This is a genomic window from Brenneria populi, from assembly GCF_036016195.1.
Lineage (GTDB): Bacteria > Pseudomonadota > Gammaproteobacteria > Enterobacterales > Enterobacteriaceae > Brenneria > Brenneria populi.
In genome coordinates, this window is the sequence record NZ_JAYWTM010000001.1 from 171,250 (window position 1) to 286,358 (window position 115,109).

102 protein-coding genes, 1 tRNA gene and 1 other RNA gene (2 of these 104 only partly in view) are annotated in these 115,109 nt (G+C 57.6%); 58 read left to right on the forward strand and 46 right to left on the reverse strand.

All coding sequences use genetic code 11. From position 1 onward, the window contains the following. The 3 genes from yegD to mfd all read right to left on the reverse strand — a co-directional run. A protein-coding gene (gene yegD, locus VSX58_RS00825; RefSeq protein WP_327616373.1) for a molecular chaperone crosses the window boundary here: on the reverse strand, nt 1-664 show its 5' portion. The gene continues 689 nt to the left of window position 1, outside the view; the window shows 664 of its 1,353 coding nt (coding positions 1-664); it begins with the start codon at nt 662-664; the stop codon falls past the left edge of the window. Between the two features lie 166 nt (nt 665-830). Beyond that, nucleotides 831-2,489, reverse strand: coding sequence for an alpha,alpha-trehalase TreA (gene treA, locus VSX58_RS00830; protein WP_327616374.1), 1,659 nt, complete (start codon nt 2,487-2,489; stop codon nt 831-833). A gap of 359 nt (nt 2,490-2,848) precedes the next feature. Then, nucleotides 2,849-6,298 carry a transcription-repair coupling factor gene (mfd, locus tag VSX58_RS00835; RefSeq protein WP_327616376.1) on the reverse strand — a complete coding sequence of 1,150 codons (3,450 nt, stop codon included), beginning with the start codon at nt 6,296-6,298 and terminating at the stop codon, nt 2,849-2,851. Between the two features lie 137 nt (nt 6,299-6,435). On the opposite strand from mfd, the gene lolC reads away from it, so the two are divergent. The 5 genes from lolC to cobB all read left to right on the forward strand — a co-directional run bounded on the left by lolC (nt 6,436) and on the right by cobB (nt 11,452). Then, nucleotides 6,436-7,638: a lipoprotein-releasing ABC transporter permease subunit LolC gene (gene lolC / locus VSX58_RS00840; protein ID WP_327616377.1), complete on the forward strand. Its 1,203-nt coding sequence runs from the start codon at nt 6,436-6,438 to the stop codon at nt 7,636-7,638. After that, nucleotides 7,631-8,338, forward strand: a complete 708-nt coding sequence (lolD, locus tag VSX58_RS00845; RefSeq protein WP_327616378.1) for a lipoprotein-releasing ABC transporter ATP-binding protein LolD — start codon at nt 7,631-7,633, stop codon at nt 8,336-8,338. The genes lolC and lolD overlap by 8 nt, the downstream gene beginning before the upstream one ends. Further along, the gene (gene lolE, locus VSX58_RS00850; protein WP_327616379.1) at nt 8,335-9,582 is read left to right on the forward strand and encodes a lipoprotein-releasing ABC transporter permease subunit LolE; all 1,248 of its coding nucleotides are present in this window, start codon (nt 8,335-8,337) and stop codon (nt 9,580-9,582) included. The genes lolD and lolE overlap by 4 nt, the downstream gene beginning before the upstream one ends. Before the next feature lie 113 nt (nt 9,583-9,695). Next, nucleotides 9,696-10,610 (forward strand): N-acetylglucosamine kinase, encoded by a 915-nt coding sequence (nagK, locus tag VSX58_RS00855; RefSeq protein ID WP_327614432.1) that lies wholly within the window; start codon nt 9,696-9,698, stop codon nt 10,608-10,610. Nucleotides 10,611-10,621: 11 nt separating this feature from the next. Continuing rightward, on the forward strand, nt 10,622-11,452 hold the full coding sequence (gene cobB / locus VSX58_RS00860) for a Sir2 family NAD+-dependent deacetylase (RefSeq protein ID WP_327616380.1): 831 nt from the start codon (nt 10,622-10,624) through the stop codon (nt 11,450-11,452). On the opposite strand, the gene VSX58_RS00865 is transcribed toward cobB, so the two are convergent. After that, nucleotides 11,439-11,630 carry a hypothetical protein gene (locus tag VSX58_RS00865; protein ID WP_327616381.1) on the reverse strand — a complete coding sequence of 64 codons (192 nt, stop codon included), beginning with the start codon at nt 11,628-11,630 and terminating at the stop codon, nt 11,439-11,441. The genes cobB and VSX58_RS00865 overlap by 14 nt on opposite strands. Before the next feature lie 385 nt (nt 11,631-12,015). On the opposite strand from VSX58_RS00865, the gene btuC reads away from it, so the two are divergent. From btuC to VSX58_RS00900, 7 genes are all read left to right on the forward strand, one after another. Further along, nucleotides 12,016-13,008, forward strand: a complete 993-nt coding sequence (gene btuC / locus VSX58_RS00870; RefSeq protein ID WP_327616382.1) for a vitamin B12 ABC transporter permease BtuC — start codon at nt 12,016-12,018, stop codon at nt 13,006-13,008. Nucleotides 13,009-13,052: 44 nt separating this feature from the next. Then, nucleotides 13,053-13,604 (forward strand): glutathione peroxidase, encoded by a 552-nt coding sequence (locus VSX58_RS00875; protein WP_327616383.1) that lies wholly within the window; start codon nt 13,053-13,055, stop codon nt 13,602-13,604. Nucleotides 13,605-13,625: 21 nt separating this feature from the next. Then, on the forward strand, nt 13,626-14,381 hold the full coding sequence (gene btuD / locus VSX58_RS00880; protein ID WP_327617035.1) for a vitamin B12 ABC transporter ATP-binding protein BtuD: 756 nt from the start codon (nt 13,626-13,628) through the stop codon (nt 14,379-14,381). A 120-nt stretch (nt 14,382-14,501) separates the two neighbouring features. Next, nucleotides 14,502-14,969, forward strand: a complete 468-nt coding sequence (locus VSX58_RS00885) for a C40 family peptidase (RefSeq protein WP_327614478.1) — start codon at nt 14,502-14,504, stop codon at nt 14,967-14,969. Between the two features lie 89 nt (nt 14,970-15,058). Continuing rightward, nucleotides 15,059-16,075, forward strand: a complete 1,017-nt coding sequence (locus VSX58_RS00890) for a lipoate--protein ligase A (protein ID WP_327616384.1) — start codon at nt 15,059-15,061, stop codon at nt 16,073-16,075. 322 nt (nt 16,076-16,397) lie between these two features. After that, nucleotides 16,398-17,132, forward strand: a complete 735-nt coding sequence (locus VSX58_RS00895) for an EAL domain-containing protein (RefSeq protein ID WP_327616385.1) — start codon at nt 16,398-16,400, stop codon at nt 17,130-17,132. 112 nt (nt 17,133-17,244) lie between these two features. Beyond that, a complete protein-coding gene (locus VSX58_RS00900) occupies nt 17,245-18,696 on the forward strand; it encodes a protein adenylyltransferase SelO (protein ID WP_327616386.1) in 1,452 nt (483 codons plus the stop codon). 7 nt (nt 18,697-18,703) lie between these two features. Here VSX58_RS00900 and VSX58_RS00905 read toward each other — a convergent pair whose 3' ends face one another. The 6 genes from VSX58_RS00905 to VSX58_RS00930 all read right to left on the reverse strand — a co-directional run bounded on the left by VSX58_RS00905 (nt 18,704) and on the right by VSX58_RS00930 (nt 25,725). Beyond that, the gene (locus VSX58_RS00905) at nt 18,704-19,501 is read right to left on the reverse strand and encodes a heme ABC transporter ATP-binding protein (protein WP_327616387.1); all 798 of its coding nucleotides are present in this window, start codon (nt 19,499-19,501) and stop codon (nt 18,704-18,706) included. Continuing rightward, nucleotides 19,494-20,498 (reverse strand): FecCD family ABC transporter permease, encoded by a 1,005-nt coding sequence (locus VSX58_RS00910; protein ID WP_327616388.1) that lies wholly within the window; start codon nt 20,496-20,498, stop codon nt 19,494-19,496. Before VSX58_RS00910 ends, VSX58_RS00905 begins: the two co-directional genes overlap by 8 nt. Further along, the gene (locus tag VSX58_RS00915) at nt 20,495-21,313 is read right to left on the reverse strand and encodes a heme/hemin ABC transporter substrate-binding protein (protein WP_327616389.1); all 819 of its coding nucleotides are present in this window, start codon (nt 21,311-21,313) and stop codon (nt 20,495-20,497) included. The genes VSX58_RS00910 and VSX58_RS00915 overlap by 4 nt, the downstream gene beginning before the upstream one ends. Further along, nucleotides 21,310-22,362, reverse strand: a complete 1,053-nt coding sequence (locus VSX58_RS00920; RefSeq protein ID WP_327616390.1) for a hemin-degrading factor — start codon at nt 22,360-22,362, stop codon at nt 21,310-21,312. Before VSX58_RS00920 ends, VSX58_RS00915 begins: the two co-directional genes overlap by 4 nt. Nucleotides 22,363-22,822: 460 nt before the next feature. Then, a complete protein-coding gene (locus VSX58_RS00925; RefSeq protein WP_327616391.1) occupies nt 22,823-24,145 on the reverse strand; it encodes a 6-phospho-alpha-glucosidase in 1,323 nt (440 codons plus the stop codon). Continuing rightward, nucleotides 24,142-25,725, reverse strand: coding sequence for an alpha-glucoside-specific PTS transporter subunit IIBC (locus VSX58_RS00930; protein ID WP_327616392.1), 1,584 nt, complete (start codon nt 25,723-25,725; stop codon nt 24,142-24,144). The genes VSX58_RS00925 and VSX58_RS00930 overlap by 4 nt, the downstream gene beginning before the upstream one ends. A 305-nt stretch (nt 25,726-26,030) precedes the next feature. Here VSX58_RS00930 and VSX58_RS00935 point away from each other — a divergent pair, with 305 nt between their 5' ends. Further along, the gene (locus VSX58_RS00935) at nt 26,031-26,741 is read left to right on the forward strand and encodes a GntR family transcriptional regulator (protein ID WP_327614446.1); all 711 of its coding nucleotides are present in this window, start codon (nt 26,031-26,033) and stop codon (nt 26,739-26,741) included. Between the two features lie 138 nt (nt 26,742-26,879). On the opposite strand, the gene VSX58_RS00940 is transcribed toward VSX58_RS00935, so the two are convergent. Continuing rightward, entirely contained in the window at nt 26,880-27,926 is a 1,047-nt protein-coding gene (locus VSX58_RS00940) for a 3-deoxy-7-phosphoheptulonate synthase (RefSeq protein WP_327616393.1), read from the reverse strand. Between the two features lie 267 nt (nt 27,927-28,193). After that, nucleotides 28,194-29,015 (reverse strand): posphoenolpyruvate synthetase regulatory kinase/phosphorylase PpsR, encoded by an 822-nt coding sequence (gene ppsR / locus VSX58_RS00945; RefSeq protein ID WP_327614448.1) that lies wholly within the window; start codon nt 29,013-29,015, stop codon nt 28,194-28,196. 299 nt (nt 29,016-29,314) lie between these two features. Between ppsR and ppsA the strand changes: the two genes are divergently transcribed. Further along, nucleotides 29,315-31,693 carry a phosphoenolpyruvate synthase gene (ppsA, locus tag VSX58_RS00950; protein WP_327614449.1) on the forward strand — a complete coding sequence of 793 codons (2,379 nt, stop codon included), beginning with the start codon at nt 29,315-29,317 and terminating at the stop codon, nt 31,691-31,693. A gap of 87 nt (nt 31,694-31,780) precedes the next feature. Here ppsA and apbE read toward each other — a convergent pair whose 3' ends face one another. The 3 genes from apbE to ydiK form a co-directional block, all read right to left on the reverse strand. Then, complete coding sequence (gene apbE / locus VSX58_RS00955) at nt 31,781-32,821, reverse strand: FAD:protein FMN transferase ApbE (protein ID WP_327616394.1); 1,041 nt, start codon at nt 32,819-32,821, stop codon at nt 31,781-31,783. Between the two features lie 161 nt (nt 32,822-32,982). Further along, nucleotides 32,983-33,094: antisense sRNA RprA (gene rprA, locus VSX58_RS00960), an RNA gene on the reverse strand. 235 nt (nt 33,095-33,329) lie between these two features. Then, nucleotides 33,330-34,439, reverse strand: coding sequence for an AI-2E family transporter YdiK (gene ydiK / locus VSX58_RS00965; RefSeq protein WP_327614451.1), 1,110 nt, complete (start codon nt 34,437-34,439; stop codon nt 33,330-33,332). A gap of 496 nt (nt 34,440-34,935) precedes the next feature. Between ydiK and ydiJ the strand changes: the two genes are divergently transcribed. Together ydiJ and VSX58_RS00975 are read left to right on the forward strand one after the other, a co-directional pair. Next, nucleotides 34,936-37,989, forward strand: a complete 3,054-nt coding sequence (ydiJ, locus tag VSX58_RS00970; protein ID WP_327616395.1) for a D-2-hydroxyglutarate dehydrogenase YdiJ — start codon at nt 34,936-34,938, stop codon at nt 37,987-37,989. After that, nucleotides 37,989-38,405 carry a hotdog fold thioesterase gene (locus VSX58_RS00975; RefSeq protein WP_327616396.1) on the forward strand — a complete coding sequence of 139 codons (417 nt, stop codon included), beginning with the start codon at nt 37,989-37,991 and terminating at the stop codon, nt 38,403-38,405. The genes ydiJ and VSX58_RS00975 overlap by 1 nt, the downstream gene beginning before the upstream one ends. Before the next feature lie 107 nt (nt 38,406-38,512). Here the strand turns inward: VSX58_RS00975 and VSX58_RS00980 are convergent, their stop codons facing one another. Further along, a complete protein-coding gene (locus VSX58_RS00980; RefSeq protein WP_327614454.1) occupies nt 38,513-38,914 on the reverse strand; it encodes a hypothetical protein in 402 nt (133 codons plus the stop codon). Between the two features lie 422 nt (nt 38,915-39,336). Here VSX58_RS00980 and sufA point away from each other — a divergent pair, with 422 nt between their 5' ends. The 7 genes from sufA (at nt 39,337) to VSX58_RS01015 (ending at nt 46,539) form a co-directional block, all read left to right on the forward strand. Next, the gene (gene sufA / locus VSX58_RS00985) at nt 39,337-39,708 is read left to right on the forward strand and encodes a Fe-S cluster assembly scaffold SufA (RefSeq protein WP_327614479.1); all 372 of its coding nucleotides are present in this window, start codon (nt 39,337-39,339) and stop codon (nt 39,706-39,708) included. 13 nt (nt 39,709-39,721) lie between these two features. Further along, entirely contained in the window at nt 39,722-41,218 is a 1,497-nt protein-coding gene (gene sufB, locus VSX58_RS00990; protein WP_327616397.1) for a Fe-S cluster assembly protein SufB, read from the forward strand. Between the two features lie 77 nt (nt 41,219-41,295). Then, entirely contained in the window at nt 41,296-42,042 is a 747-nt protein-coding gene (gene sufC / locus VSX58_RS00995) for a Fe-S cluster assembly ATPase SufC (protein WP_327616398.1), read from the forward strand. Further along, complete coding sequence (gene sufD / locus VSX58_RS01000) at nt 42,017-43,357, forward strand: Fe-S cluster assembly protein SufD (protein WP_327616399.1); 1,341 nt, start codon at nt 42,017-42,019, stop codon at nt 43,355-43,357. The genes sufC and sufD overlap by 26 nt, the downstream gene beginning before the upstream one ends. Then, entirely contained in the window at nt 43,354-44,577 is a 1,224-nt protein-coding gene (gene sufS / locus VSX58_RS01005; protein ID WP_327616400.1) for a cysteine desulfurase SufS, read from the forward strand. Before sufD ends, sufS begins: the two co-directional genes overlap by 4 nt. A gap of 30 nt (nt 44,578-44,607) precedes the next feature. After that, the gene (gene sufE, locus VSX58_RS01010) at nt 44,608-45,024 is read left to right on the forward strand and encodes a cysteine desulfuration protein SufE (RefSeq protein WP_327616401.1); all 417 of its coding nucleotides are present in this window, start codon (nt 44,608-44,610) and stop codon (nt 45,022-45,024) included. Between the two features lie 492 nt (nt 45,025-45,516). Then, nucleotides 45,517-46,539: a L,D-transpeptidase family protein gene (locus VSX58_RS01015; RefSeq protein ID WP_327616402.1), complete on the forward strand. Its 1,023-nt coding sequence runs from the start codon at nt 45,517-45,519 to the stop codon at nt 46,537-46,539. Between the two features lie 134 nt (nt 46,540-46,673). Here VSX58_RS01015 and VSX58_RS01020 read toward each other — a convergent pair whose 3' ends face one another. From VSX58_RS01020 to VSX58_RS01045, 6 genes are all read right to left on the reverse strand, one after another. After that, nucleotides 46,674-46,910, reverse strand: a complete 237-nt coding sequence (locus tag VSX58_RS01020) for a major outer membrane lipoprotein (RefSeq protein WP_005970385.1) — start codon at nt 46,908-46,910, stop codon at nt 46,674-46,676. 305 nt (nt 46,911-47,215) lie between these two features. Then, nucleotides 47,216-48,628 (reverse strand): pyruvate kinase PykF, encoded by a 1,413-nt coding sequence (gene pykF / locus VSX58_RS01025; RefSeq protein ID WP_327616403.1) that lies wholly within the window; start codon nt 48,626-48,628, stop codon nt 47,216-47,218. 982 nt (nt 48,629-49,610) lie between these two features. Further along, nucleotides 49,611-49,757: a hypothetical protein gene (locus VSX58_RS01030; RefSeq protein ID WP_327616404.1), complete on the reverse strand. Its 147-nt coding sequence runs from the start codon at nt 49,755-49,757 to the stop codon at nt 49,611-49,613. Nucleotides 49,758-49,946: 189 nt separating this feature from the next. Continuing rightward, on the reverse strand, nt 49,947-50,075 hold the full coding sequence (locus VSX58_RS01035) for a hypothetical protein (protein ID WP_327614462.1): 129 nt from the start codon (nt 50,073-50,075) through the stop codon (nt 49,947-49,949). Between the two features lie 255 nt (nt 50,076-50,330). Next, a complete protein-coding gene (locus VSX58_RS01040; RefSeq protein ID WP_327616405.1) occupies nt 50,331-52,442 on the reverse strand; it encodes a peptidase domain-containing ABC transporter in 2,112 nt (703 codons plus the stop codon). Next, on the reverse strand, nt 52,435-53,709 hold the full coding sequence (locus VSX58_RS01045) for an HlyD family secretion protein (RefSeq protein WP_327616406.1): 1,275 nt from the start codon (nt 53,707-53,709) through the stop codon (nt 52,435-52,437). Before VSX58_RS01045 ends, VSX58_RS01040 begins: the two co-directional genes overlap by 8 nt. 709 nt (nt 53,710-54,418) lie before the next feature. On the opposite strand from VSX58_RS01045, the gene licT reads away from it, so the two are divergent. From licT to VSX58_RS01075, 6 genes are all read left to right on the forward strand, one after another. Further along, nucleotides 54,419-55,279 carry a BglG family transcription antiterminator LicT gene (licT, locus tag VSX58_RS01050; RefSeq protein WP_327616407.1) on the forward strand — a complete coding sequence of 287 codons (861 nt, stop codon included), beginning with the start codon at nt 54,419-54,421 and terminating at the stop codon, nt 55,277-55,279. Nucleotides 55,280-55,554: 275 nt separating this feature from the next. Further along, complete coding sequence (bglF, locus tag VSX58_RS01055) at nt 55,555-57,441, forward strand: PTS beta-glucoside transporter subunit IIABC (RefSeq protein WP_327616408.1); 1,887 nt, start codon at nt 55,555-55,557, stop codon at nt 57,439-57,441. Between the two features lie 40 nt (nt 57,442-57,481). After that, complete coding sequence (gene ascB, locus VSX58_RS01060) at nt 57,482-58,876, forward strand: 6-phospho-beta-glucosidase (protein ID WP_327616409.1); 1,395 nt, start codon at nt 57,482-57,484, stop codon at nt 58,874-58,876. Between the two features lie 77 nt (nt 58,877-58,953). Continuing rightward, the gene (locus VSX58_RS01065; protein ID WP_327616410.1) at nt 58,954-60,648 is read left to right on the forward strand and encodes an alpha-L-rhamnosidase-related protein; all 1,695 of its coding nucleotides are present in this window, start codon (nt 58,954-58,956) and stop codon (nt 60,646-60,648) included. 127 nt (nt 60,649-60,775) lie between these two features. Next, nucleotides 60,776-62,386 carry a carbohydrate porin gene (locus VSX58_RS01070; RefSeq protein WP_327616411.1) on the forward strand — a complete coding sequence of 537 codons (1,611 nt, stop codon included), beginning with the start codon at nt 60,776-60,778 and terminating at the stop codon, nt 62,384-62,386. A gap of 278 nt (nt 62,387-62,664) precedes the next feature. Then, the gene (locus VSX58_RS01075; protein ID WP_407654845.1) at nt 62,665-63,549 is read left to right on the forward strand and encodes a nucleoside hydrolase; all 885 of its coding nucleotides are present in this window, start codon (nt 62,665-62,667) and stop codon (nt 63,547-63,549) included. A 427-nt stretch (nt 63,550-63,976) separates the two neighbouring features. Here the strand turns inward: VSX58_RS01075 and VSX58_RS01080 are convergent. Next, a tRNA-Val gene (locus VSX58_RS01080) sits at nt 63,977-64,053 on the reverse strand. A 20-nt stretch (nt 64,054-64,073) separates the two neighbouring features. On the opposite strand from VSX58_RS01080, the gene VSX58_RS01085 reads away from it, so the two are divergent. From VSX58_RS01085 to VSX58_RS01095, 3 genes are all read left to right on the forward strand, one after another. After that, nucleotides 64,074-64,280, forward strand: coding sequence for a hypothetical protein (locus tag VSX58_RS01085; protein ID WP_327616413.1), 207 nt, complete (start codon nt 64,074-64,076; stop codon nt 64,278-64,280). Nucleotides 64,281-64,296: 16 nt separating this feature from the next. Next, a complete protein-coding gene (locus VSX58_RS01090) occupies nt 64,297-65,475 on the forward strand; it encodes an alpha/beta hydrolase (protein WP_327616414.1) in 1,179 nt (392 codons plus the stop codon). 227 nt (nt 65,476-65,702) lie between these two features. Continuing rightward, on the forward strand, nt 65,703-66,170 hold the full coding sequence (locus VSX58_RS01095) for a DMT family transporter (protein ID WP_327616415.1): 468 nt from the start codon (nt 65,703-65,705) through the stop codon (nt 66,168-66,170). Nucleotides 66,171-66,223: 53 nt separating this feature from the next. On the opposite strand, the gene VSX58_RS01100 is transcribed toward VSX58_RS01095, so the two are convergent. The 3 genes from VSX58_RS01100 to VSX58_RS01110 all read right to left on the reverse strand — a co-directional run bounded on the left by VSX58_RS01100 (nt 66,224) and on the right by VSX58_RS01110 (nt 68,978). Continuing rightward, complete coding sequence (locus VSX58_RS01100) at nt 66,224-67,441, reverse strand: FAD-dependent oxidoreductase (RefSeq protein ID WP_327616416.1); 1,218 nt, start codon at nt 67,439-67,441, stop codon at nt 66,224-66,226. A gap of 83 nt (nt 67,442-67,524) precedes the next feature. Then, the gene (locus VSX58_RS01105; protein WP_327616417.1) at nt 67,525-68,433 is read right to left on the reverse strand and encodes a DMT family transporter; all 909 of its coding nucleotides are present in this window, start codon (nt 68,431-68,433) and stop codon (nt 67,525-67,527) included. 35 nt (nt 68,434-68,468) lie between these two features. Next, nucleotides 68,469-68,978, reverse strand: a complete 510-nt coding sequence (locus tag VSX58_RS01110) for a MarR family winged helix-turn-helix transcriptional regulator (protein ID WP_327616418.1) — start codon at nt 68,976-68,978, stop codon at nt 68,469-68,471. Nucleotides 68,979-69,245: 267 nt separating this feature from the next. On the opposite strand from VSX58_RS01110, the gene VSX58_RS01115 reads away from it, so the two are divergent. From VSX58_RS01115 to VSX58_RS01155, 9 genes are all read left to right on the forward strand, one after another. Further along, a complete protein-coding gene (locus VSX58_RS01115) occupies nt 69,246-70,142 on the forward strand; it encodes a LysR substrate-binding domain-containing protein (protein ID WP_327616419.1) in 897 nt (298 codons plus the stop codon). 256 nt (nt 70,143-70,398) lie between these two features. After that, nucleotides 70,399-71,277: a carbohydrate ABC transporter permease gene (locus VSX58_RS01120; protein WP_327616420.1), complete on the forward strand. Its 879-nt coding sequence runs from the start codon at nt 70,399-70,401 to the stop codon at nt 71,275-71,277. A gap of 11 nt (nt 71,278-71,288) precedes the next feature. Then, nucleotides 71,289-72,209, forward strand: coding sequence for a carbohydrate ABC transporter permease (locus VSX58_RS01125; protein WP_327616421.1), 921 nt, complete (start codon nt 71,289-71,291; stop codon nt 72,207-72,209). Nucleotides 72,210-72,214: 5 nt separating this feature from the next. Then, nucleotides 72,215-73,498: an extracellular solute-binding protein gene (locus VSX58_RS01130; RefSeq protein ID WP_327616422.1), complete on the forward strand. Its 1,284-nt coding sequence runs from the start codon at nt 72,215-72,217 to the stop codon at nt 73,496-73,498. A 58-nt stretch (nt 73,499-73,556) separates the two neighbouring features. Further along, on the forward strand, nt 73,557-74,993 hold the full coding sequence (locus tag VSX58_RS01135; protein ID WP_327616423.1) for a CehA/McbA family metallohydrolase: 1,437 nt from the start codon (nt 73,557-73,559) through the stop codon (nt 74,991-74,993). Further along, the gene (locus tag VSX58_RS01140; RefSeq protein ID WP_327616424.1) at nt 74,983-75,735 is read left to right on the forward strand and encodes an HAD family hydrolase; all 753 of its coding nucleotides are present in this window, start codon (nt 74,983-74,985) and stop codon (nt 75,733-75,735) included. Before VSX58_RS01135 ends, VSX58_RS01140 begins: the two co-directional genes overlap by 11 nt. Continuing rightward, nucleotides 75,723-76,844: an ABC transporter ATP-binding protein gene (locus tag VSX58_RS01145; protein WP_327616425.1), complete on the forward strand. Its 1,122-nt coding sequence runs from the start codon at nt 75,723-75,725 to the stop codon at nt 76,842-76,844. Before VSX58_RS01140 ends, VSX58_RS01145 begins: the two co-directional genes overlap by 13 nt. Nucleotides 76,845-77,136: 292 nt before the next feature. Continuing rightward, nucleotides 77,137-77,814: a TetR family transcriptional regulator gene (locus tag VSX58_RS01150; RefSeq protein ID WP_327616426.1), complete on the forward strand. Its 678-nt coding sequence runs from the start codon at nt 77,137-77,139 to the stop codon at nt 77,812-77,814. Nucleotides 77,815-77,856: 42 nt separating this feature from the next. Next, the gene (locus tag VSX58_RS01155) at nt 77,857-78,774 is read left to right on the forward strand and encodes a 4-hydroxy-tetrahydrodipicolinate synthase family protein (protein ID WP_327616427.1); all 918 of its coding nucleotides are present in this window, start codon (nt 77,857-77,859) and stop codon (nt 78,772-78,774) included. Between the two features lie 159 nt (nt 78,775-78,933). Here VSX58_RS01155 and VSX58_RS01160 read toward each other — a convergent pair whose 3' ends face one another. From VSX58_RS01160 to VSX58_RS01195, 8 genes are all read right to left on the reverse strand, one after another. Beyond that, nucleotides 78,934-80,193: a D-amino acid dehydrogenase gene (locus tag VSX58_RS01160; RefSeq protein WP_327616428.1), complete on the reverse strand. Its 1,260-nt coding sequence runs from the start codon at nt 80,191-80,193 to the stop codon at nt 78,934-78,936. Between the two features lie 2 nt (nt 80,194-80,195). After that, nucleotides 80,196-81,404 (reverse strand): amidohydrolase, encoded by a 1,209-nt coding sequence (locus VSX58_RS01165; protein WP_327616429.1) that lies wholly within the window; start codon nt 81,402-81,404, stop codon nt 80,196-80,198. 26 nt (nt 81,405-81,430) lie between these two features. Continuing rightward, on the reverse strand, nt 81,431-82,210 hold the full coding sequence (locus tag VSX58_RS01170; RefSeq protein ID WP_327616430.1) for an SDR family oxidoreductase: 780 nt from the start codon (nt 82,208-82,210) through the stop codon (nt 81,431-81,433). Nucleotides 82,211-82,231: 21 nt separating this feature from the next. Beyond that, nucleotides 82,232-83,923, reverse strand: coding sequence for an ABC transporter ATP-binding protein (locus VSX58_RS01175; protein WP_327616431.1), 1,692 nt, complete (start codon nt 83,921-83,923; stop codon nt 82,232-82,234). Next, nucleotides 83,920-84,834: an ABC transporter permease gene (locus VSX58_RS01180; protein WP_327616432.1), complete on the reverse strand. Its 915-nt coding sequence runs from the start codon at nt 84,832-84,834 to the stop codon at nt 83,920-83,922. Before VSX58_RS01180 ends, VSX58_RS01175 begins: the two co-directional genes overlap by 4 nt. A gap of 1 nt (nt 84,835) precedes the next feature. Continuing rightward, nucleotides 84,836-85,822 carry an ABC transporter permease gene (locus VSX58_RS01185; protein ID WP_327616433.1) on the reverse strand — a complete coding sequence of 329 codons (987 nt, stop codon included), beginning with the start codon at nt 85,820-85,822 and terminating at the stop codon, nt 84,836-84,838. A gap of 54 nt (nt 85,823-85,876) precedes the next feature. After that, complete coding sequence (locus VSX58_RS01190) at nt 85,877-87,463, reverse strand: ABC transporter substrate-binding protein (RefSeq protein WP_327616434.1); 1,587 nt, start codon at nt 87,461-87,463, stop codon at nt 85,877-85,879. Between the two features lie 145 nt (nt 87,464-87,608). Further along, complete coding sequence (locus tag VSX58_RS01195) at nt 87,609-88,313, reverse strand: enoyl-CoA hydratase/isomerase family protein (protein ID WP_327616435.1); 705 nt, start codon at nt 88,311-88,313, stop codon at nt 87,609-87,611. Nucleotides 88,314-88,461: 148 nt separating this feature from the next. On the opposite strand from VSX58_RS01195, the gene VSX58_RS01200 reads away from it, so the two are divergent. Together VSX58_RS01200 and VSX58_RS01205 are read left to right on the forward strand one after the other, a co-directional pair. Next, nucleotides 88,462-89,484, forward strand: a complete 1,023-nt coding sequence (locus tag VSX58_RS01200; RefSeq protein WP_327616436.1) for an alcohol dehydrogenase catalytic domain-containing protein — start codon at nt 88,462-88,464, stop codon at nt 89,482-89,484. A 2-nt stretch (nt 89,485-89,486) separates the two neighbouring features. Next, complete coding sequence (locus VSX58_RS01205; protein ID WP_327616437.1) at nt 89,487-90,980, forward strand: class I adenylate-forming enzyme family protein; 1,494 nt, start codon at nt 89,487-89,489, stop codon at nt 90,978-90,980. Here VSX58_RS01205 and VSX58_RS01210 read toward each other — a convergent pair. Next, nucleotides 90,977-91,762 (reverse strand): IclR family transcriptional regulator, encoded by a 786-nt coding sequence (locus tag VSX58_RS01210; RefSeq protein WP_327616438.1) that lies wholly within the window; start codon nt 91,760-91,762, stop codon nt 90,977-90,979. The two genes, VSX58_RS01205 and VSX58_RS01210, sit on opposite strands and share 4 nt — an antisense overlap. A 279-nt stretch (nt 91,763-92,041) precedes the next feature. Here VSX58_RS01210 and epsC point away from each other — a divergent pair, with 279 nt between their 5' ends. The 11 genes from epsC to VSX58_RS01265 all read left to right on the forward strand — a co-directional run bounded on the left by epsC (nt 92,042) and on the right by VSX58_RS01265 (nt 101,730). Next, the gene (epsC, locus tag VSX58_RS01215) at nt 92,042-93,025 is read left to right on the forward strand and encodes a serine O-acetyltransferase EpsC (RefSeq protein ID WP_327616439.1); all 984 of its coding nucleotides are present in this window, start codon (nt 92,042-92,044) and stop codon (nt 93,023-93,025) included. A 149-nt stretch (nt 93,026-93,174) separates the two neighbouring features. Continuing rightward, nucleotides 93,175-94,077, forward strand: coding sequence for a PLP-dependent cysteine synthase family protein (locus VSX58_RS01220; protein WP_327616440.1), 903 nt, complete (start codon nt 93,175-93,177; stop codon nt 94,075-94,077). After that, a complete protein-coding gene (locus VSX58_RS01225) occupies nt 94,074-94,499 on the forward strand; it encodes a M67 family metallopeptidase (protein WP_327616441.1) in 426 nt (141 codons plus the stop codon). The genes VSX58_RS01220 and VSX58_RS01225 overlap by 4 nt, the downstream gene beginning before the upstream one ends. 31 nt (nt 94,500-94,530) lie before the next feature. Next, entirely contained in the window at nt 94,531-94,815 is a 285-nt protein-coding gene (locus tag VSX58_RS01230; RefSeq protein ID WP_327614555.1) for a ubiquitin-like small modifier protein 1, read from the forward strand. 5 nt (nt 94,816-94,820) lie between these two features. After that, nucleotides 94,821-95,996, forward strand: coding sequence for a molybdopterin-synthase adenylyltransferase MoeB (gene moeB / locus VSX58_RS01235; RefSeq protein WP_327616442.1), 1,176 nt, complete (start codon nt 94,821-94,823; stop codon nt 95,994-95,996). Nucleotides 95,997-96,052: 56 nt separating this feature from the next. Then, nucleotides 96,053-97,000 carry a family 2A encapsulin nanocompartment shell protein gene (locus tag VSX58_RS01240; protein WP_327614553.1) on the forward strand — a complete coding sequence of 316 codons (948 nt, stop codon included), beginning with the start codon at nt 96,053-96,055 and terminating at the stop codon, nt 96,998-97,000. Then, nucleotides 96,987-98,498, forward strand: a complete 1,512-nt coding sequence (locus VSX58_RS01245; RefSeq protein ID WP_327616443.1) for a cysteine desulfurase — start codon at nt 96,987-96,989, stop codon at nt 98,496-98,498. The genes VSX58_RS01240 and VSX58_RS01245 overlap by 14 nt, the downstream gene beginning before the upstream one ends. A gap of 123 nt (nt 98,499-98,621) precedes the next feature. Next, nucleotides 98,622-98,807 carry a hypothetical protein gene (locus tag VSX58_RS01250; RefSeq protein ID WP_327616444.1) on the forward strand — a complete coding sequence of 62 codons (186 nt, stop codon included), beginning with the start codon at nt 98,622-98,624 and terminating at the stop codon, nt 98,805-98,807. Between the two features lie 277 nt (nt 98,808-99,084). Then, nucleotides 99,085-99,921 (forward strand): MetQ/NlpA family ABC transporter substrate-binding protein, encoded by an 837-nt coding sequence (locus VSX58_RS01255; RefSeq protein ID WP_327616445.1) that lies wholly within the window; start codon nt 99,085-99,087, stop codon nt 99,919-99,921. Continuing rightward, nucleotides 99,918-101,096, forward strand: coding sequence for a methionine ABC transporter ATP-binding protein (locus VSX58_RS01260; protein WP_327616446.1), 1,179 nt, complete (start codon nt 99,918-99,920; stop codon nt 101,094-101,096). Before VSX58_RS01255 ends, VSX58_RS01260 begins: the two co-directional genes overlap by 4 nt. Next, on the forward strand, nt 101,068-101,730 hold the full coding sequence (locus VSX58_RS01265) for a methionine ABC transporter permease (protein ID WP_327616447.1): 663 nt from the start codon (nt 101,068-101,070) through the stop codon (nt 101,728-101,730). Before VSX58_RS01260 ends, VSX58_RS01265 begins: the two co-directional genes overlap by 29 nt. A 67-nt stretch (nt 101,731-101,797) precedes the next feature. On the opposite strand, the gene VSX58_RS01270 is transcribed toward VSX58_RS01265, so the two are convergent. The 3 genes from VSX58_RS01270 to VSX58_RS01280 form a co-directional block, all read right to left on the reverse strand. After that, nucleotides 101,798-102,664, reverse strand: coding sequence for an ABC transporter permease (locus VSX58_RS01270; protein ID WP_327616448.1), 867 nt, complete (start codon nt 102,662-102,664; stop codon nt 101,798-101,800). A 35-nt stretch (nt 102,665-102,699) separates the two neighbouring features. Continuing rightward, entirely contained in the window at nt 102,700-103,575 is an 876-nt protein-coding gene (locus VSX58_RS01275; RefSeq protein WP_327617036.1) for an ABC transporter ATP-binding protein, read from the reverse strand. A gap of 93 nt (nt 103,576-103,668) precedes the next feature. After that, a complete protein-coding gene (locus tag VSX58_RS01280; RefSeq protein WP_327616450.1) occupies nt 103,669-104,724 on the reverse strand; it encodes an ABC transporter substrate-binding protein in 1,056 nt (351 codons plus the stop codon). Between the two features lie 669 nt (nt 104,725-105,393). Here VSX58_RS01280 and VSX58_RS01285 point away from each other — a divergent pair. From VSX58_RS01285 to VSX58_RS01300, 4 genes are all read left to right on the forward strand, one after another. Further along, entirely contained in the window at nt 105,394-106,005 is a 612-nt protein-coding gene (locus tag VSX58_RS01285) for a succinate dehydrogenase/fumarate reductase iron-sulfur subunit (protein WP_327616451.1), read from the forward strand. Then, nucleotides 105,926-106,732 (forward strand): fumarate hydratase, encoded by an 807-nt coding sequence (locus VSX58_RS01290; RefSeq protein WP_327616452.1) that lies wholly within the window; start codon nt 105,926-105,928, stop codon nt 106,730-106,732. Before VSX58_RS01285 ends, VSX58_RS01290 begins: the two co-directional genes overlap by 80 nt. Further along, entirely contained in the window at nt 106,708-107,388 is a 681-nt protein-coding gene (locus tag VSX58_RS01295; RefSeq protein WP_327616453.1) for a fumarate hydratase C-terminal domain-containing protein, read from the forward strand. The genes VSX58_RS01290 and VSX58_RS01295 overlap by 25 nt, the downstream gene beginning before the upstream one ends. Before the next feature lie 437 nt (nt 107,389-107,825). After that, nucleotides 107,826-108,740 (forward strand): LysR family transcriptional regulator, encoded by a 915-nt coding sequence (locus tag VSX58_RS01300; protein ID WP_327616454.1) that lies wholly within the window; start codon nt 107,826-107,828, stop codon nt 108,738-108,740. Nucleotides 108,741-108,779: 39 nt separating this feature from the next. On the opposite strand, the gene phnP is transcribed toward VSX58_RS01300, so the two are convergent. The 8 genes in view from phnP to phnH are tightly spaced (at most 50 nt apart) and all read right to left on the reverse strand, a layout consistent with a single transcriptional unit that may run on beyond the window. Beyond that, nucleotides 108,780-109,544: a phosphonate metabolism protein PhnP gene (phnP, locus tag VSX58_RS01305; protein WP_327616455.1), complete on the reverse strand. Its 765-nt coding sequence runs from the start codon at nt 109,542-109,544 to the stop codon at nt 108,780-108,782. Beyond that, on the reverse strand, nt 109,537-110,118 hold the full coding sequence (gene phnN, locus VSX58_RS01310; RefSeq protein ID WP_327616456.1) for a ribose 1,5-bisphosphokinase: 582 nt from the start codon (nt 110,116-110,118) through the stop codon (nt 109,537-109,539). The genes phnP and phnN overlap by 8 nt, the downstream gene beginning before the upstream one ends. Next, nucleotides 110,118-111,254 carry an alpha-D-ribose 1-methylphosphonate 5-triphosphate diphosphatase gene (gene phnM, locus VSX58_RS01315; protein ID WP_327616457.1) on the reverse strand — a complete coding sequence of 379 codons (1,137 nt, stop codon included), beginning with the start codon at nt 111,252-111,254 and terminating at the stop codon, nt 110,118-110,120. The genes phnN and phnM overlap by 1 nt, the downstream gene beginning before the upstream one ends. Further along, nucleotides 111,241-111,975, reverse strand: a complete 735-nt coding sequence (gene phnL / locus VSX58_RS01320; RefSeq protein ID WP_327616458.1) for a phosphonate C-P lyase system protein PhnL — start codon at nt 111,973-111,975, stop codon at nt 111,241-111,243. Before phnL ends, phnM begins: the two co-directional genes overlap by 14 nt. Nucleotides 111,976-112,025: 50 nt before the next feature. Continuing rightward, entirely contained in the window at nt 112,026-112,814 is a 789-nt protein-coding gene (gene phnK / locus VSX58_RS01325) for a phosphonate C-P lyase system protein PhnK (protein ID WP_327616459.1), read from the reverse strand. Next, nucleotides 112,811-113,662: an alpha-D-ribose 1-methylphosphonate 5-phosphate C-P-lyase PhnJ gene (locus VSX58_RS01330; protein ID WP_327616460.1), complete on the reverse strand. Its 852-nt coding sequence runs from the start codon at nt 113,660-113,662 to the stop codon at nt 112,811-112,813. The genes phnK and VSX58_RS01330 overlap by 4 nt, the downstream gene beginning before the upstream one ends. Next, nucleotides 113,655-114,740, reverse strand: coding sequence for a carbon-phosphorus lyase complex subunit PhnI (locus tag VSX58_RS01335; RefSeq protein WP_327616461.1), 1,086 nt, complete (start codon nt 114,738-114,740; stop codon nt 113,655-113,657). The genes VSX58_RS01330 and VSX58_RS01335 overlap by 8 nt, the downstream gene beginning before the upstream one ends. Next, a protein-coding gene (gene phnH, locus VSX58_RS01340) for a phosphonate C-P lyase system protein PhnH (protein ID WP_327616462.1) crosses the window boundary here: on the reverse strand, nt 114,740-115,109 show its 3' portion. It continues 215 nt past the right edge of the window; the window shows 370 of its 585 coding nt (coding positions 216-585); its start codon lies beyond the right edge, outside the window; the stop codon is at nt 114,740-114,742. The genes VSX58_RS01335 and phnH overlap by 1 nt, the downstream gene beginning before the upstream one ends.

Below are 115,109 nucleotides of genomic sequence, written 5' to 3' on the forward strand. Positions count from 1 at the left end.
AGTCGGTGGTGCCGCCGCCGATATCGACCACCAGCACGCGGGTTTCTTTACTGAGCGTCGCTTCGAAATCCAGGCCGGCGGCAACCGGTTCGAACTGAAAGGCGACGCGCCGGAAACCGGCGCGCTCCGCGGCTCGTTCCAGAATGCCCTGCGCCTGCCGGTTGGTCTCTTCGCCGCCGACGCTTTGGAAATTAATGGGGCGGCCGATAACCGCCCGCGTGACGGCGCGCCCCAGCTGCCGCTCGGCCTGCTCGCGGATATGCAGCATCATGGCGCAGACCAGATCCTCAAACAGCGCGATCTGCTGGGGCTGAAGGCCGCCCGCGCCGAGAAAGGATTTGGGCGACTTAACGAACCAGGTCTCTTCCGGGTCGGCGATATACTGCCGCAGGGCGTGGCGTCCGAACTTCACGCTGTCGGCGTGAACGCGGATATCTTCGTCGCGGTTATAGCTGATGGAGCGGCGCAGCAATAGCGCGCTTTCCCCCGCGGACGCGACCTGATGATGGCGCCACAGCCATTCGCTGACCGCTTCGCGTACCGGAGCGCAGAGCAGGGAAGATAAATACGGCGAGTCGTTTTCCAATGGCACCAGCCGCGGGACGCCGGCGTTCATTACTGCGATGGAGCAGTTGGCCGTGCCATAGTCAAAACCGATAAACATCCTGAATTCCCCACGCCATGAAAAAAGGTTGGGGACTTTACTGCGTTAATCCCCGGGTTGTAAAGCAGGATGTGTTTATTCGTTATACTTCAGGCTGCATGCGCGTCGCTTTTCCTCTCGAAAGGTATAACGGGCGCGGGATTTCGCCGCCCGAGCGGCGATGCGCTCACCGCGCGGGGACGTGTTCGGCGCGCCGACAGGCCGCCACGTCGGCGCAATAGCGCGCCATCAGCTTCAGCGTGACGCCGTTGGTCCAGCCGAAGCCGTCCTGTAGCGCATATTCGCCGCCGCCGCCGCCGCTGCCGAATCCAGGGCCTTCCACCACATATTTCTCCACCAGCTTATGCTCGGCGTCATACAGCGTTTGCACGTTGCTGAGAAAACGGCTTCCGATGGCCTGCGCCAGCGCCTCCTGGCCGTAGCGGCTAAAGCCCGCGACGGCGACCCATTGCAGCGGCGCCCAGCCGTTCGGCGCGTCCCACTGCTGATCCGTATTGATGGTGGTGGTGGCCAGTCCGCCTTCCTTAAGCAGCTGCTTGCGCACCGCCTCGCCGGTAGACGCCGCCCGATCGCGCGGCGCGATATCGACGTACAGCGGGAACGCCGCGGCGGCGGTGATCGACGGCGTTACCGCCTTCTGCCGCCAGTCATAGTCGCTATAGTAGCCGCCGCGTTCATGCCACAGATAGCGATTGACGGCCCGCTTGCGCGCATCGGCGGCGTGCCGGAACCGCTGCGCCGCCTGAGGATCTCCGGCCGCCTCGGCGCCGTGCGCCAGCGTTTGCTCCAGATGAAACAGCAGCGAATTCAGATCTACCGGAATAATATCGGTGGTATGGATGCTGGACAGATCCTGCGGATCGCGCAGCCAGCGGGAGCTGAAATCCCAGCCAGACGCGGCGCCAGCGCGCAAATCGCGATAAACCTCGCTTGCCGGGCGATCGGTCGCTTTGGACGCCGTCGTCATATCCTCCATATAGGATTCGGGACGCGGCGTATCGCGCTCATCCCAGTAGCGGTTCAGCACGCTGCCGTCATCAAGACGCGCCGCGCGATCGCGGGCTTGCCCGTTCGGCAACCCTACGCTGCCGCGCATCCAGTAGTAATACTCTTTTTTCAACTGCGGCAGATAGCGGGCGTAGACCTCTTCTCCTTCATGCTGCGCCAGCAGTTCCACCATAAACGAGAAGAAGGGCGGCTGCGAACGGCTGAGATAGTAGGTGCGGTTGCCGTTGGGAATATGGCCGTAGCTGTCGATTTCGTGGGCGAAGTTATCGGTCATATTTCGCACCAGCGTCCAGTCGCCGCTTTCCGCCAGTCCCAGCATGGTGAAATAGCTGTCCCAGTAGTAAATCTCGCGAAACCGTCCGCCGGGCACCACATAACCGTAGGGCAGCGGCAGCAGCGAGTCGTACGGTTTCGCCCGCGGGGCGGCGCGCGTCAGCACGCGCCACAGGCCGTCGATATGCTGGCGTAAGGTTTGCCCGGCCGGCGGCACATAGGCTTTGCCGTCTTGCGGCAGGGTAAAATGGCTGGCGACGAAGCCGGGAAAATCGAAATCGGGCGCGTTTTTCTGTCGCGCGTAACGCGCAAGGATAACGGCCGGATCCTGTTTGGGCACGGCGTCGGCAAAGGTTTTCTGATCGGGGAATAGCCGCGCTTGCTGCACGTCGCTAAACAGCGGTCCCAGTAGCACATCGGGCGGCAGGGGCGGCGCGCCGGCTGGGTCGGGATGGCCGGTCGCCGCAAAGGGCATGACCAGGCTTAACGCCAGAATAAGGGGCGGCAGCGGCGTTTTTATGCCACGCGGAAAAGCGGAAATCATGCGCGAATCTCCTCGCTGATGGACGGCGCCGAGGAGCGGTGCATTCGGCGCCCCGGCCTGACCGTGAAAGGCATGTGCCGAATACCTAAGCGTAGTCCGTCAGCGGCGGCGATCGTCCGTAACGGCGGAAAAGTGAGGCGCCGATCAAATTTTTTGCGCGCAGGCGGTTGATAAAACTATCGCCGCGCATCGGAGTTCGTTGGAAAAATCAAACAACACGCTGTTGTTTCAGACCGTTGACAACGTGGTCATTTACCGTCCACTGCCCAATTCGTCATTCCTGCGCAGGCAGGAATCTTTCTGATATCAACGCATTATCTGAATAACAGATCCTCGCCTGCGCGGGGATAGCGGCGGGTTTACGCCGCCAGCGTATGCTGCGCCATATTGCCTAACAGGGTATGGATAAACTCGATACGCTGCGGGCGGGAACTTAAGTCCTTGATGAATTTCAGGCGCGTCGGTCCGTCCAGGCGGTAAACGCCGGGGTTATGCTGAAGCAGCCCGATCAGGTGGGTCGGATCGACGCGGTTCTGCTCGCTGAACTCGATAAACCCGCCTTTTTCATGGCCCTCGATGCGTTTTATGCCCAACTGCTGGGCCTGCTGACGCAGTTCGGCCACCTGCAGCAGATAGCGGGCGGCGTCCGGCAGCAGCCCGAAGCGGTCGATGAGCTCCACCTTAAGCTCTTCCAGTTCGTGCGCTTGTCTGGCGCTGGCGATGCGTTTGTAGAAAGAGAGCCGGGTATTGACGTCGGGAATAAACTCTTCCGGCAGCAGCGCGGGCAGGCGCAGTTCCACTTCCGTCTGGCTGCTGATCAGATCTTCCAGCGAGGGTTCGCGCCCTGCCTTCAGCGCTTCGACGGCGCTTTCCAGCAATTCCATATACAGCGAGAAGCCCACGCTGGTCATCTGTCCGCTCTGGTCTTCGCCCAGCAGTTCGCCGGCGCCGCGAATTTCCAGATCGTGGGTGGCGAGCGCAAAGCCCGCGCCCAAATCCTCCAGCGAGGCGATGGCTTCCAGCCGTTTATGCGCGTCGCCGCTCATCGCTTTGGGATTCGGCGTCAGCAGATAGGCGTAGGCCTGATGGTGCGAACGTCCGACGCGGCCGCGCAACTGGTGCAGCTGCGCCAGCCCGAAATGGTCGGCGCGTTCGATGATGATGGTATTGGCGCTGGGAATATCGATGCCGGTTTCGATAATGGTGGTGCACACCAGTACGTTGAAACGCTGGTGATGGAAATCATTCATCACCCGTTCCAGATCGCGCTCGCGCATCTGGCCGTGGCCGATGGTCATCCGCGCCTCGGGCACCAGTTCGGCGAGCCGCTGAGTGGCTTTCTCAATATTCTCCACATCGTTGTAGAGATAGTAAACCTGACCGCCGCGCAGAATTTCGCGCAGGATGGCCTCGCGCACCACCAGATCGTCATATTCCCGCACAAAGGTTTTCACCGCCAGACGGCGGGCGGGCGGCGTGGCGATAATCGACAGATCGCGCATGCCGCTCATCGCCATATTCAGCGTACGCGGGATCGGCGTAGCGGTCAGCGTGAGGATATCCACATTGGCGCGCATGGCTTTGATCCGCTCTTTATGACGCACGCCGAAGCGGTGCTCTTCGTCCACAATCAGCAGACCCAAATCGCGCCAGCGCACATCGCTTTGCAGCAGCTTGTGCGTGCCGATAAGAATATCGATCTTGCCTTCTCGGGTTTCTTCCATGATTTGCGTCTGCTCGCGGGCGCTGCGAAAGCGGGAGAGCATGCCGATTTTGATCGGCCAGTTGGCGAAGCGGTCGCGGAAGTTGTCGTAATGCTGCTGGGCCAGCAGGGTGGTGGGAACCAGCACCGCCACCTGCTTATGGTTCTCTACCGCCAGGAAGGCGGCGCGCATGGCGACCTCGGTTTTACCGAAGCCGACGTCGCCGCACACCAGTCGATCCATCGCCAGCGGCTGACACATATCGCTGAGTACGGCGTTGATCGCCTGGGCCTGGTCGGGCGTGGTTTCAAACGGAAAGCTGGCGCAGAAATGCTGATACTGCTCTTTGTCGTGCTTGAAAGCAAAGCCGCTTTTCGCGGCGCGCTGCGCATAAACGTCCAGCAGCTCGGCCGCCACATCGCGCACCTTCTCGGCGGCTTTCTGCCGCGCGCGCGACCAGGCGTCGCCCCCCAGCTTGTGCAGCGGGGCGCTTTCGTCCGCGCCGCCGGCATAACGGCTGATCAGGTGCAGGGAAGAGACCGGCACGTAAAGCTTATCTTCTCCGGCGTAGGTTAGAATCAGATACTCGGCCTTGATGCCGCCCGCCTCCAGCGTGGTTAGGCCGGCGTAGCGGCCGACGCCGTGCTCAAGGTGCACCACCGGCTGGCCTGGACGCAGCTCCGCCAGGTTGCGGATCAGCGTATCGGTGTTGATCGCGCGCCGATTATCCTGCCGCCGCCGGCTGACGCGCTCGCCCAACAGGTCGCTTTCGCAAATCAGCGCCCGCTGGCGCAGGGTATCGATAAAACCGTGTTCGCTGGCGCCGATAGTCAGGTAGGCGCCGCGTTTTTGCGCCTGATCCAGGCGGCCGATCGGCGTGGGCTGCAGCTTGATGCTCGCCAGCAGCTCTTGCAGCGTTTCGCGTCGGCCTTCGCTTTCGACGGAGAAAATAATCTGACCGTCAAACTGTTCGATAAAACGGCGCAGGGGATCCAGCGGCGATTTCAACTGGTGTTGAACGGCCAGATCGGGCAAGGACCGGTAGCCCAGATTATGGTTGGCGGCCTTGTCCGGCAGGGTGTCGGCGCGCAGCTGGACGCGCGGCCACGCCTTCAGCTCGGAGAACAGGCCGTCGACGCGCAGCCATAACGCTTCCGGCGGCAGCAGCGGACGCATGGGGTCGACCCGCCGGCTTTCGAAACGCTGCTGAATATCCTGCCAGAAACGTTCGGCGCCCTGTTCTATATCGCCGGTATTCACCACCAGCGTGTGCTCGGGGAAGTAGCTGAACAGCGACGGCAGCGGCCGATCGAAAAACAGCGGCTGCCAGTATTCAATGCCCGCGGGCCAGGCGCTTTTGCTCACCTGCTGGTACAGGTGCTCCGCGTCCCGGCGCACCTCAAAGCGTTCGCGCCACTGGCTGCGGAACAGCTCAATGGCGTTTTTGTCGGTGGGAAACTCGTGGGCGGGCAGCAAATTGATCAGCGGCACTTCGTTCAACGTCCGCTGGGTGTCCACATCAAACAGCCGCAGGCTATCGATTTCATCGTCAAAAAAATCGATGCGGTAGGGCTCTTCGCTTCCCATCGGGAACAGATCCAGCAGCGCGCCGCGGGTGGCGAACTCTCCGTGCTCCATCACCTGATCGACGCTGCGATAGCCCGCCTGTTCCAGCTGCGTGCGCAGCTTGTCGCGCGACAGCCGCTGGCCTTTTTTCAGCATCAGGGCGTGGCCGTGTAAAAAATTGTGCGGACAGACCCGCTGCATCAGGGTGTTGATCGGCAGAATCAGCACCCCTCGCTCCATCAGCGGCAGCTGATACAGGGTGGCGAGCCGGTTGGAAATGATCTCCTGATGCGGAGAGAAACTGTCGTAAGGCAGGGTTTCCCAGTCGGACAGCGTGGTAACGGGTTGTTGCGTAAATTGCTGAATTTCATCGCGAAGACGTAAAGCGTTCTGCATATCCGGGGCGATAAGAATAACCAGCCCGGCATGGCGCTCAATAATTTCCGCGCACTCCACGGCGCAGGCCGCGCCGGTTAATTGCCCCAGCAGGCGTTGCTCGCCCGATTTCAGCGGCAACGAATAACGATATTTTTCAGGCATAATCTGATTGTCAGGTCTCGATCCCGCTATCCGCTAAGAAAAAGCCGGAGAGTTAGGGTGTTAGGGTTCCATAAAGCGGTACTACCCTTTATTATCCTTGAACACTTTGCTTTGGCAACCTCATCCAGACGGATTTCATGTATCAACCTGTCGCACTATTCATCGGCCTGCGCTATATGCGCGGCCGGGCATCAGACCGCTTCGGGCGGTTTGTCTCCTGGTTATCGGCTATCGGCATCACGCTCGGCGTGATGGCGCTGGTAACCGTCCTGTCGGTTATGAACGGTTTCGAGCGTGAATTGGAGAACAACATCCTGGGGCTGATGCCGCAGGCGCTGATCTCCGCCACGCAAGGCTCGCTCGATCCGCAAACCCATCCCGCATCGTCGCTCGATGCGCTGCGCGGCGTGAAACGCCTGGCGCCGCTCACCACCGGCGACGTGGTGCTGCAAAGCGCGCGCAGCGTCGCGGTCGGCGTCATGCTGGGCGTCACCCCCGATGAGCCGGAACCGCTGGCGCGCTACCTGGTGAATGTGTCGCAGCGGCAGCTCCAGCCGGGGCAATATCAGATCATCCTCGGCGAGCAACTGGCCTCGCAGCTGGGCGTTAAAGCGGGCGATGCGCTGCGGCTGATGGTGCCGAGCGCCAGCCAGCTAACGCCGATGGGACGTATTCCCAGCCAGCGTATCTTCACCGTCGCCGGGACGTTCGCCGCCAATAGCGAGGTGGACGGCTACCAACTGTTGGTCAACCAGCAGGACGCCTCGCGGCTGATGCGCTACCCGTCCGGCAATATCACCGGCTGGCGGCTATGGCTCGACCAGCCGCTGGCGGTCGATGAGCTGAGCGAACAAACGCTGCCGGAAGGGCTGGTCTGGAAAGATTGGCGCGAGCGCAAAGGCGAGCTTTTCCAGGCGGTGCGGATGGAAAAAAATATGATGGGGCTGCTGCTGAGCCTGATCGTCGCGGTCGCGGCCTTCAATATTATTACGTCGTTAGGGCTGCTGGTGATGGAGAAGCAGGGCGAGGTCGCCATTCTGCAAACCCAGGGGCTGAGTCAGCGCCAGATTATGGCGGTGTTTATGGCGCAGGGCGGGAGCGCCGGGATTATCGGCGCCCTGTTGGGCGCGACGCTGGGCGCGTTGCTGGCCAGCCAGTTGAATACGCTGATGCCGGCGCTCGGATTATTGCTGGACGGCGCCGCGCTGCCGGTGGCGATAGAGCCGCTGCAGGTGACCGTCATCGCCGTCGCGGCGATGGCGATCGCCCTCCTGTCCACCCTGTATCCGTCCTGGCGCGCCGCCGCCGTTCAACCTGCCGAGGCTTTACGTTATGAGTGATTTACCGTTATTGCAGTGCGATAACCTGTGCAAACGCTATCAGGAAGGCAAATTGTCGACGGATGTGCTGCGCAACGTCTCTTTTGAGATGCGCGGCGGAGAGATGATGGCGATCGTCGGCAGCTCGGGGTCGGGAAAAAGCACCTTACTGCATCTATTAGGCGGCCTGGACTCGCCGACCTCCGGCGAGGTGATCTTTAAAGGCCAAAAAATGAGCCGGCTCTCGGCGGCGGATAAATCGGCGTTGCGCAACCGTGAACTGGGCTTTATCTATCAGTTCCACCATCTGCTGCCGGATTTCACCGCGCTGGAAAACGTGGCCATGCCGCTGCTGATCGGCCGGGTTCCGGCGGCGCAGGCGCAGGAGAAAGCGCGGGAAATGCTGGCGGCGGTAGGGCTGGAAGCGCGCAGCCAGCACCGCTCGGCGGAGCTTTCCGGCGGGGAGCGTCAGCGCGTCGCCATCGCCCGCGCGCTGGTGAACAGCCCTTCGCTGGTGCTGGCGGACGAGCCGACCGGCAATCTGGATCAGCGTACGGCGGATACGATTTTCGAACTGCTGGGCGAACTGAATGTTCGTCAGGGCACGGCGTTTCTGGTGGTCACCCATGATTTACAGCTGGCCGGGCGCCTGAGCCGCCAGTTGGAAATGCGCGATGGTCGGCTGCAGCAGGAGCTGACGTTGATGGGAGCGCCGCGATGAAATTTCCCCCGCTTTCGCTGCTGATTGGGCTGCGCTTTAGCCGCGGCCGTCGGCGCGGCGGTATGGTTTCGCTGATTTCGGTTATCTCGACGGTGGGGATCGCGCTGGGCGTGGCGGTGCTGATCGTCGGTTTAAGCGCGATGAACGGTTTTGAACGCGAGTTGAATAATCGGATTCTGGCGGTGGTTCCCCACGGCGAGGTCGAACCGGTCAACCAGCCGTTCGTCGGCTGGCGGAATATGCTGCCGAAAATTGAACAGGTGCCGGGGGTGGCCGCCGCCGCGCCCTATATCAACTTCACCGGACTGCTGGAAAACGGCGCCAATCTGCGGGCCATTCAGATAAAAGGCGTGGATCCGCAACAGGAGAGCGAACTCAGCGCGCTGCCGCGTTTTGTGATCAATGACGCCTGGGCGCGTTTTCATGCCGGCGAGCAGCAGGTGGTTATCGGCCAGGGCGTGGCCAAGGCGCTGAACGTCAACGAAGGCGATTGGGTCACCGTGATGATCCCCAATAGCGACCCGCAGATGAAGCTGATGCAGCCGAAGCGCATCCGCCTTCACGTCAGCGGTATTTTACAGCTTAGCGGCCAGCTCGATCACAGCCTGGCGCTGGTGCCCCTGGCGGATGCCCAGCAATATCTGGATATGGGCGACAGCGTTACCGGCATCGCCATCAAGGCCGCCGATGTCTTTAGCGCCAATAGGCTGGTGCGCAGCGCGGGCGAGGCGACCAACGACTATGTGCGCATCCGCAGCTGGATCGGCACCTACGGCTATATGTACCGGGATATCCAGATGGTGCGCACCATTATGTATCTGGCGATGATCCTGGTGATCGGCGTGGCCTGTTTTAATATTGTTTCCACGCTGGTGATGGCGGTGAAGGACAAAAGCGGCGATATCGCCGTGCTGCGCACGCTGGGCGCGCCGGACGGGCTGATTCGCGCCATATTCGTCTGGTATGGCCTGCTGGCCGGGCTTTTGGGCAGCGTGATCGGCGTGGTCGCGGGGGTGCTGGCGACCCTGCAACTGACCAACATTGTGCGCGGCATCGAAACGATAACCGGTCATCGTTTTTTATCGGGCGATATCTATTTTATCGATTTTCTGCCGTCGGAATTGCATGCGATCGATGTCGCCAGCGTGCTGATGACGGCGCTGCTGCTGAGCCTGATAGCCAGTTGGTATCCGGCGCGGCGCGCCAGCCGGATCGATCCCGCGCGCGTATTAAGCGGTCAGTAACCTTTTAGATACGCTAAATAATTCGAGTTGCAGGAAAGCCAACGCACAGGCAACTTGAAGTATGATGAGTATACTCACCGTTATGCCAGCGGATTATTTATTAAGGGGCGGCCATGTATTACGGTTTTGACGTCGGCGGCACGAAAATCGAACTGGGCGTATTCGACGCCGGGCTGAACAAAGTCTGGCAAAAACGGGTTCCCACGCCGCGCCATAGCTATGAAACCCTGCTGAATACGCTGGTCGAGCTGACCGCAGAGGCCGATGCGCAGGTCGGGACGCAAGGCCATATCGGCATCGGCGTGCCGGGTATCCAGACGGGCGATAACGGCGCGCTGTTTACCGCGAATTTACCCGCGGCGATGGGGCGGCCGTTGGCTCAGGATTTGAACCGGCTGCTGCGACGCGAGATCCGCATCAACAATGACGCCAACTGCTTCGTGCTGTCGGAGGCCTGGGATGCGGAGTTCCGCGCTTACCCGGTGGTGCTGGGCATGATTCTGGGCACCGGCGTGGGCGGCGGGCTGGTGGTCAACGGGCGGCCGGTGGGCGGCCGCAACGGCATGGCGGGGGAGATCGGCCACCTGCGGTTGCCGTGCGACGCGCTGGCGATCCTGGGCGACGATATCCCGCGCGTTAAGTGCGGCTGCGGGCAGACGGGCTGCATTGAGAATTATATTTCAGGCCGCGGATTCGAGTGGCTTTACGCGCATTTTTATCAACAGACGCTGCCGGCGGTCACCATTATCAGGCACTATCGCGCGGGCGACGCCGACGCGCTGGCGTTCGTCGATCGCTTTATGGATCTGCTGGCCGCCTGCCTGGGCAACCTGTTAACCCTTATCGACCCCCATCTGCTGGTGCTGGGCGGGGGATTGTCGAATTTTGATGAAATCTATCAAATATTACCCACCCGTTTGCCTGCGCATCTATTGCCCATCGCCAAACCGCCGCGCATCGCCAAGGCGCGTTATGGCGACGCCGGCGGCATTCGCGGCGCGGCTTTGCTACACTTAATGGATAAATAGCAGGAGCAGTTATGCATTCGCATCAACGATTAGGACGTTTTCAGAAAGGGAAACGAATGCGTCAGCAGCGTCTGCGGGCACGTATTTTCCACCGAGATTATCTGGCGGTAACCGAAGTGAAAAAACCTCGAGTTGTTGTGTTAACCGGCGCGGGCGTTTCCGCGGAGTCGGGCATTCGGACCTTTCGCGCCGCCGACGGCCTGTGGGAAGAGCACCGGGTCGAAGATGTGGCGACCCCGGAGGGGTTCCAACGCGATCCGCAGTTGGTGCAGGCCTTTTACAATGCACGCCGCCGCCAGCTGCAGCAGCCTGAAATCAAGCCCAACGCGGCGCATCTGGCGCTGGCCGAACTGGAGGCGTCGCTGGGGGATAATTTTTTACTCATTACGCAGAATATTGATAACCTGCACGAGCGCGCCGGCAGCCGGCGGGTGGTTCATATGCACGGCGAATTGCTGAAGGTTCGTTGCTGTCGTAGCGGACAGGTCGTTGACTGGACCGGGGATTTGTCGGTGGAAGATCGCTGCCACTGCTGCCAGTTTCCCGCGCCGCTGCGTCCGCATATCGTATGGTTCGGCGAAATGCCGCTGGAGATGAGCAACATCTATCAGGCGTTGGCGCAGGCCGATTATTTTATCGCCATCGGCACCTCAGGGCATGTTTACCCGGCCGCCGGATTTGTACAGGAAGCGCATGCGCACGGCGCCTATACGGTCGAACTGAATCTTGAACCCAGTCAGGTGGAAAGCCTGTTTGATGAAAAGATTTACGGTCCGGCCGGCAGCGTGGTGCCGGAGTTTGTCGACGGTTATCTGAATAAAAACAAAATCATCCGCTTTTAGGGCGGCCGGCGGCGCGTTCGCACTCGCATTCATTGACCTGATCGAAGGCGAAGGTCGCCGCGTGATTAAAGAAGCAGAATTCGCTCTCGCGGCACCGGGAGTGGCGTTCCGCCTCCTGCGGCGGAACGTTGCGCGCACGGCGCGCCCGCAGGATGATACGTCGGAAAAGCGTTAGCATCGTTTCCCCCTCGCTGAAATCCGCTGCGAAGCGTTGGCCGTCCGAGATACCCAAAATAATTCGAGCTCCATGGATGGCGCGAGTAACAAAGCCAACGCATCTGCAGCTTGAACGATGAAGGGCATAATGAATAAGAATCATTCCCGTATCAATAAGCGTAGCCGAGATTGCGCCGATAGCGGAATGACAAATGTCAAAATAGGCCCGGCATCGGATGAAAGCGCCAGGGGCGGGCGATGGTTCGGCAGAGAAATACCTGGATCAATCCGCCCGAACTTTTTCCCCTGCCTGACATAAAATAGTGAAAAATTATATCATCTGATTGTTTGTCAACAGTCTGAGGCTATGCCTCTCTTTTTCTTGTGGTAAATGGAATGGGAATACTTTGACTGCGGGATATGGCGAATTAACACGGCGGCAGCGTATTTACGATCGCCGGCGGCTGACGCTGTTGGCCGCGCTAGCCCTCTTTACGCTGATGCTGGGGCTGTGCGCGGGCGAGCGCTGGATCTGGCCGTCAGACTGGCTGGATGAAGCGCAGCGGATCTTTATCTGGCAGTTGCGTTTACCCAGAACGCTGGCGGTCATGCTGGTGGGCGCCAGCCTGGCGATGTCCGGCGCCGTCATGCAGTCGATATTCGATAACCCGCTGGCGGAGCCGGGGCTGCTTGGCGTCGCCAACGGCGCGGGCGTGGCGCTGGTGCTCGCGGTGTTGATCGGACAGGGCGCGCTGCCGGTCTGGGCCTTGAGCCTGAGCGCTATCGCCGGCGCGCTGCTGATCACCTTTTTGCTGCTGGGTTTCGCCCGCAAACATGTTTCCAACGCGCGTCTGCTGCTGATTGGCGTTTCGTTGGGGATTATCTGTAGCGCGGTTATGACCTGGGCGGTCTACTTCAGCACCAGTCTGGATTTACGCCAGCTTATGTACTGGATGATGGGCGGGTTCAGCGGTATCGACTGGCGTCACGCCTGGCTGCTGCTGGCGCTGGCGCCGTTTATCCTGTGGCTGGGCGGGCAGGGAAATGCGCTCAACCGGCTGGCGCTGGGCGAGGTGCAGGCCCGTCAATTGGGCGTATCGGTTTATTATTGGCGCAGCGTGCTGGTCTTGGCGGTCGGCGTGTTAGTCGGCGTGAGCGTGGCGCTGGCGGGCGTGATCGGCTTTGTCGGCCTGATTATTCCGCATATGCTGCGGCTGTGCGGCCTAACCGATCAGCGTTACCTATTAACCGGTTGCGCGCTGGCCGGCGGTTCGCTTTTGATGCTGGCTGACACCGTGGCGCGGGTGGCGCTCGCTTCCTCCGAGCTGCCGATTGGCGTGGTTACCGCTACGCTGGGCGCGCCGTGGTTTATCTGGCTGCTGTTGCGTAACAGGATTTAGCGCGACCGGCGGCCATCATTCCATAGGGTAAAAGGATCGAGACGATGAGTAATGAAATCTATGGCATTGCGCTGAAAACCATCGACGGACAACCGGCCACGCTTGAGCCCTATCGGGGAAAAGTGGCGTTAATCGTCAATGTGGCGTCGAAATGCGGCCTGACCAAGCAATATGACGCGTTGGAGAAGCTCTACGAAACTTATCGCGATCGGGGTTTTGTGGTTTTGGGCTTCCCCTCCAATGAGTTCGCCGGGCAAGAGCCGGGCAGCGAAGCGGAGATTCAGGCGTTTTGCCGCGCGACGTTCGGCGTGCAGTTTCCGATGTTCAGTAAAATCGAAGTCAACGGCGCGAACCGCCATCCGCTGTACCAGCTTTTGATCCGCGAGCGGCCTAAAGCGACCGGTTCGCTGCTGAGCGGATTTTACGCCCGGCTGGTCAATAAAGGGCGCAAGCCGGCCCGTCCGGAAGATATCTTGTGGAATTTCGAAAAATTCCTGATTTCCCGCGACGGTCAGGTGATTGGGCGCTTCGCCCCGGATATCGTCCCCGATGATTCGAGCGTCGTCACTGCGCTAAAAGCGGCGTTGGAGCGGTAATTGACTCCGGCGTCTCTTCCCTTGCTGCGACTGCGCCAGGCCGGCGTCTCTCCCCGTCTCGCCCCGGTCGATGCCGAATGCCCGCGCGGCCGACTGCTGCATATTATCGGCCCGAACGGCGCGGGGAAAAGCACCCTGTTGGCCAGAATCGCGGGCATGCTGACCGGCGAGGGCGAGGTCTATCTGTCCGGCCGGCGGCTGGCGGATTGGGACGCGCGGGATCTGGCCCTGCACCGGGCCTACCTGTCTCAGCAGCAGCCGCCGGCGGCGATGATGCCGGTGTTTCAGTATCTGCGCCTGCATCAGCCGGCGACGGCCGGCGAGGCGGCGAGCGGCGAGGTCGTCGGCTTTCTGGCTGAAAGGCTGATGCTGGCCGACAAACTATCGCGCGCGCTTACCCGGCTGTCCGGCGGCGAGTGGCAGCGCGTCAGGCTTGCCGCCGCGCTGCTGCAAATCTGGCCGGCGGCCAATCCCCATGCCCGCCTGCTTCTGCTGGATGAACCGGCCAACAGCCTGGACATTGCGCAGCAGGCCGCCCTGGATCGGCTGCTGCACGCGTTATGCCAGTCCGGCGTAACGGTGATTGTCTGCGCGCACGATCTGAACCATACACTGCAACATGCCGACCTCGTTTGGCTGATGCGCGACGGAGCGCTGGCGGCGCAGGGCGATACCGCCCGCGTCATGCAGCCGGAAACGCTGTCGTCGGTCTTCGGCGTCGATTTTCAGCGCAGCCGCGTCGACGGGCGGGACTGGGTGACAATCCGCCGCCCCTGAATGCGCCGGCGCAAATTAGGAAAAATCGGCTTTACTTGCCAGCCGTCCCCTTTCAACGCTAGATTAAGCGCATATATCCCATCTGATAGATACTAACCGGCGATTTCGGGTAAAAACATGATGCGTTTAAGGCATGTATTGGTGTTGGCGATCCTGATATTGGCGGGGTGCAGCAGTCATAAAAACCCGCCGCCGAATCCGCGCCTGAGCGATTCGATTATGGTTGTGGCGCAGCTAAACGATCAGCTTAATCAATGGTATCGGACGCCCTATCGCTATGGCGGCTTGGATCGCAACGGGGTAGATTGCTCGGGCTTTGTCTATTTGACCTTCCGCGACCGGTTCGGCATGCGCCTGCCGCGTTCGACCGAAGAGCAGACTACGTTGGGCGAACGGGTGGATCGCGACGCGCTGTTGCCCGGCGACCTGGTCTTTTTCAAGACGGGCAGCGGCGAAAGCGGTCTGCATGTAGGGATCTATGATAAAGACGATCGTTTTATTCACGCCTCCACCAGCCGCGGCGTCATCCGCTCATCGCTGAAAAACGTTTACTGGAAACGGGCCTATTGGCAGGCGCGACGTATCTGAAAGTTTTTTACCTCAATCGGTTCCCTCTCCCCCATAGACGTCAAGCGGCCGGATGCTTGAACAATGAGGGGATAGGGCGTGGAGCATCTATGTCCTCACTACGTTTACTTATCTCGGATTCCGTCGATCCCTGGTTCAATTTGGCCGTCGAAGAGTGCATTTTCAGGCAAATGCCGACGACGCAGCGGGTACTGTTTTTATGGCGTAACGCCGAGACCGTGGTGATCGGCCGGGCGCAGAATCCGTGGAAAGAGTGCAATACGCGCCGGATGGAAGAGGACGGCATCAGGCTGGCCCGGCGCAGCAGCGGCGGCGGGGCGGTATTTCACGATCTCGGCAATACCTGTTTTACCTTTATGACGGGTAAGCCAGAATATGATAAAAGCGTTTCAACCCACATCATTCTCAACGCGCTGGCGCAGAGGGGGATCAACGCCAGCGCTTCCGGCCGCAACGATCTGGTGATTGACACGGCGGACGGCAGCCGCAAGATATCGGGTTCCGCATATCGGGAAACCAGGGATCGCGGTTTCCATCACGGCACTCTGCTATTGAACGCCGACCTGAGCCGTTTAGCGGATTATCTCAATCCCGATGTGAAAAAACTGCAGGCCAAGGGCATTACCTCCGTACGCTCCCGGGTCGCCAATCTGGTCGAGCTACTGCCTTCCATCGATCATCAGCAGATCTGCCGGTCGGTGAGCGAGGCTTTTTTCGCTTATTACGGCGAACGTTGCGAGCCGGAAGCGATCTCCCCCACGGCGTTGCCGGACCTGCCGGGATTCGGCGAGCAGTTTGCCCGCCAGAGCAGTTGGGCGTGGAATTTCGGGCAGGCGCCGGACTTTACCCATCAGTTGGATAACCGCTTCGCTTGGGGCGGCGTCGAGCTGCATTTTGACGTTGCGCGCGGCGCTATCGCCCGCGCTCAGGCGTTTACCGATAGCCTAAATCCCGCTCCGCTGGAGGCGCTGGCCGCGGCGCTGAAGAATACGCCATATCGCCCGGAAAGTATGGCCGACCTTTGCCTGCGGCTGATTGACGCGTTTCCGGAACAGCAAAATGAATTACGGCAAACGGCGGACTGGCTGGCGCAAAGCGTGCGCTAATTATTTTTAACTCCCCGCCGCTATCCGCATCGGCCCTCTCTCCACGGAATAGGCCGCGGCGCGGTTCGAGATGCCCGTCCGTTAACGCGGGCAGGAGGCAAAAGACGGTATTTCGGCCGATTTTCGCCTGCCGCGCCGATTAAAGAGATAATAAAACTATCTTTTGGGATAGGTTCTTATTGTGTTTATGCACAAAGTGTATTGTCCTAGTCTATAAATCAAGCAAATGGCGATTTAGAGCTTATCCCGGGGTTAAAATGGCAAGCAAAATAGCCCTAATGGGATAGACTCTAACTGTCGCCTGACTTATGAACGACACGACATGCTTATTCGGTTAGATGTGGACTATGTGAGCGATTATGTTTTCTGGCCTATTTATAGCTTGGAAGGAAAGTTATTGGCCGTTGAAATGATAACGCGATTTAATAGCTTATTTGGCAATGCCAGTATCTTGCCCGATATTATTTTCAGCATGTTAACTAAATTGCAACATCACGATTTAATTAAAGAACAAATAAGCTTCATCAAGAGGAACGCCGCCTGGTTTACCCGTAATGACGTGCTGCTGGTGCTCAAGATCGATGATGAAATAGCAGATTTTTTAATGGAATCGGACGCGTTGCGTAATGAAATCGACAATCTGTTATTCATTGCATTAGAGATTAATGAGCTTTTTCCGAACTTATCCCAGGGGAGAGCAAACGAACGTATTGTTAAGTTAAGCGGCGCGTTTACGCTTTGGCTGGATAATTTCGGTTCGGGAAAAATTAATCTGAAGCCATTGAACGATGGGATCGTCAGCGTGGTGAAGATGGAGCAGAATTTTGTTTGGCATCTTTTATCCCGACCGGCGAAAAGCTCGATTATGGATCCGCTGCTGCGGGTTATCAGGAATAATTATCCAGTAAAGATTGTCGCCAAAGGCATCGATACTCCCGGGCATTTGGAAAAAGCCAGGCGGCTAACCATCGACGGGGTGCAAGGGGCGCTTTGTCCGGCGGTTCACTTTAACGAATTGAAAACAGAAACCGATTTTTTACCCGACATCATAGGGTAACGGCGCGCTCTCGGTATGCGCCGCTCGGCGCGGCGAAATCGCAATATCCCCATATTTTATCCGTATTTGTTTCCCGACGGCCGTTCTACACTCTATTCCAAGAGGAGAGAACATGGCGCAGAAACTGTCGTTCAGCAATCACTACCATCAGCAACTGCCGGGTTTCTACACCGAACTGAAACCTACGCCGCTTCAGGGCGCGCGCCTGCTTTATCACAGCCGGGAATTGGCGGATGAGCTCGGTCTGTCTCCCGCGTGGTTTACGCGCCGCTATGACGCCGTCTGGCGCGGCGAGGCGCTGCTGCCCGGAATGGCGCCGCTGGCGCAGGTCTATAGCGGTCATCAATTCGGCGCCTGGGCCGGGCAATTGGGCGATGGCCGCGGCATTCTGCTGGGCGAACAGCGGTTGGCGGACGGCCGCAGCATGGATTGGCATCTTAAGGGGGCGGGCCTGACGCCCTATTCGCGCATGGGAGACGGGCGCGCGGTGCTGCGTTCCGTTATCCGCGAATTTCTGGCGTCCGAGGCCATGTATCACCTGGGCATCCCCACTACGCGGGCGTTGACGGTGGTCACCAGCGAGCAGCCGATCCGGCGCGAACGGGAAGAGCCCGGCGCCATGCTGCTGCGCGTGGCGGAAAGCCATGTGCGCTTCGGCCATTTTGAGCATTTTTACTACCGCCGCGAGCCGGAAAAGGTGCGCCGGCTGGCGGATTTCGTTATCGCCCGCCACTGGCCGCAGTGGCGCGATGACGCGCGGCGCTATGCGCTATGGTTCGGCGATGTGGTTGAGCGCACCGCGCGGCTGATCGCCCGCTGGCAGGCCGTCGGCTTTGCCCACGGCGTGATGAATACCGACAATATGTCCATCCTCGGGTTAACCATCGATTACGGGCCGTTCGGATTTATGGATGATTACCAGCCGGAGTACATCTGTAATCATTCCGATCGCCAGGGGCGCTACGCATTCGAAAATCAGCCGGTGGTCGGGCTGTGGAATTTGCATCGTCTGGCGCAGTCGCTGTCGGGGCTGATGACGACGGAGGAGTTGGAAAGCGCGTTGGCGCGCTATGAACCGGCGCTGATGCGGCAATTCGGCGAACTGATGCGCGCCCGACTGGGGCTGTTCAGCGCCGACGCCGCCGATAACGATATTCTGGTGGGGCTGTTGACGCTGATGCGCCGGGAGCGCCGCGATTACACCCGCACGTTTCGCCTGCTGGCCTCGGTCGAGAAGCGCGACCCGGCCTCGCCGCTGCGCGACGAGTTTATCGATCGGCCGGCGTTCGACCACTGGTTTAGCGCCTATCGCCAACGCCTAATGCAGGAGCCGCAGGACGATGCCGAACGCCGGCGGCATATAAACGCGGCCAGTCCGAAATATATCCTGCGCAACTATTTGGCGCAGCAGGCTATCGAGCAGGCGGAAAAAGATGACGTCGGCGCGTTGGACCGGCTCTATCAGACGCTCTGTCAGCCTTACGCCGACCAGCCGGATAGAGACGATCTGGCGGCGCCGCCGCCGGAGTGGGGCAAGCATCTGGAAATTTCCTGCTCCAGCTGAAGCCCCTTCAACGACGTAGATAGACCTGCGGGAGCGGGTATTCGGGATGCGGAGCGACGCTCAGGTCGGCCTGATACCAGCGGGTGAGAATCTCTTCCCGCAGGACCTGTTCCGGCACCCCCTGCGCCACCAGCCTTCCTTCGTGCAGCAGTAAAATCCGGTCGGCATACAGGGCGGCCAGATTGAGATCGTGCAGCACGCAGCATACGGCCAGCGGTTGCCGGCGGGTCAGCTGTTTCAGCAGCCGCAGCAGATGCTGCTGATGATAGAGATCCAGCGCCGAGGTCGGTTCATCGAGAAACAGCCATCCCGGCGTCGGCAGCGGATGCCAGAGCTGGGCCAGCACGCGGGCCAGCTGCACCCGCTGCTGTTCGCCGCCGGAGAGGCGGCGATAATCCCGCAGCGCCAGGTCCGAACAGCCGGTTTGCGCCATGACGAGCCGGATAATATCGTCGTTTTGCCGCTCCCGTCCATAGGGCGCGCGCCCCATGGCAACCACATCCTGAACGCTGAACGCGAAGGCCACGCCGCTGTGCTGGCGCATCACCGCTCGCGTTTTCGCCAGGGCGGTCGGCGTCCATTGAGCTAACGGCTTACCGGCCAGCAGGCACTCGCCCCGGCTGGGCGTCAGATAGCCGGTCAGCAGGCGCAACAGCGTGGATTTCCCCGCCCCGTTGGGGCCGATGATCGCTACGATCTCGCCGCCGCGCACCTCCAGCGAAATATCCTGCGTCAGATATCGTCCGCCGGACTGGAAACACAGGCCGCGGGCGACCAGCGCGTTATTCATCACGGCGTTACTCATTTCCGCGCCCTTTGTGCTGTATGATTAGCCATAAGAAGTAGGGGCCGCCAATCAGACTGGTCAACAGCCCGACGGGCATCTCCGCCGGGGATAGCACCGTACGGGCCAGGGTATCGGCGATCAGCAGCAGGCAGGCGCCGCCCAGCGCCGAACCCGGAATAAGCACGCGGTGGTCGGCGCCCAGATGCATGCGAATCAGATGGGGAATAACCAGTCCGATAAAACCGATCACGCCGCTGACGGCGACGGAAACGCCCACCAGCAGCGAGCTTAGCAGCAGCAGAACGCGCTTGGTGCGCTTGACGTTGACGCCCAGATAGTGCGCCTCTTCATCGCCCAGCTGCAGCAGATTCAGGCGCGTGGTTTGATACAGGGTCGCGACGATCGCAGGAATCACCAGCGTCGCGGCCACCGTCAGCATCGGCCACTGCGCCTGCCCCAAACTTCCCATTCCCCACAGCGAAAACTGACGCAGCTGCTGATCGTTGCTGATGTAGGTTAATACACCGATGGCGGCCATGCATAAAGCGTTAAGCGCAATGCCCGCCAGCAGCAGCCGGGTTAATCCCCCCTGTTCGGAACGGCTCAGCATAAAAATCACCGCGGTAATCGCCAGGCTGCCGACAAACGCCGCCAGCATCGGGCCGTAGAGCGATAGCAGAGGGGGAAGACCGAGAGGCAGCACGATGGTTAACGCCACGCAGAGCGCGGCGCCGCTGCTGATCCCCAGCAGCCCGGGGTCGGCCAGCGGATTGCGGAATAACCCCTGCATGATGGCGCCGGAGCAGGCCAGCGCGCCGCCGACCAGTACCGCCAGCAGCACGCGCGGAAGGCGGATATTCAGCCAGACATGCCACAGCGGATCGTCAAACGGCAATTGCCGCAGGGTGTCGAAAGAGAGGGAGAGCGCGCCGAGATTCGTCGCGCACGCCATCAGCGCCAACAGCAACAGCAGCAGGCCGGCCAGCAGATAGCGCGGATGAAACCGTGGCGTCATTTTATCTGTTCCGCCGCCTGGCGGAGGGTCGCCATCAGGGCCGGCGTCTCCAGCGTAAAGCCGAGCATCGCCATATCATCCACCACCAGCAGGCGGTGGTTTTTCCCCGCCGGGGTTAATGCCAGCCCCGGTAATTTCCAGATTTGCTCTTCGCCGCCCAGACTCTTCAGCCCCATGGCGGAGATCAGCACCAGATCCGGCGCGCTGGCGACCACGCCCTCCTGCGATAACGGCTGATAGCGCTCGACGCCCTGCATGGCATTGCTCAGCCCGACGTGACGGATAATGGTATCCGCCGGCGTATTCTTTCCGGCGGCCATCGCGGTCATGCCGCCGTGGCTCAGAATGAAAAGCGCTTTAACCGGCAGCGGCGTCGAGGGCACGCCGGCCAACTTCTGCTGATACGTTTCAGTCAGCTTCTTGCCTTCCGCCTCTTTATGCAGCGCCTGAGCAATCACGCCAATCTTTTGCGCGACGGTTTCCGGCGCCGGTTTGGCCGGGACATGGATAACCTTGGTGCCGCTGTCGGCCACCTGCTGCAGTACCAGGGAAGGCTGCGACAGATCGCTGGCGATCACCAGCGAGGGGCGCATCGCCAAAATACCTTCGGTGTTGAGCTGGCGCATATACCCCACGTCGGGCAGTTTGGTTGCGGCGTCCGGATGAAGGCTGGTGCTGTCTCTGGCCACCAGGTCTTTCTCCGCGCCCAGCGCATAGATGATTTCAGTGACGTCTCCGCCGATGGAAACAATGCGCTCTGCGGCCGAAACGCTTAGCGGAAGCGCCATTAATAACGGAAGAATCCAGTTTTTCATGCGGCAAGATCCTTAAGCGGTTTCAGCGCGCCAATCTGGTCGCGCCACTGCTGCTGTTCCGGCGTGCCTTCGGTGCGTTGCCCGAATAGCTGGGCTATCTGCGTACCGTCCGCGGCGTACAGCTCCAGGCTGGTGACGACGCCGTCGGCGGTCGGCTTGCGCGTGACCCAGCTTTCGGCGATGGCGTTTTCAATCAGATGCAGGGTAAAGTCGCGATTAAAAATATTGATCCATTCGGCATGTTGTTCCATACGCTCCACACGCTCGATTTTTCCGGTGAAAATCTGCACGCAGCCGCGATTGCCGACAAAGACCATAATTTCGTTCTGCGCCTCTTTGGCGGCGAATAAAATTTGCCCCAGCGCCGCATTGTCGACCTGATAGGCCAGGTCGTCGCCGACGGCGCGGAACGCCTGCTGCCGGGTCAGGTTGTAGCGCCTCAGCAGCATGAAAAATTGGTGGACATCGGTCATGGCGCGCCATTCGGCTTCGAGCGCCGGGTTGTGCTCCGTCGCCGCGCTTGCGACCGCCGCGGCGGCCTGAGGGCGGATGACCAGCGCCGGATTTTCGCTAGCGGCAAATTGATCCACCAGTTGCAGCCAGGCCGGCATATCGGTGGCGTCGGTGACGTAGACTTTCAGGATGGCGTCGCCCTGATGGTCGAAAAACTGAATGCTGCGGCGTTCGCCGCGCGGCGAGGTCTCCACCAGCGAGAAGGCGGACGCCCACTGCTGCAGGAACAGGCGTAAATCCAGCTCGCGCGGATTAAGAATCAAACCGGCATGGCCGTCCAGATGCTGGTTGCGGTAGTCGCCGAGGTGCTCATGAACGGCATAGTCGTTGCGCGTGATGGATTTGGTGTTGCCCACCTGTTCCAAGGCGCTCAGCCAGGCTTTGGCGTCCCCCTGCAGACGCTGCGCGTCCTGTCCGACGCGCGCGTGCGCCAGTTCGGCTTCGCTAATCCCCAGCAGCCCGGCCAGATCGCGGGCATACTTACGCGGGTGCGCGTGTTTTGCCTGTAGGTATTGTTGGTAAATTGAGGTCTGCATGGTCGTTCCCTTATTCTTTGTCATCGTCACGGCATAATCAGAATCTAATGAGAATCATTTTCATGTAACAAAAAAGTTACATCAAGTGAAATTTTCTTAATCAACCGGCGATGCGTCGGGGGCCGTGCGGCGAATCAAAGAGGGGAGCGCGGCGAAGGGTTCTTGGTTACATTTTTTACCGCTACCGCTATATGCAGGCTCAGCGTTATTGCATGCGCGAAAAGAGAGGTATGTTGATGCCGTCTCGCGGCATGCGTCCGACATAGGGTAATGCCGTTGTTCACTTAAGCCGGTTTTTAGGGAAAAATAGGGGGCTTAAACGTCAGCCCCTATAAACCCGGCCTGCGGCTAATCCTAAGCCTGCCACCTCCTCTGCATCATTTTTTACGTCGGGCAACGCCAGCGCCCATCATAAGTCCCCGTACATTAAGAGAGCGATGACGGGGAGAGCGCCAACGGACTATTTCAGCTCAGGCCAGTAGTCGCGGTTGGCGGCGATCAAATCATCAAGAATGGCTTTCGCCACGCTGGCGCTGGGAACGGTTTTAGATAGGCTGATAGCCTGCCAAAGTTTCTGGTAGGAGTGTTCTGCCCAGGCTTCGACCACCAGCTTTTCCACCGCCACCTGCTGGCTCATCAGACCCTTCTGGAAGGTGGGAATATCGCCGACCTGCAGCGGCTCCGGCCCGTGGCTGCCGACCAGACAGGGAATTTCCACCATGGCGTCGTCGTCAAAGTTATTGATCGCGCCGTTATTCTCCACGATCAGCAGCATTCTTTCCTGGGTATTGAAGGCGATGGCCCGCGCCAGGTCGACGATATAGGAGGCGTGTTCATCGATCTCAAGATCGCCCGCCGCTCCGGCGCGCGCGTTGATAATCGCGTTGCAGGCGCCGAAAACGTGTTTTTCGCGTCCGGCCATCACTTCGTTGGCGCGGGTGTATTCAGGGTTGGAATGCGCGACGACATAGTCCGGGAAGAAGTAGTATTTCAGATAGGTATTGGGCAGCGTTTCAGGATCAAGCGCGCACACGTCTTTCGCCTTGGCGAAGGTGTCATTCCAGCTTGGCTCGCTGTTCTCGTCGCCCTTTTGCGGAATGTAGCCGAACTTCGCCACATGTTCGCGTATGGCGGGCAGCAGTTCTTTGCCGTCTTTATCCTGAATGGAGGTCCACCAGCCAAAGTGATTCAGCCCGTAGTAGCGGACTTTCATCTCTTTACGCGATTTCAGGCCGATGATCTCCGCCATCCGCCCTTCGATGCCGATGGGCATATCGCAGATATTGAGGATCTTGGCGCGCGGACGCAGCTTCCGCGTGGCTTCCGCGACAATCGCCGCCGGATTGGAATAGTTCAGCATCCAGGCCTGCGGTGAATATTTTTCCATAAAATCGACCAGTTCCAGCACGCCGCCGATAGAGCGCATCCCATAGGCGATGCCGCCGGGGCCGCAGGTTTCCTGACCGACCACGCCGTGGCGCAGCGGGATTTTTTCATCCAGCTCGCGCATCGGATATTTCCCGACGCGGATATGCGCCATGACGAAGTCCACGCCGGTGAAGGCCTGTTGCGGATCTGTGGTGTAGCTGAAGGCGATTTCCGGCGCCTGTTCTTGCAGCAGGATCTTACAGGCTTCGGCGATGGTTTCCTGCCTTGCGCCGTCATTGTCATAAAATTTCAGCGTACCGATAGGAAAACGATCGCGGTTTTGCAGCAGCATCAGCACGATTCCCGGGGTGAAAGTGCTGCCGCCGCCGGCGATAACGATTGAGAATTTTTTCATGGGTGAACCTCCGTATAGCGTGAATGTTGCATTAAGTTTTCCAGACGATCGCGTACCTGCGGAACCGATAGGCCGACGATAATCTGAATGGCGTTGTCGTTGCGCACCACGCCGTGGGCGCCGAGCTGACGGAATATTTCGTCAGGCTGCATCAGCGCGGGATCGGCCAGGGTGATGCGTAAGCGCGTGGCGCAATTAGTCAGGTTGACGATATTCGCCGTGCCGCCGAGGGCGTCCAGATACGCCTGGGCCTGTTCGAACTGGCCGGCGGGCTGCGCGGCTTTCTTGTTGCGCAGATCGGTTTTGCTATAGAGCTTGATTTCGCTCTCTTCCCGCCCCGGCGTTTTGACGTCGAAACGTAAAATGACGGCGCGGAAGACAAAGAAGTAGATGCATGAAAACGCGGCGCCGACGCCGATCTGAATCACCATATTCATCGCGTGGTGGTGGAACATCGGCAGCCAGTTTTGCGTGGCGATTTCAATCAGTCCGCCCCCCATGTTGCCGACCACGCCGAGCATGTACATGATCGTCGCCATGGTGGCGGCCAGCAGGGCGTGAATGGCGAACAGGAACGGCGCGATAAACAGGAAGGTGAACTCCAGCGGTTCGGTTATTCCTACCAGCACCGCGGTCATCACGGCGGGGATGAGCAGGCCGGCCACCTTGCGCTTATTTTCCGCGCTGGCGGTGGCGTAAATGGCGGCGGCGATACCAATGGAGCCAAACATTTTCGTGTTGCCGAATAGGGCGAAGCCGCCCTGGGGAAAGAGCTCTTTTAACGGCAAGGTCGATTGGCTGAAGGCCTGAATATTCTCAATCCAGTTAACCTGGATGCCGCCTTCCACCGCCACCGGGCCGAAAATAAAAGGGCCGTAGATAAAATGGTGCAGCCCCGTCGGGATCAGAATGCGTTCTAAAAAGGTATAGATCCATACGCCCAGCGCGCCCGACGCCAGCATTAAATCCTGCAGCGAAGAGATGCCCGTTTGAATTTTCGGCCAAATAAGCAGCGTGAGCCAGGCGACGGGAAGCAGAATGAAAAAACTGACGATAACGACGTATGCCGTTCCCTGAAATATGCCGATATAAACCGGCAGCGTTTTATCGTAAAAGCGATTATGAATCGCCGTGACCAAACCGGAAATAGCAATGGCGCCGATAATACTGGTGTCCAGGGTTTTTATTCCGGCAATCATGGCTAATCCGCTTACGCCACCGACGTCGGCGGTAAAATCGACGTTAAAATAGCCGCCCCAATGGGCCGCCATGGCCTGAATAAGGTAATTAAAGGTGAGGTAAGAGACCAGCGCGGCCAGACAGGCGCGGGCGGGAGCCTGGTGGGCAAGGCCTATCGGCAGGCTGATGGCGAATACCAATGGCATATTGCGAAATATTGTCCAGCCGCCTTCTTCAATAATGCTAATAATCTGAAAAAATAAACTATCCGGATTCGCTAATTCGCCGACGAACATGGGATTAGTCAGCATAATTGCAATACCGACGACAATGCCGGAGAACGGAAATAGCAGCACGGGAGTAAACATCGCTCCACCAAATCGTTGGATTTGACTTAGCATAGTGTTTTCCTTCATTTTAAATTTTGTAGGGAGAAGCTATTTTTTTTGTACGTCTTAATATTTTCTTGTGAATTGAGAATATGGAGATTGAATAAGGCGGGTAGCCATTTAACCGGCGATATGTGAACTGAATCATGATTTAGTTATGGCGTCAAAGGTATGCCTTTCGACCCTTTCGCAGACATCTTGGCGCAACCGGCTGGGGGAACCGGGCGCGGTTCGTTGTAATTTACTGATAATTAAATAAATTTAATCGATATGGGAGCGAGAATGAGACAGGTTTACAGCGTGGAGGAGGTCTGAAAGTGATCTATAAATCTATCGCGGAACAGATTCGTTCGCGTATTAACTCGGCCGAATTTCGCATCGGCGAAGCCCTGCCGTCGGAAAAGCGTCTGGTGGTTGAGTTTTCCGTTTCGCGGGTGACCATCCGCCGGGCCATCGCGCAGCTGATTGAAGAGGGGCTGCTGCAGCGCCGCCACGGCAGCGGAACCTATATTTTGCGCAAAGACGTTCAGCATGAGGGTCATGCGCTGAACAGCTTCGCCGAGCACATGCGTTTAATCGGCCGCACCACCAATAACGAGGTGGTCGAGTTTCGGACCATTCCCGCGCCGCCCGCCATTGCCCGTCAGCTGCGGCTCCGCGTAGACGAACGCATCTACTTTGCGCGCCGCGTACGCTACGTGGACGGCAAAGCCTGCATGCTGGAAGACAGCTATCTGCCTATCGCGCCTTTTCCCGATCTCTCTATTAAGCATTTACAGGGTTCGAAGTTCGCCTACATTGAAGATGAAAAGCACGTCGCAATCGCCGGCTGTTATGAGATCTTCTCCCCGATATTGGCGGATAGCGCCGTTGCCGGATTATTGAAGGTGAATGAAGGCACGCCGCTGCTGCAGATGACGTCGCTGGCGAAAACGGTGGACGGCGAATATATTGATTTTTCCATCATGATTAACGCCCACGACTATCAGGTGAGTTTCTATATGCAACGCAATAAGCTCACGCTATAGACGCATAGCGGGATCGGCGGCATAGGCGAGGCGCTATGCCTGGACGCGGGGCGGCGTTTGCCGCCTCCCGTCCAGGCATCAAATACCGCGATCCGCGGGTATTTGATGCCCCGTCAGGGTTAGCCCGCGCTCAGCCGGTCAGAAACGGCTATCGACCGCGTCGGCCAGACGGGCGAGCAGGCTTTCCGTGTCCTGCCAGCTTAGGCAGGGGTCGGTAATCGACTGGCCATAGGTCAAGTTTTGCGGGCTCTGCGCCGGCTGGTTTCCCTCTAGCAGAAAGCTTTCCGCCATTATCCCGGCAATGGCCGACGAACCCGCGCGAATCTGCCGGCACACATCGTCGGCGACGTCCAGCTGACGGCGGTGCTGCTTTTGACAGTTCCCATGGCTGAAATCGATCACCAGATGTTCGGGTAAACGCTGTTCGCGCAGATGCGCGCAGGCCGCGTCGATATCGTCGGCGTAATAATTCGGCCGTTTTCCGCCGCGCATAATAATGTGGCCGAACGGGTTGCCGCGGGTTTGATAAACCGTCATTTGCCCCTGCTTATCGGGGGAAAGAAACATATGCGGTGCGCGGGCGGCGCGGATGGCGTCGATGGCGATGCGCGTGTTGCCGTCCGTGCCGTTCTTAAAGCCGACGGGGCAGGAGAGCGCCGACGCCATTTCACGATGGACCTGGCTTTCGGTGGTGCGCGCGCCGATGGCGCCCCAGCTGATCAGGTCGGCGATATATTGACCGACGACCATATCCAGAAACTCAGTGGCGGTGGGCAGCCCAATGCCGTTGATATCCAGAAGCAGACGGCGCGCCAGCGCCAGCCCTTCGTTCACCCGGTACGAGCCATCCAGCCCCGGATCGGAAATTAAACCTTTCCAGCCCACGACGGTTCGCGGCTTTTCAAAATAGGTTCGCATAACGATTTCCAAGCGATCCCGATACTGAATGCGCAGCGCCGCCAAACGATCGGCATATTCCATTGCGCCGGTCGCGTCGTGGATGGAACACGGCCCGACGATCGCCAATAGACGACGGTCTTGTCCGGTAAGAATCTGTTCCATACTCTTTCGTGACAATGTCACAACTTCGGCGACAGCGGGGGAAAGCGGTAATTCAGTGAGCAGCGAGTGGGGGGTAACCAGGCTGTCGATGCGCGTACTGCGCAGTTCATCTGTTTGATGCATAACGTGTCTCTGAGTGCTTGCGGCCGAGAAGCGTGCTCCCGCGCTGCCTGAACGCGGCTACGTCGGCAACGCGGATCGCGCCGCGATCCGCGTTCCTGTATGCATCGTCGTCAGGCGCCGTTTCGCCTGCCGTTCAGCGCGCGCCGGAGCGCGTTTCTCAGCTAAATGATTTTCTTCGCCATGGCGGAATGCCGGGAAGTAATGGCGATTACCATAAACTAAACCAGAGACATTTCAATTAAATTCCATAAAAAAATACACTATGTACTAGTACATGCGTCGGCTCATGCCGAGAATATCAATAATCCTGGCGGAGATCTCTTCAACGGAATAGTTGGTGGTGTTGATGTATTTGATCTGGTGCTTGCGGAACAGCGCTTCAACTTCGCTTAGCTCCATACGACACTGACGCAGCGAGGCGTAGCGGCTATTCCCGCGGCGCTCTTCGCGAATCGCGGCCAGCCGTTCGGCGTCGATGGTTAGGCCGAATAGCTTGTGCTGGAACGGTTTTAGCGTATCGGGCAGACGCAGGTTATCCATATCGTCCGCGATAAAAGGGTAGTTGGCGGCGCGAATGCCGAACTGCATCGCCAGATAGAGGCTGGTCGGGGTTTTACCGCAGCGCGAGACGCCCAATAGGATGACCTGGGCCTGATCGAGGTTGCGCAGGGAGATGCCGTCGTCGTGCGCCAGCGTGTAGTCGATGGCGGCGATGCGCGCGTCATATTTGCTCAGGTTGTTGGCGGTCAGCCCGTGAGTCCGGTTAGCGACCGGGGCGGGGGCGACGTTGAGCTCCTGCTGTAAAGGCGCCACCAGCGCCTGGACGATATCCTGACAAAACCCTTCGCTGCTGGTGATAATGTCGCGCACGGTTGACGTCACGATCGAATAAAAGACCAGCGGCCGCAGCCCGCTTTGCCGGTACGACGTATCGATCTGTTCGCGTACGGCCGTGGCGCGCGCTTCATTTTCGACGAAGGGCAGCGTATAGCTTACCGTGCTTACCGGGAATTGCGACAGTACCGCATGGCCGAGCACTTCAGCCGTAATCGCCGTCCCGTCCGAGACATAAAATACGCTTCTTTCCACATCCGCCCCTTATTGTTTTTTCTGGAAAAAACAGATTAACTTCGGCAAAAAATGAATTTAACCGATACTTTTATTAAAACATGGTTTTATTATAAGCATGATAACGATAATGATCTTCGGCAATATTTTATTTTTACCGCATTTACCGATATTGAACGGTGAAATTAGTTTTTTTTCATAGGTTGATCGATTCACCTTTCCATACTTTATAAAACGCTATGCTACGCTAATTGCGTTGAGGCGAATTCTCAACCGAATATTTTCATACCCTATATTTGTATGCAGAAAGGATTTTTTCGATGTCCAATAACGGCTCTGATTTGCGGAATGTCCTCTGGTATAACCAGCTTGGTATGCACGACGTGGAAAGGGTGGGAGGCAAAAACGCCTCTCTGGGCGAGATGATCGCCAACCTGTCGGAACTGGGCGTTGCCGTACCTAATGGATTTGCGACAACGGCACAGGCGTTTAATGATTTTCTTAATCAAAGCGGCATTAACCAGCGCATCTATGATTTATTGGATCGCACCGACATTGATGATGTAAACCAGCTGGCGCGAGCCGGGACGCAAATCCGTCAGTGGATTATTGATACGCCATTCCAGCCGGCGCTCGATCGGGCGATTCGGGATGCGTACCAACAATTGGCCGAAGGAGAGAAAGACGCGTCCTTTGCCGTGCGCTCTTCCGCCACCGCGGAAGATATGCCGGACGCGTCGTTCGCCGGACAGCAGGAGACGTTCCTGAACGTGCAGGGCATTGACGCGGTCATGGTGGCGGTGAAGCATGTGTTCGCTTCCCTGTTCAACGATCGCGCCATTTCCTATCGCGTCCATCAGGGGTATGACCATCGCGGCGTCGCTCTGTCGGCGGGGATACAGCGCATGGTGCGCTCGGATCTGGCCGCGGCCGGCGTGATGTTTACCATTGATACCGAATCCGGTTTTGATCAGGTAGTGTTCATTACCTCGGCGTATGGGCTGGGCGAGATGGTGGTGCAGGGCGCGGTGAACCCCGACGAGTTTTATGTGCATAAGCCCACCTTGCGCAACAATAAGCCGGCGATTGTGCGTCGCAATATGGGATCGAAAAAAATCCGCATGGTGTACGCGGACAGTCAGGAGCACGGCAAGCAGGTGCGAATCGAGGATGTGCCGGAGCCGCTGCGCGCGCGTTTCAGTCTGACCGACGATGAAGCGCAGGCGCTGGCTCGCCAGGCGCTGTTGATTGAGAAGCACTATGGCCGGCCGATGGATATTGAGTGGGCGAAAGACGGCCACAGCGGCAAGCTGTACATCGTTCAGGCGCGCCCGGAAACCGTTCGCTCCAACGGTCAGGTCATGGAACGTTATCATCTGCCGTCCGGCGGCAAGGTGCTGGTGGAAGGCCGGGCTATCGGGCACCGTATCGGCGCGGGCGAGGTGAAGGTGATTCAGGATATCGGCGAAATGCACCTGATTAATGCGGGCGACGTGCTGGTGACCGATATGACCGACCCCGACTGGGAGCCGATCATGAAGAAAGCCGCCGCCATCGTAACCAACCGCGGCGGCCGCACCTGCCATGCGGCGATTATCGCCCGCGAGCTGGGGATCCCCGCGGTGGTTGGCTGCGGCGACGCCACCGAACGGCTGCGCAACGGGCAGAAAGTGACGGTCTCTTGCGCGGAGGGCGACACCGGCTACGTTTACCATGACCTGCTGGATTTCACCGTAAAAAGCTCGCAGATTGACGACATGCCGGACTTGCCGCTGAAAATCATGATGAACGTCGGCAACCCCGATCGCGCCTTCGATTTCGCCTGCTTGCCGAACGACGGCGTGGGGCTGGCCCGCCTGGAGTTTATTATCAACCGCATGATCGGCGTTCATCCGCGCGCGCTGCTGGAGTTCGAACAGCAAACGCCGGAGCTGCAGCGTGAAATCAAGGCATTGATGCAAGGGTATGACGATCCGGTCGAGTTCTATGTCTCCCGGCTGACGGAAGGAATCGCTACGCTGGGCGCGGCGTTCTATCCGAAGCGGGTCATTGTGCGCCTATCCGACTTTAAATCCAACGAATACGCCAACCTGGTGGGCGGCGAGCGTTACGAGCCGGATGAAGAAAACCCGATGCTGGGCTTCCGCGGCGCGGGGCGTTACGTTTCTCCGGACTTCAAAGCGTGTTTTGCGCTGGAGTGCGAGGCGATTAAACGCGTGCGCAACGACATGGGATTGAAGAATGTCGAGATTATGATCCCGTTCGTGCGTACCGTTGCGCAGGCGCAGGCGGTCATTGAGGAGCTGGCTCGCCAGGGATTGCGGCGCGGCGAAGACGGCCTGAAAATCATCATGATGTGCGAGATTCCCTCCAACGCCCTGCTGGCGGAAGCGTTTTTAGCGCACTTCGACGGCTTCTCCATCGGTTCGAACGATATGACGCAGCTGGCGTTGGGGCTGGATCGGGATTCCGGCGTGGTGTCCGAGCTGTTCGACGAGCGCAATGACGCCGTTAAAGCGCTGCTGTCCATGGCGATCAAGGCGGCCAAAAAACAGGGGAAATACGTCGGCATTTGCGGCCAGGGGCCGTCGGACCATGAGGATTTCGCGCTCTGGCTGATGGAGCAGGGGATCGATAGCCTGTCGCTCAATCCGGATACCGTGGTGCAAACCTGGCTGAATCTGGCCGAACATCAGTAATCGCCGCATGAACCGTTCATAGCTAACCTTACCGTCCTCCCCCTGTCCGGGGGAGGACGGACATCTCGCACTGCTGGTTTTCCCCTTTTACTGCGCGATCAGGAACGACTGGAACTGCGGCGTCATCTCCGCCTGAAAGCCCTTTTCGGTTTTGCTGATCAGGTAAACGGCCAGTCCTTGCCGTTGCGCCAGAGCCAGGGCTTTTTCCCGCCCCAGGACCATGAGTCCGGTGTCCCAGCCGTCGGCCTCCAGCGCGGTCGGCGCGATAACGGTCACCGAAACCAACTGATGGGTGATGGGCCTTCCGGTCGCGGGGTCGATCACATGGGAATAGCGCTGGCCGTCCCGCTCAAAGTAATTGCGGTAGCTGCCGGAGGTGCTAATGCCGTATCCCTGTAAATTGACCGCCGCCTGCATGGCGTTTTCCCGATCGGTCGGCTTTTGAATCGCCACGCGCCACGGCATGCCTTCCGCGTTCACTCCTCGGCTGGATATGGCCCCGCCGACGGAAACCAGATAGTTGGTGATGCCTTTTTTCGCCATCAGCTGCGCAAGCAGATCGGCGCCGTAGCCCTCGCCAAGGGTCGACAGATCGACATAGAGGTCGGGCAGGTCTTTCTGTATCCACTCGCCCCGCTCGTCGCTAACTAACTTCAGATGGCTGAGCCCGATTTTTTGCCGGGTCGCATCAATTTGCTGCTGGCTGGGGATTTGCGTCGGCTGTTTCTGCGGACCGAATCCCCATAGGTTGACGAGCGGCCCCACGGTGATATCCATCGCGCCGCCGGTCGCCCGGCCGATACGCTGCGCCGCCAGTATGATATCCGCGGTGCCGTTGCTAATGGGCTGCGGCTCATTGCCGCGGTATTGATTAAATTTCGACAGCGTCGAATCCTGGCGATAGGTCGAAATCTCGTTATTTGCCTGTTCCAGCAGGGTATCGATCTCCCGCTGAAGCAGCTCTTTGCCCTCCTTCTGTTCTCCGCTGATCTTTACGCTGTAAAATGTGCCCATCGTTTTTCCCTCGATGGTCATAAGCGGACGAGAGGCGGTATGGGACGCGTCGTCGCACCCCGCAAGCTGGCTGAACAAGAAAGCGAATATTAATCCCCTGGCGAAAGTAGCCATGAAAAACTCCTGAGAATAAAGCCCGTTTAATCAATAGATTTCCAGGGGCAGGGTATAAATGTTCCTGCGGTCTGAAAGAAGAAAAGATATAAAGCAAAGCGTGAGAAATACAAACAGGAGATTAACAAAAACAGGACTGACCGCAATTTATGGCGAAAAAACTAAAAAAAAGCCCATCTCAGGGGATGGGCAAAGACTACACACAGCAATTCGTTACTAACTCTGACGAGGAGGAAACCTTGTTGACTAACAGAAGGTTAAAACCAGCTCCGTAACCATGCTAAATATACCGTCCCGAATAGTCATTAAGAATCATCCTAATAGTTAATTGTTTTTAAAGGATTTATTGAGAAAAACGCGCGAGATTTCAGCGGAACTGAACAAATAAACTTAAATAAGCGCTTTTTTCAGGAATAACCCCTTAAAAATGGAACAAAATATTAGGGTTATTTATTATTTCGTCGCCGCGGGATTTTTCTCCCGCGGCAGCCATGCCGCTTGATATCGATCACTCTTTGCCCGCGTGCGGATTCAAAGGTTCTTCCGCGATGGCCTGCGGTTCGGGAACTTCCCCCATCCAGGCGAAAAGCAGGCGATAGGATACCGCAAGCACCACCGGCCCGATAAAGAGGCCAATCATGCCGAAGGCCAGCAATCCGCCGATAACGCCGCACAGGATTAACAGCAGCGGCAGATCGGCGCCCAGGCGGATCAGAACCGGACGGATGAAGTTATCAATCGTTCCGACGACGCAGCTTAGCACCAACAGCACCGTGCCCCAGGTGGTATCCCCGCTCCAGTACAGCCAGATAATGGCGGGGACCAATACGGGCAGCGGTCCCAGCTGCACCAGACAGCATAAAAACATCAGCACGGTCAGTAAGGTGGTGTACGGAATGCCGGAAATAAACAGGCCGATGCCGCCCAGCAGAGATTGGACGATGGCGGTCACCACCACGCCCAGCGCTACGGCCCGAATGGATTGCGCGGCCAGAATAACGGCGGTATCGCCCTGTTCATGGGCGAGGCGGATAGCGAAGTGACGCACCGCTTTGGCGACGGATTCGCCTTTATAATAGAGCAGCGCGCTGAATACCAACATCAGAGCGCAGTGCATCAGGAAGCGGCCGACGTGCGCCGCCTGGGCCACCAGCCAGGTCGCGGTTTTCCCCACATAGGGTTGGGCCTTGGCGAACAGACCGCTGCCGCCGCTTTGCAGCAGGGTTTGCCAGCTATTGAATAATTTATCTCCGACCAGCGGAATTGAGGTGAGCCACTCCAGTTTGGGCGGGCCGAAACTCTCCTGGCTGGTTGCCCAGTTGACCAACGCCGAACTGTTGTCGATGGCGCTGCTGACCAGTACGGCGATCGGCATCACGAATAGCAGGATCAGCAGTAACGTCATGGCGAACACGGCCAGAGAGCGGCGCCCCCACAGCAGATGCTGAAGCTTGATTAACAAAGGCCAGGTGGCGATCACCACCATGCTGGCCCAGGCGAACCCCAGAATAAACGGCTGAACTACCCAAAAACAGGCGATGATCATAATGGTAATAAACAGCAGGCTGAATAGTATTCTGGCCAGGTCAAAATGCCGTCGTTGGATTTTTTCTATCAATGAAAAGTACCTCTATCAGTAGACACCATGTCGGAAAGCCGCGCCGTTTTGGCAAGGGCGATGATTTATCATGAGATATTTCTGTGGTTTTTGACAGTCTGTTAAACATTTTGTTGGCGTAAACCGCGTAACGCTAATACTCAATGTGTTTTTTGCCGATTCGGCGGCGCGACAGAGTAAAATATGATAAAACGTGCTAAGTCTGATGGTTGGATAAATGAAACATTGATGAATTATTCACCGTATATCCCCTAAATAATTCGAGTTGCAGGAAAGCCAACGCACCTGCAGCTTGAAGTATGACGGGTGTATCCTAAGGATAGGGGATCGATTGCTTCACCCGCAGACAGCTATATCCGCAATATGCGAGTCGCAGGATGAAAACGCCGCAAGCGTTTTTCGACAAAGCTAACGCGCATGCAACTTGCAGTATGGCGGGTATGACATCCTATTCATCTTGGCAAACACATCTTGTATAAACAGGGTCAAAAAAATAATGATCCCACAGATCTCTCAGTCACCCGGCCTCGTTCAGCCGGTGCTTAATTTTTTGGAAGCATTGAAACAACATGGTTTTACTGGCGATACGGCGACAAACTACGCCGACCGCCTAACGATGGCGACCGATAACAGTATCTATCAACTCTTGCCGGACGCCGTTGTTTTCCCCCGCTCCACCGCGGATGTGGCGATTTTGACGCGCCTGGCCGCGGAAGAGTGCTTTCATAGCCTGACGTTCACGCCCCGCGGCGGCGGCACCGGTACTAACGGCCAGGCTCTGAACCGGGGCATTGTGGTCGATATGTCCCGCTATATGAACCGCATTCTGGAAATCAATCTGGAGCAAGGCTGGGTCAGGGTCGAGGCCGGGGTGATCAAAGATCAACTGAACCAGTACCTTAAGCCTTTCGGCTACTTTTTTGCGCCCGAACTATCCACCAGCAACCGCGCCACGCTGGGGGGAATGGTCAACACCGACGCCTCCGGGCAGGGGTCGCTGGTGTATGGAAAAACCTCCGATCACGTGCTGGGCCTGCGCGCGCTGCTGATCGGCGGCGAGATGCTCGATACTCAGGCGATGCCCGTGGCGTTGGCGGAGCAGGCGGCGCAGGAGGACTCCAGGGTCGGGCGCATTTACCAGACGGTGTTGAATCGCTGTCGCGAGCAGCGACAGCTGATTCTGGCGCATTTCCCCAAGCTTAACCGTTTTTTGACCGGGTATGACTTGCGCCATGTATTCAGCGACGACCTGCAAACCTTCGATCTGACGCGCATTTTGACCGGCGCGGAAGGGACGCTGGCGTTTATTACCGAAGCCAAGCTGGATATCACGCCGCTGCCGAAAGTGCGGCGTTTGGTCAACGTTAAGTATGACTCGTTCAACTCCGCTTTGCGCAACGCGCCGTTTATGGTGGAAGCGCAGGCGCTGTCGGTGGAAACCGTCGACTCCAGGGTATTGAACCTGGCGCGTGAGGATATCGTCTGGCACTCCGTCAGCGAACTTATCACCGACGTGCCCGATCGGGACATGCTGGGGCTGAATATCGTTGAGTTCGCCGGCAACGATGAGGCGCTGATCGACGAACAGGTGAACACCTTGCGCCAACGGCTGGATGTGCTGATGGCCGAGGGACAAACGGGCGTTATCGGTTATCAGACCTGCAACGATCTGGAAGGGATTGAGCGCATTTACGCGATGCGCAAAAAGGCGGTCGGCCTGCTGGGCAACAGCAAAGGCCAGGCCAAGCCGATTCCGTTCGCCGAGGATACCTGCGTACCGCCGCAGCACCTGGCGGATTACATCGCCGAATTTCGCGCGTTGCTCGATAGCCACAATCTTACGTACGGCATGTTCGGCCATGTGGATGCGGGCGTCCTGCACGTGCGTCCGGCGCTGGATATGTGCGATCCCCAGCAGGAAATATTGATGAAGCGGCTCTCCGACAGCATCGTCGCGTTAACGGCAAAATACGGCGGCCTGCTTTGGGGGGAACACGGCAAAGGGTTCCGCGCCGAATACAGCCCCGAATTTTTCGGCCCCGAGCTGTATGCCGAACTGCGGCGCATCAAGGCCGCGTTCGATCCGGATAATCGTCTGAATCCGGGTAAGATCTGCGCGCCGCTGGGCGTGGACGCCCCGATGATGAAGGTGGATGCCGTGAAGCGCGGCACCTACGATCGCACCATTCCCCTGACGGTTCGCAGCTCTTTTCGCGGCGCGTTGGATTGCAACGGCAACGGTTTATGCTTCAATTTCGACGCGCGCAGCCCGATGTGTCCGTCGATGAAAATTACCGGCGACCGCATTCACTCGCCGAAAGGCCGGGCGGCGCTGGTGCGCGAATGGCTGCGTTTGCTGGCGGAGCAGGGCGTCGACCCGCTGGAGCTGGAGAAAAAATTACCGGAACAGAAGCTCAGCCTGCGGGCGTTCATCCAGAAAGTCAGCAACACCTGGCACGCCAGCCGGGGCGAATATGATTTTTCCCACGAGGTCAAAGCGTCCATGTCGGGCTGTCTGGCCTGTAAAGCCTGTTCGACGCAATGTCCGATCAAGATCGACGTGCCCAGTTTCCGTTCGCGTTTCTTGCAGCTGTATCACACCCGCTATCTCCGTCCGGTGAAGGATTATCTGGTGGCGGGAGTGGAAAGCTATGCGCCGCTGATGGCGCGTAGCCCCAAGACGTTTAACTTCTTTTTGCGAATGCCGTGGGTGAACGAACTCAGCCGCCGGCAGATCGGCATGGTCGATCTGCCGCTGCTCTCTTCTCCGTCGCTGCGTCAGCAGTTCGCCGGGCACAGCGCCGCTAAAACCACGCTGGAGCAGTTGGAGAAACTGTCTGAACAGCAGCGCCGCCAGTATGTTTTGATCGTCCAGGATCCCTTTACCAGCTATTACGATGCCCAGGTGGTGGCCGATTTTGTGCATCTGATCGAAAAATTGCAGCTAAAACCGGTGCTGTTGCCCTTTTCTCCCAACGGCAAGGCGCAGCATATCAAGGGGTTCCTGAACCGTTTCGCGAAGACGGCGGCGAAAACCGCGGATTTCCTTAATCGCGTAGCGACGCTGGGCATACCGATGGTGGGGGTCGATCCGGCGCTGGTCTTGTGTTACCGCGATGAGTATCGTGAAATACTCGGGGATAGACGGGGCGACTTTAAGGTACAGTTGGTGCATGAATGGCTGACGACGCTGCTGGCGCAGGAAGCGCCGCAGGCCGCTACCGGCGAATCCTGGTATCTGCTGGGGCATTGTACGGAAAGCACCGCACTGCCGGCCAGCAGCCGGCAGTGGGCCGAGATTTTTTCCCGTTTCGGCGCCAGGCTGGAAAACGTCAGCGTCGGCTGCTGCGGCATGGCGGGCACCTACGGTCATGAAAGCAATAACCTGGCTAATTCACAGGGGATCTATGCGCTCTCTTGGCAACAGGCGTTGCAGAAGCTGCCGCAAACCCGCTGTCTGACAACCGGCTACTCCTGCCGCAGCCAGGTGAAAAGGATGGAAGGCAGCGGGCTGCGCCATCCGCTACAGGCTTTGCTGGAGATTATCTGATGCAGTGGAAACGGCGGCTTATGCTTGAACAACTCAATCAGCAGGCCCAGGGGTGCATGATCGCGCATCTGGGCATTCGCTTTACCAAACTGACGGACGACAGCCTGGAAGCGGTAATGCCGGTGGATGCCCGCACGCGTCAGCCTTTCGGCTTTCTGCACGGCGGCGCTTCCGTGGTTCTCGCCGAGTCGCTGGGGTCGGTGGCGGGGTATTTGTGCACCGAAGGGGAGCAGCAGGTGGTCGGCATAGAGGTCAACGCCAATCACCTGCGCGCCGTTGTTGAGGGGGAGGTCCGCGGCGTGTGCCGCGCGCTGCATATCGGGCGGCGCCACCAGGTTTGGCAGATCGATATTTACGCCGCCGACGGCCGGCAGTGCTGCTCATCCAGACTGACCACCTCGGTCATTAGCGCCTGATCCACCGCGGAGAAACCGGCCGGTTTCTCCGCTATCGCCTGCTATACTTTATGACGCGGGTTCAGATACGCGCCGGCATTGGCCGTCTCTCTCGCCGGGATTGCATATCAAGGCAGAAAAGGGACGCGCTTGACGAAATCCGTTTGAAAGGCGGTGGCTTTGTCCCATGCGCCCTGCAGGCTTAGCTGGTGACAGATGTTCTTTAACGTATTCCGCGCGAAGTAGTAGCTCTGCACCCGAAACAGATGGCAGCGCTTTTCATTATTTATTTCTTTAATCAGCCGGTTATGCAGCTTTATCAGCGCGTGCAAATAACTGGCGTCGTCGCCGTTTCTCCGACATAAATCGACCATTTCCATACAGGCGTTATGGTAGCGTCTTAGATGTTCGATATGACTTTCCGGGCGGTTCAGCCGGGCCTCGGCCATATAAAAATCTACGGTGGCGTCCCTGATTTGGAATTTATATTCGTCAATCTGATGCTGCAGCCAGGCATTCACGGAGCGCATGGTATCGATCCTGGGTATTAATGAGAATCATTATCATATTTATAAAGGTAGCCGGGATCAATGGGGAAAAGCGGGGATTCGTCATAAAAAGCTTCCGCGAGTGACATTAAATCTTCATTTACTTTCCCTGTTTTTTAAATAGGTGTTCCCTATGCATGTTAAAATAATGATAATAGGTTGATAACTTTTATGCGGAGAGTGAGCGGGCGTGAATGCATTTTATGATTATTTATCAGCTGGTTATGTTTTTGTTTTCTCTCTTTTCGCCGCCGGATTCAACGCCGGTTCGGGAGGGCGGCCGTCGCCGACGGTGAAATGTTACGAATAGCCCTGCGAAGCAAGTGGTTGAAGCCAGACACATTATCACTAACATTAGGAGAAACCAGTCTGAAACTGGTACCACACGTAATGAGGTATGCCGTATGCAGTCGGAAAATGTAGGGACTTTTTCACTAGAAGAAAATGTCTGGCAAGGCTTAACGCTAACGGATCGCGCAGCAGAACAAATAAAAAATTTAATGCAGCAGGATGCCGCGGTAAAAGGTTTACAGCTCAGCGTCAAGCAGTCCGGCTGCGCCGGATTTGCCTATGTGCTGGATTTGGTGCGCGAGAGCGCGGCGGATGACCTGCTATTCGAACGCGATGGCGCAAAACTTTATGTTCCGTTAAAGGCAATGCCTTTTATCGATGGCACCGAGCTCGATTTTGTCCGCGAAGGGCTGAATCAGGTGTTCAAGTTTAATAATCCCAAAGCTCAGCATGCCTGCGGATGCGGCGAGAGTTTTGGCATTTAAGTGATGAAAAATTATGGCACGTAGCACAGTAGAAGTACCTGATGATGTTCAGATCTGGATGGGTGATGGCCGCTACAAAGAGGGCTTCTTCACTGAACTGGCGACGGACGAATTGGCGCGCGGGATCAACGAAGACGTTGTCAGGGCGATTTCAGCGAAGCGCAATGAACCCGAGTGGATGCTGGAGTTCCGGCTCAATGCCTATCGCGCATGGCTGGAAATGGAGGAGCCCCACTGGTTGAAAGCCAAATACCAGTCGCTCGACTACCAGGACTATAGCTATTACTCCGCGCCGTCCTGCGGCCATTGCGACGACAGCTGCGGCTCCCAGCCGGGCGCGACCCAGCAGTCGGGGGTTGCGGAGGTGAATAACTATCTGACCAGCGAAGTTGAAAACGCGTTTAATCAGCTTGGCGTGCCTGTGCGGGAAGGCGAGGCGGTCGCGGTGGACGCCATCTTCGACTCGGTTTCCGTGGCGACCACGTATCGGCGCGAACTGGCGGAGCAGGGCATCATTTTCTGTTCGTTCAGCGAAGCCATTCAGGATCACCCTGATTTGGTCCGGCAATACCTGGGCTCCGTCGTGCCGTCGAATGATAACTTTTTCGCGGCGCTGAATGCCGCGGTTGCCTCCGACGGCACCTTCGTCTACGTGCCGAAAGGCGTGCGCTGCCCGATGGAGCTGTCTACCTATTTCCGCATTAATGCGGCGAAAACCGGGCAGTTTGAACGCACGATCCTGATTGCGGATGATGACAGCTACGTCAGCTATATCGAAGGGTGCTCCGCTCCGGTTCGCGATAGCTACCAGCTGCACGCCGCCGTGGTCGAGGTGATCGTGAATAAGAACGCCGAAGTGAAATATTCCACCGTGCAAAACTGGTTCGCCGGCAATGACGCGGAAGGAGGCATCCTGAATTTCGTGACCAAGCGGGCGCTGTGCGCCGGCGAGAATGCGAAAATGTCATGGACGCAGTCGGAAACCGGTTCGGCCATCACCTGGAAATACCCCAGCGTGATCCTGCGCGGCGACAACTCGGTCGGCGAATTTTTCTCCGTCGCCCTGACCAATGGGTATCAACAGGCGGATACCGGGACCAAGATGATCCACATCGGGAAGAACACGCGTTCCACTATTATCTCCAAGGGGATTTCCGCCGGACACAGTGAAAACACCTATCGCGGGCTGGTGAAAATTATGCCGAGCGCGACCAACGCGCGTAACTTCACCCAGTGCGATTCAATGCTGATTGGCGGCGATTGCGGCGCCCATACCTTCCCGTATGTGGAAGTGCGCAACAATAGCGCTCAGTTGGAACATGAGGCGACCACGTCGAAGATTGGCGAAGATCAGCTGTTTTACTGTCTGCAGCGGGGCATCAGCGAAGATGACGCCATCTCGATGATCGTCAACGGATTCTGTAAAGATGTGTTCTCCGAGCTGCCGCTGGAGTTCGCGGTCGAGGCGCAGAAGTTACTGGCGATTAGCCTGGAACACAGCGTGGGTTAATGCGTCGGCGCCGATGTTCCTTATCGGTCACGAAAATGATGAGCGTCGCAAGGTGCAAGACGCCTGAAGGATAGAGCATGTTAAGTATTGAAAATTTGAAAGTCAGCGTAGAAGGCAAAGAGATCATCAAAGGACTCAACCTCCAGGTTAAGCCGGGCGAGGTCCACGCCATTATGGGGCCGAACGGCTCGGGGAAAAGTACGCTCTCCGCCACGCTGGCGGGACGTGAAGAGTATGAAGTGACGGACGGCTCGGTAAGTTTTAAGGGCAAGGATTTGCTGGAGCTGGATCCTGAAGATCGCGCGGGCGAAGGCATCTTTATGGCGTTCCAATATCCGGTGGAGATTCCCGGCGTCAGCAACCAGTTTTTCCTGCAAACCGCGGTCAATGCGGTGCGTAAATACCGTCAGTTGGAGCCGCTGGACCGTTTCGATTTCGCCGACTTTATCGAAGAGAAAATCAAGCTGCTGAATATGCCGGCGGACCTGCTGACGCGTTCCGTTAACGTCGGTTTCTCCGGCGGTGAGAAAAAGCGTAACGATATTCTGCAGATGGCGGCGCTTGAGCCGGATTTGTGCATCCTGGATGAAACCGACTCCGGTTTGGATATTGATGCGCTGAAGATCGTGGCCAACGGCGTTAACTCGCTGCGTGACCAGCAGCGCGCGTTTATTATTGTGACGCACTACCAGCGTATTCTGGATTACATCAGACCGGATTATGTCCACGTTCTGTACCAGGGGCGCATCGTTAAATCCGGCGATTTCTCGCTGGTGAAACAGTTGGAGGAGCAAGGCTATGGCTGGCTTACCGACCAACAATAAGGCTGTCGCCGCGAAAATCAGCGCCGAACAGAAACAGGAAAAGGCACTGCAGCAATGGCACAACCTGTTTGAAACCTACAGCGCCAAGCGCTCGGAGGATGCGCATCAGCACTGGCGGGAAGTGCTGCGCTTGGGGTTGCCTCACCGTAAGCACGAGCACTGGAAGTACACGCCGCTGGACGGGCTGTTGTCGCACGAATTCGTTTCCGCCAGCGCGCAGGTCGACCAGGCGGCGCTGGCGGCATTGGCGCTGCCGATCGATAGCTGGCGTCTGGTGTTTATCGACGGCAGGTTCAGCGCGGAGCTGAGCGATGCCGAGCGGGGGCCTTATCAGGTCGACGTCGATGCGGCGAACAAGCACGGCGAATTCCCCGCGCCGGTCCAGCCGGAAGTGTTTTTGCATCTGACCGAAAGCTTGGCCGTCGAGCGCACGCTGATTCGTTTGGCCGCCGGCGCGCAGGCGGAAAAGCCGCTGTATCTGCTGCACATTAGCAGCGGCCAGACTCAGGCGGCGTCTCTGAATACCGTGCATCACCGCCACCATCTTGATGTCGGGCGCGGCGCCAGCGCGCAGATTATCGAACACTATGTCAGTCTGGACGAGCGCGCGCACTTTACCGGCGCGCGCTTGACGATTAACGCCGGCGAAAATAGCCAGGTCGTTCATGCGAAGCTGGCGTTCGAAGCGGCGGCCGGCTACCACTTCGCGCATAACGATTTGGCGCTGGCGCGCGATGCGCGGGTGCGCAGCCAGAGCTTTCTGCTGGGCGCCGGGTTGACCCGGCATCACACCAGCGCGCAGCTTAATGGCGAAGGAACGAATCTGGTGATGAATAGCCTTATCATGCCGATCGGCAGCGAGGTTTGCGACACGCGCACGTATCTGGAGCACAACCAGGGCTATGGCGAAAGCCGGCAGTTGCATAAGACCATCGTCAACGATCGGGCGAAAGCGGTGTTTAACGGCATGATAAAAGTCGCGCCCCATGCCCTGAAAACCGACGGTCAGATGACGAATAATAACCTGCTGCTGGGGCGCTTGGCGGAGGTGGATACCAAGCCGCAGCTGGAAATCTATGCCGACGACGTCAAATGCAGCCACGGCGCTACCGTGGGGCGTATCGACGAAGAGCAGCTGTTCTATCTGCGTTCGCGCGGCATAACCCGGCAGGATGCGCAGCAGATGATTATCTTCGCTTTTGCCGCCGAATTGACGGAGGCCATTGGCGATGAGACGCTGCGAGACGCCATACTGCAGCGTATCGCGCAACGTTTGCCGAGCGCACGGGCGGATTTATTGAAGGCGGAGCTATGAGTTATCCAATCGAACGAGTGCGGGCCGATTTCCCTTTGCTGGCGACCGCCGTGAACGGCGAGCCGCTGGCGTATCTGGACAGCGCGGCCAGCGCGCAAAAACCGCGTCAGGTTATCGATCGCGAGCTGGCTTTTTACCAGCATGAGTACGCGGCCGTGCATCGCGGCATTCATACCTTGAGCGCGCAGGCCACCAGCGCGATGGAAGCGGTGCGCCAACAGGTCGCCTCTTTTATCAACGCGGCGTCGGCGGAAGAGATCGTTTTCGTGCGCGGCTCGACGGAAGCGATTAACCTGGTCGCGAACAGCTACGGACGCACGTTTCTTGCGCCCGGCGACAATCTCGTCATTACTGAGATGGAGCACCATGCCAATATCGTTCCCTGGCAGATGCTGGCGCAGGCGCGGGGCGTTGAAGTCCGCGTGCTGCCGCTGACGTCGGAAGGGACGCTGGATATGAGCAGACTTCCGGCCTTGCTGGATGCCCGCACCCGACTGTTGGCCGTGACCCATATCTCAAATGTGTTGGGCACCCTGAACCCGGTTAAAGAGATTATCGCCCAGGCAAAAGCCGCCGGCGCCGTCGTTCTGGTCGACGGCGCGCAGTCGATAATGCATCAGCCGGTCGATGTGCGAGATTTGGACTGCGACTTTTATGTCTTTTCCGGCCACAAGATCTACGGCCCTTCCGGGATCGGCGTGCTGTATGGCAAAAGCGAACTCTTACAGGCGATGCCGCCCTGGGAAGGCGGCGGGGCGATGATCCGCGAAGTGAGCCTGCGTAACGGCACCACTTATGCCGATGCGCCCTGGCGCTTCGAAGCCGGTTCGCCCAATACCGCCGGCATCATGGGGCTGGGCGCCGCGCTGAGCTACGTGGAGGCGTTAGGGCGCGAAACGATTCAGCGATATGAAAGCTCGCTGATGGGCTATGCGCTGGAAGCGCTGGCGCAGGTGCCTGATTTAATTCAATACGGGCCGGCGCAAAGGCACGGCGTCATTGCGTTTAACCTCGGCCGGCATCATGCCTATGACGTCGGCAGTTTCCTCGATCGGTATGGTATTGCCATTCGCACCGGCCACCACTGCGCGATGCCGCTGATGGAGCACTATCGTGTTTCCAGCATGTGCCGCGCCTCGCTGGCGGTTTATACTACACGCGAAGAGATTGACCGGCTGGTTGCCGGGTTGCAACGTATCCATCGATTGCTGGGCGATTAAACGACGGTTTTGTCGCCTGGGGAGGTAAAAATGGCAAGTCTGCCGGATCCGCAGAAATTAATACGTAACTTTTCACGTTGCCATAATTGGGAAGAGAAGTATCTTTATATCATTGAGCTGGGCGCGCGTTTGGCGCCGCTGCCCGAAGCGTGGCGCCAGACCGAAAATTTGATTTCGGGCTGCCAGAGCCAGGTGTGGATTGTGATGCAGCGCGACGAGCAAGGCGCTGTAACCCTGCATGGCGACAGCGACGCCGCCATCGTGAAGGGGTTGATTGCCGTGGTGTTCAGTCTCTATCAGGGATTGAGCGCGCAGGCGATCGTCGAACTGGATGTCCGCCCCTTTTTTCAGGATCTGGCGCTGAGCCAGCACCTGACGCCATCCCGCTCACAGGGGCTGGAGGCGATGCTGCGGGCCATTCGTGCCAAGGCGGCGCAGCTATCCTAGCCCTATCTTCAATGCCCGCGATGGTCAGCGGGCGTTTCAAATCGCCGAGCCGCAACGCCGGCGACCACATTCCCCCGCATGGCCTGCCGTCGCTTTTTATCTTTTCCGGCTTAAGCCATTGAAAGTCGCAGGTATAAATAAATTAACATTCCGATCTTTCAGAATTAGTCCCGTATATTTATTCCCCGCTAAATTTTATTCTGGGCTGGCATTTGTAAAGAAATGCATATCAATGGATTGATTTTTAAATAAAATATCATTTTGTTACAACAATGCTAATATAGCCGGAGCATGCGACTGGTTGTTCAAAAGAGAACCAGGCATCGTTTTTTAAACCGACGTATACCCGTTATCTTTCAGGCTGCAAGTGCGTTGGAGGACTTTGTCGATCCCGGTCGCCTGATGTCTCTACGCGTGCGGGATTATCCCGCCCTCCGCCTTTCAGCCGGCGGTGAAATCTATTGGGTATCATCAGTGAGTAGGGAATCTAGTATGAAACGTGCGTTAACGTTACTTGGAATGGCATTCGCGACCTATCTGGCGGCGAGCGGCGCGGCCAGCGCCACGGAATACCCGCTACCGCCGCCAAATAGCCGTCTTATCGGCGAAAACATCGCCTATACCGTCCCCGATGACGGCCGCCCGTTAGAAGCTATTGCCGCTGATTTTAAAATCGGCTTATTAGGGATGCTGGAAGCCAATCCGGGAACCGATCCCTATCTGCCGAAAGCCGGTTCAACGTTAACCATCCCGACTCAAATGCTGCTGCCGGACACCCCGCGCGAGGGCATTGTGGTTAACCTGGCGGAGCTGCGGCTTTATTACTATCCGAAGGGGAAAAACACCGTTATCGTCTATCCCATAGGCATTGGTCAACTGGGGCGCAAAACGCCGCTGATGGTGACTTCCGTCTCCGAGAAGCGAGCGAACCCGACCTGGACGCCAACCGCGAATATCCGTAAGCACTATCTGGAAGAGCAGGGCGTTGTGCTGCCGGCGGTGGTGCCTGCCGGGCCTGATAACCCGATGGGGCTCTTCGCTCTGCGTTTGGCGGCGCACGGCGGCGTATATCTGCTCCACGGCACCAATGCGAATTTCGGTATCGGCATGCGCGTCAGCTCCGGCTGCATCCGGTTACGGCCTGATGACATCGAAGCGCTGTTTAATACCGTCCCTGTCGGTACGCGGGTGCAAATCGTTAATGATGCGATTAAGACGTCGGTAGAGCCTGACGGCAAACGTTATGTCGAGGTGCATCAGCCGTTGTCGAAAACGGAACGGGATGACCCGCAAACCATGCCGATCGGCATCAATAAAAAGACCAAGGCATTTATTGGCAACGCGGATACGGACGCCAAAGCCGTCGCAGACGCCATTGTGCGCCGTTCCGGCATGCCGGTGTTGGTTAATGTGGGTCAGGATATCAATAGCTACCAGGAGGCGTTGCAGCCGGTCTCTGATGGCCGTGAGATGCCGCGGGCGGCGCCCATTACCGCGATCGGTACGTCTGAGTAACGGAAATCAATCCGGCCGCGCGGGGGCGTCGCCGGTTTTTTCCGCAGGGATGAACGAAACGAATGGAATACGGAAAAACGAGGATAAAAAAATGGCGCATATTCTGCGCCATTTTTATTACTTAACCAGTTCGATTACTTTTTGTAAGTGCGAACTTGGTTGTCCAGACGCTGGTTAGCACGAGCTGCGTCGTCTTTAGCAGCCTGTACGTCGGAGCGGATTGCGTTCACGTCGTTGCTCAGTTGATCAACTTTAGCGTTCAGAGTCTGAACGTCAGAAGACAGTTGATCGATTTTAGCATTGCTGGAACAACCGGCCAGCAGAGTAGAACCCAGGATTACCGCGCCCAGCACCAGTTTAGTACGATTCATTATTAATACCCTCTAGATTGAGTTAATCTCCATGTAGCGTGACAAGTATTACACAAACTTTTTTCTAATGAGAATAAATTTTTGATGAGAACATGCTTAATTTTGATCGTTAGCTCAAAGAAGCAGCGGGTTTTTCAATATGGTGAAAAAAGCAAAGAAAACAGCGCCGTTTTCATCAGAAAAGTCCTAGCTTTTGGGTATTAAAATCGGTATCGAATAGGCGTGTTCATTTCGCCATGATAACGGCAGAATATAAAAAAGCGCCTCGAAAGGCGCTTTTTTAATATATGAAGCAGCAACCGCGGTTAGAGACGGTGTACGGATGCGGTGTTGGTGGTGCCGCTTGGCACCAGCGCGCCGGAAACCATGACCACGACATCGCCGGCTTGCGCGTGGCCGCTGTTTAACGCCGCTTCTTTACCGATGCGATAGAAGTCATCGGTAGAGGCGATCTCTTTTACCAGCAGGGGATCGACGCCTTTCGTCAGCAGCAGCTGGCGGGCGGTCAATTCATTGGTGGTCAGCGCCAGAATACGCGCGTTGGGGAAGTATTTACGGATGGATTTCGCGGATTTGCCGCCGCTGGTGGCTACTACGATTAACGGCGCGTCCAGTTTTTCCGCGGTTTCAACCGCGCCGCGGCACACGGCTTCAGTGATGCGCAGTTTGCCCAGCGGTTTGATGGTATCCAGACGAGACTTCATGACGGTGTCGGTACGTTGGCAGATGGTCGCCATAATCGTTACCGCTTCCAGCGGATATTTCCCTTTGGCGCTTTCGCCGGACAGCATAACCGCGTCGGTGCCGTCGATGATGGCGTTAGCTACGTCGCCGGCTTCCGCGCGGGTAGGACGCGGGTTTTTGATCATGGAGTCGAGCATCTGCGTGGCGGTGATAACCACTTTACGCGCCAGATTGCATTTTTCGATCATCATTTTCTGCGCGAAGATCACTTCTTCAACCGGAATTTCAACGCCCAGGTCGCCGCGAGCAACCATGATGCCGTCGGAGGCTTCCAGAATTTCGTCGAAGTTGTTTAGACCTTCCTGGTTTTCGATTTTGGAAATGATCTGAATGTTTTCGCCGCCGTGCTGTTTCAGGTGCGCGCGGATTTCCTCAACGTCGGAACGTTTACGGATAAAGGATGCGGCAACAAAGTCCACGCCTTGTTCGCAGCCAAAAATCAGGTCGCGTTTGTCTTTTTCCGCCAGCGCCGGCAACTGAATGGATACGCCCGGCAGGTTAACGCCTTTGTTTTCGCCCAGATCGCCGTTATTCAATACCTTACAGACAACTTCGTTGCCGTTGATCGCCGTGACTTCCATGCCGATTAATCCATCATCGACCAGCACGGTATTGCCGACGCTCAGGTCTTCCGTGAAGCCCGCATAGGTAACCGCAACGCGATCTTTGTTGCCGACGACGCTCTGGTCGGTGGTGAAAGTGAAGGTTTGGCCGGCGCTCAGGGAAACGTCGGAACCGTTTTCCAGCTTCATGGTACGGATTTCCGGCCCTTTGGTATCGAGCAGGATGGCCGCTTTCTTACCGGTTTTCGCCAGCACCGCGCGCAGGTTTTTGATGCGTTGACCGTGTTCGGCGTAATCCCCATGCGAGAAGTTCAGGCGCATCACGTTCATGCCGGCGTCCAGCATGCTGCCCAGCATTTCTTCTGATTCTGTCTTAGGCCCGATGGTACAAACAATTTTTGTCTTTTTCATAGGATAGCTTCTACAAGTTGTGATGGATAAAAAACGATTGAACCGAAGGTTGCGAGAGGATGAACCTCCGGAGAGAATTTATTTGGGTACGGCCTGAAAGAGATAAGTATAGATGATGAACTACGTAACCGATTATCGCGTTGGCGTGACGAGATAAAGGTAAGCGATGCCTTGAGTAATGATTTTAATGATAGTGGCACGTTAATTAGCTGAAACCATTCAATTGAAACAACGTTCCGTATTATAGTGGTTAGCCGATGAGAAACAAGGTGGTTGAGGGCCCCAAAGCGCATATTTTAGCCGGTTTACGCAAAAAAAGTCACGATTTGTCGATTTTACCGAGGTTTGTTGCGCAACGGCGCGGAGAAATCGCACGTTAAACGCGCTAAAGTTCGCCGCGGGAGGTTGGATAGTGTGATCTTAATCACTTTTTTTTCGCGGGAAAGAAAAGGAGATGTAAACAAAATGTTTTCTCACGACCGGTATCACGTTTCGAAATCAGGGGATGCGAAGAAAGAAACGTAAGAGGCGTTTTGCGCGACTTTGGCGATGGCGATACCCGTGTGGTTAAAAACATTTTGCGGGTGAAAAAGCATGTTGAGTTTAGCGCATCGATGAGATACAGCCCGCCGTATTCGGTTGATGTTTACAAGCGCATACGCGGGTTAAAAAGATTAAGTTAAACGGGAAATCGATGCTGATAACCGGGGCAGGGAGCTTTCACGGGTATTTTGACCGATATAAAAATAAAACCGCCCTTAGACGGTTAGTGAAGATCGCAGTAAAGGGCGGTTTGTTTATGCACGCATTATCCTCTTCATACTTCAAGCCGCAGGCGCCCTGGCTTTGTTACTCATACCCCATCCATGGCGCTCGCCCCGCAGGGGCAGCCGTAAGCGGCGATCAAAAACGCTTCGCCGTTTTTGTCCTGCGACTCGAATTATTTTGGATATATGCCTTAGCATTATGAATAGGTTGATTATCAACCTTTACCAGGCCGTGAACCCATAAAGAATTGAACATAACCGCCGTGGGCCCCTTTGACTGTATTCCATCTAACGCCGATCCCGCCGGAAATCGCTTTCATTTCTTTCAGATTCAGTTCACGCAGATTATTTTTCTTTTTCATCCTCTAATTTCCTTCTGATTAATATTAGCTATATATGATGGAACTATTATTTATAGCTTCAGATATCATTTATCCATTTGCTTGTGATAAGCAAATAGGAGTTTATTGCTGAAACAGCTTATAAATTAATCACCCTGACAGCGTGTGCATTTATGGGTAGCGCCGATCGTGAATGATTATTTATCGACCTCAGCCAGGACCAGGTCTTTTACCAAGATAGAACTTAATATTAAACTTAACATTCCCCTTAACGCCAGCGCTGCCAGAAACAGCTTTCATTTCTTTAGCGCTTAGTTCACGCATGGTATTTTTTTTCATTTTCTATCATTCTCCGTTTATTAATAATCATTAATTTATGTATAGAACATATTTGCAAGCAAAGCAAGAAAATAACGGATATGTCGGGTTGTTTTATAATAAATATATTTTTATGGAATGATGCTGTTTTTAGATAATATCCGCTGTCCAGTATCACTGGCAAAAAAAATAAAAAAGTTAATACTTAACCTTCTAATTAATCGGTCGGTATTTCGATGGCTATCTTAAAAAGGATAAAAATCCATCCCTATTCATCTATATCTGCGCTGCCTGTAGAGCGATCGCTCTGTCTGCGGAGTTAATCGTCGACTCCCGGTGTGCAATAATAACGCGTGTAATATTTAGCTGTTTAATTGCCTGACTGACATAGTTCTCGCTTTCGTTATCCAGCGCGCTGGTCGCCTCATCCATAAACAGCAAGCCCGGTTTTCGATACAGCGCCCGGGCAATAAAAATACGCTGCTTTTGCCCTCCGGAGAGTCCTTCGCCCAGTTCGCCTATCAGCGTTTCATAGCCCATCGGCATTTCCATGATTGTGTCGTGAATGTAGCTGGCTTTGGCGCATTCCATCATCCACTCGGCGTCGATATCTTCCGTAAATCCGCAGATATTTTCCATTATAGAGCCGGAAAATAGCCGATCGTCCTGCATCACGCAGCCGATCATTTTATGATAGTTGTTGACCCCGAGTCGCCGTATATCCACGCCGTCGACCATAACGCAGCCGGACTCCGCTGCGAACAGGCCGCATAGTACCTTCATCAGCGTCGTTTTCCCCGCCCCGGACGGGCCGGTTATCGCCACGCTTTCGCCGGGGGCGATACGAATACTTAGCTCGCTGAATACCGCTTTGGATTGGCTGTCGTAGCGATAACTCAGATTACGGGTTTCCAGCGAGATCGGCCGCATTTCGGCTTTATAGCGGATATCCATCTTTTGCGCTTCACGCTTATGCAGGGCGATATCGGCGATGCGTTCGTTGTGCAGACTCATCATTCGTAACTCGAGCAGGAAATTGGTCAATGACGCCAATCTCTCGGAAAACTGCTCCCTGAATACGCCAAACGCCACGAACATGCCGATGGTCATCTGATTATCAATGACCAGGCTGGTTCCCAGCCACAGAATCATTACCTGGTCGCAGGAGGAAATAAAGGTATTGAGGCCGCCAAAAAGCAGGTTCATTTTAGTCACCTTAATTCCGGTGTTGATGGTGTCGATTTCCAGATTCAGCCAGTGGCTGCTTCGTCGGCTGCTCATTCCCTGCATTTTGACGGTGGCTATGCCATACAAGGTTTCCATAAAAAACGAACCGGCCCGCGCGCTTCTAATCAGCGACTCCTCCGACAGTTGGCGATAGCGATCGTAAGTAAACAGGCGAATGAGGACGTACACCGCGCTAAATCCCAGCACCACCAGGGTCAGGCGGCCGCCGTACAGCGCCATCATCACCAGCACGCACGCCACCATAATGCCATCCATGATCGCTCCCACCAGGCTGGTGGTAAAGGTCTTGCGCAGCTTGTCCAATGAATCGAAACGGGATTGAATATCGCCGAGTTTACGCCGTTCGAAATAGCTTAGCGGCAGATGCAGCAGATGGTTGAATAGCCCAGCCTGCCACTGCACATTGATCAGCGTCTCCATAATCATCGACGACCAGGAACGCATCGTGCTCACCGCGGTGCGTAGCAGAATAAAAAACAGCAGACCGGCGCATATCAGCGTCAGTAAGCCGTTATCGCCCGCCGGAATAGCGTGATCCATGACCAGCTGCGTGCCTATCGGCACCACCAGATTGATGGTTTCAATCACCACCGAAAGGCAAAAAATCTTTGCCAGCGCTCCCTTAATGCCATAGACGCTGCGGATCAGCGTTCCCAGACGAACCCTGTTTTTCACCGTTTCCGCGGTGAATTGACTGCTTGGCCAAACCTCGAGCGCCACGCCGGTAAAATACTGCGACATTTCAGCCAGTCCGATCGTGCGGCGGCCGCGCGCCGGGTCGTGGAGTACAAAGCGGCGACGCCCGGCGCTTACCAGCACCACAAAGTGATTAAAATCCCAGTGCAGAATGCAGGGTGTTTTCAACGCGCTGATATCATCAAGATCCAGCGATAGCGCCCGGGTGGACATGTCCAGTTGGACGGCGATATCGTTTATTCCCTCTAGGGTGGCGCCGCGCGCGGAGAGGTTGAAGCGCTGCCTCAGCGCTATCAGGTCGATGTTCTTGCCATAATATCCGCAGATCATCGCCAGACAGGCCAGTCCGCATTCCGATGCTTCGGTTTGATGCACCAGCGGAATTCGACGGCGCAGCTTTAAATCCAGTTTGCCGAGGATAGATTTAAATAATGCTCTATTCATTTATCGGCCCCGCGGCGCTCTGTTTCATATCGTAGAATGGCGAAAGCATCCACTGATAAATTTTTCTTTTTTCCAGAAAGAGGGTGATCTCCGCCTTCATTCCATTCTCAAGGGGCATGGATTTGCCGTCATAGCGGATAGTCTGTTTTTCCGGTTTAACAATGACTTTATAGTAGGGAATGGACGCCGTTTGAGTGCTTTTGGGCGCGCCCGGGTAGGTTTGCATCTCCTGTGGCGCCGCCGGCGTTTTCGATACCATCGCGACCGTTGCGGCAAACTGGCCGAATTTCTCGGCGGGGAACGCCTCATAACGCACATTAACGCGGTCCCCAGCGGCGACATAAGGCACCGCGTCATTGGGCACCCAAATAACTAAATAGTAGCTTTTTATATTGCTCGGTATTATTTGCAATAGACTGTCGCCAGGATTGACCATCTGCCCGACGGTTACGCTTAATGAATCTATTTTCCCTTCCGATGCGGCGCGAATAATGATTTCTCCGCCCATATTGGTATTTACCAGCTCTTTTTTCAGATCGTAGCGCTGAAGTTCCATTTGGTATATCCGGTTATCGAACTCCGCCGCTTCTGTCTGAATCTGGCTTTCCAGGCTGGTAATTTGTAACGCGTTCTGTTCATTTTGGCCGCTAAGCGTCAATAAATCATTTTGCTGCTGATAATACAGCGCTATCTGGCTGCTCAATTGGTCTTTATTAATTAATCCCTTCGCCTGGTATTGCTGATAGCTGTCCATATACTGTTTGAGTTTTTTTATCCCTTCCTCTGATTCACGGACGATCTCAGATGAGTGTTTAAATGCATTGATATATTGTGTTTTTTGTTTTTCCAGCGTCTCCAGGGTGGTTTGCTTGCTTTGCTCCAGCCGTGAGATGATATTGTCGATGCGCATTAGTTGGCTTTCGATATCTTGTCTTTGATTATCGCTCACTACACCGTCAACGGTGCTCTTACTGACATCAATCTGATAAATGGCGTCCCCTTTTTTTATTATCTGACCTTCGGACACAAACTGTTTTACTACAAACCCCTGTACGCCGGAGTCAATGCTGACCGTACGCGGCCAGGTCGATATTTCGCCGCCGACGTTAACTCGGCGCGTATAGGCGCCCTGGGTGATGAAAATGATAAATATTACGATAAAGAGGGCGCAAGTCATCATAACTAGCCAAGGTGGGATGCCTGAAAGTAAAATAGCTCTTCCTTGCCATTTTAATTTTTTATTTTCTAATGCTTCCTGCCTGAACAAAAATAATCTCCCGCTGGTTAGTGCTGAGAAATACGACCGATATTTAGCAATGTTAGATCATGATTTCATTATTCCGGTTTATACGCAAGTGTGAGGGTAATAAAATTTAGTTAGTCGCAGTGATTATTTTCTCTCCATTAGTCAATAACCTTTTTCATAATGATTTTATAATTTAATTATCGCATGATAAGGCAGATCACTATATCGGCGATGGAAAAATAACAGTGCATACGGCGTATCAGCGAACATATGTATGCCGCCGTTAATTACGGTATATCCTCATAAATAATGCGAGTCGCAGGGGAAAAACGCCGAAAGCGTTTTTGAACGGCGCTTATGCCGGCCCCAAAGGGATTAGGCGGAGTCAAGCGGCAAAAGAGGGACAGCGCCGCAAAAAATCATGATTCATCGTTTTTACCGCGGCTTGTTGTGCGACAACGTGGAAAGCGGCATGCTAGCAATGCTAAAGTGCGTAGCGGGGCAAATGATAGTGTGATTTTAATCACCTTTTTCCGCGGAAAAGAAAAGGAAATGTAAACAACATGTTTTCTCACGATCGGTATCACGTTTCTATCCAGTATAGGTTGAGAAGACGGTGATAAGTGGATAATTTATCCGTCATTAAGGATTGTTACTGCGCGAGCAGGCAAAACCAGATATCCGTTGTTGCGGCGGGTGTCTGGTTTTTTCGTTTTCAGGGTATGAACTGATGAAGATAGCCAAGATACTCAACAACAACGTCGTGACCATCATTGACGAAAACAATAACGAGTCGGTTGTCATGGGGCGGGGACTGGGCTTTAAAAAGCATATCGGCGACGCCTTGGATGAGTCGCTGATTGAACGCGTGTTTGTGCTGAAAAGCGGTGAATTGACATCGCGGTTACGCGAGCTGCTCTCCGAGATCCCGCTGGAGGTGATCACCACGGCCGATAAAATCATCCTGCTGGCGAAGTCGCGCCTGCCCGGCAAGCTGCAAAACAGTATCTATATTTCACTGACGGATCACTGCCATTTCGCCATCGAACGCCACAAACAGGGTGTGGACATTCGCAATGTATTATTGTGGGAGATCAAGCGGCTCTATCCAAAAGAATTTAGCGTGGGTTTGGAAGCGCTGGATATCCTGGAACAGCGGTTGAACGTTCGTCTGCCGGAAGATGAGGCCGGTTTTATCGCTTTGCATTTAGTTAATGCGCAGCTTGACAGCGAAATGCCCGAGGTTATTCATATAACTAAGATCATGCAGGAGATTCTGAATATTGTTAAGTATCAATTAAACCTGGATTATGATGAGCAGGCATTTAGCTATCACCGGTTTGTCACCCACCTTAAATTTTTTGCTCAGCGGCTGATCGGTAAAAATACGGTATACAGCGATGATGAATCATTACATGATGTGGTTAAGGAAAAGTACCGGCTTGCTTATCTCTGCGCGGAAAAGATACAGATGCATATAGAACAACAGTATCAGTATTGTTTAACGAAAGAGGAACTGATGTTTCTGACTATTCATATTGAGCGGGTAAGAACGGAGCTGTTGGAGAAAAATAAGGAAGGGAAAGAGTGAAAGTTTGCTGTTCATCACATAACGGCGATAAATAGAAATATGCCGCTTGATTAGATGTTCCAGCGGGGAATAGAATTTATCCATCGGCACTATTTTAGATAGTCAGGATTGTAACTGTACGGCTGTGTATCAGCCTTACAGGCAAAACCTAAACCGTTTTTTCATCACCGGGTGATGGAAAAAACAGTTTGGGTTTTTTTTTGTTCCAAAAACAGCGTTGGATGTGCGTAACGTCCTGATTTAACACTGTAGTTACTGGGCATTAAGGATAGGCGATGAAATACAAGACATTAGCCAGTGAGATACTTGAAAATGTTGGCGGCCGCGGTAATATAAATAGCGTAATACACTGCGCTACGCGGCTGCGTTTTAAATTAAAGGACAGCAAAAAAGCAAATATTTCAGCGCTTAAAGATAATCCTGAAATTATCATGGTGCTGGAAAGTGGCGGTCAGTTTCAGATTGTCGTAGGCAATCATGTCGGCGAGGTTTATCAGGATTTCCTCGAGGTGTCTGGTATTGGCGAGTCATCCAATTCCGGTTCGGGAAATCAGGAGAACGGCGCTAAAGAGAATATATTCTCGCGCTTTATCGATATTATCGCCGGTATTTTCACCCCGCTAATGGGCGTTATGGCGGCTTCCGGTATATTAAAGGGTTTTTTAGCGTTAAGCCTGGCCTGTGGCTGGCTAGTGGAAAGTAGCGGAGTCTACAAGCTGTTATTTTCCGCCAGCGATGCGCTATTTTATTTTTTTCCGATTATTCTTGGTTATACCGCAGGTAAAAAATTCGGCGGCAATACTTTCGTCACCATGGCGATTGGCGGCGCGTTGGTGCATCCGACCATGATTGCCGAATTTAACGCCATGTCGGCGGCGGATTATCAGCGTTTATATTTTTTCGGCATCCCAATTACGTTTATTAACTATGCGTCATCGGTTATTCCGATTATTTTCGCCTCATGGGTTTCCTGTAAACTGGAAAAACCGCTGAACGCCTTCCTGCACGCCAATATCCGTAACTTCCTTACGCCGGCACTGTGTTTATTAATTACCGTGCCGCTGACGTTTTTAGCTATCGGTCCGGTAACCACCTGGCTGAGTTATCAGCTGGCGCATGGCTATCAGATGATCTATGGCGCCAACCAGACCATTGCCGGCGGTTTTATGGGCGGCCTGTGGCAGATTTTCGTTATGTTCGGGCTGCATTGGGGATTCGTCCCGCTGATGATCAACAACTTCAGCGCATTGGGGCATGACACCCTGATCGCGGTATTGACGCCGGCGGTGTTGGCGCAGGCCGGTTCGGCGCTGGGCGTATCCTTGCGCACCCGCGATGCAAAGCTGAAAGGCATTGCCGGGTCGGCGTTTCCGGCGGGGATCTTCGGCATCACTGAACCGGCTATTTACGGCGTCAATCTGCCTTTGCGTCGTCCGTTTATTTTCGGCTGCGTCGGCGGCGCGGCGGGCGGCGCGATCGCCGGCTATTTCGGCGCCACCCAATACTCTTTCGGTCTACCCAGCATCTTCGCCTTTACGCAAATGATCCCCGCGACCGGAATGGATAACTCCGTCTGGGGCGCTATCATCGGTACGGCCGTCGCCTTTGCGTTCGCCGCGCTGGCCAGCTATCTGTTCGGGATAAAAACGGCGCCGGCGCAGGATATTCCGGCGGCTGCGGCCGAGCAGAAAAACACCGGGCCGGTACGTCAGCTGGCTATCGGCAGCCCGATCGCCGGAGAGAGCTATCCATTGGAGCAGGTCGGCGATCAGACCTTCGCCAGCGGTCTGTTGGGTAAAGGGATCGCCATCAAGCCGCAGAGCGGGCGAGTGGTTTCTCCGGTCGATGGCACGGTTGCCTCGCTGTTCAAAACCAATCATGCGATTGGCCTGGCATCGGACGACGGCGCTGAAATATTGATTCACGTCGGCATTGATACGGTAAAGCTGAACGGACAGCATTTTATCGCCCATGTTAAAGCCGGGGATAGGGTAAAACGCGGCGATCTGCTGGTGGAGTTCGATTTTCAGGCCATTGAGGCGGCGGGGTACGACACCACCACGCCGGTCATCATCACCAACGGCGAGGATTATATCGATGTGTTGCCTGTGGCGACGGGCTTCGTCGAGGAACAGGCGCCGTTGTTAACGTTAGTTCGCTGATTTAAAACATTTAACCCCCGAATTGGGAAGGAGATTAAAAATGAGTCATCGTTTTCCTGACGGTTTTTTATGGGGCGGCGCGATTGCGGCCAATCAGGCCGAGGGCGCTTACTTAACCGACGGTAAAGGGCTATCCACCTCCGATTTGCAGCCGCAGGGCGTGTTTGGCGAAATAGTGGAAAGGACGGAGGGCGATAGCGGCATCAAAGATGTGGCGATCGATTTTTATCACCGCTACCCGGAAGATATCGCGCTATTTGCGGAGATGGGCTTTAAGTGCCTGCGCACCTCGATCGCCTGGACGCGTATTTTTCCGCAGGGCGATGAGGACACGCCCAACGAAGCCGGGCTGGCATTTTACGATCGCCTGTTTGACGAAATGGCCAAACACCGCATTCAGCCGCTGGTGACGTTATCGCATTATGAAATGCCGTACGGGCTGGTGAAAAACTACGGCGGCTGGGGCAATCGTCAGGTAATCGCTTTTTTTGAACGCTATGCGCGCACGGTGTTCCAGCGTTTTCAGCATAAGGTTAAATACTGGCTGACGTTTAACGAAATCAATATGTCGCTGCATGCGCCCTTTACCGGCGTCGGTCTGCCGGAAAACAGCGACAAGGCGGCCATTTATCAGGCCATCCATCACCAACTGGTCGCCAGCGCGAAAGCGGTCAAGGCCTGCCATGAAATTATTCCCGATGCCAAGATCGGCAACATGCTGCTGGGCGGATTGCTCTATCCGCTGAGCTGCAAACCGGCCGATGTGCTGGAAACCTTGCAACAGAACCGGGAGTGGATGTTCTTTGGCGACGTCCAGGCGCGCGGCGCTTACCCGGCCTATATGAAACGTTTCTTTAAACAGCGCGCCATCGAATTGCAGATAACGGATGACGATCGGCAGTCGCTACGGGAAACCGTCGACTTCATCTCCTTCAGCTATTACATGACCGGCTGCGTGACGACCGACGAAGAGCTTAACCAGAAAGCGCGCGCCAATATCCTGAATATGGTGCCGAACCCCCATCTGGCGAGTTCGGAGTGGGGCTGGCAGATCGATCCCGAAGGGCTGCGCATCCTGCTGAACGTGCTGTATGACCGTTATCAGAAACCGCTGTTTATCGTGGAGAACGGGCTGGGCGCCAAAGACCGGATTGAAAGCGACGGCGGCATCAATGACGACTATCGCATTCAGTACCTGAATGACCACCTGATCCAGGTGGCGGAAGCGCTGGAGGACGGCGTCGAGGTGCTGGGCTATACCAGTTGGGGACCGATCGATCTGGTCAGCGCCTCGAAAGCGGAAATGTCGAAACGCTACGGCTTTATTTATGTCGATCGCGATGATCAAGGGTGCGGCACGCTGGAGCGGCGGCGTAAGAAAAGTTTTTACTGGTACCGCGATGTGATCAACAGCAACGGCGGTGCGCTGAAGTAGGTGCTGCGCGCCGTTTCGTCGGCCGGGGCCGTTAAGGCGTCGGCCATCGGTGTTATCCCTGTTGAACGGATCTTGACATGAATAGACGAGAGTTACTGATAAAGGCCGCCGTGGTCGCTTCCTGCATCAAAGTCTTGCCGATAGCGGGAGCGCAGGCGAAAACGGCAGCGCCTGCGCGGGCGAACAGCGCCGACGCCGCGTTGACGCCGGCGCAGCGTTATCTGCAACTGGCTGAATCCTTAAAGCCGACGCTGTCGGAAGTCTCTTATCCGCCGCTGGCGGTGGTGGAGCCGAAAGCGGACAAAAGCCACATGCTGGGTTACGTCATGCAGAAAACCGGCGGCATCGACGCGTTAGCCCAGCGTACTTTTAAGACGGGAGACAGCGTGATCGTCGATTTCGGCGATCACTATACGGGGTTCTTAACGTTTTTATTAGGTTGGAAGGGCGTTTCCTGTGATTCCCCGGCGCGTTTACGTTTGACCTTTGGCGAAGTGGTCACTGATGTTGCGGAACCTCTTTATCCTTATAACGGCTGGATTAGCGCGGCCTGGCTGCCGGAAGAGATCGTCAATGTCGATTTTCTGCCCGCGCCGGTAAGGATTGCCCGCCGGCAATCTTTTCGCTATGTGAAAATTGACGTCATTGCGACTTCATCCAACTTTAGCGTCACATTTGATGATATCCGGGTTCAGGCGGTGTCATCGGCCGGCGAGGATAAACACCTTCCGGCGCAGTATGACGGACCTTTATGGCGGGATATCGATAAGGCCAGTATCAGGACGCTGCATGAATGCATGCAGACGGTTTTCGAAGATGGCCCGAAACGGGATCGCCGCCTATGGTTGGGCGATCTGCGCCTACAGGCTTTGGCTAACTATGTCAGTTTCAACAATACGGATTTGGTGCGCCGCTGCCTGTATCTGTTTGCCGGCCTGCAACGCGATGATGGCTATGTGACGGCCTGTGTTTATGAAAAGCCCGTCCCGAGAATAGGCGAGGTGGTATTACTTGATTATGCCGCGCTGTTCGGCTGCGTTTTGCTGGATTATTTCCACGCCAGCCGGGATAAAACCACCGTTGTTGAACTGTGGCCGATAGCGAAAAAGCAAATTGAGCTGCTGTTGCGGCATGTGAATTCGGATGGCGTATTTATTATTCCGGAAAAAGATTATGTATTTATCGACTGGAACACTGGGGAGGATCAGGCCGCGGCGACGCAAGGAATGGACAAACAGACCGCGATGCAGGGATTGTTGATCTATAGCTGTCGGCGTTTGGTTGAACTGGCAAAGGTGATTTCCCCGACGGAGAATATGGACGGCGTCGTTGATAAAATAACCAAAATGACCGCAGCGGCTAAAAACGTATTTTACGATCCGACATTACAGCTATTTATTAGCGGCGGAAACCGGCAAATATCCTGGGCGTCGCAAATATGGATGGCATTGGCTAATGTATTACCGCAGAAAGAGACCGCGATTTCTTTACGGAAAGTCATGGCGACGCCTGAGGCAATTCGGCCGCTGACGCCTTATTTATATCATCATATGGTTGATGCGCTGGTGCAAAGCGGATTAACCACGCAGGCTAAAGAATTAGTCGAAAACTATTGGGGAGGAATGATAAAAGCAGGAGCGGATACCTTCTGGGAAGCCTTCGATCCGGACAATCCTCAGGCTTCGCCTTATGGCAGTAAACAAATTAATAGTTATTGTCACGCGTGGAGTTGTACGCCGAGTTATTTTATTCGTAACCAATTTAGGAAATAAAAAAACACAGATACTACATAGGTGCGGCTAGCGCACGGAAATTTTTATTATAAATCGTTCATAGATGCTGTCGACGGCATCGTAGGTTGTTTTTTATTTTAACTCCGTACTTTATCGGGAAAACATTATGCGTAAAAAACACTGCTCTCTGAAACTGATTGTATTATTAATCTCTTCGGTAATTTTATCTAATAGTGCGATAGCGGCAACATTAACCATAGAAGAAAGATTGGCCCTATTGGAAAAGGAGTTGGCGGAGAATAAACAAGAGTTACGCTCGACCAAAAAAGAGCTGCGGGAATATAAGGCGATAGCCGAAAGCCGGCGGACAGCGGTAGCCGCCGGCAGTATTGAAAAACCGACCGGGCAGGAGCGTATTGTCACCGAAGTGGTTCAGACTCAGCCGGCAGGAACGCCGCAGACGGCGGCCGCGACGGAACAAAAATCGCTGACGCTGCATGAACTCAGCAAATTTATCAAAGATGATATCGGCTTCAACTACCGAGGATATTTCCGTTCGGGATGGGCGACCGGTACGCGCGGCGCGCCGAAGTCTTACGCGATTGGTTCGGTGGGGCGCTTCGGCAACGAAAACGGCGCCTGGTTCGATCTGGAATTGTCGCAGAAAGTCTATGATCAAAATGGAAAAACGGCTAAGGCCGTGGTGATGCTGGATGGTAATGTCGGTTTGCAATACAGCAGCGGATGGTTTGACAAAGATTCGGAAAATGTACTGGCATTTTCAGATATCTATCTGACCACAAAAGGCTTTTTACCATTCGCGCCGGAAGCCGACTTCTGGGTGGGTAAACACAACATGCCGGTCTATGAAATTCAGATGCTGGACTGGAAGAGCCACCGCACCAACGCGGGGGCCGGCGTGGGTATTGAGAATTGGCAACTCGGGCCCGGCAAGCTGAATGTGTCGTTGACGCGCCAGGATCTTAACGCGCATGCGGTGGATTACGATACGTCGAACAATACGCAGCAGGTTAATACCAACTCCGTCGACCTGCGCTATAAAGAACTCCCGCTGTGGGATAAAGCCACGCTGGAAGTTTTCGGCAGATATGCGATGGCGAATCATAACGATACCACGCGCAGCAATGAAAATGACGGCAGTTATTACAGCGTGAAGGATGCCTGGCATACCGGCGTTATTTTAAGACAGAATTTCGCTGACGGCGGCTTTAATGAGTTTACCCTGCAAGGGGCGGATAACTCCATCGCCAGCGGCTATGCGCTTATTTCCGACGCCAACCCTTCCTATGGTTATAACGACGACTATTATGGCGAGCACAGCTATGGAAAAGCGTTCCGCCTAATCTCTCAGGGCGAGATGTATTTGCATCCGAAAGTGATTATGGCTAATGCGCTGGTCTATTCCCGCGGCAGTGATATCTACAGTTATGACACCGGCGCCCATACCGACTTTGAAAGCGTGCGCGCGGTTATTCGTCCTGCCTATATATGGGAAAATAATAATCAAACCGGCGTGGAATTGGGGTGGTTTGATCAGAAAAATAAAGTGGGCGGCGCGGAATATCATGAGTCCGGTTATAAAACCACGCTGTTTCATACCATCAAAGTGGATACCAGTATGCTGACGTCTCGTCCTGAAATTCGTTTCTATGGCACTTATCTGAAGGCGTTGGATAACGAGATAAGCCAATTCCAGTTTGCGGATAGTAAAAGCGATCAGTTTACCGTGGGGGTGCAGGCGGAAGTTTGGTGGTGACGAACGGTTATTTATATAACTGCCGTGGGTGAGGCTATTCTCGTCTCTGGCAGTGCAATGTTTGTCAGCATATTCGTACGAATATCCAGACATTGAATAATAGAGAAGCATGTCTGGATATCATTATAGGTAAGGGTTGAATAATGAATAAACACTGTTCAATAAAAGCGCGATTACACGCCGTAGTGGCTCTATTTTGGATCATGCTTCTGGGAGCGCCGGCGATTGTGAGCGCGCAGCCTCTGTTTGATGTCGCCGCGCATAAACAGATTCGCGTAATGATAAGCAGCGATGCCAAGAACGAAGCGGATGATGATTTTGCGGTGGCGCATGCGCTGCTGACGCCGACCTTTCAGGTTAAGGGGGTCATCGCCGCCCACTATGCCCGCAGCGCGCCGTTAATGAAACGCGATTCCGGCGCCAGCATGGAAAATAGCTATCAGGAGTTGAAGCATCTGCTGACTCTCATGGGGAAAACCAGCGTGCCGGTGTATCGCGGCGCGGCGGATGCGCTCAAAAAAGGGGAGACGCCTCCGGCGTTAAGCGAAGGGGCGAAGGCGCTGATTAATGAAGCGATGAAGCAGGATAATACTCCGCTGTTTGTGCTGGTGATGGGGCCGGTGACGGATATCGCCGCCGCTTTGCTGGCGGAGCCTCGCATCGCGCAAAAAATGACGGTGGTATGGATTGGCGGAATGCCCTATCCCAAAGGGGGGTGGGAATACAATATGTTTAATGACCCTGAAAGCGCCAATGTGTTGTTCAAATCACCGGTGCCGCTATGGCAAGTTCCGCACAATGTCTATATGTCCGTGCGGGTCTCGTTGAGCGAGCTGGCGCTGAAAGTGAAGCCTCAGGGGCCGGTGGGGGCATATCTCTGGAATCAGCTGATCGAGTTCAATCAGATGATTTCAAACGTGATAAAAGATGTTCCCTGGCCGAAGAGCGAAGTTTGGGTATTAGGAGACAATCCCTCGGTATCGCTGTTATTGGACGATCACGAATACCACTACACGCTACGCGATGCGCCGCAGTTAAATGGCGATCTTACCTACGCCCCGCAGCCCGGCGCGCGTCAGATTCGGGTTTATAATCAGGTGGATGTACGCTTCACGCTGGAGGATTTTTACGCCAAACTGGCGCTGGCCTATGGCGGTAAATAACTATAGCCGCGCCTCGGACAAGCCGCTGCGGCGGATGCCCGGACGCAGATACCGGCAAACGTCCGGCTATTAATGAGAAACTTCCCGGCGACTCGCTGAGAGCCATTCTGACATCGTCGGGATGGTTGGGCATAGTCGAGATCTTAATCACAGAAATATTTTGATCATGTTGAATAAATTGAAATTTCCTTCATCCTCTAAGGGAAACAGGGCGTAACTATTATATGAACGTAACCTGACGACGGTTGATTAACAATTAACCGTCGTCAGGTTTTTTTATGAAGGGGGACAGCCGGATAATAAAGAAGTCAGCAAGAAAGAGTATGTTGGCGCGATAACGCTAATGGCGGCGTCAGCCTCTAACCGGAGCGCCCGGCGTTTTATCTGATGTGATATTTAGAAATACTAGATGAGGACAAACATAGATTGGTACGACCGAGTGGACTCGAACCACCGACCCCCACCATGTCAAGGTGGTGCTCTAACCAACTGAGCTACGGTCGTACAGGACAGGTTACGCTTTAATGAACTACGGCCTTCAAGCTAACCTTATGATTAAAAAGCTATTTTTTATCCAAGTATCTGGAATGGACGCTATTATGGACTGGTCCGGGGTCGATGGCAAGTCCTTTGTCCATCATCCCTTTTCAGATGCTGAATGTTTGGTCAATCAGGTATGCGCCGTTACTGATTTTGGCCTGACGGTAAAGCGATTTTCCCTATTACTATGAAAGCGGACTGATAAAAATGAAAAACACATACCTATCGTTAATCGCCGCGGGAGTTCTTGCGGCGATATCCATCAACGCCGCCGCGTTGCCCGCCGATTTTCCTACCTCGCCGGCGATGAATGTGCCGGTTAAACAATACGTCACGGCGGTTAACGCCGATAACAGCATCACGTTCCGCCTGTTCGCGCCGACGGCGAAAAAAGTCAGCGTATTCACCGGCGCCACGCCTGAGAGCATTGCGTCCCATGCGATGACGAAAGATGAGTCAGGCGTGTGGTCGTTTAAAACGCCGGCGCTGGCGCCTAACCTGTATGAATATTTTTTCAGCGTGGACGGTTTTCGCACCATTGATACCGGCACGGCGTTTACCAAGCCGCAGCGGCAGGTGAATACCAGCCTGATCCTGGTGCCGGGGAGTATTTTGGACGTGCGCCAGGTTCCGCACGGCGAGTTAAGAACGCTGACGTATCGCTCCAACGCATTGCAATCGGAGCGACAGCTGTATGTCTGGACGCCGCCCGGCTATAGCGAAGCCTCTAAGCCGCTGCCGGTGCTCTACTTCTATCACGGCTTTGGCGATACCGGCGCGTCGGCGGTGGCGCAGGGCCGCATTCCGCAGATAATGGATAATCTGCTGGCGGAGAAAAAGATCGAGCCGATGCTGGTCGTCATCCCCGACACGGAAACGGACGTTCCCGGCATCGTCCCGGAAGAATATCCGCCGCAGGAGCGGCGCAAGGCGTTCTACCCGCGTAACGCGCTGGCGGCGGACAGGGAGCTGATTCATGACATCATTCCCGAAATCGGCAAGCGGTTTAACGTACGCTCGGATGCGGCGGGGCGGGCGCTGGCCGGGCTATCGCAGGGCGGCTATCAGGCGCTGGTGTCGGGCATGACGCATCTGGATCACTTTGGCTGGCTGGCGACATTCAGCGGCGTGACGACGGAAACGGTGCCGAACGCCGCCGTAACGGCGCAGCTTGCGCGCCCGGAGCAGATCAACCGGCAGTTGCGCGACTTTACCGTGGTTATCGGTGAAAACGACAATGTTACCGGCAAGGATATCGCCGGGCTTAAAACGCGTCTTGAGGAGAAAGGGGTACATTTCAGCTATACCCAATACGCGAATCTGGGCCATGAAATGGACGTGTGGCGTCCGGCTTATATGGCGTTCGTGCAAAAGCTGTTTAAGTAACGCCGAAAGGGCAGCCTCCGAGGCTGCCTACACTTCACTGCGGAAATCTTCCGCCGCCGTGTCTCAGTGCCCGCGTTCGCCGGTTCGGCGCGCGCAGGTGTCAATTTTAAGCGATAACGGTAAACTGTGCGCCGGACGTAAATCCGGCTTCATCGCCGGATGCGACGATGCAGGCGTCCGACATGAGCGCCGGGCGATCGTTGGTGTAATCGAAGTAAGGAATAAGTATGAATATGGCGTATTTGTTGATGGCGCTGGCGGGCGGCGCCGGTTTATCCATTCAGGCCGCCGTCAACAGCCGGTTGAGCGCAGGCGTGGGCGGTCAACCGCTTATCGCCGCGTTGATTTCATTCGGCATCGGCGGGTTGTGCCTATTGGCGGTGGCGTTGATTCAGGCTGACTGGCATAGCGCGGGGGCGAATATCGGACAGCAGTCGTGGTGGCGCTGGATCGGCGGCGTCATCGGCGCGGCTTTTGTGTTCACTTCCATCTTTCTGGCGCCCAAGCTCGGCGTCTCCAACACCATGTTTCTCTTTATTCTCGGTCAGTTGGCCTCTGGCATGATTATTGACAATTATGGCCTGATTCAGATGCCGGTGCGGCCGGTGCACTGGTGGAAATTCGCCGGGATGGGCGTAATGCTGCTGGGGCTGTCGCTGTTTATGTTCGGCGAGCGCTGGTTTCGGCACGCCTGATGCGAACAATTTCCCTGCATCGCTCCATTCCGATGCCATCGCCGCTTGCCGCGTTAACGCGGAAATCGAGGGAGCTCGCGGCGAAATCCCAATCCAATAATGCGCCCGGTCAGGTGCGGCAGCCAGGGTTGGCGGATCATCCATCTCACCAATGCCGGCGGGCGTCGGGCAGCGGCGCGGGGCTGCGAGTCTCCTTTGCCGGTCATCATTAGCTGCAAGCGCTGGATGATCCGGGTGGGAAATTCGCGCCGCCGCTGCACGCGATTCAGTACGTTCAGTCCGACCGGTCCGCGCGCCAGCGGCCCGGCCAGAAGGTTGGCGGCGGCCACGGCATCTTGAATGGCGAGGTTTACCCCCACGCCGCCGATAGGGGACATGGCGTGCGCCGCATCGCCGATGCACAAAACGCCCGCCGCCGCCCAGCGATCTAGCCGGTCGATGCGAATATCCAGCAATTTAACATGCTCCCAGTCCGGCACGGCCGAGGAGAGCCGCTCGACGCCGACGGGCGATGCGGCCGCGATCCGTTGCAGCAGCGCCGGCAGGCCCTGCCGCTTGATCTCGGGAAGGGTGCCTTTGGCGATGCTGTAGCCGCATTGCCAGTAGTCGCCCCGATCCAGCATGATGAAATTATTCTTAGGACCGCCGTGCCCGCTGGCCCAGTTTTCATCGCCGTCCGCTTTGGGCAATTTCATCCACAGCACATCCCGCGGCATGCCGAAGCTGCGGCCGGTCAGGCCCGCCGTTCGGCGCACCACCGACCGGCGGCCGTCGGTGCCGATCACCAGCCCGGCGCGGATCCGCAGCGCGCCGCCATCGGCGTCCAGCGCCTCCACGCCCGTGACCGCGCCATCTTCCTGAATAACTTTCACCACCCGCGTCGAGTGCAGCAGGCGGAATCCCGGCAGCGACTGGCTCTGCTGCGCCAGAAAATTGAGAAAATCCCATTGCGGCATCAGCGCCATAAAACGGCACAGACACGGCAGGCGCCTGAAGTCGGCCATGACGATCCGCCTGCCGTTGAATTCCCCGATTAGCGTTTCGACCCGCTGATGCGGCAAGCGCAACAGCGGTGCCAGCAGATCCAGGCGCGCCATGATTTCCAGCGTGGAGGGATGGATGGTATCGCCGCGGAAATCGCGCAAAAAGTCGGCATGCTTTTCCAGCACCAGAACGGAGACGCCGGCGCGCGCCAGCAGATAGCCGAGCATCAGCCCGGCCGGCCCTGCGCCGACGATGCAGCAGGGAGTTTCCAGAAACGTATCGGTCATAGAGATACCGTCAGACGGGGAAAATTTAATGATAGAGATCCGGCGCCAGGTTGCAAATAATTATCATTTCCTTTTTGCCGGCGCTATGTTTGCTTTCCTTCCGCTTTACCGGATAGAAAGCTCATCGCCAACAGCGTAGCGATGGTTATCGCGCTGCCTGCCATCTGAACGTTTTCCATTTTTTCGCCGAGAAACAGATAGGCGCCTACAATGCCGAAAACCGGGATGAGGTTTAGAAACATACCGGTAAGGCCGGCGCTGATGTGCTTTAACGCCGCCAGAAAGAATGTAAACGCGAGTGCGTACTGCAGAATGCCGGAAAAGAGCGCCAATACGCTTATCCCGCCGTCCGGGAGGGAAAATGAGTCATCGCTAAAAATCGACTCAACGATAAACGCGAATAGCGCGGCGACCAGCGCAATGGATTGCTGATAGGTCACGATGACGATTGCCTGGGCCTTGGCGACGGCGCGCGCCGTCAGCACCACATAGCATGCCGCCGTCACTATGCCGCCAATAATCAGCGCATTGCCGAGCAAACCATTGTCCACCAGCCCGGACAGGCTGTCGCCCAGCGAAAAATACAGACCGACAAGCATCAGAGCGGATAAATAGATCACGTGCTTATGCGTTCTTTCTTTAAACAGCACGAACCCAATGATGATGATGAATACCGGCTCCAGGGATTGTAGCAGCGCCGCGTCGCTGGCTCTGGAATAGGTCAGTCCTATCAGCACCAGAACATAGGTTAAAAAAGGCTCTAATAAACCGAGCAGACTGACGCCCAAAAGGGATTTGATGCCGGGGAGCGCCGTTTTTTTCAACAGCAGAACTACCCAGAGAAATAGCACGCTGGCGCCCAGCTGCGACAGCAGCAGCGGAATGGGCGGACAGGCCGCCAATACGCTTTTTGACATAACCAGGGCCATGCCCCAACACCCGGCGGCCAGAATGGCGAATGCCGCGCCCTTAATATGCCTGTTTGAGATCATATTTCATCCGGTATTAATGTGCAGCGGGGCCGCTTTTATCGGCAGGGCTCCGCGGGGCAGCGATCTTGCGGGCAGGCGTTGAGGTCGCAAAGCCGGCAGACGGAATCCGAGGTTTGGCGATCGATGACGGCGCCTTCCAGTATTTTGCTAATAAGGTTTAAAAACACCGTTTTTTCATCGCCGCTCAAGGGCGAAACGAACTGCTCCAGCGTGGTGTATCTCTCCTGTAGAATGCGCCGCATCTCGCGCTCGCCTTGCTCGGTAAGATGCAGCGTCGCCGAACGGCTATCGTCGGGAGAACGCGCTTTATAAACCAGATCCGTCTCTTCCAGCTTCTGAACAAGCCGGGTCGCGGCGGATTGCCCCATAGAGAGCGCCGATTGCAAATTGCTCAGCTTGTCGGAGAAAAGCCCTATCTGCACCAGCGCGGAAGGGTACGACGCGTTCATACCCAGCGCCTCATTGGTTGCGGCGGAGATACGATCGGAAACCGCGAAGCAGAATGCGCCCAGTATATTTAACAGACGCAGTTCAGATTGGTTCATTAGATCCTACTTTCAGTAAGGGATTAGATGATAGATATATGTATCACTCATGCATTTAAACGGCAAGGCGTATCTATCCGCGCGGCGGCGTAACCGGGGTTGCCCTGCGGGAGAGGTCGGAGAAGGGGCGGCGCTGTCGAACTCCGGCCGGGAGCGCTATGGGAAAGCATGCCGGGCGGATGACCTGAAATCCAGAATGTCATTTTTTAGTCATTTTACCGTCTTATTTTGCTTGCAGCGCTAATGACGAGAAACGGACGGTTAACGATGCTTCCCCCCCTACGCGCCCTGACGGCCTTCGAAGCGGTAGCCCGCCTGGGGTCGATCGGCGCCGCCGCCCGCGAACTGCACGTAACGCAATCCGCGGTCAGCCAGCAGTTGAAAAGCCTGGAGCTCTATCTCGGCTGCCCGCTCTTCGAACGCGGCAACAAGCGCGTCGCGCTAACCGACAAGGCGCAGCAATATCTGCCGGTGGTGGCCGGCTCTCTGCAGCACCTGCGGCAGCAAACTCAGCTGCTATTCGGCGATAGCCAGCAGGCGGATATCTTAACCATCAACGCCAACCACTCGTTCGGGCATAACTGGCTGATCCCGAAACTGCACGATTTTACCTGCCGCTATCCGTTTATTCGCCTCGATCTGAATCTGGTGGACTGGCCGTCGCGCGAGCCCTGCAAGGACGCGGATATCGAACTGACGAACGGTTTCGTCGAAACCGGCGACACGCGGGCGGAAAAGCTGTTCCAGGAGCACTGGCTGATGGTGTGCAGCCCCGATTTCAAGGCGCGGCACCAAGAGGCGCTGGCGAAGGGGGAACTGGGGCGGCTGCCCGCGGTGCAGGTTAAGGGCTATGAGGAGAGCTGGCTACAGTGGCTGGCGCACAACCATCTTTCCCCCGTCACTCCCGATATTCGGATCGCCATCAGCAACTCTCTGCACGCTCTGCAGGCGGTGAAACATGGCGCGGGCATGATGCTGGTGCGTTCCCTTGTGGCGCATAACGCGTTAAAAAATAAAGAAGTAGTGCTGGCGATTAACGGTTCGATGCTGTCCGAGTCCGGGCATTATCTCATCACAAAACATTCCCGCTCGGCGAAAGTGAGCTTGTTCTGCCAGTGGCTGCATAGCCAGTATGCGGTGGAGCTGCTCGACGCGGTCGAGTAGCGCGTTTTCAGCATGCGATTATTTCCGCGCCGTAGCGCCGTGCCGGAAAATTTTTATGACGGGCTTTCCGCCGTCACCGTTCGGGCCGTCGCAAGCGACGTTGAACATCTCTCCCGGCGATTTTTTAATGTATCCGCCGTTGGTGATTAAGTTTTTCTAATGCCCATTATTAAAAAACGTACGGCCTCTCCCCAAAAAACTGTCATACGCGCGCTCTAGTATTGCCGCACTGACGTTGAGAAGAGAGATGATGAAGATGCAATCTCACACACTGCGGAAAAGGTTACAGGTGCTGCTTTTCGTCGCGCCGCTGCTGGTTCCGCTGGTCACCTTCTGGCTGATTCCATTCTGCGTCAGCGTCTATATCAGCTTTACCGACTGGGATTATATCTCCGCCGATTACCATCTGGTCGGCCTGGAGAATTACCGCTATATGCTGGAGAGCGACGATTTTCTACAGGCGCTGGGCAACACCCTGCTATTCGCCTGCGGCGTGACGCTGCCTACCGTGGCGCTGGGACTGTCGCTGGCGCTGCTGCTGCATAAAAATTTTCGCGGCAGCCGCCTCTACCAGGCGGTGATTTTTTCCCCGTGGATCACCCCGACCGTCGCGGTGTCCATCGTCTGGTCCTGGGTGTTCGATACCAAGGCCGGATTGGCCAACCTGCTGCTGGGCAAGATGGGGTTCGCCCCGGTTCCCTGGTTGGAAAACGGCGGCAGCGCGCTGCTGGCGGTGACGATCGTGACGATATGGCAGGCGGTGGGGTGGACCCTGCTGTTCTATATCGGCGCGCTGAACAAAATTCCCCGCTCGCTGTATGAGGCTTCGTTGATCGACGGCTGCCGCCCGGCGGTGCGTTTTTTCAGGATTACGCTGCCGCTGATTTCGCCGACCACGTTCTTTCTCGCCGTGGTGAACATGATTACCGCGGTGCAGGCGTTCGATCAGTTCCGCATCCTGACGCAGGGCGGACCGAGCGGCGGCACGCGCACGCTGCTCTATCTGTTTTATCAGCAGGCGTTCGAGCAGTTCGACATGGGCATGGCGACCGCGACCTCGCTGGTGATTTTGCTGATCGCCGGCGCGCTCACGCTCCTCAACGTCGTCATCGGCAAACGCTGGGTTTACTACTAAAGGCTATCATTATGACCGTCGATATCTTCATTCCGGACGCGCGCTCCGCGCCGCGGGAGCAGCCGCGCCGCCGGCAACGGCGCCGCTCGCCGAAAAAATCTCGCGCGCCGCGGGCGGCGACCGTCTGCAAGCATCTGTTGCTGACGGCGACCGGGCTAATCATGGTATTTCCCTTTATCTGGATGCTGTCCGGCGCGCTGAAATCCAACGACGAAATATTCAGCAGCCCGCTGAATCTGATCCCGCGGCGCATCCGCTTCTCCACCTTCGCGGATACCTGGCAGAGCGCGCCGTTCGGGCAATATATTTACAACAGTTTCAGCGTCGCGCTGGTTACCACGCTGTTGGTCGTCGTCAATTCGGCGCTGTTCGCCTATGCGATCGTTCAGTTCAAATTCCGCGCCCGCGCGCTGCTGTTTTTCATCGTGATGGGGTGCTACATGATACCCGGCGCGGTGACCTATATTCCGGCCTACATTATTCTGTCGCACTTCAATCTGCTGGATACGCATATGGGGCTGGTGTTCTCTAGCGCGGCCAGCGTGTTCGGCGTTTTCTACTTGCGGCAGGTATTCCTGAAGATTCATCCGTCGCTGATTGAGGCGGCCCGCATCGACGGCGCGGGAGAGTTGAAAATCCTGGGCAGAATCGTGCTGCCGCAATGCAAAGCGGCGCTGGCGACGCTGTTTCTCATCACCTTCATCACCAATTACAACAGTTACCTGTGGCCCGGCCTGGTGATCACCTCACAGGATCTGAACCTGATTTCGGCGGGCGTCCGCCAGTTCTTTATCGCGGAAGGCAACTACGGGCTCAACTGGTCGCAGGTGATGGCGGCGAGCGCCATCGCGGTGTTGCCGCTGCTGCTGCTGTTTGTTTTCGCGCAAAAAATCATCTTATCCGGCATCGCCGACAACGGCGTAAAAGAGTGATCATCATGAAAAAAACGCAATTAGCAGTCGTCTGTTCGACAATCGTCCTTGGCGCGCTCTGTTTTTCCTCGCAGGCGCTGGCGAAAACCGAAGTCAACTTTTGGTATTCCGGCGGCGCCAAGCCGCAGCAGTTGATGAAAGATCTCATCGCTGAGTTCAACCAAAATCAGGATGAGTATGAAATTAAAGGCGCGCTACAGGGGGATTACCAGGAAACCTTTCAAAAACTGCAGGCGGGGTTAGCCTCTAAAACGGCGCCGTCGCTGGCGCTGGTGAACTCGGTCACCGGCAAAACGCTGGCGCGGCGCGGCGTGCTGCGGGATTTGCGGCCGTACATGGACGCGGAGTTCAATTTCGCCGATTTCGTCGCCGCGTTTCGCCGTCAGGTCACCGACGCCGACGGTTCGGTGCACGCCATCCCGGCCTACGGCACCACGCAGGTGCTGTACTACAACAGGCAGATGCTGGCCGATCTCGGCTTTAGGGCCGACAGCTTGAAAACCTGGCAGGGGCTGTCCGCAGTCGCCGCCAAGGCCGCTCGGCGCGACGCCCGCGGCGAGACCGTTTTTTACGGCTGGGAGCCGATGTGGGGCAACGGCAACCTGATCGATGCGGCGTTCTCCAACGGCGCCGAGGTGCTTAGCGACGACGGTAAAAAAGTGCTGATCGACTCTCCGGCCTGGGTGGAAGTGTTTGAAGGTTTCAGAAAGTGGATTCACGAAGACAAAATTATGCGTATTCACCACGGCGGCCAGGGTTGGGAATATTGGTATAAAACCATCGATGACGTGATGAAGGGCCGGGCGCTGGGCTATACCGGCTCCTCAGGCGATCAGGGCGATCTGGACTTCGCGAAAATCGCCGCGGCGCCGCAGCCGGGATGGGGGGCGAATCCGTCCGCGCCGCAGGCCGGCGCGCTGGAGTTCGTGCTGCCTAAAGGAACGGACGACAAAGCGGCGCAGGGCGCCTTCGCCTTTATCCGTTATTACACCAAGGCGGCCAATACCGCCCGCTGGTCGATGTTTACCGGCTATATTCCCGTGCGCAACAGCGTGACGGCGGACCCCGGCTACAAAGCCTATACCGATAAGAATCCTCAGGCGCTGGTGCCCTTAACGCAGGCCGGTTCCGCCACCCCGGATTTCCTCGATCCTACCGGCGGCAAGATCCTCGATGCGCTGGCGATCGCCGCGGACCAGATAGAGATTGAAAATGTTCCGGCGCAAAAGGCGCTGCAACAGGCGGCCAAAAGCGCGCAGCGCGCGCTGGATCGCGCCAACCGTCCCTGATGGAAAGGCGGCGGCACGCCGCCGCTATATAATCGTATTGTCTGCACGGGAATCATTGATGATGAATTTCAACGGCGAACTGGGCTTCGGACACCAGAGCTTCTCTTTCACCGTGCCCGCCGCCGCCGGCGGCATCGCCCTGCAGGGGAGCACCGGCAAAAAAGGGCTGATTTACGCCTACCTGTACGATCCGCAGGGGCGCATACGGGCCAACATTCTGCTGGAAAAACAGCCAAAGCGGCTGGTTATCGGCCGCGAGAGCGCTTCGTCAGGCGGTTTCAAAGGCGAGATCGTCGCGGGGGAGTGGCGGCTGCATATTTATCAATTGTTCGGGGAAATGCGCAACCCCGACCCGCTGCCGTATCGCATCCGGATTGAATTTGACGCCGAGCCGCAGAGTATCGGGCTGCCGACCGTACCGGCGCTCAATACCGCTAATCGGGTCGTTTTCGACTACGGCGCGGTCAAGCGCCGCGAAACCCGCTGGTATCGCGGCGATCTGCACGCCCACAGCGTGCTTTCGGACGGCCATAACGCGCTGGACGCCGTGGTGGATATCGTAGCGCGCCAGCGGCTGGACTTTTTTTTCCTGACCGAGCACAACCTGTGCCATGCCGAACTGCCGCTGATGGACAACGCGCTGATCCTGCCCGGTATCGAAGTCACCACCGATCTGGGGCACTTTAACGTGCACGGGCCGGAGCGCGGCCTGGATATGAATGGCCTGGCCTATTCGAGCGAGGCGCTGATCGCGCGCGGACTGGCGCTGGCCGCGTCCGGGCGCGGCAATATCAGCATCAACCATCCGATGATGAAGCCGTGGCACTGGCTGTACCGCGAGATGCCGCTCCATCGGGTTAACTCGCTGGAAGTGTGCTGCGATCCGACCTGGTCCACCTCGCCGCAATCCGCCGATGATGCTCTGCAGGTGCTTAGCGCCATGTGGAACGCCGGTTGGCGCATCACAGCCGTCGGCGGCAGCGATTCTCATTTGACGCCCGACGAGCGTAATCCAAACGCGACGGAGCCGTCGATCTACGGCGATCCCGCAACCTTCGTCTATGCGCCGGAGCTGAGCGGCGACGCCATTCTGCGCGGGCTGCGTCAGGGGCGCGTTTATCTCGAACGCCGCTGCCGGTTGGCTTTCGCCATCAACGACGGCGCCCTGCTGCCGGGCGATAGCGTCGGCGACGATAGGGTCGAGTACCGGCTGGCGGTGGCGGACACGACGCGCTCTTATGTCGCCGAATGCGTCATCGACGGCGAGTGCGTCGGCCGCTATGCGTTGGGGCAAGAACCGGTGCGTTTTTCGGCGGATCTGCGCCGGCGCGCCTGGGCGCGGGTCGATATCCGTCGCGCCGACGGCGACGGCCGCGGCCGGGAGTTCGAGGCGCTGATCAACCCGGTTTATAACCGTAACGCCGCCGTATTCGGCCAACCCGCGGCGCAGACCTGGGGCGAACTGCTGGAGATGATGAATCGCCATGAGATTTAAAGGATTACTCTTCGATAAGGACGGTACCTTGCTGGAGTTTCACGCCATGTGGCTCCAGGTCGCGCGCGCGGTGGCGGCGCGTCTGCTGCAACGGTATCCGGACGCCGCCGCTACCGGACCGGCCTTGCTGGCGGCGATCGGCGCGGCGGGCGATCGCATCGCCAGCCAGGGGCTGCTCGCCGCGCATCCGACGGAGGATATCGCGCGGGAATGGCACCGGATGATGGCGCCCGGCGGCGGCCTCGCGCCGTTTACCCGGGAGGTAAAGGGGCTGTTCAACGCTCAGGTCGCGGGCAATCCGGCGTCAATCCGCGCCCTGCCGGGCGTAAAAGAGAAGCTGGCGGTGCTGAAAGCGCGGGGCTTCAAGCTGGGCGTGGCGACGGCGGACAGCAAAGACGCCACCCTCTTTAGCCTGAAGCAAGCGGGGCTTTATCCCCTGTTCGACTATATCGGCTATTCCGACGGCGACGTCGCGCCTAAGCCCGCGCCCGCACTGCTCCAGCGCTTCTGCGCCCGCTGCGATCTTGCCGTCGGCGAGGTGGTGATTTTCGGCGACACCGTTTCCGATATGTTATTCGGGCGCAACGCCGGCGCCAAACGCGTCGGGGTGCTGACCGGCGCCGCCACCCGGGAGGAGCTGGCGCCTTATGCGGATATGATTCTGGCGTCGGTGGCGGATGTTAACGCCGGCCTGCTCCGGCGGCTGGCGCATAAAGAGGGGGAACAAGCATGGCTGGAGTAGCGCTGCGCGGCGTAGAGAAAGTCTACCCTAACGGATATAAGGCGGTGCATGGCATCGATCTGAGTATCGAAGAGGGGGAGTTTATGGTCTTTGTCGGTCCGTCCGGCTGCGCCAAATCGACCATTCTGCGGATGATCGCCGGGCTTGAGGAGATCAGCGAAGGCGAAATCGCCATCGGCGGGCGGCGGGTCAATCATCTGGCGCCCAAAGATCGCGGCATCGCCATGGTCTTCCAGAACTACGCCCTCTATCCGCATATGTCGGTTTACGAAAATATGGCGTTCGGCCTGAAGCAGCAAAAACTGCCGAAGGCGGAGATCGACCGGCGCATACAGGAAGCGGCGCATGCGCTGGAGATCGCCCATCTGCTGAACAATAAACCGGGGGAGATGTCGGGCGGACAGCGGCAGCGGGTGGCGCTGGGGCGCGCCATGGTGCGAAAACCGGAGGTCTTCCTGTTCGATGAGCCGCTCTCCAACCTGGACGCCCGACTGCGGGTCTCCACCCGCGTCAGCATCGCCCGGCTGCACAATTCGCTGAAGCGCGAAGGGCAGAACGCCACCATGATTTACGTGACCCACGATCAGGTGGAGGCGATGACGCTGGGCGATCGCATCTGCGTGCTGAACCAGGGGCGCGTCATGCAGGTGGATACGCCGATGAATCTGTATCAACGCCCCGCCAATCGCTTCGTCGCCGGTTTTATCGGCTCGCCGGCGATGAACATGCTCCGCGGGCTACTGGTCTCCGCCGGCGCGCAGGCGCGTATCCGGCTCGATGACGGCACGGAATTAACGCTGCCGCCGGACAAGGCGCAGCGTGTGGCGCATTATGCCGGACAGCGCGTTTGGTTGGGGCTACGCCCGGAACACCTGGCGGTGGTTTCCGCCGCGCAGGCGCGCGACGCCATCGCCGCCAGGGTTAATGTGGTCGAGTCGATGGGAAATGAGCAGTTTGCCTACTTTGAACTCAACGGCGTCACGCTAATCGCCCGCATTCCCTTCGTCCCGGGCAAGGCCGTCGCCCCGGACGATAGCCTGCTGCTGCGCTTCGATATGGCGCATTGCCACCTGTTTGCCATCGACACCGAACGATCGCTGCTGGCTTAGCCGTCTCCGCTTATCATCGGCGTTCCGCCGGCGATAAGCGCGGATGCGGCGGTTACGCTCCGCTCGCGGACGAATCCCGACGCCGCGCGCCACACCTTCGCCTAAGCGCGAGCGGATAATCTCAATGTTCTCAAATCGTTGCGCCTGCTTTCCCGTAGCGGCGGAATTCAACTATGGAAAGTTGAAAAAAGCATTTCAAATAACCGTTTTAATCTCTTTATGATGTGTCATCGGTTTCGGCGCGCGCGGCGCCGGACAACATTGATATTTACCTCCTGAGGAGAATCACAACGTGGCAGCGACCAAAACGGAAATCAGGGAGCCTGACGTCAGGCAAAGGATCCTGAACGAGGCGATCACTATTTTTGCCAGCAAAGGGGGCGAACTGACGACGATTCGTGAAATTACCGAGGCGACGCGCGTCAATATCGCCGCGGTGAACTATTACTTCGGTTCGAAGGAGGGGCTTCTCAAGGCGGTCTTGAACGCGGTGCTGGATCCGCTGAACGCCATGCGTCTCCGTTTGCTGGATGCGGTCGAGGAGCAATACCGACACGAGGCGCCGCCGGTCGAGGCGCTGCTGGAAGCGTTGCTCCGGCCGCTGGTCAAGACGGCGCGCGCCCCGGACGGCGGGCGCATCGCCGTCCGGCTGCTGCAGCATCTGCGCGCCGCGCCGCGGGAGTCCGTCACCGCGCTGGTTTCGGATAAGTTTGATCATGTCGCCGCCCGTTTTTTCGCGGCTTTCGAACGCGCGGCGCCGCAGCTATCGCGGGCCGAGATCGTCTGGCGCTATGAGTTCGCGCGCGGCGCGGCCATGCATGTGCTTGCGGACTCCGATCCGCAGTCCGGGCGGCTGGCCGTACTCTCCCGCGGGCTGTGCAACAGCGACGACGATGATGAAGTGTTGGCCAATTTACTGCGTTTTGCGGCGGCGGGCTTTAATGCGCCGCCGCTGGGGGAGCGTGCCTGAAATGATGGCGAAAACGTATTTATTCGTATGTAGGAGAGCGCGATGAGTAACGACTTAATTACCGGGTCATTCGTGGCCGTTATTACCCCTTTTAATGAAAACGGTTCGGTGGACTATGAAGCGTTTCGCACCCTGTTGCATTTTCAGGAAAGCAACGGCACGTCGGCGGTATTGATTATGGGATCGACGGGAGAGGTTTCCATGCTCTCTCCCGAGGAGAGAAAAGAAATTATCCGGCGTACGGCGCAATTTAAAACCGGCGGGATGAAAATATTTTACGGTTGCACGGGAAATAATACCGATACCAGTATCGATTATGTGCGCTATGCCAGGGACCAGGGGGCCGATGGCGCTATTCTGGCCGCTCCTGCCTATATTTGCGCCGGCGAAGAGGATATTGAACGCTACTTTCTTGAGATCGCGGACGCGACGGATTTACCTCTGGGAATCTATAATAATCCTCCGCGGGTAAAGACCGATCTGCACTGGAATTCGCTATTGCGTATTTTTAAGCATCCCAACTACGTCATTCATAAAGAATCCACGACGCGGGTAGGGCAGGTGGCGCAGGTTCTGGCGGGCAACCCCAATGTCTCCGTGATGTGCTGCGATTCGCCCAATCTGGGATTGGTGGTGCCGACGATGTCGCTGGGCGGGCACGGCACGGCGAATATGACAGGCAACATCGCGCCCGCCGAACTGGCCGAGATCTCCCGTCCCTGGCGCGAACCGGGCGATGCGGCGCGCTTCCGCGCGGCCTATCAACATCTTTTGCCGCTGCTGCACTACACCTATTCGGCCATCAACCCGGTTGCGGTGAAATCGCTGATGAAGGCGGTCGGCCTGCCGGCGGGCAGTCTGCGCCGTCCGCTGAGCGATCTTCAGGGCGAGGCGTTGCAGCGCGGCGTCGAGGTGGTTAAACAACTGGGGCTGGCCGAAAAATATGGCTGGTCTGTTTAAGCGCGTCTTTCCCGGCGCCGAGGCCGTCAGCTCCGGCGCCGTCCTTGGCGCATAGCGCCGGCAATTCCGTCATCCCTGTATCTTATCCCGTCGTCCCCGCCTACTGGCCGCGGGGACGACGGATTCGGCGCAATCCTTTTCTTCGCCGCCATCCCCGCGTCAGCGGCGGCGCGCCAGCGTGAGTCCCGCCAGATCGATATCCGACGGCCGGCCGGCGACGGCGTCCGCCACCAGCCTTCCGACGCCCGCCGCCTGGGTCCAGCCGTTGGAGCCCTGGCCGCAGGCCAGAAACAGCCCGGCGAACGGGGTTTTTCCCAGATAGCCGGGGCCGTCCGGCGTCATCGGGCGCAGGCCGCACCACGACGCCAAATGGCGATAATCGCCGGCGTTGGGAAATAGCGCCCTGGCGACGTCGGCGACGAAGGCGCACGCCTTGTTATTCGGCCGGGTGGAGAAGTCGGCCACTTCGGCGATGCCGGCCACGCGCAGCCGGTCGCCCAGCCGGGCGATCATCACCTTGCGCGATTCAAGCATTACCGCCGAGCGGGGCGCCGCATCGGGATTCGCGATATCCAGCGTGACGGAATAGCCTTTGACCGGGTAGATCGGCAGCCGGATGCCCAGCGGCCTGACCAGCCGGGCGGCGTCGCAGCCCAGCGCGACCACCGCCGCGTCCGCCGCGATCGGGCCGCGATCGGTCTCGACGCCGATGATAGAGTGCCGGCGTCCGTCGCGGATCAGGCCGGCGATCGCGGTGTTGAAATGGAAGCGTACCCCCCGTTGTTGCAAATGCCGCGCCAGTTCGCGGGTGAACAGGGCGCAGTCGCCGGTCTCGTCCCCCGGCAGGTGCAGCCCGCCGGTGAGCGAAACGGCGGAGTGCGCCAGCGCCGGTTCGATGGCCCTGACGCCCGCGGCGTCCACGATGCGGTGTTCGACGCCGAAACTTGTCAGTACGCGGGATGCCTGATCGGCCATCTCCAACTCCTGCGGAGTGCTGAACAGTTGCAGCACGCCCAGCGCCTGCTGGTGGTATTGGATGCCGCTCTCCTCCCGCAGCTCCTTCAGGCAGCGTTGGCTGTAGTGCGCGATGCGCTGCATGCGGGCCTTGTTTGTCCGGTAGCGTTCGAGCCGGCATTCGCGGGCGAAGCGCCACAGCCAGCGCCACTGCTCCGCATCCAGGCGGGGACGCCATTTCAGCGGCGCTTGCGGTTCGAACAGCCAGCGAAGGGCCTTTGTCATCATACCGGGCGCGGCCCAAGGACCGGCGAAGCCGGGACACACGCCGCCGGCGTTGGCGAAGCTGGCCTCCAGCCCCGCGTCGGGCCGGCGGTCGATAAGTTCGACGTCGAATCCCTGCCGATGCAGATACCAGGCGGTGGTCACGCCGATCACGCCGGCGCCGAGCACTATTACTTTCATGGTTATTTCCCTGTTTGATGCGAAATAGGCGTCAGTTCCTGACGGACCAGCGTCACCCAGTAGCGTACGCCGATGGGGATCAACGCGTCGTTGAAATCGTAGCGAGGCGTGTGCAGGGGATGTTCATTCGCCCCCGCGCCGTTGCCGACCATCATAAATGCGCCGGGACGCTGCTCCAGCATGTAGGCGAAATCCTCCGCGCCCAGCAGCGGCGTCATCGCGTCATTGACGCGGCCCGCCGTTCCGGCCGTGCGGACGGCCGCCTTGGTGGCCCGCAGCGTCATCTCCGGGTGATTGACCAGCGGCGGGTATTGGCGGTCGTAGCTCGCCTCCGCACGGGCGCCGAAGCATTCGGCGCAGTGCCGCGCCAGCGCCTTAAGGCGCTCCGCCATCACCTCCCTGACGGCCGGCGAAAAGCTGCGCCCGGTGCCTTGTACGGTCACCCGGTCGGGAATGACGTTCGGCGCGTCGCCGTTGCCGCCGCAAAGGTGCCCGACGCTGAGTACGGCGGCATCCATCGCCGGGACGTTGCGGCTGACGACGCTTTGCAGCGCGGTGATGAATTGCGCGGCGGGCAGCGTCGGGTCGATGGACAGGTGCGCGCCGGAGCCGCCGTGGCCGCCCGTGCCGTGAAAAACCACTTTCCAGACGTCGCTGGCGCACAGCATGGCGCCGGCGCGGATGGCGAAGTCGCCCAACGGAATGCCGGGTTTGTTATGCAGGCCAAACAGGCGGCGGCAGGGAAAACGCGTCAGCAGGCCGTCGTTCAACATGGCCGGCGCGCCGCCCAGCCCCTCTTCGGCGGGCTGAAAGATAAAGTGCGCCGTGCCGGCGAAATCGGGACGGCGGGCCAGCGTATAGGCCGCCCCCAGCAGCATGGCGGTGTGGCCGTCGTGCCCGCAGGCATGCATCTTGCCGGGGTGCGCGGAAGCGTAGGGCAGGCCGGTCCGCTCTTCGATATATAACGCATCCATATCGGCGCGCAGACCGATGGCGTCATCGCCGGGATAGCGGCCGTTCAGCGTGCCCACCACGCCGGTGCCGCCGATGCCGGCGGCGACCGTCAGCCCCCAGGCGCGCAGTTTTTCGGCCACCAGCCGCGCCGTGACGAACTCTTCGAAGCCGATCTCCGGGTGCCGGTGGATACGGCGGCGAATCGCCACCAGCTCCGGCAATATGTCCCGTAAGGCGGTTTCATCCCAGGGTTCCATGGTGTCTCCTCTTCAGGCTCCCGCGGCTAAAAGGTGCCGGGGTAGCCGCCGCCGTCGATAAGCAGATTCTGCCCGGTGATAAATCCGGCCTGGCGCGAACACAAAAAGGCGCAGGCGGCGCCGAACTCCTCCGGCTCGCCGTAGCGCAGCGCCGGGTTGCCTGCGGCGCGTTCCCGGCGGATCTGTTCGCTATCGCGGCCGCTCTGTTGCGCCAGAGCCTGAATGTGTTGCCACTGTCCTTCGGTTGCGAAGATGCCGGGCAGAATATTGTTGATGGTGACGTTATGCCGGACCACGGTGCGCGACAGTCCGGCGACGAAACCGGTCAGGCCGCAGCGGGCGCTGTTGGAGAGGCCCAGCTCCAGCTGGGGCGTTTTAACGCTGCGCGACGTGATATTGACGATGCGTCCGAAGCCGCGCGCCGCCATGCCGTCGACGGTCAGGCGCATCATTTCGATCGGGCCGAGCATCATGCTGTCGAGCGCCGACAGCCACTGCCGGCGATCCCACTGGCGGAAATCGCCGGGGGCGGGACCGCTGGCGTTATTAATCAAAATATCCGGCTGCGGGCAGAGCGCCAGCACGGCGTTGCGGCCCTGCTCCGTGGTGATATCGGCGGCCAATACCGCCGGCGTCAGCCCGCTGAGCCGCCGGATCTCCTGCTGCGCCTGCTGCAAACTGGAGGCGGTTCTGGCCAGCAGGGTCACCTGCACGCCTTCGCGCGCCAGCTGCAGCGCCGCGGCTTTGCCCAACCCCCGGTTGCCGCCCCACACCAGCGCTTTTTTACCTTCAATGCCTAAATTCATGACGAAAACTCCGGTGGATGTTTATGCGTCGGCCTGCCGCGGCGCCACCGCGTTGCGCAGCCCTTTGGGCACCGCGTCGATAAGCAGCCGGGTGTAGGGGTGCTGCGGCTGGCGCCAGATTTGACGGTGATCGCCGCTCTCCACGCAGCGTCCATGCTGCATGACCATCACTCTGTCGGCGATATAGCGCACCACGGCCAAATCGTGAGAAATGAACAGCAGCGACAGCCCCATGTCGTTTTTCAGTTCAACCAGCAGGTTCAGGATTTGCGCCTGGATCGAGACGTCGAGGGCGGAGACCGGCTCGTCGCAGATGACCAGTCGGGGCCGCACGATCAGCGCCCGGGCGATACCGATGCGCTGGCGCTGGCCGCCGGAAAACTCGTGCGGAAAGCGCGTCAGGCTGCTTTGCGGCAGGCCGACGCGATCGGCCATCTGACGAATCAGCCGCCGGCGTTCGCGCTTATCGCCGATGCCATGCACGATCAGCGGCGTTTCCAGAATATGGGCGATATCGTGGCGCGGATTGAGCGAAGCGTAGGGATCCTGAAAGATCATCTGCACCTGGCGCCGCAGCTGTCGCAACCGCGACTCCTTCAGCCGGGTGATATCCCGGCCTTCGAGGATTATCCGCCCCTGCGCCGCCGGCAGCAGGCGTAGAATGGTTTTCGACAGCGTGGATTTGCCGCAGCCGGATTCGCCCACCAGGCCCAGGGTTTCGCCGGGGAAAATATCCAGGGACACGTCATCCACGGCGGCGGTACGGCCCTGCGCCGTTTGGTACTCGGTGCGCACGCCCTTTAACGACAACAGCGGGCGCGCCGAGCGGTCGGGCGCGCGCGCCGGCAGCGGCGGCGGCGTGAACAGGGTGAAGGTCGGCTCGCCGCGCTCGTTTCCGTGGCGGATCTCCGCCAGCCGGGCGGCGTGGTAGTGCGCGTCTTGCTCCATATGCAATGAGGTGGCGAGCAGCCCTTGCGTATAGCGGTGCGCGGGGGCGGCGAATAGCTGCGCCGTCGGCGCCTCTTCCACCTTGCGGCCGGCGTACATCACGGCGACCCGGTCGGCCCAGCGCGCCACCAGGCCCAGATCGTGGGTGATCAGCAGCAGGCTCATCGACAGCTCATGACGCAGACGATCGAGCAGTTCGAGGATCTGCGCCTGAATGGTGACGTCCAGCGCGGTGGTCGGTTCGTCGGCGATCAGCAGGCGGGGCTGACAGGCCACGGCCATAGCGATCATCACCCGCTGACGCTGGCCGCCCGACAGGTTGTGCGGATAGTCGTCGACGCGGCGGGCGGGTTCGGGAATTTTAACCAGATCCAGTAGTTCGATGGCCCTGGCCCGCGCGGCGGCCGGCGACAGCGAACGGTGTAGGCGCAGGGTTTCGCCGATCTGCTGCCCGATGGTGAGCACCGGATTGAGCGAGGTCATCGGCTCCTGAAAAATCATCGAGATGGCGTTGCCGCGCAGCTGGCGCATGCGCGACGGCGGCAGCGCCAGCAGATCCTGCCCTTCGAACAGAATACGACCGTTAATGCGTCCGGGTTCGGCGACCAGACGCATCAGCGACAGGGCGGTGGCCGACTTGCCGCAGCCGGATTCGCCCACCAGCGCCAGCGTTTCCCCGGGATGAATGGTTAAGTTCAGTCCGCGCACGGCCTGGTGGCCGGGAAAGGCGACCTGCAGATCCTGAATATCCAGTAACGGCGTCATGCGTTTCTCTCCCGCAGGCGCGGATTCAGCGCGTCATTGAGCGCGTCGCCCACCAGATTGAGCGATAGCACCGTCAGCACTAGCAGGCAGCCCGGCAGCGCGGTCAGATACCAGGCGGTGCGCAGGGATTCGCGTCCGGCGCCGATCATCGAGCCCCAACTGACGCGATTGGGATCGCCGAAGCCGAGAAAAGAGAGCGCCGATTCAATCAGGATGGCCGAGGCCACCATCACGGAGGTCGTGACGATGATCGACGGCAGGGCGTTCGGCAGCATCTCTTGCAGGATAATGCGCAGGCTGGAAAAACCCTGGCTGCGCGCGGCAAGCACGAAGTCGCTTTCGCGCAGCGTACGGAATTCGGCGCGCACCAGACGGGCGATGGTCGGCCACGACGCGATGCCGATGGCGCAGGAGATCAGCGCTACCGAAGGCTGCCCGATGGCCACCAGCACCACCACCAACAGAAAGGTCGGGAAAGTTTGAAACAGTTCCGTGACATGCACCAGTATGTCATCGACGCGGCCGCCGAAATAGCCGGCCAGGCTGCCCACCAGCGTGCCGATAAGCAGGCTTACCAGCACCGAACTGAAGCCGATCAGCAGCGACACCTGCGCGCCGTGAACGATGCCGGCGGCGACGTCGCGCCCCAGGGAGTCCGTGCCCAGCGGATAGTCGGCGTTCTGGCCGGGCCACAGGAACGGCTGCGCCACCATATCGAGAGGGTCGCCGGGATAAATAAAGGGGGCGGACAGCGCCATGAACAGCACCAGCAGAAGCAGCGCCAGCCCGGCCATACCGGCCGGATTAGAGAGAAATGCGCGCAGTTCCGGCGACAGGCGGACGGTTTTTTCCCGCCGGGTCGCGATATCGCCGGCCGGCGCGGCCGCGCCTTCGGGGAGCGAATTTTTCATATCAATGCACCTTGATGCGGGGATCGAGCCAGGATTGCAGTAGGTCGACCAGAACGTTGGCGACGATCACCAGAAAAGCGGAGAGCAGCAGCACGCCGAGCAGAACGTTAAAGTCGCGCGCCAGTACGGCGTCCAGCGCCAGACGGCCAAGCCCCGGCCAGCTGAATACGGTTTCCACCACCGCCGCGCCGCCCAGCAGATTGCCGAAATGCATTCCGGCCACCGTGGTGATCGGCAGCAGCGCGCAGCGCAGAACGTGGCGCACGGTTACGGCCAGCGGCGCGAGGCCTTTGGCGTGCGCGGTGCGCACGAAATCCTGCCGGCTGATTTCCAGTATGGCGGCGCGGGTCAGGCGCGCGTAGATGGCGATGAAGAAGCTGCTCAACGCCAGCACCGGCAGCGCCGCGTGCCGCAGCATATCCTGAACGTAGTCCCAGCCGCGCAGGTCGGCGCCGATGGTGATATTGCCGCCGCTCGGCAACCAGTCGAGATGGACGGAGAACAGGATCAGCGCCATCAGGCCGATCCAGAAACCGGGCGTGGAGTAGAGCAGCAGGGCCAGCAGGGAGAGCAGGCGGTCGGGCCATTTGCCCGCCCAGACCGCCATAACGGTACCCAGCGCGACGCCGATCATCACGGCCGCCGCCTGCGCCAGCAGCATCAGAAACAGCGTGCCCGGCAGGCGCGACAGGATCAGCTCCGTCACCGGCGCGTTATAGCGCGGAGAGAATCCTAAGCTGAAATGCGCCAGATTATTCAGATAGCCGTACAGCTGATACAGGATCGGCCGGTCGAGGCCGAACTGGCTGCGCATCTGGGCCAGGGTTTCCACGGTGCCGCCGCCCGCTTCCCCGGCCAGCACGTCCGCCGCGTCGCCGGGCACCAGCTGCAGCAGGAAAAAAACCACGATGACGATACCGATAGCGGTCGGGAGCGCGTGGAGTAGCGTGCGTCGCAACGCGCGCCATATTCGTGCAAATTTACTCATCGTCTTCCTTTCGCGTTCTCCCCGCCGGCGGCGGGGAGCGATGAACGCCTTAAGTTACTGTTCCAGCCAGACGTCGGCCAGAGAGCCGTTGACCCCTTGAATATCGGTCAAATGGTTGTGGACGCGCTGGTTGTAAATGGTTAACCGCTTAAGCTGCAACAGGTTCAGATCGGGCAGTTCCTGCTCCACGATGCGCTGGAACGCTTTATACAGCTCGGCCCGCTTGTTTGGGTCGAGCTCCACCGCGGCCTGCTCCAATAGGCGATCGACCTCCGGGTTGTGGTAGTGGGAGCCGTTGCCGAACGGCACGCCGGGTTTAAACGCCTGCGACCAGTAGAGACGCTGTACGCCCACCGCCGGATCGAACAGATTGGAAATAGAGTGGTTGGTGAAATCGAAATCGCGATCGGTATACACGCGTTTGATATAGGTGGCGAAATCCTGCGAACGGATGGTAACGTCGATCCCTACCTTGGCCAGCGCCGATTTGACGTACTCCGCCACGCGTTTAAAGCCATCCCCATACGGCAGGTAGTCGTGCGTCAGCCGAAAACGGACGCCGTTGGCCTGGCGGGGAAAGCCGGCTTCATCCAGCAGTTTTTCGGCCCGCTTGGTATCGAAAGCATAGGGCGAGGGGGTACTGTCGTGGAATTGAGCCAGTTCGGGCGTGACGGGCGTGGGCGAGTTGACCGCATAGCCGTACCACACCACATTTTTCAGCACCTCCCGGTTGATACTGTGCGCGATGGCCTGCCGCACTTTCAGGTTTTTAAGGTACGGATTATCCAGATTGAATTCGATGCGGGTCTGGGTGGGACCGTAGCCGTAGCCGCCGGTTTCGATGCCCAGTTTGGGATTGTTCTTGATGCGTCCGATTTCGCTCAGCGGCACCGGCGATTCGCTGCCCAGATCGACGGCGCCGGTTTCGAAGGCGATGGTGCGGGTGGCCGCGTCGGGAATAAACTTCACCACCAGTTTATCGATGTAAGGCTTCGGTCGATCCCAGTAGTTGGGATTGCGTTCATAGATAATGTGGCTGCCGCGCACCCACTCTTTGAAGATGAACGGACCGGTGCCGATCGGGGCGCTGTTGTGCGGGTTGCTGCGGATATCCGTCCCTTCGTACAGGTGGCGCGGCACGATGGGCGCCTCGTTGGCGGAAAAGGCGCTGATGAGATAGGGCGCGGGCTGCGACAGCTCGACAACGGCGGTATAGGGATCGGGGGTTTTGACCTCGGCGACGCTGGCGAAGGTGCCCTGACCGCGTGAGTTGTACTGCTTCACCGCGAGAAGAGAGAAAGCGACGTCTGCGGAGGTGAAATCTTTGCCGTCGTGCCACTTAACGCCCTGACGCAGATGGAAAGTATAGCGTTTGCCGTCCGGGCTGATTTCCCAACGGGTGGCTAACTGCGGGATGGGTTTGAGATTGAAGTCGTAGCTCAATAGCCCTTCGATCACCTTGGCGTTCACTTTGAGTATCGGGCCCGCCGTATTGACCAGCGTGGTCAACACCGGGGGTTCCGGCTCCACCAGAAAATTCAACGTACCGCCGGGCCGGGGCGCCGGTTCGGCCGCCCGGACGCCGGCGATAGCGAGCGAACCGATTAAAGCCAATAAAGGGAGAACGCTTTTTCTATTCATCTTTCCATCCTGTAGTCACCTGGACACCCATATGCCGTGTCTTGCCATCACTGCCGTCATCGTATTGGAACGGTTATTTAAAACAAACGTTTAAATTTAGCTATGCTTGGATCAAAAACGCATAATCGCCAGGGCGTGCGCGGCATCAGTCATTGCGGGCTCCTACGGACTGACGCGCCCGATCGACCAGCGCCATATGGCGCTGCAAACGCCGTTTGCGTTCGGCCAGCAGCAGGCGCTTAGTCCACTCCACGGCTTTACTGGAGTGAGACGCCAGCCTGGCGGCCGTCTCCAGCGACGTTGCGTAGGCGTCCGGCGCCACCTGATTGACCAGCCCGATGGCCAACGCCTCCTCGGCGTCGAAAGCGCGCGCGCTAAGCATGATATCCAGCGCCCGCGCCTCGCCGACCAGACCCGGCAGGGTGATGGCGCTAAAACCGGAGAGCATGCCGTGCTGTACCTCGGGAAAGCTGAACCGGGTATCGCGCCGGGCGATGCGGAAATCGCAGTGAATAGCCAGACTGATGCCCAGACCGAGCGTGTAGCCGTGCAGCGCCGCGACCACCGGTTTACTCAGATCGTTGCCGACGCCGGGCAGCGCGCGCGCCAGCAGGCCGCTGTCAACCGTTTTGCCGGTCGCAGCGATCTCTTTAAGGTCGGAACCGGCGCAAAAAGCCCGTTCTCCGGCGCCGCGCAGCACGATGGCGCGCACCTTGCGATCCCGCTGCGCCCGTTCCCAAACCTCGGCCAATTCGCGTTTTGCCGCGCTGTCCAGCGCGTTCAGACGCTCGGTGCGATTGAGCGTGACGACCAGCAATCCCTCGCCAATATTTTGATATTCGACGGTCATAGTTGCGCCTTTGCTGAAGGTGAAAAAAAAGACGTTTTGCCGCTTGAACTCTGCGGCAAAGTAGGAAAAACTTAATCCATGTGTGTATTGTGTACAATATGTTTATTATATGAACATGTTATCGTCGGGTCGAAAAAGGTTATAAAACATGAAGGCAATCGTACTGACAGCATTCGGCGCGCCGGATCGGTTACAAGCGCAAGAGGTGCCCACTCCCGGCGCGGGCTACGGCGAGGTGGTGGTCAGGGTTCATGCGGCGGGCGTTTGCCACCATGACCTGCTGCATCGGGCGGGCAAGCTGCCGGGAGCCCGCAGCGGCGTGGTGCTCGGCCATGAAGCCGCCGGCGAGGTGGTCGAGGTCGGCGCCGGCGTGCGGCAAGTGGCGGCGGGCGCGCGGGTGGTGGTTTACCAGCGCCGTTTTTGCGGCCAGTGCCGCGATTGCCTGCGCGGACGCCAGGATCTGTGCCGGGCGCTGGGTCTGCCGTCGGTGGATACCGAGGGCGCCTATGCGGAATATTTGCGCGTTCCGGCGGTTTCCGTCGTGGAACTGCCGGCCGGTCTCGACTATACCCAGGCCGCGCTGGCATCCTGCCCGATAGCCACCAGCGTGCGGGCGCTGTATGGCGAAGCGGCGCTCAGGCCGGGCGAAAGCGTGTTGATCAACGGCGCCGGCGGCGGTCTGGGCGCGCACCAGATCCAACTGGCGCGCGCGCTTGGCGCGCGGGTGATTGCCGTTACCGGCAGCGCGGAAAAAAGCGCCTTTATCCGGGAGCAGGGGGCCGACGAAGTGATCGTCGGCAGCGGCGGGTATAGCGCGGAGGTCTGGAAACGCACGGCCAAACGCGGCGTTGATGTGGCGATCGACAATCTCGGCTATACGCTTGAGGAGACGCTGCGCGCTATGGCGCTGGGCGGGCGCGTCGTGGTGTTGGGCAATGTGCTTCCCGGCAGCGTAGCCGTCACGCCCGGCCTGTTGATTGGTCGGCGGCTCCGGGTGCAGGGCTCCGGCAGCGCGACGCTCGAAGAGCTGCGCACCGCCCTGGCGCTGATCGGCGCCGGCCGGGTAAAGCCGCTGGTCGATCGGGTGCTGCCGTTTCATCAGGCCGCTCTGGCCCACGCGCTGCTGGAGACGCGGCAGGTCAGCGGGCGTATTTTGTTGAGCGGGTGGTAGGCATGGATATCAGTACCTTGCTCGGGCAGGCCGCCCGCAAGTGGCCGCATGAAATCGCGCTGTGCGAACCGTCCAGCGCGCGAACGCTGACCTTCTTCGAACTCGATCTGGCCCTCAGCGCGGTGGGGCGGGCGTTGGATCGGCTGTCTATCGCGCCGGGGGAGCGGGTTGCCATACTGGCCGACGCCGGCATCGATTACCTGATCGCCGATTACGGCTGCATGGCCTGCGGACGGGTGCGGGTGCCGCTGGACCCGGCGCTGTCCGAGCATGAATTGCTCGCTCAGCTGCGCGATGCCGGCGCCGCATTGCTGCTGTTTTCCGCGCAGTACGCGGCGCTGGCCGATGCGATGCGGTCGGCGGGCATCGAATGCCAGCCTCTGAGTTCGGTCATCGAGTCGTCGCCGGCGGCGTCCGCGCCCAGACCGGCGCAGCCCGCCCAGGCGCTGGCTTCGTTGAACTATACCGGAGGAACCACCGGCGCGCCGAAGGCGGTTATGCACCGGCACGTCAGCCTGTGCGCCGTATTGCAGAATATTGTGATGGCCCGTGGCGCCGCGGTCGGCGATATTCTGCTCAATGTCCGTCCGCTGTGGCCGATCGCCGCGGTGGCGGTGTTGGCCCACCTGTTGAGCGGCGGGCGGGTGGTGCTGGGCGGGCGCTTCGATGCCGCAACCTTTATTGCCCAACTGGCGGCGTATCGGGCCGCTTTCAGCTCTCTGGTGCCGACCCAACTGCTGCGGCTGCTGCGCGAAACGGGCGCGTCGCCGGCGCCGCTGACATACCTGAAAAGCATCGATATCGGCGCCGCCGCGCTGGCGGAGGAGGTGCGGGAGGGCGCCTGCGCGCTGTTCGGCGAGCGGATCGGCGTACTCTACGGTATGACCGAAGCGCCCTGGAGCTGTTATCTCTCCGCCTCGCAGATGGCGGCGGCGCGGCGCGACGGCGCAAGCATCGAGGGGTTGGTGGGGCGTCCGCTGTTTTCCGCCGCGGTACGTATCGATCGGGCCGGCGCTGATGGCGTCGGCGAGATTTTGATCGCCGGCCCGCAGCTGATGGCGGGCTATTGGCGGCGTGCGGAACTGAGCGCCGGCGTGCTTGATAACGGTTGGTTGCGCAGCGGCGATCTGGGACGGATACGCCCCGACGGGCAGCTGCTGGTTCTGGGTCGCCGCAAGGAGATCATCCGCAGCGGCGGCAAGTCGGTACAGCCCGGCGAGGTGGCGCAAAGTTTATTGCGTTATCCCGGAGTGCTGGATGCGCACGTATTCGGTCTGCCGGACATCGAGTGGGGGGAACAGGTGTGCGCCGCCGTGGTAACGGACGGCCGGCCGGCGTTGACGGCGCGGCGCCTGATGGAACATTGTCGCGCGCGGCTCTCGCGTCATAAGGTGCCGCGCCAGATTTTCTTTGTCGAACAATTGCCGCGCTCCCACTACGGCAAGGTGCAGAAGAGCCTCCTGCTGGCGGCTCTCGGCCTGGCGCCGCAAAGCTAGCGGCCGCCGAGCTGCCCCGCGATGCCTTCGCAGGCCCGCCGCAGATGTCCGGCCAGGGGCGACGTCGGGCTGATCTCCTCTTCCATGTCCAGGCCGGCCACCACCACCGCCCCCACGGCGATGCCGGATTCGGCCCGGATGGGAAAAGCCGCCGCCGACAGTCCGGGCTTAAACTCGCTGCGGCCGAAGGAGAAATGCTGCTGGCGGCGGATCTGTTCCAGAAGCGGCTGCGCCTCGGCGTAACGTTCTGCGCCGAGAATATCCGCCGCCGCCGCCGCGTCGTAGGTAGCCAGCACCGCCCGTCCGCTGGGGCTGCCGTCGATGGGGAATTGGTCGGCCAGATCGACGATGGCGTTGAGCGGGGTGGTCGGGGTCCACATGCGCTCGATCAACACCACCTGGTCCGCTACGGGAACCGATAAGGAGACGATAGCCTGGCGATCGCCTATCGTGCGTTGCAGCTCAATGATGTAAGGCAGCGCGATCTTCCTTAGATTCAATCGATTAAGATAGGCCGACGAATAGATCAGACTCTCGGGGCCGATGCGGTAGCTGCCGCTCTGCGACTCGACCAGATTCCAGTGCCTCAGGGTTTTAAGCAAGCGGTGAATGGTGGTGCGATCGAGCCCGGTAAGCCGCGCCAATTCCAACGCGCTGGCGCCGTATCTGAGCCCGGAGAGGGTCCGAAGCAGCGCGATCGCGCGATCGATAACCTGCACGCGTCCGTCGCCGGCGCTTTCCTTACTGTTGTTGTTTGTGGAGCCTGCGGGTGAAGTATCCATTACGGTAGAGGTTTCCATCATTACTGTCGTCGGCTGCTAAGATTAGCCGTTATCACCGGCGGGGGAAAGCGCTACCGCGCCTCGACATCCGGCGCGCAGACGGCCGGCTCCCGCCGATATCGGCGGACGACCGCCAGACGGCAGCGCTAATTCGACTCTTTCATTATCCATATTTCAGCAATTGAAATTAAATAAAAACATTTGCTTTAAGAAGGTAATAAGCATATTTATGTAAATAACTTTTAGATATAAATCTCTGGCTTTAATAGGTAATCGGTTATGAATAATGTAGAAGTCAGCGAGTCTATTTTTATTCAACAGGATAATAGCCGTTGGGGTTTGGATAGTATCGTAGCGGAACTCAGTCAGGCCAGAAATGAATGGCGTGATAATCATTCGGTGGGGCACTATCAGGATAAGCGTCTGTTGCCTTCCAAAGAAAATATTTCCGTAGTGGTTAATAATCTTTTAAAAATATTATATCCCATGCGTTTGGGCGTCAGCTCGATAAGAAAAGAGAGCGAAGATTATTATGTCGGGTATTTATTGAGTGAGACGCTAGACCGTTTAACGGAAGAGGCGCAGCTCGAATTACGCCACGGCGTCAATCTGGCGCGCCGGTCGGGCGTATCGCCGCAGCATGAGGAGAGCGACGAAGCCAGGGCGATTCATCTTATCCGACAGTTCTCGTCGCAGCTGCCGTCCATTCGCCGCCAACTGGATATCGATATTCTGGCCGCCTGGCAGGGCGACCCCTCGGCGAAAAGCGTCGACGAAGTGCTGCTCTGCTATCCCGGGGTCTACGCGGTGATTCATTACCGCATCGCCCATCAGCTCTACCTTCTCGGCCTGCCGCTGCTGGCAAGAATTGTGAGTGAAAAAGCCCACGGCGAGAGCGGAATCGATATCCATCCCGGCGCGCAGATTGACGTCGGCATTTTTATCGACCACGGCACCGGCGTGGTGATCGGCGAAACCGCGATTATCGGTAAACGGGTGCGCATTTATCAGGCGGTGACGCTGGGAGCGAAGCGCTTCCTGGTTGATGAGAGCGGCGTGTTGCAAAAGAGCTATCCCCGCCATCCCATTATTGAGGATGATGTGGTTATCTACGCCGGCGCCACCCTGCTGGGACGTATTACCGTCGGCGCGGGATCGTCGATAGGCGGCAATGTCTGGCTGACCAGCGACGTGCCGCCCGGCAGTAATATTCGCCAGGCCACGTTATTGCAAACCCGCTATCAGGATGGCGATGGGATTTAATTCCCTATTTTTTATGATTCAAGGCGCGGGCGCGTTGGTTTTTCTGTAACTCGAATTATTTTTAATATATTTCAATACGTCTTTTTAACGAAGATGGAAATAACAGCGACGGCCCGGCTAATAATAATGAAATAACGGAAGTAATCGAGATGAATATTCTTGATCTGGTGGGAAATACCCCGTTGCTTGCGCTTAATTATTTATCCGCAGCCACCTCAGACGTGGCTATTTTGGGCAAGGCGGAATTTATGAACCCCAGCGGTTCGGTAAAAGATCGGGCGGCGAAAGCGATGGTGTTGGATGGCATCGCCCGCGGCAAACTGACCAGAGAAAAAACCCTGGTCGACGCCACCAGCGGGAATACCGGCATTGCCTACGCCATGCTGGGCGCGGCGCTGAATTATAAGGTCAAACTCTTTATGCCGCAGAATACCAGCGCCGAGCGAAAACGGATTATCCGCAGCTATGGCGCCGAAATCGTGGAGACCGACGCGCTGGAGGGATCCGACGGCGCCTACCTGGCCGCGAAGGCGCTGGCGGCGTCCGACGAGGACGCGTACTTCTATCCGGATCAATACAACAACGACCTGAATCCGCAGATCCATTACGCCACCACCGGCGAGGAGATCTGGCGCCAGAGCGACCGGCGCATAACCCACTTCGTTTCCAGCGTGGGCACCTCCGGCAGCTTTGTCGGCTGCGCCCGACGGCTCAAGCAGGAAAACGCCGCGATTAAAACCCTGATGGTGCAGCCCGCCTCGCCGTTTCACGGTATCGAGGGCACCAAACATATGGCGAGCAGCATCAAGCCGGGAATTTTGGATGAAAGCCTGCAGGACGGCGTGATTACCGTGACCACCGAAGAAGCCTACGCCGTGTCCCGACTGCTGGCCCGGCGCGAGGGCGTGTTCGTCGGCATCTCGTCCGGGGCGAATGTGGCGGCCGCGCAGCGGCTCGCCGCCACGCTGCCGGCGGGGTCGGTAATTGTCACATTGCTTTGCGATACTGGCTCGCGCTATGTATCCGACACCTTTTGGGACGAGAAATCATGATAAGGCTAACCAAGGATATCGAACAGGCAATACGCAAAGAGGGTGAAAGAACCTATCCCAACGAGTGCTGCGGCGTGCTGCTGGGCGCCGGCGACGCGCAGGGCGTGACCGCCGTGGCGCGGATTCTGCCGATAGATAACGCCCGCGAGGAGGAGGAGCAGTATCACCGTTTCGTCATCACCGCGGACGATTTTTTGCGGGCGGAGGGTATCGCCCGGCGGCATGCGCTGGATGTGGTCGGTTTTTACCATTCGCATCCGGATCATCCCGCGGTGCCGTCGGAGTACGACCGCACGCACGCCCTGCCGTTTTATTCCTACATCATCGTTGCGGTCTCCGAGCGTGTTGCGGGGGCGTTTACCAGTTGGCGGCTCTCCGCCGACAGCAAACAGTTCTCTCAGGAAGACGTCGACATTATTTGACCGTAATACCATCTATTTAAGGAGCGTACCTATGTCCGTTACTTTACTGATCCCCACCGCGCTGCGCGCTTTTACCGACGGCCAGTCGAAAATCCAGCTGGAAGGGAATACCGTCGGCCAGTTAATCGAGGCGCTGGCGCAGCGCTATCCCGATATCCGCCAGCATCTGTATGAGGAGGAGGGAGGATTGCGTTCGTTTATCAATCTGTACGTCAACGACAGCAATATCAAAAACACCGGCGGTCTGGATACGCCGGTGAGCGCGGGCAACGAGGTTATTTTGGTGCCGGCCATCGCCGGCGGAACACAGGACTGAACGGCATGCAACTCGCAAGCATTATCCCCGATGAGCGTCTGACGGCGTTATCCAATGCGGAAATCGCCCGTTACAGCCGCCATCTGTTATTGCCGGAAATCGGCGTTGAGGGGCAGCGGCGCATCAAAAGCGCCCGCGTGCTGTTGGTGGGAACGGGCGGCCTGGGCGCGCCGCTGGCGTTATACCTGGCCGCCGCCGGGGTCGGCACCATCGGTCTGGTGGACTTCGATTTTGTCGAAGTGTCGAATTTACAGCGCCAGATTATTCACGGTACTAAAGATATTGACCGCCCCAAAGTGGCGTCGGCCAAGGATCGGATCAAATCCATTAATCCGGATTGCCAGGTGGTGACCTACAACACGCAGCTAAACAGCAAAAACGCGCTGGATATCATCCGCGAATACGACGTGGTGGCGGACGGCACCGATAACTACCCCACGCGCTATTTGATCAACGATGCCTGCGTGCTATTGGGCAAGCCCAGCGTCTATGGCTCGATATTTCAGTTCGAAGGCCAGGCGAGCGTTTTTTACGCCGAACAGGGCCCGTGCTACCGCTGCCTGTATCCGGCGCCGCCGCCGCCCGGGCTGGTGCCTTCCTGCGCCGAGGGCGGCGTGATCGGCGTGCTGCCCGGCATTATCGGCACCATCCAGGCGGCGGAGGTCATCAAGCTGATCGTCGGCGGCGCGGATAGCCTGGTCGGACGTCTGTTGCTGTTCGACGCTTGGCAGATGTCCCAGCGCGAATTAAAGCTGGAAAAAGATCCCGGCTGCCCGATCTGCGGCCGCCATCCGCAGATTACGCAATTAATTGACTACGAAGAGTTCTGCGGGCTTAAACCCTCGTCGGACGCGATTCCGGTGGAGAGCATCAGCGCGCCGGAGTTGAAGGCGCGGCTGGACGCCGGCGAGCCGCTGCAGCTCATTGATATCCGCGAGCCCCATGAGCGCGCCATCGTCAAGTTCCCCGGCGCGAAGGTGGTGCCGTTAGGCCAGATCGCCCGCAGGATTGAGGAGTTCGATCCGGCTATCGATGCGGTGTTTCTCTGCAAAATAGGGCAGCGCAGTATTTTCGCCATTCGGGCGTTGCAGCAGGCGGGCTATACGGGACGGCTGCTTAACCTGAAAGATGGCGTCAACGCCTGGGCCCGGGAGGTGGATACCAGTCTGCCGCAATATTGAAAGCGCTTTATTCGTGTACCAATCAAAATGTGTTCTGGATAATTTAAGGAATGATCATGGCAGATAAAAAACCAGTAATTAATGCGCTCGGGCGTGACGCGGCCTATCAGTTGGCCAACGTAACCAAAACGGCGCCGCAGTTCGGCGCGATTACGCCGCGTTGGATCACCCGCTTTCTGGAATCCAAAGGGCTGGAAGCCGGGATATACCGGGTTAATAAAGTCGTCGAAGGGGATACCCCGCTGGATGTGCTGTGCAGTCAGGATCCCTCGCAGATTGATATCCCCCAGGGTTATATCGAGTATGAAACCCGGCCGCGCGAGTATCAGCTCGACTCCATCTCCACCATCGTAAACGTCGATACCCGGGTCGCCGATGTTTACAGCTCTCCCTTCGATCAGGCCAGCGAGCAGATCGCGCTGGCGATTGAGAGCCTGCGGGAGCGCCAGGAAAGCCAGCTGATCAATAATGACGATTACGGTCTGCTGAAGAACGTCGCGGATTCTCAACGCATTCAGACGCGCAAAGGGCGCCCGACGCCGGACGATCTCGATGAGCTGCTGAGCAAAGTGTGGAAGGAGCCGTCGTTCTTCCTGGCGCATCCGCGCGCCATCGCCGCCTTCCAACGCGAAGCGACGCGCCGCGGCGTACCGCCGGTAACGGCGACGATTAACGGCGGCGTGTTTATTCTGTGGCGCGGCATTCCGCTGATCCCGAGCGATAAACTGTTCGTCGACGGGTTAAAAAATCCCAAAGGCCAGAGCGGGAAAACCAATATTCTGCTGATTCGCTCCGGCGAAGCGAAGCGCGGGGTGCTGAGCCTGTATCAGTCCGGCCTGCCCAATGAGCAATCGCGGGGATTATCGGTGCGTTTTCGCGGCATTGATGACAATGGCGTCGCCTCTTATCTGCTTTCACTCTATTGCTCGGCCGCCATTCTGGCCGATGATGCCATCGCGGTATTAGAAGATGTTGAAGTGGGTGAGTATTATGACTACGAATAAAACGCAGCGCCCGTTCGAGCCGGCTTCTGCGCCGTTTGCGGGCCATCTGCCCGACGGTCCGTCGGCGCATGACTATGGTTTGCCGGACGAGCGCGATCTGCATGCGCTGCTATCCGGCCGTTTCCCCGACGCGGCGCCGAGCCAGGCGTCGCCCTACGCGCCCAGAGTCGTGCCGCTGGGCCAGCCGGACCAGGCCGCGCCGCCGGTCAACGGCTATCTCCCGCCCCGGCCGCAGGCGGCGGATTTCTCGCCGCTGTCGCGGGTCGGGTCGGTTCCCGTGGAGCGGATCCGCGCCGACTTTCCCATTCTCTCCGAGCGGGTGGACGGGCATCCGCTGGTCTGGCTGGACAATGCCGCCACCACCCACCGGCCGCAGCAGGTTATCGAACGTATCAGCTACTACTACGAGCATGAGAACTCGAATATCCATCGCGCGGCGCATACGCTGGCCGCGCGCTCGACCGACGCCTACGAGGCCGCGCGCGATAAGGTGGCGCGTTTTATCGGCGCGCCCGGCCCGGACAATATTGTGTTTGTGCGCGGAGCCACCGAGGGGCTGAATCTTATCGCGCACAGCTACGTAAAACCGCTACTGCAGCCTGGCGACGAGATAATCCTTACCCTGCTGGAGCACCACGCGAATATCGTGCCGTGGCAGCTGATTGCCCAGGAGACCGGAGCGGTTATCCGCGTAGCGCCGGTGGATGATCAGGGGCAGTTGATCCTCGCCGAATACGCCAGGCTGTTTAACCGCAAAACCCGTTTCGTTTCGGCGACGCACGTTTCCAACGCGCTGGGGACCATTACGCCGGTGCAGGAGCTGGTGAGCATCGCGCACGGTTTCGGCGTGCCGATCGCCATCGACGGCGCCCAGTCCATTTCGCATATTCCGCTCAACGTGAGCGCGCTGGATGCGGACTTCTTCGTCTTTTCCGGCCACAAAGTGTTCGCGCCGACCGGCATCGGCGTGGTGTACGGCAAACAGGAGGCGCTGGAGCGGGCGCGGCCCTATCAGGGCGGCGGCAATATGATTGCGGACGTCACCTTCGAGCTGACGCAATACCAGAAGGCGCCGCACAAGTTTGAAGCGGGCACCGGCAACATCGCCGACGCGGTCGGGCTGGGGGCGGCGCTGGATTATGTGACGGCGTTAGGGATTGAGAATATCGCCCAATATGAGCACGCGCTGCTGGAGTACGGGATTGAGAAACTGGCGCAAATTCCCGGTCTACGCCTGATCGGCACCGCGCCGCACAAGACCAGCGTGCTCTCTTTCGTGCTGGAGGGGCACGCCAATGAGGCTGTCGGCCGTTATCTCAGCCAGTCGGGGATCGCGGTGCGCGCCGGGCACCACTGCGCGCAGCCCATTTTGCGCCATCTCGGCTATGAAGGTACGGTGCGGCCCTCCATCGCGTTTTACAACACCCCGCAGGAGATCGATTTCCTGGCGGAGAAAATCGCGCGCCTGGCCGACGCGCCGGCTTCCGCCCTGCGCTGAGTAATAAACGTTATCCGTCTCGCGCATAATCAAAGCATAAAATTTTACTTCGTTTTTTTTGGCTATGCGCTTAACTGAGAGGAAATAAATCACATCGGCGAGCGAAATAGGGAGAAGAAAAAGATGGCGACTCACTGGCTTGCAAGAATATCGGGCTCATTACGCCGTCGGATAAATAAATTAGCGGCGATGCCGCTTAACGTATCGGTAACGGACGACTCCGGAATATCGGTGGTCATTCTCTCTATGGGATATATCTATGGTATCGAAACCGGCCATGTCTATCTGGTATCAACGCGGACGAAATAACCATTATCGTCGCTTGATTCGCCAGAGTTACTGGAATGAACTGTGCCCGTGTAATGCGTAAGCGGGCAATGTCACGCTAAGATAATTGATCTCATCTACTTGCGAAAATAACCAAACGGTCAGCCACGTTATGAATCGTTGTTGCAATCAATTACCGTCTTCACCATTTTTCACTGCTGATAAACATTAAATATTCTCGCGCAATACTCGCCTGCAAATCCTGTCGGTATTAATTAAGGATAATGAGCAAAGAGATATTGCGCCAATAAGGAAATATATGAAAAGCATCAATACAAAACTATTCGGCAAGGGATGCGCGGCGGCGCTGCTGGCATTCGCGTTGACGGCGCAGGCGGCCGATGTGGTGAAAATAGGCTCCACGGTCGGCGCGACATCCGATGCCGTGCTGGCGGTCGTCGATGAGGCGAAGGCGCAGGGCATCGATGTGCGGCTGGTGGAATTTACCGACTGGACGCTGCCGAACGAAGCGCTGAATAACGGCGATATCGATCTGAATTTTTTCCAGCATGAGCCGTTCCTGCAAAACGCCATCAAAGAGCGGGGTTACAAGCTGCGGAATATCGGCTTCGGGCTGCTGCAGAATATCGGTATCTATTCGAACAAGATAACCAGCCTGAACGATGTGCCGGAGCGGGCGAAAGTCGGCGTGCCCAGCGACCCGGTGAATCAGGGGCGGGGACTGCTGCTGTTGCAGAAAGCCGGGCTGATTAAGCTGCGCAACGGCAACGCTACCGACGCGACGCTGAACGATATCAGCGAGAATCCGAAAAAGCTGCAATTTTTCGAGATCGAAGGACCGCAGTTGATTCGCTCGTTGCAGGATCTGGATCTCTCCGTGGTTTGGCCCTCCTATTTCTTTAATGCCGGCACGCCGCAGAAAGCGAGCGAGGGGCTGCTGTACTCCGGGGTAAGCGATAGCTACTACGCGATGAGCTTCACGGCGCGCAGCGATCGCGCCGCCGATCCGCTGTTGAAAAAATTCGTGGCGATCTATCAAAACTCTCCCGCCGTGCGCGAGACGATAGCCAAACGTTTCAATCACGATCCCAATCTGTATGCGTTTCCCTGGCTGAAGGAAGGACAGCAGCGATGAGGCAGACGGCATCGGCGCTGAAAGCGCTGCCGGCCTTCCTGCGGGCCGCGGACGAACAGCCCGCCGACGCGGCGTTATTCGCGGCGCAGAGACGCGGCCGCGGCGCCGGTTCGGTGACGTTCGAGAATATCTCCAGGGTTTACCGCTCGGCGCATGCCTCGGTTCACGCGTTGCAGGAGATCAGCCTGACGATTCCGTCAGGCGCTATTTTCGGCATCATCGGGCGCAGCGGGGCGGGTAAATCCACCCTGTTGCGCACCATCAATCGGCTGGAGCGGCCCACCGGCGGCAGAGTGCTGGTGGACGGCGTGGATATCGGCGGTCTGGGCGAGTCCGAGCTGGTCGATTTGCGCCGGCGCATCGGCATGATCTTTCAGCACTTCAATCTACTGTCGGCCAAAACGGTGTGGGAGAATATCGCGCTGCCGCTGAAGGTGTCGGGCGCGCCGAAGGAGAAAGTCGAGCGGCGCGTCGCCGAGCTTTTGGCGCTGGTGGGGCTACAGGACAAGCGCGACAGCTACCCAAGCCGGCTCTCCGGCGGGCAGAAACAGCGCGTGGGCATCGCCAGGGCGCTGGCCACCTCGCCGCAGATTTTACTGTGCGACGAGGCCACCTCGGCGCTGGATCCGGAAACGACGCAATCCATCCTGCAGCTGCTGCGCGATATCAATCGGCGTCTGGGCATCACCATTATCCTGATCACCCACGAAATGCGCGTTATCCGCGCCATCGCCGATCGGGTGCTGGTTCTGGAACAGGGACGCATCGCGGAGACGGGGGAGGTTTGGCGAGTTTTCGGTTCGCCGCGGCATGAAGCGACGCGGGCGCTGCTGGCGCCGCTGCAGTACGGTTTGCCGGATGATTTGCAAAACCGCCTGCAACCCCGGCCATCGGCGAACGCCGCGGCCTGCGAACGGATTTTGCAGCTGTCATACACCGGCGAGGGCGGGCTGGAGCCGGACTGTTCGCGCATCGCCCAGGCGTTGCAGGCCCCGGTTCGCCTGATACACGGCGGCATGGACCGCATTCAGGGCCATGCGCACGGCCGGCTGCTGCTGGCGGTGCGCGCCGATGTGCGGCTGCCCGATTTAATTTCTCTTACGCACGGGCCGCAGGCCGTTGCGCATCAGATTGAGGTGATCGGCTATGTCCCTATCGCTGACTATTCCGTTTGACCGTTATACGCAGGCGTTGATCGATACGCTGACCATGGTCGGCGTATCCGGGCTTATCGCCTTTTTGGCCGGCGTTCCGCTGGCGGTGATGCTGATCGTCACCGCCCCGGGCGGTTTTCTGGCGTCTCCCCGCTTCAACCGCATTGTCGGCGGCGTTATCAATGGATTTCGCGCCACGCCGTTTATCGTGCTGCTGGTGGCGCTGATTCCGTTTACCCGCTGGGTGACGGGCACCACCATCGGCGTTTGGGCGGCCATCGTGCCGATGGCGATCGGCGCGACGCCATTTTTCGCGCGTATCGTCGAAGTCAATCTGCGCGAGGTCGATCCGGGACTGATCGAAGCCGCGCAGGCGATGGGCTGCAAGAAGTGGGATATTGTGTGGCATGTCTATTTGTCCGAAGCGCTGCCGGGCATCGTCGGCGGTTTTACCATCACGCTGGTGGCGCTGATTAGTTCGTCGGCGATGGCGGGCGCCGTGGGGGCGGGCGGTCTGGGAGATCTGGCGATCCGCTATGGCTATCAGCGGTTTGACACCCAGGTGATGGCCATCGTCATCGCCGTGCTGATCGCGATGGTTACCGTGGTGCAACTGACCGGCGACCGCTATGCGCGCCGGCTGAGAAACCGCTGATAGCGCGAACTGCGCCCGGCGAGCGTCAACGCCGGGCGTTCCCGCCGACCGCTCTGTCATCCCCGCTTCAGCGCTGCATTCCCCAGCGTCTGATGGTGACGCGCTCAATCGTGGCGAAAATCAGCGTCTCCACCAGCAGGCCGATAATGATGACCGACGCCAGACCGGCGAAAACCCGGTCGGTATACAGCTCGTTGCGGTTTTGGAAAATATACCAGCCCAAGCCCCCTTGACCGCTTGACGCGCCGAACACCAGCTCGGCGGCGATCAGGGTGCGCCAGGCAAAGGCCCAGCCGATCTTCAGCCCGGAAAGGATCGACGGCAGCGCGGCCGGTATCAGGATATGCCACACGTAGCGCAGCCCGCTCAACCCGTAGTTGCGCCCGGTCATGCGCAGCGTATCGGACACCCCCAGGAAGCCGGAATAGGTGTTGAGCGCCATCGGCCACAGCACGGAATGGATAAGCACGAAGATCAGGCTATTGGTTCCCAGCCCGAACCAGAGCAGCGCCAGCGGCAGCAGGGCGATGGCCGGCAGCGGATTCAGCATTGAGGTCAGGGTGGAGAGCAGATCGCGCCCCAGCCGGGTGGAGACGGCCAGCGCGCTGAGCGCCAGCGCCAGGGCGGTGCCGATAACATAGCCTTTAATCAGCGTGCCGATGGAGATGGCGATTTTGGCGGGCAGTTCGCCGTTGCGCATATCGTCGATAAAGGCGGCCGCCGCCTGGGTGAAGGAAGGCAGCAGCAAATCGTTGTTTTGCCAGCGCGCCGCCGCTTCCCATAGCAGCGCCAGCACCGCCAGCAGCACGGTTTTGCGTATCGCGCCGATGTTCCACAGGCGGTTGAGCAGCGGCAGCGGTTGGGCGACTCTGGCGTCGCTCAGCGGCGCCAGATCTCTTAGATACTCCGGTCGAACGGGGGGAAGTTGACTCATGATAAAACCTTTTTCCGTATGACAAAGCGAAGGGATCAACCGGTATGTTGACCCGCCAGGGAACGGTGCGGCACGGGAGCCGGGCCGGGTGCGGCCGGCTGCGTCTCCACCGGATGGCCCGTTGGAAACAGCAGGTCGTGAATACGCCGCGCCGCGGCCTGAAATTCGACGCCGCCTTCATCGTTATGGGCGAATTGATGGCTATTGAGCTCGGCGCGCACTCGCCCCGGGTGCGGCGAAAGCAGCAAAATCCGGTTGCCGACCACCAGCGCCTCCTCGATGGAGTGGGTAACGAACAGCAGGGTAAAGCGGACCTCTTCCCACAGTTCCAGCAGCTCTTGCTGCATTTTGCGCCGGGTCAGCGCATCCAGCGCGGCGAAGGGTTCATCCATCAGCAGGACCTTGGGCTTCATCGCCAGCGCGCGGGCGATGGCCACCCGCTGCTTCATTCCGCCGGACAGCGTGTGCGGCCAGGCGTGGGCGAAATCCGCCAAACCGACCTTTTCCAGATAGTACATCGCCTGATCCCGCGCTTCGCCGGCGGAGAGCCTGCCGGTGACCCGCAGCGGGAATTGGGTATTTTCCAGCACGGTTTTCCACGGCGGGAGCTGGTCGAACTCCTGAAACACCATCATCCGTTCCGGGCCGGGTTTGGCGATCGCTTTCCCTTCCAGCAGAATACGTCCGCCGACCGGCGGCAGAAAACCGCCCACGGCCTTCAGCAGGCTGGATTTGCCGCAGCCGGAGGGGCCGAGCAGAATAAAGCGTTCGGCGGGAAAAATATCAAAACTCACGTCGTCGGTGGCGCGCACCCGGCGTTCGCGAGTGGCGTATTCCAGGCTGACCCCCTGCACCTGCAGCAAGGGCAAGGGCGGCTGGACGTCGGCGGAGTGTAATGGCTGAAAAGACATGATTTTCCCCTCTCGTTGTAATCGAAAAGCCGCGTTCAGGCGACGGCGCAGCCGGCAGCGATTGCCGGCCTGGCGTTGCCGCGGCGTCATGCATCAGCTTCCCGATGCGACGTGCGGATCGTCAAAGAAGTAGTCCTTAACCGATTCGGGCTTGTGTTTAATCGCTCCCACGCGGTGCAGGAATTGCCCCAGCTGCAGGGTGTTTTGCGGGGTGATGCTGAATTTCGACTCGGGGCTTTTGAGAATCTCCAGCAGCAGCTTGCGGTCGATTTTGGACTTAGTGATGCGGATAAACGCATCGGCCGCCGCTTCGGGATCATTGGCGCTAATGTCCGCCGCTTCGGCCAGCGCATTGACGAACACGCGGTAGGTGCGGGGATTCTCCTTGCGGAACTTCTCCGTGGTGTAGAGCACCACCGGCGAAGTGGGGCCGCCCTGAACGTCATAAGAGTTCAACACGATATGGGCGTTAGGATTGCCCGCCAGCTCCTGTTCCTGGAAGGGCGCATTGCCGAAGTGGGCGGTGATTTCCGTGCCCGCGCTGATAATGGCCGCCGTGGCGTCGGGGTGAGGCACCGCCACCTGGAGCTTATCGAGCCGGTTGTACTCCTTGTCTCCCCACAGCTTGGCCGAAGCCTGCTGCAGATAGCGGGACTGGACGGACACCCCGACCGCCGGCACGGCGATGCGATCTTTATCGGTGAAGTCGGCGATGGTTTTTACATTGGGATTGGTGCTGATCAAATAGTAAGGGAAGCTGCCGGTGGCGAGCACGGCGCGCACGTTCTGCCGGTCTTTGGTGCGATCCCAGAGCGTGAACAGCGGGCCGATGCCCGCGCCGGCGATATCCACCGATCCGGAGAGCAGCGCATCGTTAGCCGCCGCGCCGCCGGCGAGCTGGATATACTCCACTTTGAGATCCAATCCCTCGGCTTTTGCGTGTTTTTCAATCAGCTGCTTATCCTGCGCCACGTTAAGCAGCAGATAGACGATACCGAACTGCTGCGCGATACGCAGTTTCTCTTGCGCATAGGCCTGCATCGGCAGCGCCAGCGCCGATGCCAGCAGGCCTGCCGCCGAGGTTAGCGCAATCAGCCTGCGGGAAAGAAAACGGGTCGGGTTTAGCGCATTCTTACTTGTTTTTTGCATACATAGAGTCCATTAAAATGTGTGAAATTCAATATGGCCAATCGGTAACGTTCGATTTAAAACCAGACGGAGTAACGCCGCGTAAAATATCCCGCATCGAATTGCTATCGTTTAATGAAAATAAAACGGATAAATATTTCGATAAATAACCTAAGTTTCCCCATTTAGATTTAGTGATTTGATTAATTAAATATTATTGATTACATTAATTTAATATATTCCGCATCGGCGGAATGTAAGCCGCAGCATAAGCGCATCGTTTTTTTTGATAAAGCGCATTTTGTAATAAGCTATGTATAATTGTTATTTCATTGCGCGCAGCGGATTGCCGCCGGGCGTCGCTGATGATGCGATTCGCCGGCAGATGGCGCGGCGCGGGCGATCTGCTTTTTATCTTTTGCGAATTTTGGTTTTGCTTATCCATAATTGATTGTTTGGCTCAGTAGCCATGATAATTATAGTGGTATTGCCAATGTCTTTTATCTCTCCATTCTTGTAAGTTTGGCGAATTTTATTTATCGCCGGAGAATTATTATTAATGTTGTTCGCGCCGATAATTGGGCGAGGATGATCGCCGCCGGCGGTGGCCGTTTGACATTTTATATTAAAAACCATCGCCTGATTTAACGCGGCGGCAATATTGAATTAAAAATAAATGGTTAACAAAAAATGGTTAGCGAAGAAAGAATATTGCGGGTAAAAATCGCGCGCGGCGAGCCGGGGATTAAGTATGCCGTTTATTCGGTCCCCCGGCGGGATAATCAAACGGTGCTCGATGTGGTTACGGAAATCCAGCAGCGGCAGGATCCCACGCTCTCTTACCGTTTTTCATGCCGGGTCGGCGTGTGCGGCTCTTGCGCGCTGATGGTCAACGGCAGACCGCGCTGGGCCTGCCGCACGCACGTCGGACGCGTGGCCGATGATAAAGGCGAGCTGGTGCTTGAGCCGTTGCGCAATCTGCCGCCCGTCAAGGATCTGGTGGTGGATATGCGCGAGTTTTTTATCAAATGGCGGCAGGCGGGCGGCGAATTCAGCGCCGGTCGCGGCAGGCAGCGGGAGCCGGCGCGCATCGATCCGCTGGACGCCCGCCGCCGCCTCGCCAGCGAGGCGATCGAGTGCATCAACTGCGGCATTTGCTATGCCGCCTGCGACGCGGTGGCCTGGGACGAGCGGCGCGCTGTCGCGTTTCGTGCTGGATACGATGATGGAAAACTGGCGCGCCGCCGGAGAAGACCGCCGGCCGATGTGCGCCGACACCGGGCTGCCGCGCTATTACATTAAGTGGGGTAATAATGCCGCCGTCGACGCCGGTTTCGTCGGCGTGGAGCGCGCGCTGCGCCGCGCCACCGCGCGCGCGACCCGGGATATTCCCCTGCGCCCCAATCGCGTGCATCCGCTGTGGCGTACCGAGTTCAACAACAACGTCGGCATCAATGCGCCGGAAATCGACTGGTCGTTTGAGCCGGGTGCCGATTGGCTGGATATTACCACCGTGCACAAGGGCGGGCTGTTCGGCACTGATTACCGCATGCTGTTTCCCGGTGACGGCCTTGACGGCATTAAACGCTTCGCGCTGGATACGCTGATTGCGTTCGGCAAGCGCGGACTGGCCTGTCAGCCGGCTATCGTCGGCATCGGCATCGGCGGTTCGAAGGATACCTGCATGCAGCTCGGCAAGCAGGCCGCCTGCCTGCGGGTGGTGGGCGATCGCCATCCCGACGCGCGCATCGCGGCGCTGGAGCTGGAAATTATGGCGCTGGGCAATGCGCTCGGCATCGGCGCCATGGGGCTGGAAGGGCGTTCGATGGTGGCGGATTGCCATATCGAAGTGGGCTACACCCATACCGGCGGCATGCCGGTCAGCCTGCACACCTTTTGCCTCGCTTCCCGCCGCGCCACGGCGCGCATCCATGCCGACGGTTCGGTCAGCTATCGTACCGACCCTGTTTGGTTCACCCCTTATCTGCGCCGGGAGAGTGTGGAATGGCCGGAAAATTTGACGAATTGAAAGTGGTTGAGCTGACGCTGCCGGTATCCGCCCGGAACCTGGCTAGGCTGGAAATCGGTACGGTGGTGTATCTTAGCGGCAATATTTACACCGCCCGCGAAGGCGTCTATCGCATGGTGTTGGACGAAGGGCGGCCGTTGCCGGTAGATTTACGCGCGCTCAGCCTGGTGAATTTCCACTGCTCGCCGGCCGCAGCGCCGGACGGCGTCGGCGGTTACCAGGTGGGCGCCGTTACCGCGACCGCCAGTTTCCGCTTTGCCCGCTGGATGGCAAGCTGGCTGTCGCTGACCGGCAGCAATATCGTGCTCGGCAAGGGCGGCATGCCGGCGGAGCAGTACCGGCAGGCGCTGGTTCCTGCGGGGGCGATCTACCTGACCACGGTGGGCTACGGCACCGGCGCGCTGCTGGGAAGGGGCATCCGGCGCGTTATCGATGTTCACTGGCTGGAGGATCTGGGCATCGCTCAGGCGATGTGGCTATTTGAAACGGCGCGCTTCGGCCCGTTTATCGTCGAAAGCGATCTGCATGGCAACTCCCTGTTTGAACAGCATAATCGAATCATCAATGCCGGCATTGACGCATTATATCAGGGGCTGAAGCCGCCGACGCTGCATCGTTACGGCGAAACCGACGATCGCCGGCGGGAGTTGATGTGAAAAGCGGCGAAGCGCCGTAACCCGCCGGTCATCTTCGGGATAGCGTTCAGCGTCCCCGGTCGGCGCCGTCTTTACGCAAGCAGGCCATACACATCGCCATCCTGACGACCATATCGCCGGGCGGACGGCCATGCGGGAAAAACCGAGCAGATTATTGGGGCGCGACAGAGAAAAAGGGTTTTCTATGCTGGAAGCCGTTATATTAGCTCAGCCTGAGAAACGTTCGATAGTTTCTTAATCGATAGGTATTTTCTTTATTTATTTTTTAAGATATGTTGATGCCTGTGGAATTCATTTACTAAAAGGTTAGTTTGTTAATAATTATATTTTCGGTATGCCGATTTTATTTTTTTAAGAGTGTTCTTATTTGAGTTTTTCATTAATTGTAGATATTAGTTTGGCATGGGATAATGAATTTATTAGGACGATGTTTTTTTATGGAACGATTGAGAATGCCACCGCTATATGCATTAAAAGCTTTTGAAGCCGCCTCCCGGCACTTATCATTTACGCAGGCGGCGAATGAGTTGTCGATTACGCAAAGCGCTATTAGTAAGCATATTCATACGCTTGAAAGCTTTTTTGGCCGCAGATTATTTAAACGTATGGGGCCTAAAGTTATATTAACCCATGAGGGGGAATGTTTTGCCAAAGAAATTCAACCGATTTTTACATCGCTATGCGTTGCATGCAAAAATTTTTCCAGCGAAAGCGATAAGTTGCATATCAAAGCGCCGATAACCTTTTCGTTGCGCTGGCTTATTGCGATACTAAATAAATTTCACAGCGAAAAAAAACATCCCCGTGTAAAAATAGATAATAACAGTATTAATTCTAATGTTGTTGATTTTAATATAGATAGTTATGACGGCGCCATTCAGTTCGGCAAAGGGGATTTTCCTGGGGTCTCGGGAGCCACCCGGTTGCTTGACGAGTGGCTTATCCCGGTTTGCTCACCTGATTTTTTATCGAAAAAGGATATAAAAAATACCGGCGTCGATCTGTTATATTCTATCTTCCAAGAAAATAACTGGTTTAATTGGTGTGAAAAGGCTCATAGAGAAGAAAGAGTAAAAATTGTTAATAGATATGAATTCTATACAATAGAATCTGCCATTAGCGCTGCTGTTCAGGGGTTTGGGATCGCTACCGTCGATATCAATATGGTGAGAAGGGAAATCGAAAATGGCACTCTGGTTTTTCCCTTCAATGTCGTCGTCAGAACAGGGTATGCTTATTATTTTGTTTGGCCTGAAAAAAGCGCAAATAATAGAAGCATCTCTTTACTGAATGATTACATAAAAAAATCACTTATTGAGTGGCAAGCTGAGGGGGTGAAATATATCGGATGAATAATCCCACTCTCCTTTAATGGTCCTGTTTTAGGAGGGTTAGATAAAATAAATCACCTGATTATCTTGCGCGACCTCTATGCTTTCCGGCAGCTTATTCAGCATTAACCATTCATCAAGCGTGTGATCGATATGGGTTAGCAACATTCTTTGCGGATGCAGGGAGCGGTATAATTCGATTACCTCGTTTATATGGTTATGATTTTTCCCTGCGCCGGGCGGATAGGTGCAATCGATAATCAGGCAGTTGATCTTTTGACCGCATAAATAATGACAGGTATTTTCCGGCAGCCCCTTGGTGTCGGTAAGGTAGGCCACCCTGATGTCCCGCCAGGCGATAAGATAACCGTAAGTGAGTCGGGAATGGTTAAGCTCAACGGGCGTCACCTCCATCCGCCCCATCCGGTACGCTTTGAACGGCTGTTCCAGAAAGCGGAAATCCAGTATGCCCGGATGTTTGTACAAATCGTCGCAGCCCATCGGGTCGGGCGGCGAAAATACCTGGATGGCTTCCCCTTTTCCCCAGCGTAAGGGGAAGAGTCCGTGGACATGGTCCATGTGGTAGTGCGTGAGCAGAATTCGCCGTAGCTCGTCAGGCTGAAAGCGTTGCGATAGATCGCTCAGCCCGGCATCGAGCAAGGTGAGTTCGCCTTCGCATGCGATCAAGGCGCTGCAGGGGCCGCGGCGATATTTTTTCGCTGTGCGCGCCCGCCGGCAGGCGGGGCATTGACAGCCAAAGAGGGGCGCGGCGTGAACGCCCCCGGTACCGGTAAATGTTAATGAGAACGTCGGCGAGTTACTCATAGGATGCTCCTCCTGCCGGGCTGGCGTTCGCGGCCCGATTATTTATCAATCGCCAGAAGGCGGCGGCGGTCTGCTCCAATGCGTCGGTATTGGGCAGGCGCGGGCAGTCTGCCGGCACCGCCGACTGGTAGTTTTCCGTGCGCCGCAGGCGCTCCTCAATCTGCTGGTCATTCTCTCGTCCGCGCTTTCTTAGTCGCTGTTTCAATATGTTTTGCGGAACGGTCAGGCAGATCGGAAACAGGCGCGCGCCATAGCGTTTGCTTGCTTCCGGCAAATAGGCGCGCGATCCGTTAACGACCACATCAATGTTTTTTGCCAGCCAGACGTCGACTTCAATACCGACGCCATAATGCAGTTGATGGGCTTGCCAGGCGAGGCAAAATAACCCGTGACGGCGACGAAACCAGAACTCCCGTTCGCTTAAGGCGATATGATTTTCATCGCCCGACGAGGCCGGGCGGGTGATATAGCGATGGGCGATTAACGCGTTTCCCGTATCCGATGTGCGCAGGGCGTCCAGCAGGCTGTCTTTGCCGCAACCGGAAGCGCCGATCAGATAAATCAGTCTGGCCATTAAAATACCCTCCGTCCCTGACGCCAGACGCTCTGAATATGCGGTTCGCCATTGAATTTTTTCACGAGAACCAGATCCGCGCGTTTCCCTTCGGCAATTGAACCGCGATCGTAAAGCCCCAGCGCTTCGGCCGGCGTTAATGAAGCCATGGCGGCCGCCTGCGGCAAGGTATAGGGCAGGGATTCATCACATGCCAGCGCGAAGACCGCATCCAGCAGGCTGCCTGGGTAATAGTCGGATGAGAGAATGGTAAGTACCCCCGCATGGGCCAATTGATGCGCGGATACGTTCCCGGAGTGCGATTTTCCGCGGATCACATTGGGGGCGCCCATCATTACCTGCATGCCTTTTTTATACGCCGCCTGCGCGGCTTCCAGGGTGGTGGGAAATTCAGCGATGGCAACGCCTTGCCGGGATGAGGCTTCGATATGTTCGGCCGTAGCGTCGTCGTGGCTGGATAATGTCAGCGCTTTCTGACGGCATTGCAAAGCAATGGCTTCGCGGTTGGGCTGCGACCAGCGCTTGGCGAACGCTATTTGTTGCCGGGTAAACTCATCCATCTGGCTGTCGCTGAGATGATATTTTCCCTGGTAGTAGGTGCGGTACTTTTCCGGCGAGACAAACTGTCGCTGCCCTGGCGAGTGATCCATTAATGAAACCAACAATAACTGCGGCGTATTTTTCAACTGATTGAAGAGCGGCAGCGTCGTTTCATGGGGTAACTCGCAGCGCAGATGAAGATAGTGTTCGGCCCTGTTCAGCGCGTGCTCTTGACTGTAACGGATCGCGCCGATCATCTTTTCTACATTCTCCATGCGATCGCCGCCCGCCCGCACATCGCCGATCGCCACCGCATCCAATACGGTGGTGATGCCGCTGCCGATGATGCCGGCATCGTGATTTTTCATCGCCGAAGCGGCGGGCCACCGTACGCCGGGACGCGGGGTAAAGTACCTCTCCAGATTATCGGTATGCAGTTCGACCAGTCCCGGCAGTAACCATCCTCCCTCGCCATCCAGCGCGTGCGGCAATCGACTAACGGAATCTGAGTAATGGCGAATGATCCCATGATCTATTTCGATCGAACCGAACAGCGTTTCACGTTGCGTAACGATATTTACATTATTGATAATCATGGTCTTTCCTCTTGTCTGACGCGGTGGCGGGCATAATAAAAAGATCGTCCGCCACCTGTTCGCGGATCGCTTTGTCATGGAAGATGCCAATAATGGCGCAGCCCCGCTGTTTCGCTTCCTCAATAAGCCCGACGACGGAACGGCGATTCTTGTCGTCGAGCGATGCGGTGGGTTCGTCCAGCAACAGGATGGGATAGTCGGCGATAAAGCCGCGCGCGATGTTGATGCGTTGCTGCTCGCCGCCGGAAAATGTCGATGGCGCAAGGGACCATAGGCGCGGTGAAATGCCCAATCGCGACAGCAACGCTTTGGCCTTTTCCGCGCACTCTTTTTTTTCTACGCCTTGTTCCAGCAACGGCTGCATCACGATATCCAGCGTACTTATGCGCGGAATGACGCGCAGGAACTGGCTTACCCACCCCAGCGTTTCGCGGCGGATGGCGAAAATAACGCGCGCGTCGGCCGTGACGATGTCTACCGGCCGCTGTCGGTGAGCGATCCAGATATGTCCCGCATCGGCTTGATAATTGGCGTAAAGCGAGCGCAGTAGCGTGGATTTCCCACAGCCTGAATGACCGTGCAGCGCCATGCAGCGGCCTTTTGCGACCTGCAGATTGATGTCGGATAGCACCGGCAGGCGGACGCCGTACTGGTTATGCAACACAAAGGTTTTGGACAGATGTTGTACGGTAATCTGTATTTCGGATGTTGAATGACACATCGTGTTTCTCCCTGATTGTCTGTCGCCGGCAATGCGCGCTCGGCGATCGGCTACATCAATACGGATGACGTTAGCAGTTGGGTATAAGGATGGAGCGGGTCGTCAAGCACCCGGTCGGTTAGCCCGCTTTCCACGATACGGCCCCGTTGCATGACCATTAACCGGTGCGTCAGCAGCCTTGCTACCCCCAGGTCATGGGTGACGATGATGACCGCGAGCCCCATATCCATAACCAAGTTGCGCAGTAGATCCAATAAGCGCGCCTGCACCGACACGTCGAGTCCGCTCGTGGGCTCATCCATAAAGATCAGGCGCGGAGAAGTCACCAGATTGCAGGCGATTTGCAGACGTTGCTGCATGCCGCCGGAAAAGGCGATCGGCAAATCGTCCAGCCGTTCCGTTGGAATTTCGACGCTTTCGAGCCAGTTTTCCGCCTGTTGGCGGATACGGCCGTAATGGCGCTGGCCGATGGCCATCAGGCGTTCGCCGATATTGCCGCCGGCGGAAACCCGCGGGCGCAACCCGTCAAGCGCGTGCTGATGAACGACGCCCCAGTCGCGGCGCAACAGCTGGCGGCGGCGGTTTTCGCTAATGGCGTAGACATCCAGTTCGCTATTGTCCCGATCGGCGTAGATAACCTGTCCTCGTTGCGGCGGCAGCCGGCCGGAAAGCGCATTGAGCAGGGTGCTTTTCCCCGAGCCGGACTCGCCGACGATACCCAGCACTTCACCGGGATAAAGCTGAAAATCGACGTCGCTGAATCCTTTACCCGGCGCATACAGGTGGGTCAATTCATGAACCTGCAATAGCGGACGTTGTTGTATTGGAAAGGGTTTCATAGTCCATGTTCCTCCCGCCGTTGTTGGCAATAATCCGTATCTGAACAGACGAACATCCGGTTTCCCTGGTCATCAAGCACGACTTCATCCAGAAAGCTCTCCCTGGAACCGCATAATGCGCAGGGTTCTTCCCACTGCTGTACTGAAAAGGGGTAATCTTCGAAATCCAGGCTTTTTACCGGCGTAAAGGGCGGGAGCGCATAGATGCGTTTTTCTCTTCCGGCGCCGAATAGTTGCAGCGCGGGCATCATATTCATTTTCGGGTTGTCGAATTTGGGGATCGGGGAGGGATCCATGACGTAGCGGCCATTGACTAATACCGGATAGGCGTACGTCGTGGCGATATGTCCGTGGTGAGCGATGTCCTCGTATAGTTTTACGTACATGACGCCATACTCCTCCAGTGCGTGCATTTTGCGGGTTTCCGTCTCGCGCGGTTCGATAAAACGCAGCGGTTCGGGGATCGGCACCTGATAAACGATGATCTGACCCGCGCGCAACGGGGTTTCGGGGATTCTATGCCGGGTTTGAATCAGCGTGGCTTCGCTAACCCGCGTCGTGGTGTCGATATGGGCCACGCGTTGGAAAAAATGGCGGATGGAAACCGCGTTGGTGGTATCGTCGGAGCCTTGGTCGATCACCTTCAGCGTGTCTTCGCTGCCGATTAGGCTGGCGGTCAGTTGGATGCCGCCGGTCCCCCAGCCATAAGGCATCGGCATTTCGCGTCCGGCGAAAGGAACCTGAAAACCGGGGATGGCCACGGCTTTGAGTATTGCCCGGCGGATCATGCGTTTACTTTGTTCATCCAGATAACCCATGTTGTAGCCGGTTAATTCATCATCATTCATGACGCGTCTCCTCATCGTCGCGGAGCAACTGTCTAAGCAGATCCAACTCAGACTGAAAATCGACATAGTGGGGAAGTTTCAAGTGCGAGATAAAACCGGATGCGTCTACGCTGTCGGCGTGGGAAAGCACAAATTCTTCATCCTGCGCCGGACTGGCGATCGCCTCGCCGTATTCGTCCGCCCGCAATGCCCGATCGACCAATGCCATCGACATCGCTTTGCGCTCCGCCCTGCCAAAGACCAAACCATAGCCGCGGGTAAAACAGGGACGGCCGGCGTCGGCGGATTTGATATTGTTGACCATCTCGCACTCGGTGAGCAGAATTTCGCCGATCTCGATCGCGAACCCCAACTCTTCCGGGATACAGCTCAGACTCACATAGCCGGTACGGATTTCGCCGACGAAAGGATGATTACGGCCATAGCCGCGTTGGATGGAGTAACCCAGCGCCAGTAAAAATCCCTCATCGGTTCTGACCAACTGTTGCAGTCGGGCCGAGCGGCTACACGGATAACTGATGGGATTGCGCGTGATATCATCCGGTTCGCTGCCATCGTCGCGTTCGTCGGCGATCAGGCCTTCTCTGGTCATCATGGAGAAGATGCGCGGACAGGCCGCCGCCGGGAGCGGCTCCGCCGTATTGATTTGAGGCCGCGGCGGGGGATTGTTCTCCCGCAGCAGTGTGAAATCGAGCAGGCGGTGAGTGTAATCGTAGGTCGGGCCCAGAATCTGGCCGCCGGGAAGATCTTTATAAATGGCGGAAATGCGTCTCTCCAGCCGGATGCCGGCCATATCGAGCGGCGTGCAGGCCATAAAACGAGGCAGGGTGGTATGGTAGGCCCGGAGCAGGAATATCGCCTCCACCAGATCGCCGCCGGCCTGTTTAACGGCGAGCGCCGCTAATTGCGGGTCATAGATGCCCCCTTCGTTCATGACCCGCTGTACGCCCAGCTCCAACTGCCGTTCTATCTGCCGGCAGTCGAGTTCATTATCTGTTTCGCCGCCTCTGCGCAGGCGATATTGTAAATCGTGCGCGGCGGCGATCGCTTTTTCGCCGCCTTTCACTGCAACGTACATTATTTCTCCTCCACTTTGGTGGTGCGTGGAATGGCCAGTAATTGCCGGCCGCAGGTGAAAATGAAATCCAGCCCGAGGGGAAAAGGCACGGGGCGTCGGCGCAGATAGCGGCGGACGCTTTCCGGGAGCCGTGGGCCGATCTCGCGCCGGTGTTGAATGCCTGGGCCGCTCAGGCGTAGCGGCGATGCGCCGTCGAGCGACGGGACTTCGACGATCAACGTGGCGCCGCGATGCGGCGACTCGCCGCTGCCGCAGGCAAACCGATCCAACGGCGTGGCGGAAAACGCGCCCTCGTCCAGGACGGCGAACGTCGCCTGCTCCGGCCGTTCGGCGATCGGCGCGCCGGTATGGAAACGCAGGTTGTGGATA

What these genes read in the sequence shown, in the direction of transcription:
- treA (WP_327616374.1), bottom strand. Translation starts at nt 2,489, where the DNA reads ATGATTTCCGCTTTTCCGCGTGGCATAAAAACGCCGCTGCCGCCCCTT.
- mfd (WP_327616376.1), bottom strand. Translation starts at nt 6,298, where the DNA reads ATGCCTGAAAAATATCGTTATTCGTTGCCGCTGAAATCGGGCGAGCAA.
- lolC (WP_327616377.1), top strand. Translation starts at nt 6,436, where the DNA reads ATGTATCAACCTGTCGCACTATTCATCGGCCTGCGCTATATGCGCGGC.
- lolD (WP_327616378.1), top strand. Translation starts at nt 7,631, where the DNA reads ATGAGTGATTTACCGTTATTGCAGTGCGATAACCTGTGCAAACGCTAT.
- lolE (WP_327616379.1), top strand. Translation starts at nt 8,335, where the DNA reads ATGAAATTTCCCCCGCTTTCGCTGCTGATTGGGCTGCGCTTTAGCCGC.
- nagK (WP_327614432.1), top strand. Translation starts at nt 9,696, where the DNA reads ATGTATTACGGTTTTGACGTCGGCGGCACGAAAATCGAACTGGGCGTA.
- cobB (WP_327616380.1), top strand. Translation starts at nt 10,622, where the DNA reads ATGCATTCGCATCAACGATTAGGACGTTTTCAGAAAGGGAAACGAATG.
- VSX58_RS00865 (WP_327616381.1), bottom strand. Translation starts at nt 11,630, where the DNA reads ATGCTAACGCTTTTCCGACGTATCATCCTGCGGGCGCGCCGTGCGCGC.
- VSX58_RS00875 (WP_327616383.1), top strand. Translation starts at nt 13,053, where the DNA reads ATGAGTAATGAAATCTATGGCATTGCGCTGAAAACCATCGACGGACAA.
- VSX58_RS00885 (WP_327614478.1), top strand. Translation starts at nt 14,502, where the DNA reads ATGCGTTTAAGGCATGTATTGGTGTTGGCGATCCTGATATTGGCGGGG.
- VSX58_RS00890 (WP_327616384.1), top strand. Translation starts at nt 15,059, where the DNA reads ATGTCCTCACTACGTTTACTTATCTCGGATTCCGTCGATCCCTGGTTC.
- VSX58_RS00895 (WP_327616385.1), top strand. Translation starts at nt 16,398, where the DNA reads ATGCTTATTCGGTTAGATGTGGACTATGTGAGCGATTATGTTTTCTGG.
- VSX58_RS00900 (WP_327616386.1), top strand. Translation starts at nt 17,245, where the DNA reads ATGGCGCAGAAACTGTCGTTCAGCAATCACTACCATCAGCAACTGCCG.
- VSX58_RS00905 (WP_327616387.1), bottom strand. Translation starts at nt 19,501, where the DNA reads ATGAGTAACGCCGTGATGAATAACGCGCTGGTCGCCCGCGGCCTGTGT.
- VSX58_RS00910 (WP_327616388.1), bottom strand. Translation starts at nt 20,498, where the DNA reads ATGACGCCACGGTTTCATCCGCGCTATCTGCTGGCCGGCCTGCTGCTG.
- VSX58_RS00915 (WP_327616389.1), bottom strand. Translation starts at nt 21,313, where the DNA reads ATGAAAAACTGGATTCTTCCGTTATTAATGGCGCTTCCGCTAAGCGTT.
- VSX58_RS00920 (WP_327616390.1), bottom strand. Translation starts at nt 22,362, where the DNA reads ATGCAGACCTCAATTTACCAACAATACCTACAGGCAAAACACGCGCAC.
- VSX58_RS00925 (WP_327616391.1), bottom strand. Translation starts at nt 24,145, where the DNA reads ATGAAAAAATTCTCAATCGTTATCGCCGGCGGCGGCAGCACTTTCACC.
- VSX58_RS00930 (WP_327616392.1), bottom strand. Translation starts at nt 25,725, where the DNA reads ATGCTAAGTCAAATCCAACGATTTGGTGGAGCGATGTTTACTCCCGTG.
- VSX58_RS00940 (WP_327616393.1), bottom strand. Translation starts at nt 27,926, where the DNA reads ATGCATCAAACAGATGAACTGCGCAGTACGCGCATCGACAGCCTGGTT.
- ppsA (WP_327614449.1), top strand. Translation starts at nt 29,315, where the DNA reads ATGTCCAATAACGGCTCTGATTTGCGGAATGTCCTCTGGTATAACCAG.
- apbE (WP_327616394.1), bottom strand. Translation starts at nt 32,821, where the DNA reads ATGGCTACTTTCGCCAGGGGATTAATATTCGCTTTCTTGTTCAGCCAG.
- ydiJ (WP_327616395.1), top strand. Translation starts at nt 34,936, where the DNA reads ATGATCCCACAGATCTCTCAGTCACCCGGCCTCGTTCAGCCGGTGCTT.
- VSX58_RS00975 (WP_327616396.1), top strand. Translation starts at nt 37,989, where the DNA reads ATGCAGTGGAAACGGCGGCTTATGCTTGAACAACTCAATCAGCAGGCC.
- VSX58_RS00980 (WP_327614454.1), bottom strand. Translation starts at nt 38,914, where the DNA reads ATGCGCTCCGTGAATGCCTGGCTGCAGCATCAGATTGACGAATATAAA.
- sufA (WP_327614479.1), top strand. Translation starts at nt 39,337, where the DNA reads ATGCAGTCGGAAAATGTAGGGACTTTTTCACTAGAAGAAAATGTCTGG.
- sufB (WP_327616397.1), top strand. Translation starts at nt 39,722, where the DNA reads ATGGCACGTAGCACAGTAGAAGTACCTGATGATGTTCAGATCTGGATG.
- sufC (WP_327616398.1), top strand. Translation starts at nt 41,296, where the DNA reads ATGTTAAGTATTGAAAATTTGAAAGTCAGCGTAGAAGGCAAAGAGATC.
- sufD (WP_327616399.1), top strand. Translation starts at nt 42,017, where the DNA reads ATGGCTGGCTTACCGACCAACAATAAGGCTGTCGCCGCGAAAATCAGC.
- sufS (WP_327616400.1), top strand. Translation starts at nt 43,354, where the DNA reads ATGAGTTATCCAATCGAACGAGTGCGGGCCGATTTCCCTTTGCTGGCG.
- sufE (WP_327616401.1), top strand. Translation starts at nt 44,608, where the DNA reads ATGGCAAGTCTGCCGGATCCGCAGAAATTAATACGTAACTTTTCACGT.
- VSX58_RS01015 (WP_327616402.1), top strand. Translation starts at nt 45,517, where the DNA reads ATGAAACGTGCGTTAACGTTACTTGGAATGGCATTCGCGACCTATCTG.
- VSX58_RS01020 (WP_005970385.1), bottom strand. Translation starts at nt 46,910, where the DNA reads ATGAATCGTACTAAACTGGTGCTGGGCGCGGTAATCCTGGGTTCTACT.
- pykF (WP_327616403.1), bottom strand. Translation starts at nt 48,628, where the DNA reads ATGAAAAAGACAAAAATTGTTTGTACCATCGGGCCTAAGACAGAATCA.
- VSX58_RS01030 (WP_327616404.1), bottom strand. Translation starts at nt 49,757, where the DNA reads ATGAAAAAGAAAAATAATCTGCGTGAACTGAATCTGAAAGAAATGAAA.
- VSX58_RS01035 (WP_327614462.1), bottom strand. Translation starts at nt 50,075, where the DNA reads ATGAAAAAAAATACCATGCGTGAACTAAGCGCTAAAGAAATGAAAGCT.
- VSX58_RS01040 (WP_327616405.1), bottom strand. Translation starts at nt 52,442, where the DNA reads ATGAATAGAGCATTATTTAAATCTATCCTCGGCAAACTGGATTTAAAG.
- licT (WP_327616407.1), top strand. Translation starts at nt 54,419, where the DNA reads ATGAAGATAGCCAAGATACTCAACAACAACGTCGTGACCATCATTGAC.
- bglF (WP_327616408.1), top strand. Translation starts at nt 55,555, where the DNA reads ATGAAATACAAGACATTAGCCAGTGAGATACTTGAAAATGTTGGCGGC.
- ascB (WP_327616409.1), top strand. Translation starts at nt 57,482, where the DNA reads ATGAGTCATCGTTTTCCTGACGGTTTTTTATGGGGCGGCGCGATTGCG.
- VSX58_RS01065 (WP_327616410.1), top strand. Translation starts at nt 58,954, where the DNA reads ATGAATAGACGAGAGTTACTGATAAAGGCCGCCGTGGTCGCTTCCTGC.
- VSX58_RS01070 (WP_327616411.1), top strand. Translation starts at nt 60,776, where the DNA reads ATGCGTAAAAAACACTGCTCTCTGAAACTGATTGTATTATTAATCTCT.
- VSX58_RS01075 (WP_407654845.1), top strand. Translation starts at nt 62,665, where the DNA reads ATGATAAGCAGCGATGCCAAGAACGAAGCGGATGATGATTTTGCGGTG.
- VSX58_RS01085 (WP_327616413.1), top strand. Translation starts at nt 64,074, where the DNA reads ATGAACTACGGCCTTCAAGCTAACCTTATGATTAAAAAGCTATTTTTT.
- VSX58_RS01090 (WP_327616414.1), top strand. Translation starts at nt 64,297, where the DNA reads ATGAAAAACACATACCTATCGTTAATCGCCGCGGGAGTTCTTGCGGCG.
- VSX58_RS01095 (WP_327616415.1), top strand. Translation starts at nt 65,703, where the DNA reads ATGAATATGGCGTATTTGTTGATGGCGCTGGCGGGCGGCGCCGGTTTA.
- VSX58_RS01100 (WP_327616416.1), bottom strand. Translation starts at nt 67,441, where the DNA reads ATGACCGATACGTTTCTGGAAACTCCCTGCTGCATCGTCGGCGCAGGG.
- VSX58_RS01105 (WP_327616417.1), bottom strand. Translation starts at nt 68,433, where the DNA reads ATGATCTCAAACAGGCATATTAAGGGCGCGGCATTCGCCATTCTGGCC.
- VSX58_RS01110 (WP_327616418.1), bottom strand. Translation starts at nt 68,978, where the DNA reads ATGAACCAATCTGAACTGCGTCTGTTAAATATACTGGGCGCATTCTGC.
- VSX58_RS01115 (WP_327616419.1), top strand. Translation starts at nt 69,246, where the DNA reads ATGCTTCCCCCCCTACGCGCCCTGACGGCCTTCGAAGCGGTAGCCCGC.
- VSX58_RS01120 (WP_327616420.1), top strand. Translation starts at nt 70,399, where the DNA reads ATGCAATCTCACACACTGCGGAAAAGGTTACAGGTGCTGCTTTTCGTC.
- VSX58_RS01125 (WP_327616421.1), top strand. Translation starts at nt 71,289, where the DNA reads ATGACCGTCGATATCTTCATTCCGGACGCGCGCTCCGCGCCGCGGGAG.
- VSX58_RS01130 (WP_327616422.1), top strand. Translation starts at nt 72,215, where the DNA reads ATGAAAAAAACGCAATTAGCAGTCGTCTGTTCGACAATCGTCCTTGGC.
- VSX58_RS01135 (WP_327616423.1), top strand. Translation starts at nt 73,557, where the DNA reads ATGATGAATTTCAACGGCGAACTGGGCTTCGGACACCAGAGCTTCTCT.
- VSX58_RS01140 (WP_327616424.1), top strand. Translation starts at nt 74,983, where the DNA reads ATGAGATTTAAAGGATTACTCTTCGATAAGGACGGTACCTTGCTGGAG.
- VSX58_RS01145 (WP_327616425.1), top strand. Translation starts at nt 75,723, where the DNA reads ATGGCTGGAGTAGCGCTGCGCGGCGTAGAGAAAGTCTACCCTAACGGA.
- VSX58_RS01155 (WP_327616427.1), top strand. Translation starts at nt 77,857, where the DNA reads ATGAGTAACGACTTAATTACCGGGTCATTCGTGGCCGTTATTACCCCT.
- VSX58_RS01160 (WP_327616428.1), bottom strand. Translation starts at nt 80,193, where the DNA reads ATGAAAGTAATAGTGCTCGGCGCCGGCGTGATCGGCGTGACCACCGCC.
- VSX58_RS01165 (WP_327616429.1), bottom strand. Translation starts at nt 81,404, where the DNA reads ATGGAACCCTGGGATGAAACCGCCTTACGGGACATATTGCCGGAGCTG.
- VSX58_RS01170 (WP_327616430.1), bottom strand. Translation starts at nt 82,210, where the DNA reads ATGAATTTAGGCATTGAAGGTAAAAAAGCGCTGGTGTGGGGCGGCAAC.
- VSX58_RS01175 (WP_327616431.1), bottom strand. Translation starts at nt 83,923, where the DNA reads ATGACGCCGTTACTGGATATTCAGGATCTGCAGGTCGCCTTTCCCGGC.
- VSX58_RS01180 (WP_327616432.1), bottom strand. Translation starts at nt 84,834, where the DNA reads ATGAAAAATTCGCTCCCCGAAGGCGCGGCCGCGCCGGCCGGCGATATC.
- VSX58_RS01185 (WP_327616433.1), bottom strand. Translation starts at nt 85,822, where the DNA reads ATGAGTAAATTTGCACGAATATGGCGCGCGTTGCGACGCACGCTACTC.
- VSX58_RS01190 (WP_327616434.1), bottom strand. Translation starts at nt 87,463, where the DNA reads ATGAATAGAAAAAGCGTTCTCCCTTTATTGGCTTTAATCGGTTCGCTC.
- VSX58_RS01195 (WP_327616435.1), bottom strand. Translation starts at nt 88,313, where the DNA reads ATGACCGTCGAATATCAAAATATTGGCGAGGGATTGCTGGTCGTCACG.
- VSX58_RS01200 (WP_327616436.1), top strand. Translation starts at nt 88,462, where the DNA reads ATGAAGGCAATCGTACTGACAGCATTCGGCGCGCCGGATCGGTTACAA.
- VSX58_RS01205 (WP_327616437.1), top strand. Translation starts at nt 89,487, where the DNA reads ATGGATATCAGTACCTTGCTCGGGCAGGCCGCCCGCAAGTGGCCGCAT.
- VSX58_RS01210 (WP_327616438.1), bottom strand. Translation starts at nt 91,762, where the DNA reads ATGGATACTTCACCCGCAGGCTCCACAAACAACAACAGTAAGGAAAGC.
- epsC (WP_327616439.1), top strand. Translation starts at nt 92,042, where the DNA reads ATGAATAATGTAGAAGTCAGCGAGTCTATTTTTATTCAACAGGATAAT.
- VSX58_RS01220 (WP_327616440.1), top strand. Translation starts at nt 93,175, where the DNA reads ATGAATATTCTTGATCTGGTGGGAAATACCCCGTTGCTTGCGCTTAAT.
- VSX58_RS01225 (WP_327616441.1), top strand. Translation starts at nt 94,074, where the DNA reads ATGATAAGGCTAACCAAGGATATCGAACAGGCAATACGCAAAGAGGGT.
- VSX58_RS01230 (WP_327614555.1), top strand. Translation starts at nt 94,531, where the DNA reads ATGTCCGTTACTTTACTGATCCCCACCGCGCTGCGCGCTTTTACCGAC.
- moeB (WP_327616442.1), top strand. Translation starts at nt 94,821, where the DNA reads ATGCAACTCGCAAGCATTATCCCCGATGAGCGTCTGACGGCGTTATCC.
- VSX58_RS01240 (WP_327614553.1), top strand. Translation starts at nt 96,053, where the DNA reads ATGGCAGATAAAAAACCAGTAATTAATGCGCTCGGGCGTGACGCGGCC.
- VSX58_RS01245 (WP_327616443.1), top strand. Translation starts at nt 96,987, where the DNA reads ATGACTACGAATAAAACGCAGCGCCCGTTCGAGCCGGCTTCTGCGCCG.
- VSX58_RS01250 (WP_327616444.1), top strand. Translation starts at nt 98,622, where the DNA reads ATGGCGACTCACTGGCTTGCAAGAATATCGGGCTCATTACGCCGTCGG.
- VSX58_RS01255 (WP_327616445.1), top strand. Translation starts at nt 99,085, where the DNA reads ATGAAAAGCATCAATACAAAACTATTCGGCAAGGGATGCGCGGCGGCG.
- VSX58_RS01260 (WP_327616446.1), top strand. Translation starts at nt 99,918, where the DNA reads ATGAGGCAGACGGCATCGGCGCTGAAAGCGCTGCCGGCCTTCCTGCGG.
- VSX58_RS01265 (WP_327616447.1), top strand. Translation starts at nt 101,068, where the DNA reads ATGTCCCTATCGCTGACTATTCCGTTTGACCGTTATACGCAGGCGTTG.
- VSX58_RS01270 (WP_327616448.1), bottom strand. Translation starts at nt 102,664, where the DNA reads ATGAGTCAACTTCCCCCCGTTCGACCGGAGTATCTAAGAGATCTGGCG.
- VSX58_RS01275 (WP_327617036.1), bottom strand. Translation starts at nt 103,575, where the DNA reads ATGTCTTTTCAGCCATTACACTCCGCCGACGTCCAGCCGCCCTTGCCC.
- VSX58_RS01280 (WP_327616450.1), bottom strand. Translation starts at nt 104,724, where the DNA reads ATGCAAAAAACAAGTAAGAATGCGCTAAACCCGACCCGTTTTCTTTCC.
- VSX58_RS01285 (WP_327616451.1), top strand. Translation starts at nt 105,394, where the DNA reads ATGGTTAGCGAAGAAAGAATATTGCGGGTAAAAATCGCGCGCGGCGAG.
- VSX58_RS01290 (WP_327616452.1), top strand. Translation starts at nt 105,926, where the DNA reads ATGATGGAAAACTGGCGCGCCGCCGGAGAAGACCGCCGGCCGATGTGC.
- VSX58_RS01295 (WP_327616453.1), top strand. Translation starts at nt 106,708, where the DNA reads ATGGCCGGAAAATTTGACGAATTGAAAGTGGTTGAGCTGACGCTGCCG.
- VSX58_RS01300 (WP_327616454.1), top strand. Translation starts at nt 107,826, where the DNA reads ATGGAACGATTGAGAATGCCACCGCTATATGCATTAAAAGCTTTTGAA.
- phnP (WP_327616455.1), bottom strand. Translation starts at nt 109,544, where the DNA reads ATGAGTAACTCGCCGACGTTCTCATTAACATTTACCGGTACCGGGGGC.
- phnN (WP_327616456.1), bottom strand. Translation starts at nt 110,118, where the DNA reads ATGGCCAGACTGATTTATCTGATCGGCGCTTCCGGTTGCGGCAAAGAC.
- phnM (WP_327616457.1), bottom strand. Translation starts at nt 111,254, where the DNA reads ATGATTATCAATAATGTAAATATCGTTACGCAACGTGAAACGCTGTTC.
- phnL (WP_327616458.1), bottom strand. Translation starts at nt 111,975, where the DNA reads ATGTGTCATTCAACATCCGAAATACAGATTACCGTACAACATCTGTCC.
- phnK (WP_327616459.1), bottom strand. Translation starts at nt 112,814, where the DNA reads ATGAAACCCTTTCCAATACAACAACGTCCGCTATTGCAGGTTCATGAA.
- VSX58_RS01330 (WP_327616460.1), bottom strand. Translation starts at nt 113,662, where the DNA reads ATGAATGATGATGAATTAACCGGCTACAACATGGGTTATCTGGATGAA.
- VSX58_RS01335 (WP_327616461.1), bottom strand. Translation starts at nt 114,740, where the DNA reads ATGTACGTTGCAGTGAAAGGCGGCGAAAAAGCGATCGCCGCCGCGCAC.